Source organism: Breznakia pachnodae, assembly GCF_030814225.1.
GTDB lineage: Bacteria > Bacillota_I > Bacilli_A > Erysipelotrichales > Erysipelotrichaceae > Breznakia > Breznakia pachnodae.
On sequence record NZ_JAUSUR010000001.1, the window covers coordinates 346,030 to 461,372 of the forward strand.

The following is a 115,343-nucleotide window of genomic DNA, read 5'->3' on the forward strand; positions in this document are numbered from 1 at the left end:
GCGATAATAGAATCAATTTTAATTGGTCCAAATGCTCGTGAATCCTTAGAATTCATGCGGTTATCCCCAATTATAAAGTATTCATCTTTCTTTAGGGTAATTGGTCCAAAGTCACTTGTAAATGGTATTTTATGTTCCATCGTATGGGATTCAATATAATCTTGATCAAGGAATGGTTCTAACACTAATTGACCATTGATGTACAGTGTATCATCCTTATACTGAATCGTTTCATTTGGTAAACCAATTACACGCTTAACAATCTGTCCTTCATCTTCTTCATCAACCACAACAATATCAAAACGAGTAATTGTCTCTTCACTAACAACAAAGCGATTTGCAATCCCATACTCATTATTTCTTAGCGTTGGCTCCATGCTCGTTCCATCAATGTGAACCGATGCAAATACAAAGCGCATAACTAAAAAAATTAGAATACTGATAATGATGATTACTTTTAAGATCAGTATGATGTATTCCTGTTTGATTCTTTTTTTACCCTTCATTATTCTTTTCCCTCCAATGACCTTCATTTGCCTTCTATCTCATCATAATGATTCTAATAAAAGATAAATGAAAATTGCTACGAAACTCCATTTTTTTGATTTGCAATCTTAAGTTTCTGTTTCTTATTTATAGATTTACTTAATTTTAATAGAAAGTCAACAAGAAAAAAATCGTCCTCAGTGAGAAACGATTTCATTATTTATAAATTTTTATTAGCTCATTCTTTTGTATGGGTATGGAAATACCCACTAGAAAGAGTAAGTGCTTCTTTCGCATTGAACAAGCGACAGCGAGCTCTTCCAATAAAGGTTTCCTTTACAATCTGACGCTCTTCCAACATCTGCTGAATACCAGTAATATCCTTATTACCATAGTCATATTCAAGCATACTGATAAAACTCTTTTTCCCTCTTCTTTCAATTGGACTGGTAACAATTCGAATCGGTGTATCGCTATCATTGACACGACCAACTTTAAAGATATCAGCACCTTCATACTTGATTCCCAAGAGTAATACAAATCCATTTAATTCACAAAGTTTCCCCAATGGCGAATCTTTTGATAAAGAAAAATGAAGTGGTTGTTTATCACAAATCAGTTTTGCATATTTTCCCCATGCGATAAATGAATGGGTTGGATGATTGGAACGATATACCCCATCATGACGCATCATCTGATTTGCAAGTTTATTATTACTAGGTGTTAACTTTTTTGAAAACGGTGGCATTGCATCACGCACAACTTCAATCTGATAAGGCTTAAACTTATCAACATCACGATTCAAAGGGTCAATGTTTTTTCTGGAAAAAGCACTTGTGACAATACAACCATCATATCCAACAACTTCCTGTAATGCTTCTATAAGGGTGCGATTTCCACCACAGATATAAGAAAAATATTCCAAAGATGACTGCACGTATACAACCATGCCCTTTTGAATACCAATTCCCTTTAAATGTTCAATCAGATCCTCTTTGGTAATTAAATTATCCTGTATTAATTTTGAGGTAGTAAATTTTGTTCGATTAACCATTCTTCCCACCCTTCCGGATCTAATGAATATTCATAAACACCATTTTCATATAATTTTCCATTTTGGATATACATAAGTACTGGCCAAGAAGAATAGTCACTCAAGACCTGATTCAGCTGATCACTAGTATTAGCATCTACACTTGAATAATTCAGTTCATACAAATCCTTATTTATTTTTGATAATTTATTGCTTGTCTTATCATGGAACTCTGTACATGGATCACAATCATCATTGGTAATCAACAATACAAATGTTTCCTGATTGGTAACTTTTTCAATTACTTCACTAGCTTCAATAGTTTGATGCTGAGCAGTTGTTTTGTTACTGCTACACCCTACCAAAACACAGACAAGTAACAATGAAAGCATTACTCATTTCATTCTTTCACCTTTTGATTATGAGCGATTTTACTTGCAGCACTTGCCGCAATTGCCCCAATGATATCATCTAAAAACGTATGACAGGCTTCACTGTTATCCATATGGTCATTTAATTTCTTAATAATTCCATATTTTGCTTTATCAATATAACCAAAGTTTGTTAATGCAATAGATCCATATAAATTACAGATTCCATATGCAAGAACTTCATCAATACCATACAGACTTTCATCACGATTTAGAATATCTTCTAACTCTTTATCAATCAGCATTTTCTTTTCACTCATCATATCTAAACAGATACCGGTGATAATCGCATGCTGTACTTCTCTTTTTTCAATTACCTGCAATACAGTTTCTGTAATTGCAGCTTCATCATGGTCTGTTACATGATCTCTTTGCAGATAAAAAACACAATCTACAATATCACTAATTTCTACGCCTCTTTCTTTTAATAAGGCTACACAACGTTCAAACATAATATCACTGCTCCTAACTTATATTATACACGATACTGGCTATTTCTTTCGCTTTATTTTATAAATCTGCTCTACAATTTTTCTGCCAATATACGAAACTCCCAATAATATTGCGACAATGATAAGCATTGGCAAAATTAATCGTTGTCCAATTAGTGGTTTCATCCCAAAGAAATCATAGAAGAATAGCAGACAACCGACTAAACCTATTCCCATAACTACAACCAATGCTGTACGTAGTGGCGTAAATGGACGAGCCACTTTTACTAGCACAATCATTCCATTGAAGCACAAAGTAAGTACTGCAAGTTGAACCATCACTTCTCTGGAAATATCAGAAAAACGATATAATAGCATACAGTAAATTAAAGAGATTACTGCACTTATTGCTGAGGGCAAACTAACCTTTAATACATTCTCTAAGAATTCTCCTTTTACCCGCTCACGATTTGGTTCCAGTGCCAATATAAACCCTGGAATTCCAATGGTAAGTGAGGAAACCATCGTTAACTGGATTGGCACAAATGGATAACTCATATTTGTAAATAAAACAAAGAATGCAAGAATGGAAGAAAAGATGGTTTTTGTTAGAAACAGGGTTGCTACTTTTTCAATGTTATTAATAACTCTTCTCCCCTCATATAATACATGAGGCATTGCATCAAAGTTATTATCCAACAGTACCAGATTTGCACTTGATTTTGCTACATCACTTCCACTTGCCATTGCAATACTGATATCTGCTGCCTTAAATGCCAATACATCATTTACACCATCTCCAGTCATCGCTACAATATGTCCATGTTCTTTTAATCGTTCTACCATTAATTTCTTCTGTTGTGGACTTACTCGTCCAAATACTGTATGGTCTTCAATAAGCTCATCAATTTGCTCATCACTTAAATTATGCACATCCAGAAATGCTTCCGCATTATTTACACCTGCACGTTTGGCAATCTGACTAACTGCTTTTGGATTGTCTCCAGAAATAACCTTTAGACAAACATCTTGTTCCATAAAATAAGATAACGTAGTTTTAGCATCTTCACGAATTTTATCAACAAGACCAAACAACGCAATTACTTCTAAGTCATCAGGTAATTTTTCACCAATCTGCTTAGATGATTTCGCTAAAGCAATGACACGATAACCTTGCTTATTTAATGCTTCGATATCATTTTTATGATGGATATTTTCTTCCACAATAAACTCATATGCACCAAGCACATAAGAAGCATGAGAAAAGCTTACTGTGCTGTATTTACGTTTACTCGAAAATGGTATTTTAGATACAAATGTAAATGTCTCACTCGTATCATAATAGTCATATAAAGCTAATGAAGTTGGATTATCCGGTTTCGTAATATACAAATAATTCTTCATAATTTCTTCAATATTATCATCACTAAACTTAATAACTTCTTTTACTTCCATTAAACCTTCTGTAATCGTTCCTGTTTTATCCAGACAAAGGGTATCTACTCTCGCCAGAGTTTCTAAACAGTACAACTCCTGTACCAACGTTTTCTGCTTGGCTAAGTTCATAACTCCAACTGCTAATGCAATACTCGTTAAGATTACTAATCCTTCTGGAATCATCCCAATAAGCGCTGCTGACACACTTAATACTGATGTCGCGTAATCATTTCCATTTACGACAAAGCTTTGAAAGAATAAACATCCTCCTAGTGGAATAATCATAATCCCAATTCCCTTGATAATTGCATTTAATGAATCTCTTAATTGAGATGGATAACGTTGAAACTTCTTAGCATCACGTGTGATTTTGGCAGCATAATTATCATTACCTACTTTATCCGCTCTTGTTGATGCACAACCGCTTACCACAAAACTTCCAGAGTATAGGAAATCTCCTACCTCTTTCTTTATAAAATCGCTTTCTCCTGTAAGTAAAGACTCATCAACTTCAACAACTCCATCGAGTACAACACTGTCACTGACAATCTGATCGCCTGTTTTTATCTCCAGTAAATCATCCAAGACGACTTCTTCTACTGGAATATCTAGATGCTCTCCTTCACGAATAACATGTGCTTTCAAAGACACAATCAAAGATATTCGATCAAGTGTTCTTTTTGCTCTTATTTCTTGGAATGTTCCAATTACAAAATTGGAAACAACACCACCTAAAAACAACAAATTCTTAAAAGAGCCTGTTGGAATAATAATACAAGCTAACACCAAATTCACAAAATTAAATAAGGTAAAAAGATTATCTGTGATAATCTTTTTATAAGATTTAGTTTCATTTATGTCAGAAGCATTGATTAAATTGTCTCTTTTTCGTTCTTCTACCTGTTTGTTTGTTAATCCATGATCTAATTTTGGATCATAACGTACCATAATACCACCTACCTATATTAGTACCACAAACCTCATCAAAAATAATCATAAAACCGTTGTAGGAAGAGCGGCAATCCTCTTAATTATAATTATAATCTTAATAGTTTCTCACTGTTTACTTACTCTATATTATAACTCTATTTGTTTGAAACACAAAGCAAAAAAAGAAACCCTAGTCAGGTTTCTTAAAGTTCTTTCTTTTCGTAAATATTACAAGATATTTTATAGGATAATGCAAATGCACCAATCAATGCTGCTATCGCTATAATGATTCCATAACTGTTAATTACATTATACAGCGTTGTCATCATCACTCCAACATCAAATGTATTGTTTAGCAGATATACAATCCCTACAACTCCAAGTGCTAACAATGCAACGGATATCATCATATAGATACGGGCTTTATCAGCACCAAACTTATAGATAAATGGGATTGTAAGTGCAACTACCAATGCAATTCCAAACATTGTTCCACCAAGTGAAGATAACATATTCTCTAAGTTTCCAACACCATTGTTAACATATGAAATCAATAATGGGACTGCTCCTCCTAACACAACTCCAATCGCAATCAGAATAAAGGCAAGTACATATTTACTTCTTACAATATCTTTTCGATTCAGTGGCATTGTTAATGCATAAGAATCCCATAACGTATATTCATCATAACTAAAAGTATTAATTGACATCATAATTACCATAAATGGAATCATAAACATCAGCATATTTAAATAACCGTCATCGACAAATGAAACACCCACAAATACCAATAATAATATTAACAGTGAATTCTTATAACCTTTTATTGTTTGTAAATCTTTATAAATTAATCCTTTCATGGTATTACTCCTTCCCCTTAATATATAACATCATAATTTCATCAATGGTTGGTTTATCAATAATCACTCCACTATATTTCTTTTGGATTCGATCACGATCTTCCACCAATACTTCATAACTGTATTTTTGCTTTTTATATCTTATGATATCTTCTGGATCTAGAGCATCAAATGCTTCTTCATCACATTTCAATATACCAAAACTTTCCATGATATCATCCTTATCCTTACTAAAGATTAGTTTTCCTTTATTCACAAAAGTTATATAATCAGCAATCTTTTCTAGATCTGTTGTAATATGTGTAGAAAGCAATACGGTATGTTGTTCATCCTGAATAAAGTCTAGAAAGATATCCAATATTTCATTACGTACAATTGGATCCAATCCACTTGTTGGTTCATCCAAAATTAACAGCTTTGGGTCTCTAGCAAGAGCTGTAGCAATCTGTAGTTTCATCTTCATCCCCTTGGATAAATCCTTAATCTTTTTATCTTTTGGTAATTCAAATTGTTGAAGATATGAATAAAATAATTTAGAACTCCAGTTGCGGTTGATTTTCATCATAATTTTATCTACATGATTGGCATCAATCATTGGTGAGAAAAAAGCTTCTCCCAATACTACACCAATATCTTCTTTGATTAACTTCTCATCTTTTTTATAATCCTTATCAAAGATTTTAACATCTCCACTTTCAACATTTACCAGATTCAACATTGATTTGATAATTGTTGTTTTACCTGCTCCATTTTCTCCAATCAATCCCATAATGGTACCCATTGGAACATCAAATGATATATCACTGAGCTGAAAATCTTCATACTTTTTTGATAACTGTTTTACACTAATACTATTCATCTGTTACCTCCTCATATAAGAACTCTAACAATTCACTTAATGATTCCTTACTAAATCCTATCTTTCTCGCTAAATTGATGGCACCAGTTAGGTTTCCTTCAATTGCTTTTAATACTTCTTCCTTAATTAACTCTTTATTTGTACTTGAAACAAAGCAGCCTTTACCACTGATCATTTCAACATATCCTGCGTGCTCTAATTCTTCATAGGCTCGTTTGGTTGTAATTACACTAATTCTTAAGTCCTTTGCCAGTCCACGAATTGATGGTAATTGTTCCCCAGCAGATAATTCTCCGGATAAAATTTTATCTTTAATCTGAGTTGCAATTTGCTCATAAATTGGTGTCTGTGAACTATTACTTATTACAAGAAACATCATTCACCTCCAACTGTATATATACATTATATACAGTTGGGATATATTCGTCAATAGAAATACAAAAAAAGTTAGTAACAATTGCTACTAACCCTTTATTTATCGATGATAATCAATGCATATAATATATGGTGCATCTTTACGATTGATCAATTGATGCTTCATTACATCAAAATGTTTGCTTGCAAGTGTGCTGCAATACTCTTCAACTTTCATCGCTTCTCGCTTGCCTGTTTCAAACCCAGGATACAACACAAGGACAACTCTTCCTTCGTAGTTCATTCGTTCCCAAACTTTATTCAATGTGGTAATTACAGTATCAGCATTCGTTGTCACTGTCTCATCAGATTGTGGCAGATATCCAAGATTAAAGATTCCAGCATCCAAACGTCTTGTATACTTATCGAAGTGTTCATGTGAATCCAAATGCACATAAACATTCTTTAGATAGCGACACATATTCTCAGTATTATCAATTGCTTGCTGTTGAATATCAAACGCATACACCTCTTTAAATTGATGTCCTAGAAAGAAGGTATCATTTCCATTCCCACATGTGAAATCAACTGCAATATCTTTATGATTTACTTCTAATAATAATTCTTGCGCGATTGTTGTTATTTTTTTCATATAATCATTATAGTCACTTTCACTATAAAATACCATAAGAAAAGAACACTCCTTAGAATGTTCTTTCACATTTATTGATTACATACACATACGATAGATATTAATAACATCTTGTGTAGATAGTTCACGATACCCATCAATTTTACCACCCTTTGAAGCAGTTGCACTTGCTGCCATTTCTTCAACTGGTGCATCTTCTGGAATCCCAATTGCTTCAAATGTCATTGGCAAATCTAAACTTTCAAAGAATTCTTTGGTCTTTTGAATTGCTATCTTTGCAATCGCCATATCATTTGTCCCTTCCAGACCCCATACATCACGGCCATAAGAAGCAAACTTATCAACTGTTGAACCATCTAGAATATATTCCATCCATCTTGGCGTAAGCATTGCAAGACCAGCTCCATGCGTTACATCATAATAGGCACTAAGCACATGTTCCATTGCATGGCAACTCCACTTCTTGCCAACACCACAACCAGTTAACCCATTGATTGCAAGTGATGAAGTCCACATCATATTTGCTCTTGCTTCATAGTTTTCTGGTTCATTATAAGCAATCTTCCCATAACGAAGACATGTCTTTAATAGTGATACTGATATCTGATTGGATACTTGTGATATCTCTCCATCATTGAAATAAGTTTCCATGATATGTGACATAATATCAGCTGTACCTGATGCAGTCTGATATTTTGATACACTATACGTATACGTTGGATCCATAATGCTTACTTTAGGAAATAACGTTCTGTGGCCAAATCCTTTCTTTAATTTTAATTCAGGATTTGTAATTACTGCAGTTGCATCCATTTCACTTCCTGTTGCACTTAATGTAAGTACTGAAATTAATGGTAATGCTTCTGTAATTAGATTACTGTCCTCAATAAAATCCCAAGGATTACCATCGTAATACATACCAGCGCAAATTGCCTTGGCACAGTCAATTGTACTTCCACCACCAACGGCTAATACAACCTGTATATCATTCTCTTTACAAAGATTTACTCCATTTACTACACTCTCTAATCTCGGGTTTGGTTCCACTCCAGATAATTCATGTATTGTAACATCCTTTAATAATGACTTTACCTTTTTATATAAACCAATTTTCTTGATACTTCCACCACCATAAACAAGTAGAACTTTATCTCCATATCTTGCTACAGCATCGCTCAGTTGTTGAATTGATCCTTCACCGAAATAAATTTCAGTAGGAACATAATACGAAAAATTTTCCATGTTAATACCTCACCTATGTGTCTATTATACTACATCTCTTTCTTATATGATAAACAAACAAATCTATTATCATATTAAATTTCTATAAACTTGTTTCTGACTCGTCATTTTGTGAATAAAGTGTCCCTAATTTTGAAACAGGATGTTTATCGCAACGGATATATACTTTCCAATAAAAGTTTTCAATATCATTATCTGATAACAGTATTGGTTTTCGTAAATACTTTTGTTGCGCAACAATTTTATCCTCATCACTTAAGAAACTTAAATATTTATAGATTTCCTTGTTTGATAAATTTAGTTTTCTTGATACAAAAGCATAATCAAATTCATTCTCCTCATTTTCTCTTATATAACTAAGAAGTTGGCTTTGCATTTCTTTATTATTTTGAACTTCATCCCTCTCTCTTCTATCTTTCATGTAAGCAATTAATAAATATAAGAGACCAATAACTACAATAGTTAAAAGGATTGCGACAATAATAAAAACAATTGTTAGTAAAACTTCTCCACTCATCATATCAACTCCTTACATTCCATCCCATTATACCAAAAAATCACTACAAACCTAAGTTTTGTAGTGATCATTAGTTAATCTTTCGGATATACCAAATTACCTTCAGTAAGGTGCAGCAATACTTCTACATAGTATTTTGATGCCCAGTACTTTGCCATTGGTAAATTTAAATCAAGATAGTTTCCACATGAATATGCATCTGCCCCAGGAATATCTCCTTCATAATTCTTCACAAACATAAATACTTCCTGAATGATTTCCACTACATCTCTTGGTTGTAAATCACCTTTGAAAATTACATAGAATCCAGTTCTGCAACCCATTGGTCCAAAATATATTGTCTTATCTTTATATTCATCATGATTTCTTAAATAAGTTGCACCCAGGTGTTCAATTGCATGAACTGCAGAAGCTTCCATTGCTGGTTCAATATTAGGTAATGTCATACGAATATCAAACGTAGTTAAAACTTCTTCATTTAAATAATCTTTACGGGATACATAAATCCCTCTTTTTAGTCGTGTGTGATCAACTGTAAAACTTTCAATCTTATTCATTCTCTTCACCTTGCCCTCTACCCTATATATATTATATTCTAATTCTTTATAAATTGCGATATGAAATCATTTTTTATTGCACTAAATCTTGTATAAAGAGTAAGATTCGCTCCACCATCTTTGGATCATTTAAAATAAATGCCAATACAATAATTCCAAATGCCATCAGAAACATAATTGTCAGATGCCAGCGCTTATACATTACCAGTATCGCAATGTATTCTCTTAATGTCGCGTTATACCAAAAATAGAATGGGGTCTTAGAACCAATTCCCTGAGCCTTTAATCCTGCCTGACGAGCAAAGATACCAGAACGAAATACATGATAATTACTTGTCGCAAATACTGCCTGGTATGGTTTTCCTTCCATTTCCTTTTCAATCAGTTGTTTAGAATACAACATGTTCTCATACGTATTTTTAGACTTGTCTTCCATTAATAAATCCCATAAAGGAATTCCCTGCTCCAGTGCATAATCACGCATTGCCTGCGCTTCACTTACTGATTCATCTTTTCCCTGCCCACCAGATAAAATAATCTTTGGTGTTTTCTTTTTCTTCTTTTTACTGTGAACCTGACGCCAGTATAAATTCATTCCACGATCAATTCTTCTGGCAAGCAATGGCGATACTTTATAACCACCAATTAATCCACTACCTAACACAATAATATAGTCTTTGTTTAATCTTGGACGATAAATTCCATAAATAAATGATGACATTAAGTAATTCATCAAGATTACAATTAAATAAAACAGATATGCATATACGATTGCTATTAATGTTGTAATCATTGGGTTTTTCATTGCTGTTTCCCAGTGCATTCCAGATACAATTAGTAAGCCAAGAATTCCTAATCCTAAAAATAAGGTCAGCATATTCGATAAACTTCTTCCTTCTTTTCGTAAGATTATAAATGCATTAATAAATGATAAGAACATAATAATAAACGCACCTAAAGAAAAGACCATTAAAATTACAAATAAGACTGCTCCTACTAAAAATAAAAGAATCTGATTATTCGTATCAAATGCAAGATATAGTAAAGATACTAAAGTACAGATTAAAAGAATATTAAATAAAAATCCATTCATAATCTTTCTGCGATCATGAATATTTGATATTACAAATATCAAAAATACTACTAAGTTAATAATATAAAATATCATCTCTGCCTCTTCCCTTACACATCTTTACTAAAATTCTTCTGTAGTTTATTTTCTATATATCCACAGCGCTTATAAAACTCATGAGCGCCTGTGCGATAATTGCTTGATACCAGACGTACGATATCTGAGTCATCTTCTTTAGCCCACGCTTCAATTGCCGCTAAAAGTTTTTTACCAGCGCCTAATCCCTGATATTGTTTATTCACACAAATCGCCATAACATTCTTTGCAGCAGCACGATACGTACACTCATAATCACTGGCATGAATATAGCCAATTACCTTGTCATCAACACACGCAACAACTAGCTTCTGTGAAGACTTCTCTAACAATGATTCTAGATTTTTTTTGGTTTTCTCTACTGGATATTCATACCCTAAACTTTCTGTATTCATATATGCTATCGCTTCATAATCTTCCAATCTTGCTTCTCTAATTTCTATTACGTTTTCCATAACTTACCCCATATTAATTCTTTTCATATTGATAGATATATTCTACATGAATTATGATGAACTCTCAACTGTGATGTATATATTAAAAGATACTTCGAGTGTTGAAAACGAAGTATCTTTATTTTATTTATGATAAGAAATTGTAGATACAACAGATTGCGTTATCTTCTGCAATAAATATTTCGTATCATTGAGTGAATCTTTTAATGTCATTGGGCGTTGTGCCAATCCATAAAGACCAATGATACCACTCTCCAACATATCCATTACACTGATAGCACTAACTGCTCCTGAAATACAGATAGTTGGCACCTTGTATTGCTTTGCAATCTTGGCTAATGATACAGGTACTTTTCCAAATAATGTTTGATAATCCGTTTTTCCTTCTCCAGTAATTAAATAATCACATTGATTTAAATAATGATGAAAATGGAATCGCTCTAAAATATAATAAGTTCCATTGACTACTTCAGTATGTAAGCAGGATAGAAAGGCAAACCCTAACCCACCAGCTGCACCACTTCCTTTTTCTTCATGACATGTTTTATTCATCAAATCATTCAGAAGCAAAGTCCATTTCTTCATACAATGTTCCAGATAATCACATGTGCGCTCATTTGCACCTTTTTGTGGGGCATAAGTATAAGTGGCACCTTGTTCTCCCAAAAGGACGTTATTCACATCACACAGTAGTTTAAAGCGAACATCAGCAATCTTTTCTGATACCAACTGCATATCGATATGATGAACCTTTTCTATATTTAAAAGGTAGGGTTCCACTTCATTATGATTCCTATCATACAAGTGCATGCCAAGTGCAGCTAAACAACCAATCCCACCATCATTAGTTGAGGTACCACCCAATCCAATAATAATACTATTCACTTCCAAATCATCACAAACTTGAATGATTAATTCACCAATTCCAAATGTCGTTCGTTTTTCTATATCTTTGGTATTTGCTTCTAACTGCACCAATCCTACAATCAATGCCACTTCGATAATTACTTCTTTCACTTTAGGGCAATAACCAACCATTACCTCTCTTTTATTACCAGACTCATCACTTACTGTATAATACTTTTTCTCTAGTGTATCATCATGGTAAAAGAATACATCTAAGAATCCTTCTCCACCATCAGACACTGGAAATTTATGAACTTTAATTTCATCACTAATCTGATTAATTGACTCCTCCATAACATTACAAATTTCAATAGATGAAAGACTGTGTTTATAGGAATCTGGGGATAATAAAATATTCATATAATCACCTGCTAAACTACACGATTAATTGCTTTACCTTCAAGAAAATCTTGAAGATTCGTTAATGAAGTTTCCATAATACGTGAACGTGCTTCCTTAGTTGCCCATGATATATGTGGAGTAATCAAACAGTTTTCACACTTTAGCAATGGATTATCATCTGCTATTGGCTCCTCATAAGTCACATCAAGAGCAGCAGCATAAAGTTGTCCATTTTGTAAGGCCATAGCCAAATCACCCTCATTGATCAGTTTACCACGTGCATTGTTTATTAAAATGGCTGAATCTTTCATCTTTGCTAATGTTTCTTTATTGATTAATTCATGTGTAGTTTTTGTTAACGGGCAGTGAAGTGCAATAACATCACTTGTTGATAATAAATCATCTAAAGATAAAGAAGTACTTCCTTCAACTGCTGAAGCATATTCATCATAATATACAATGTTCATACCTAAAGCAGAAGCAATATTTGCGGTGGCTTTCCCAATGTTTCCAAACCCAATAATTCCCATGGTTTTACCTGCTAATTCAATCATAGGGTAATCCCAAAAACACCAATCTTTGTTTTTTGACCACTCTTTATTTTTTACCTGTTTATTGTGATATCCAATATGGTGACACACCTCCAGCAACAACGCGATTGCATATTGAGATACGGTTTGTGTTCCATAACCAGGTACATTGCAAACTGCAATTTTTTGTTTCTTAGCTGTTACTAAATCCACTACATCATATCCTGTTGCAAGTACACCTATAAACTTTAAGTTTGGACAGTTTTCAAGTATTTCTTTATTTAAAGGTGTTTTATTTGTATAAATAATATCGGCATCCTTTGATCTTGCTAGAATATCCTCTGGTGATGTTCGTTCATAACAAATAACTTCTCCCATATTGTCAAAGATACTCCAATCCAAATCTTCTGGATTTAATGTATAACCATCTAAAATAACAATCTTCATAATCTACCTCTCTTCTTTCAACAATGTCATTGCTTGCTGTGCTTCCATTCTCCAAAAATCTTTTAAGATTCTTAAATCAGTACCTAGCGCAAAGTGACGTACACCCAACTCTTTATAGTATGGAATTTCTGATGCATGACGTATTTCTACTCTTGGCGATACATGATATTTAATTGCAGTAGCAATTACTTTTCTTTCGATATCCTTTATTTTATCCACGTCCTCTTTTGCATTCAACCCACTGTTCATCGCAAAGTCAGCTAGCCCAAACTGAATAAAATCCACCCCATCCACCTGACAAATCTCTTCAATGTTATCAACTGCTTCTTTCTTCTCAATCATAAACCCTATTACGGTTTTTGCAACATCTTCTGCGTATTGCTGTTGAGAACTTAACTCTTCACAACCAATCCATCTGCGATTCACAAACCCTAGTGCTCCCTTGTGAGTTAATGATGCAGGTCGAATCGAACGAATCGTTTCTTTCACTTCATCGCCTTTTGTATGGTCAGTAAAAAGAATCCCCTGAAATCCTGAAGCTAGTGCTTTTTGGGCTACATAAGAGCGATTTTCATAATCTACCTTTATGATGGTAGCTAAATTATGCAATTCTGCAGCACGGCAGATATCCTCTAAATCATTATGGTCAAATGGCGCATATTCTGCTAGGAACTCAACATAATCATAATATCCACATACACCAATTAATTCAGTCACAAGAGGCCAGGTCATATGCATTCTTGTTGCTAATACAACACCATCTTTGTCCATAGCAGTTCTTAATGTGTTTTCTCTCATCTCAACACCCACTAATCATAGATTCCAGACATAATTTTTATTATTTCTTCTACATCATTCGTCTCACGCATCATTCGCTGACGTTTTTCTTCAAACTCTGCCAATCCTTGTGCACGTTCAATCACTTCATCCAAGTGTTCATTTGGAAACTTCACAGCACCATTTTCATCCATATGAATAATTTCTCCTGGAGTCACCTGCATCCCAAATACTTCTACTCCTGTATTAACAGATTGAACTGCCCATTTTCCATGTCCTGCAGTTACTCCACTCAACATATACTGCATTTCTAAAGGACGAATTTCGTCAACATCTCGTGATGGGCCATCACTGATAACCCCAACAACACCAACAGACTTTAATGCAGTCATCATATTACCACCTAAAAGTCCATTCTTGTGTTTGATTTCATCAGGAAAGTTTTGTTTCAATACTAAAATAACTGGTTTTGGCATTTTATCAACTGCTCGTAAAACATCAGCAAATCCTAATCTTGTAAAGTTTGTATCTGGTAATCCATAGGTACAAGTTACTGCATAGCCTACCGTTCTCCCTAATTCAGGATACATACATTTAGCATCCTGATTGGTATACCATGCTTCATTCCATGGGTGATATAATCCCAAACAATAATCTTTATCCGGATATGTTGCTACTACATTGGTAATACTTGGTGTATCAAAATCTTTTAGTTTCTCTATTTTTTGGTTTTTCATCTCTCTTTACCTCTCTATAAGTTATTCACAATATCAACTGGTTTTTGTCCTTTATGAACAAGTTCAATATCTTTCATTACCTTTAAATCCATATTACAGATACATGCATAGTTATAGACTCCAACATGCGGACTAAAAACGGTATTCTCTAATTTTAATAGTGGATTATCCACTTCTACTGGTTCACTTGTAAGTACATCAGCACCAAAGCCACCAATCCTTTTCTCAGCTAATGCTTCTACAAGTGCTGCTTCATTAATCAGTGCACCTCTTGCAGTATTTACCAATACTGCCGTTTTTTTCATCATGACAAATTGTTCTTTATCAATCATATGATGATTTTCTTTTGTCAGATTTGCATGTAAAGAAATAAAATCTGACTCTCGTAACAGTGTTTCTAAATCAACGTGTTGACTTGTCTGTTTTTGATATGGATCATAAATCAATATCTTATTCTGATAACCATGCTCCATTATTTCTTTGAATCTGCTTCCAATATTTCCACAGCCTATCACTCCTGTTACTTTCCGAGTTAGTTCATATCCCATCAAACGTCCACGATTATTTAACCACTCATCATTTCTAACCATATAATCAGCTAATAACATCTTTTTTGCAGCCATCGACAACAAAGTTGCTGCCTGTTCTGCAACTGCATCACGCTCAATTCGACCTGTAATATTACACACATACACATTGTGTTGTTTTGCACTTTCTAAATCAATATGATTGAAACCTATCCCATGTCGTGTAATTAGTTTTAGATGCTTCATACCATCAAAAAATTCACTATCTAAAGTTGGTGATGTTCCCATAATGATATAAGTAACATCATGAAGTAATTCTAATAATTCTTTTGTTTTTGCATCTTTTGCCACTGCATAACGAGTTACTTCACCAATTTTCTCTAATTCTTCAATATGCTCAGGAAAATCTCTACCAATGCTACTTACATTTAAAATCGCTATTTTCTCCATAGTATCAGTTTTGCTCCTTAAAGAAATCAATTACATTCATTGCAGCATATAGTGACATTGTATTAATTGAACCATAAGAAGATGCTGCCAAATGTGGTGTAAACACAGAAGTCTGTGACTTCAATAATTCAGGATCTACCTCAGGTTCTTTGTAGTGGACATCGGTTGCAATTGCATAAATATCATTGTTATCTAATGCAGCAACTAATGCATCACGATCAATTAGTTTTGCTCTGGCTGCATTGACAATAATTACATCTTTCTTCATTTTACTAATCGCTTCTTTATCAATTAATGGAGTAAAACATTCAAGTGCAGGTACATGTAAGGTAATAAAATCAGATGCCTTAAATATTTCATCAATAGTAGATGCTTGTACCTTGTACTGTTTCATAAATTCCTCATCGTATGCAATATCATAGCCTAGAACCTTGCAATCAAATCCATGTAATCGTTTTACTACTGCTTTACCAATTGCACCTAAACCAATTACACCAACTGTGCTTTGGTATAAGTCATGGGAAATCGGTTTCTCCCATACATGATTTCTCAAATTACGATCACTTCTGCAAATACTGTGAGCACTTGCAAGCATTAGACCAACTGCATGATCAGCAACTGAATTCGTATTGGCATTTTGGGTAATGGTTAACTTAATTCCTTTTTCTTTTAAATACTCAACATCCACCTTGTCTAATCCTACCCCATAACGTGATACAATCTTTAAGTTCTTTGCCGCATCTATCACCTTCTTATTTAATACCTCAGTCCCTAAAATGACAGCATCTACATCTTTAATCCATTCAATTAATTCATCCTCGTTTAATAATCTACCACAAGGGTTGGGTATCACTTCATAACCTGCTTCAACTAACAATTCAAATGCTTTTGGATCACAAGAAGCAAATGAATTTGAAGTAATTAAAACTTTCATCTCTTTCTCCTCTCTTAGAAAAACAGCACTCGGTTAAAACCATGGTTTTACCAAGTGCTGTTGCTATTATAGTTCCCTTAATTCTTTCATTTTTTCTGCATAATTAAAACCATCTTTAAACAATGCACTTGTTCCCAGAATGAAACCATCTACCCCTTTTTTAGAGTATTTTTTGATAATTGGTTCACTACATGCACCATCTAACACAATTTTAAAATCATATTCTTTTTTTAATTCTATTAACTTATCAATTTTTTTCTCAATAAAATCAATAAATTTTTGTCCAGCAAATCCTGGATTCACACTCATGACTAAAACATAATCACATACATATAAAATATCTTCTAACGCTGAAAGACTGGTATCAGGATTAATTGCAATTCCAGCTAACTTCTTTCGCTCTTTTATATGTTGTAAGGTTTTAATTGAATAGCGTTCTGATTCTGGATGAATATAGATCAGATCAGCACCAGCATCAATAAACCAATCAACTTTACTTGCAGGATCCTCAATCATTAAATGAACATCTATAAGACGATCTGTAAGTCCACGAATTGCTTTTATATCCATAATTCCCATTGTCATGTTAGGTACAAAACTTCCATCCATTACATCACAGTGAAACATATCAATACCAGCTTGATCTAGATTGATTACTTCACTTTTAAGATTTGTGAAATCTGCACACATCATACTTGGACATAATAGTTTATTCATAATGCTCCCCCGCAATTTGTCTCATTTCATCTATATTATCTTGTATCCTAGTGTTCTTACGAAACAATCCTGAAGTTCCCCCTGTCAGAATTGTTGCTCCTGCTTCTACAACAGAAGGAATTGTTTCACTGTGAATATTTCCATCTGCCTGAATATGCGTTGTTAGTCCTGCTTGTGATAAACGCTCTCTCATTATTTTAATATGTTCAATTGCAGCAGACTGAATCTTCTGTCCAGCAAATCCTGGATTTACTGTAAGTTTTAAAATCCAATCAACTTCTTTTGCTAATTCTATAAAATCTTCTGGTACATCGCTTACTGATTTAAATGCTAATATCGGTTTTGCACCTAATCTTCTAATCTTTTCAAATACTTCTTTGTGATTACAGTCTATTTCATAATGAACAGCAATATAATCTGCTCCTGCTTTAATAAAAGGTTCTAAATACTTATCAATATCATTCACAGCAAGATGTACTTCTATTGGTTTATTTACGTATGGTCGTATCTTCTCCAATACTAAATCACCAAATACAAAACACTTATTAAATTCACCATCCACAACATCATAATGAATAAAATCTAAATCACTTTGATTTATCTTTTCTATTTCATTTTCTAAGTTAAGAATGTCACAGCAAGATAATGAACCACTAACTAAAATCTCTTTATTTAGGTTAATCTTTTCCATATAGAATATCCATAATCATTACATGATCTCGATTTGCTTTGATTTTATCTACATAGGTTTGAATATTTACGACTGTTGGATCATCCAGAGAAAGTTTATTCAGTTCACACAACGCTTCAATTGGTGTTGTTGTTAGTTTAGACGCTGAAGGTGTGTCTTGTAGTTCTTCCCAGTAAATTAGAGCTGAGGCTGCAACAAACTCCATGATTTTCGGATCTATATGATGTTCCTTAAGTATATTAAGTGGTGTCATAATACGTTCCGTTGGTCCCAGTTTTCGTTGTGGAGCACGTCCATTTTTAATATTGAAGTCTAAGATACTCTTATCTTTCATTTTAACCATTGCCTTATCCGCAAACGCTTCCTGATCTTCTTTGGTAATTTCAAAGTACTCTTGAAGTACTGGATTTAAATCCTCTAACAATTTATCCATCATTTCAGAGATGTCTGGATCATTTGCAGCATCCCCATATACTTCATATCCTTTTACATAACCACAATAAGAAATCAGTCCTGCTAAACAGTTATATGTGTATATCTTACGCTTAAAATATTTCTCAAAGTCATGCATTGGTACAGCACCATCAAAATCCAATTCTCCATCATATCCATCACAATCATATGGAAAGAACGTTTCATTCATTGATAGGATATCCAATCTTGTTCCTTCCAGTGAAACAGTGGAACAAAAAATTGCTGACTGTGACACTCGAAATGGAACTGTGATATTTTCATTATGCATTGCCTCTCTCAGCACTTTACCTGGATTCACTCCATTCTCACAAGCAAATAATATTGTCTCTTTTGCCTTGTTTAACAATCCCTCTTTCAATTGCTTCGCAACATCAGAAAGATTCTGTTCCCCTACTGCAGTGAAGATAAAGTCAGCTTCATGAATTGCATTCTTTGCACCATCGCAATAACTTTCATATGCCTTAAATCCTTGAATATATAATGGTGTACGATCTTTACGATAGAAATGAATGGTAAATGCATGGTCTTCCTGCATTAATTGAATTAACGCTTCACTTTTATCAATAAACGTAATTTCATAGTTTTTCTCAAATAGATACCGTGCAACATATCCTCTACCAGATTGTCCTGCACCAATCACTACTGCCTTTTTCATTAAGCATCACCTTCAATCCAACCACGTTGTTTCAACTCTTCAATTCCTTCTTTGATTAGTTTTGTAGCTTCTTCATCTTTTTCTAATTTTGAAATGGTTGCAAGAATATAGTCAATTCCTTTCTCCTTACGTAGCTCAACCAATTTGTTTGCATCTGCATCCTCAGGATCCTGATAATATAATGCAGCGGCTGTAGCTAATGCAATCGTCTTTGGTTGGACTCCTGCTTTCAGCGCCATTTTTAATGGTCCTATCAGGCGATCTTCAGGTCCCAACTTACGAATTGGGTCTCTTGCAATTCTGGTTACATCATCCACAATGTTGTAATCTGTATATTTTGCTTTGGCATTCTTCGAGAACTCCAATTGACTCTTTTCATCGATTCCCATTCCATTAATCAAAGCAGTATTAATTTCTTCATATACCTTATCTAACAATGGTTCAATATCTGGATGATTTGCAGCATCTGCAACTCTTCTGATTCCTCGTAGTCTTCCAAAGAATGCAACAGAGGCAACACTTGTATTATTGGTATAAATTTTTTGTTTCAGCAAATTTCCAAAGTTATCAATAAATTGAATATGATTCCACTGAGGAATATCCCCAAGAATTCTACTTTTATCAACTGGAAGATACCATAAATTCTGTACCCATGTATCCATTTCATTCACTACTTTGGAAGGATCAGGTGCTCCCGTACCTGTACATAAAATTACTGATTCACTCACTCCTGTATTCTTTTCAAATACATCTTTACTCTCTTCGTCATTCAGCGTTTCTAAAATAGCTGTCTTTAAATCAGTAGCTGGATCAATCCAGTTCTCACAAGTAATAATATTACTTGTATGAACTGCACCTTTTTCTAGTAATAATCTAAATGCCTTTCCCAGTGTCTCACCCACTGCAGGCATATTTTTTCCACCACAGGCAGTAAAGATCATATCACTTTCTTCCCATGAGGTAGCTAACTGTTCAATATCATGAATGGAATAGGCTTTTACATTTTCAACCTTTGTACTTAATTCCTCATTTCCAAGTACATGAATTGTATATTCCTTTTTCTCATTCAATGCCTTAACCATGTCATCACTAGCATCAAAAAATACGACTTCAACATGATTACTTAGTAATAACTCACATACAAATCCTCTACCAATTCTTCCAGCACCAAGAATAATTGCTTTCATCATTTCTCCCCCTAATCGTGATTTTCAAGTAACTCAATCATAATGTCTGTTGCTTTATTTACTGTATTAATTTCTGATTCTTCAGAACGTGAACCGATATGAGGGGTCAGAATGAAATTATCCATGGCGATAAGTTCATTGACCCAATCAGTTCTTTCTGGTGGTTCACTAGTGAAAACATCCGATGCACTTGCAAATATATCACCATTCTTCAGTGCTTCATACAAAGCTTTTTCATCAACCACTCCACCACGAGCAGCATTAATTACACAAGCGCTTTTTTTCATTTGTCTGAATTCCTTTGTGGAAATCATATTTTTCGTTTCATCATTTAGTGGTACATGTAGGGTAATAAAATCACTATTCACAATAATATCTTCTACATTTGTACTTTTCGCATTATATGTATCTAAGTCTTCTTGTTTAATATCAAACACATCATAAACAAGCACCTTCATACCAATTCCATTCGCAATACGAGCAACATGTTTTCCAATATTTCCAAATCCAATAATTCCAACGGTTTTTCCATATAGTTCAACTCCGGTTGGCTTCTTCCAGCCACCACTGCGAACATCACATCCTGCGGCTACAATATGTCTAGAAGCAGCGAACATTAATCCTATTGTGTATTCTGCAACTGCATTGGAATTCGTCCCAACACAACGCCCCACTGAAATATCTAACGCTTTTGCAGCATCCAAATCGATGTTGTCGACTCCAACCCCAAACTTCACAATCGCTTTTAAGTCTTTGCATTGTTTCAGTAATGCTTCATCACATTCATCCACACCAACAATGATGCCAGTTGCTTCTTTTGCCGACTCTACGAACTGTTCTCTACTCAGAGGTAAACCACTGCGGTTTACATTTAACTCATATCCAAGTTCTTCCAAGCGTTTACCAGCTTCATCTCCATATTTTGCATATCCTCTAGGTGTAATCAAAATCTTCCCCATGATTATGCTCCTTTATTTCTTGTATCAACTAAAATCTGACGTAATTTCTTTGCATTCTCAGTAATTTCTTCACTACTTCCTTTTGTTAGTAAACCACCTAATCCAACACAATCAATCCCATTCTCAACCCACTCATGCAAGTTATCAAGAGTTGCTCCTCCAGAAGCTAAAATTGGCATATCTGGGAATGGCACTTTGAATACTTTCGCTAAGTTTGGTCCATAGTAATTAGAAATTGGGAATGCCTTAATATAAGATGCTCCGGCTTTTAGTGCTTCCATCATTTCTGTATATGTTGTACAACCTGGTGCATAAGCTACCTGATATAAGTTAGCCATATCTGATACTTCTTTACTGAATGTAGGTGCAATAATAAACTCTGCTCCATCCATAATTGATAAACGAGCTGTTGTTGCATCTAAAACCGTTCCTGCTCCTACCAACAGCTGATCTTTAAATTTATCTTTTAGTGCTTTAATTACATCACCAGCATTGCTGTTTGTATAACTGATTTCAATTACATCAACCCCACCATCCAGGCACGCTTGTGCAATCTTAATTCCTTCTTCGATTGTTTCTACCCTTACAATCGCCATAATTCCTGTATCTTTAATTCTTTTGATAGTGTCTGCCTTAAACATCGTTTATTCCTCCTTGTTTTGTTCTTTATAAAGATGCTTTATAAATCTTAATAATGTCTTCCTTACTTAATGCGACATAAGCATCTTTCAATGCTGGTTCGCACTTCGCTGCCATCGCCTCAAAATGTGTTTCATCAATGTCCAATTGTGAAAGTGTAGTTGGTAACTCTAACTGATGATAGAATGCTTTTAATCTTTCAATCCCAGCTCTTGCTACTTTAAACTGATCTTCACAATCTTCTACTCCCCATACATTTCTTGCCAGCGTGGCAAATTTTTCTACTGTGCTATCATTTAGCACATACTCCATCCAGTGTGGTGTCAGTATTGCCAATCCCACCCCATGCGTGATATCGTATACTGCACTTAATTGATGTTCGATCGGATGAACACTCCATGCCACTGGTTTTCCTAATTTCAATAGGTCATTAATTGCCCAGCTACTTGCCCACATCAAGTTTGCTCGTGCTTCATAATGATCTGGCTTGTTATATGCAGTTACTCCAAACTCAATACAAGTTTTAAGTAAACTTTCTGCAAATTGATCCTGTAAGTATGCTTCTTCTTTTGAAAAGTAGGATTCCATTACATGTGACATAATATCTGCAGTTCCTGATGCGCTCTGATACTTAGATACGCTAAATGTATAAGTTGGATCCATAATACTTACCTTAGGTCGTAGAAGTGGATGTCGCATTCCAATCTTTTCCTGTGTTTCAATATTAGAAATCACCGAAATATGATCCATTTCACTACCAGTTGCTGCAATTGTTAATACACTGATAATTGGTAATGCTTTAGTAATCTTTGATTCATCAATCACAAAGTCCCACGGATTACCATCATAATAAACCCCTGCAGCAATTGCTTTGGCACAATCGATACTACTTCCACCACCTACTGCCAGTATCACATCCGCCTGTGCCTCTCTTGCTATTTTTATACCTCGTTTTACAGTACCTAATTGTGGATTGGCTTCTACACCTGACAATTCAACGATACTTGTAGCAGAAACTTCTGCTTCCTTTAAAATCGCATCATAGATGCCATTTCTTTTTATACTTCCTCCACCATAAACTAATAGTGCTTTCTTTCCATATTCGCCAAGAATGGTATGCAAATGCTGAATCTGATCTTTACCAAAATATACTTTGGTTGGTATATCATATATAAAATTTTGCATTATACTCCTCCTATGAACATTTCATGTAAATACTCATAAACACCGTCTTCGTTATTTGTAAACTGCGTCTGATCATCTGCAACACTATATGCATTTATGGTTGCATTTTTCATCGCCACCCCAAAACCACAGTTTGCAAGCATTTCAATATCATTATCACTATCTCCAAATGTTATAACTTCTCCCACAGTGTCTCCCCGACCTGTGACAAAAGTTTCTATTGCCTTATGCTTTGATGTACGCTCATCCATATACTCATAGATATTACCTTGTGAAAAACATCCTCTAAGACCACTGAAATACGATCTGCTAATAATGTTTTGAACTTTTGAATGATCGGTTTTATCAAACAGCAACATTACTCTAGCTGTCTGTTTAAAATCACTGGTTTCATCTACTACTTTTTCAAACTTAAAGAAATTCAAATCTTTGATTCGTTTTGTCTCTTTAGTTAATTTTGATGAACATAAGCAATTTGGATTATGAAAACTTACATTAATAAATGAGAAATCTTTATAATATGACAAGATTTCTTTGATTGAAGATGGCGATACCATATTTAATTGGTAAAAGCGGTCTTCTTTCAATAAACACAAGTCAACTCCATTATTTGCAATTACAACATCTACCACTTCTTCTAAGCCTTCTTGTTTTAATAAAGGCAATACTGAAGTTGGTGCTCTACCTGTAGCAATTCCAAATACAATATTGAACTCCAATTTAATCTTTTTAATTAAATCGATTGTTTTTTGTGTCATTTTCTTTTCATCATTTAAAAGCGTTCCATCCAAATCACAAAAAATATACTTTTTACTACTCATGAGTAACTGTAATTCTTACTTCCCTGCACATCCAAACAATTTGATATAGTGAATAACTTTATTCTTAAATCCTTGTGCTAGTAGTGGATATAACTGATAAACTGCATTTCCACTTAAATCTTCTTTCGTAAGATTTTCAATTGCAGCACGTTTTAAATCATTGGATAAATTGATTTTATTAATCCCTTCATGTGCACATCGTTTCAGGTTCTCATCGCCAGTTCCTGATCCTCCATGAAGAACCAGCGGAATTGGTAGTGCATCACGAAGTTCATGCAGTAGTTCAAAGCGAATGTTTGGTTCTCCTGTATAGACCCCATGTGCAGTACCGACAGCTACTGCAAGTGCATCTACATTGGTTAATTCGACAAAGCGTTTCGCTTCCTCTACTTGGGTGATTCCAGTCGATCCATCAACTCCATAGTTATCACCTGATCCAACATGACCAAGTTCTGCTTCTACACTCACTCCAAGTGAATGAGCAATTTTTACCATTTCTTTTACTTCTTCTACATTCTCATCAAACTGACATAGGGAACGATCAATCATGATTGAAGTAAAACCAGCACGGATTCCTTTCATGCATTCTTCAAAAGTTTTCCCATGGTCTAGGTTCACAGCTATTTTCTGTGTAGATCTTCTGGCTAAATCACAAATGATTCTGCCAAAGAACTCAATATCTGGATTTGCATTAGGAATTACATTTAATATCAATGGTGAATTCATTTCTTCAGCTGCAGCAATTGCGGCACGAACATTGTGTTCATTGTCGACATTGGTGGCAGGAATTGCATAACTTTCCTTTTTTGCTTTTGCAAGCAATTCATGTAATGTAACTAACATCTCTTTCTCCTTTATTAAAAATTAATCAGTACGCGATAAGTATTTGGAACACAGGCACGATCAAATGCTTCCTGAGCCTGATGATAGGCATAAGTTGAATCAATTAAATCACTCATATCAATCAGGTTATTTCCAATTAGTTTAGTAGCTATTTCATTGTCCTCAATCGTTGGATTAAGGGTTCCAATAAATTCAATTTCTTTACTATGCATATAACCAAAATCTACGCCTATTAACTCTTTACGGTCTTGTGAACTGTAAGCTACCAAGCGTCCATATGGTGCCAGCAACTCAATTGCTGTTCGCCATATTGCTGGATTGGCAATTGTATTGAATACTACATCCGCACCTTTTCCACCTGTAATGTTTCGAACTTCCTCTAAAACATCAACTTTCGTAGGATCAAATACCATGTTTGCTCCATTCTTTAATGCCAGTGCTTTACGAGTTTCGTCAGTTTCAGAAATTACTACTCTTGCCCCTCTCATAAGAGCAAGTTTCATGTGTAGGAATCCCATGATTCCCAGTCCAATAATAACCACTGTATCTGCAAACTTGATTCTTGCTTTTGATACACTATGAACGCAACAAGCCAATGGTTCCGTTAGTGCTGCATGATTCAGATTCACATCATCTGGCATCTTAATAATTTGCCAGGCTGGTATCGCTAAGTACTCACTTAATCCTCCACCTTGAACAAATCCTTCAAATACTGCGTGTTTTGGCATTTTCTGTTTGTTTTCACACTGTGTTCCTCTTCCTGAACGGTCAAATTCACACTGGTTACAATATCCTGATGTAAAGATAACTTTATCGCCTGGCTTTACGCCAACTACTCCTTCTCCTACTTCAGCTACCACACCACTACACTCATGGCCTCCTAAAAATGGTAACTGATAGGCTCTTGTTCCTTTGTAGGTTCTCTGTTCAATCGTACATAAGGAAACGGTTTTGGTCTGAAATAAAACTTCATATGCTTTTAGTTTTGGTTTTTCTAATTCACGTAATTCTAAATGATCTTTTTCTGTAATCACAATTGCTCTAGATGTTTCCATGTTGCTCCTCTCTATCCTGCAATTTTTCTATGACAGCGATAAAATCCTATACATTGTAAGAAACCCATAATAACTGCAAGTGCAATACATCCACCTACAAATGCTGTATTAATAACTCCAGCAACCTGATTTGTCAGCAGACAATAACCTAGTCCACAACCAATCACAAAGAAGGCAATTCCACGAAATAGTGAACTCTTATCATCTTTGTCTGACTCTGCTTTATCCACATGCTTTGTTTTTACTGTAGATAATGCTGGTAATATCTGATAATTAAAAACAAACAGACATACTACATATACAGCAATACATAATATCATCCAAATCCAGTAATCAAGCGAAAGTAATGTACCAAGAATAATTCCTATGGAAATAGCATTGAACACACTGTTTTTAAAAATGATGGCAAAGCGTTCATTTTTTGCATTTAATAAATAGTACTGATTATGTTTTTTATCATAAAAGATTTTTCTTTTCTTCTTATCTTCAAAAATTTCTGCATTTCTACTGAAGATCATAATTTCACTCCTTACTTGTTATAGATCCAGCGATTCTCTTAAATTCACAATTGTATCCTTTGACAAGCCTGTTAAATGCGTTGTCATTTCATCCAGTTTCATCATATCTTTATTTGCTAATGCTTCCATTAAAAACGGCATATTTACTCCAGTGAAACACTGAATATGATGATCTTCTTTTAACTCATCAATTGCCAGTGCAGTCATATTAAATGGTGATCCTGCAAAGATATCTACAAATACCATTACCCCTTCACCTTGATCCATAGCTGTTATCTTGTCCGTTATTTTATCTTTTAGCTGTTCTGGACTATCTTGTGGAAACAAACCAATTGTTTCCATTTCATCACATGCATCACCAAAGAACATTGCTGAGCTTTCTTTAAATGCCTGTGCCAATGGGCCATGCGTTACAATTAAAATTTTTACCATTATTTACTCCTTCTCTTTTAAACAATAAGAGGAACCTAATAGTAGATTCCTCTTATCTAAATTTACTATTATCCTAGTAGTCCTACTGCTCCACCTGCAAATCCAATAACAAATAAGATTAACAGTATAGTAGTAACACTTTTTCCTTTTACCTGTAGCCAGAATCCCAGCAGCGTAACACTTAAAGGAATCAGTGATGGTACGATTTTATTTAAAATTGAACCTAAATCTAATACACCAGTGTCCAGTTCAATTGTATAAACAGCTCCGATTGTTACATATTTAACAATCATAGCTCCCAAACAGAACAACCCGATGATACCCAGTGCAGTCGTAACCATTTTTACGAATCCACCTTCTAAGAAACGGTCAATTGAATCAATACCTAATTTGTAACCACGCATAAACATTTGATACGTTACTACAAAGTCCAATAATGTAACTCCAATACCATACATCCATGCTCCCCAGATATGACCTTGTACAGCCCAACCTAAGATAACACTTAAGATGATTGGTTTTACCAGACCAGCCCATAAGGTATCTCCAATACCTGCAAGTGGTCCCATAAGAGCGGTTTTAATGTCTGGAATAATGGTTGCATCCATTTCTCCAGTTGTATCCATTGCCAGCCCTTCTTCAAGCGCAACAACCATACCTGGAAGAATTGCTCCCCAACGTGGCTCAGTGTTGAAATACAACATATGACGTTGAAGTCCTTCAATCATTTTTTCATTATTATTTGGATATAACTTTTCAAAGATTGGTCCCATCGCTGTTGTTAATGCTCCAGCTTGAAGACGTTGATAGTTATATGTCATGTGTGATGTCATATGCCAAGTAACAGCGGCTCTACGAACATCCTTTTTCGTTAATATTTGTTTTGTTTCTGTGCTCATGATTATTCCGCTCCTTTCATGTCATCTTCTTTGTTGTACCCTAATTTAATTAAGATGAATGCTAAACATACACCAACTACTGCATATAGTAATAAATCTGTCATTCCAGTATAAGCAGCAATTGCAAATCCTAATGCAAAGAACGGTAATAATTCTTTTTTATACATAAATTTCATCAACATTGACATCCCTAATGCAGGTAACATTTTTCCTACTGCACCCAGACCATTCATAGCCCATTGTGGGATACTGTTGATCAATGTTTGAATATAGTCTCCTCCATATAATGCAATTAAGAATACTGGTAATGCTCTTAATACTAATACAATTGCAGGTCCCCCCAGCATTTGAATACGACGAATCCCTCGCCAATTTCCTTTGTCTGCGAGCGCATCCATTCGTACTGGCCAAAATGACGCTACTGTCATATAAGCAACATGTACATAGTTTCCTAATAACCCAATTGGTACTGCAAATGCAACTGAGGTTTCAATCGACATTCCCCCTTGTATGGCAACAAACGTTCCTAATAAACCAGCCCAATAAAGGTCAGAAGCATTTGCTCCTCCAGCACTGATCCACCCTAAATAGGATACGTTGACCGTTGCCCCAATAATTGTTCCCTGAACAGGATCTCCATAGATAAGACCTACCCAGAAACCTGCCATAACAGGCTCACGGAATAGATACCAGTGATATGGTCCCTGAATCCCGTTTAGTAACGCTAATAGCGCCATTAATAATGCTTGTAACATAGTTTTTCTCCTCCTTTTTTACACGCATTGTATACTTTTCTCACTTCTTTATTCACACCCAAAATAAATTATTCATTCACTGTTCTAAAATTTAGAAAGAACATCTTTGAATGAGAATTCATTATCTTCAGGTATTGGTTGAAGGTAAATTCTTACACCACCATCATGCAAGATATTAAGTTCATCTTTCTCTTCTGTTGACATAACAACATTTTTATATACATTTCGCTTATTTCCAGAACCTTCAATTCCACCAACCTGTAATGATGGATACTTCACTCCCTGCTCCCAAGCTGCCAATGCCTGTGATGTATTTTTAAATAGAATCAATAAATTACCAGTTGGCATTTCTTTATTCTTCCACATGTTTGCAGCTTCTTCGACTGTAGTAACTACTACTTTTACTCCAGAAGGGGCAGCCCCTAATAATATCTTTTTAAGAAGTGGGCTTTTTGCACTTTTGTCATCAACCACGACGATATCTGTAATATTATATTTTACTACCCATCGAGTCATTACTTGACCGTGGATCAGACGAAAGTCAATTCTAGTCAGTTTTAAGTTTTCCATTAATTTTCCTCCTTGAATAATGAATGCTTAATTATATTCATTTACGATTGATACAAAACGTTTTGCACGTTTCGTAAGTTCATCAAACTTACCTGCATCTCTTAATTTTTTATCAATTAATTGACTACTCACACCTGCACCTGCAAATCCCAAGTCCAGATATTCACGCAATGTTTCTTCGCTTACCCCCACAGTAGCAAGATATTTCACATGATGAATTGGTGCATAGATATCCTTGCAGTATTTCACTCCAAGCGTACCTGCCGGAAAGAACTTAATGAAATCAGCTCCAGCTTCATCAGCTGCACATATTTCAGTAGGTGTCATTACTCCAGGAACTGATACCAGACCAAGTTTCAGTGTTTCCTTTACTATTTCTGGATTAAAGTTTGGCGAAACAATAAATTTGGCTCCAGCTTCTTTCGCATTATGCAATTGTTCTTTTGTCAGTACAGTGCCAATTCCTAAAAGTAGTTGGCCGTTTAACTCTTTATCCAAACGCTGCAGATCGCTTTTCACCTCTGCCAATGTATTTGGATCACTAGGATCATATGTTATTTCAAAACAACGAATTCCCCCTGCATATAATGCCTTTGCCAACCTAACTAGATCATCACCTGTGATACCTCGTGTTATTACGATCAGTTTCTCTTTTTCAATTGTTTTTATTGTCTGCTCTCTATCCATGATTATGCCTCCTTTCATTTACATATCATTAATGATATTGTTCGGTTTACTCCCCACTTCAACCAAACATACATCATCAACCACCTTACGATTCATCTGCCACATACAATCCGTGTTATAGATGGAAGAATGTGGTGTGATAATTACATTTGGAAGAGTTAATAACTCATTCTCCTTTAACATTGGTTCTACACTTGCCACATCTGCACCATAACCAAATATCTTTTTTTCTTTCAACACTTTTATAAGTGCCTTTTCATCTATTAAATCGCCTCTACCTGAATTTATCAGAATAGCAGAAGTTTTCATTTTACTTAAGTTTTTCTCATTTAGAATATGTGTTGTTTCTTTTGTTAAATTTGCATGTAGAGAAACTACATCACTCTTTGCTAACAGTTCATCTAATTCAACTAGTGTAACTCCATCTTTATCAGCAACTTCTTTACTAAGATATGGATCATATACTAAAACTTTATTATTCAATCCATGTTGCATCATTTGGGCGTAACAGCTTCCAATATTTCCATATCCAATAATTCCAGTTACCTTATTTGTAAGTTGAATCCCCATGATTCGCTGACGATTCACATTCCACTCACCTTGATGAACCATATCATCCGCAACCACTATATTCTTACTAATCGATAGTGTTAATGCAAGTGCCTGTTCAGCTACTGCATACATCTCTATTTCATTAGGTATTGATGTCACATAAATGTTATGTTCTTTTGCACTCTTTAAATCAATATTGTTAAAACCAATTCCATGTCTTGCAATCAGTTTTAAATCACATTGCTTGAAGAATGTTTCACCAAAATATGGATAGTTCCCTAATAATACATATTGATAACCTTTCAATAAATCTATTAATTCCTCAACAGGGATATCAGCGGGCAGAATAAACTTTTCAACCTTACCAACATTTACCTCTAACTCTTCTACAAACTCAGGAAACTCTCTTCCAAAACTTGTAATATTAATAACTGCAATTTTCCCCATTCACATCCCCACTTTCTTATTGTTTCTCACACAGCTATGCCCTGTGACACCCAAATCATATTACAATCAACTTTTTTGTCAAATTGGATTTTTTCTATTTAGTGTGTAATCATTGTGTGTTATAATTTGTACGTATTGTTAGCGTTTACATTACGCTTACTTGTGAAATCTTTGGCTAAATGTCATCAAAAGTGTATTTTGTGTCAATCGAAAATAGATATATAACACTCTTTTGACACTCTATAACTGTTTTTCATTACCAAATTACACTAAAAAATAGGAGAAATTATGAACACTTCAAGAAAAGATATGATTTTGAAAACGATAGATGATTATACGATTGAGAGCATATCAAATGATTCATTTACTTTTGAGAATTGTAACGCCCAAACAATTGCACTAGATACTAATCTTGATCGTGCAAATGTATCAAGAATCCTAAACCAGTTATTTAATGAACAAGCGTTAATTAAAGTAAAGGGACGTCCTACTTTATACTTGTCAAGAAAGGTAGTCATTACTCAATTTCATTTCAAAAATGTTCCTCAGGTAATATCTAACCCTGAAACCATTAAGGATTATTTTGTCTTCCATACGAATGCAGACGATGTAATTCTAAAAAAAGGACTGACAATGATTGGAAGTCGTAAAGGTGAATCCTTACATGAAATCATCAATCATATCAGCCCTGCCCTATACTATAATCAGACTAGTACAATGCCAGCACCAATTATTGCAATTCAAGGTGAAGTTGGTTCTGGAAAAAAATATTTTGCTCAAAAATTGTTTGAATATGGAATTCATAATAAATACTTTTCTAAAAAGAGTAAATATCAAATTATTGATCATGCTACACTTCTAAATAAGTCTTATGATTTAGAATCTATTATTAACCCTAATATTACTTCTGTAATTATGATAGAAGTATTTCATAGTTTTTACGAAAATGATATCTATCAGATAACGAATAATATTCTTCATTTATATAGTTTCCACAATAAATCAAAACCATCTTTAATTTTTCTGATAGATTCTAAAGTGCAGAATTTTGAATACTTTAAAACACTAACGCCTTACTACATCAGTTATCCAAACATGAGTGATCGAACACCAGAAGAAATTCTAAGTTTTATTCTTCATTTTATTCAGAATACCTGTGATAATATTGGCTATATTTTACGGGTATCAAAAGATACATTACTTCCTTTTGCCTGTAAACACTATCCACTGAATCTATATCAGTTAAAGAATGAAGTTACTTATACGGTCACTAAAAAAGTCTATACATCTGGAATTAATAGTAATTATCCAGTAAATATAAATTTTGACACGATATCAAAAGAATTATTATTTGAAAATAATTATGATAAATCCAAAGAGTTGGATTTCAATAATCTAATCCAACAACTGTTACCACCAATAATTGAATTCATTCCGAATCAAAAATGTAAAGCTATTGATAATTTAATGAGAAGTGATATTATCACTGACTTATTCATTACAGTAGAAAATGAAACTTTGGCTCAACAGGCAAAATATGACGTATATAATGTACGTTCCAAGCTTACGGATTCATCTTCTTTATATGAACATTACACGTTAATTGAAACTTTAGAGCCTACCTTTAATAAAACAAAACTAAAAAACGATAAGCAATTATTAAGTTTTTTATACTATCAGATTGACAAAATGCTAACGGGAACATTCTCACAAGAATTTACCTTTGAAAATATTGAATATATCGAATCTGATCAGTCAAAGAAATTAGCAACACGTATAATTACGCTAGTTGAGCATCGTATGTCAAGACAGTTAAGCACTACTTATCGTAATTACATTCGTAACTATATTTATTATTCCTTGGAGTCTATTAGTGTAAAGTCATCTGTTGTCTTAGTCTTATGTCATGGCGAGCGAATAGCAGAGAATTTTGCTCAAATCCAAAACTTTGCAACCGAATCAAGATTATTCTATTCTTTTGACTATACAAATTATTACCAAAACAATGATATAAACTTATTCATTAATGAACTGAGTAAAATTTTAGCTTATATTGATCGAGGACATGGAGTATTACTTGTAGGTGATATGCCTCCCCTACTGAACTTAAATCAAAAGTTGGTAAAGAAGACTAATATACCTATTTTCTCAATTGACGCTGCTTCGCTTCCTTTATTTGTAAGAATATCCGATACCCTAAAAACCCATGGATCTCAGTTCGGGAGTATGATGTATACGATTATGAATGACAATAAATATATTAAATCTTTCCTGGAATCAACTACCTTAATCAACAAAGGAACACGGCAGGAAGATCCATATATCAAAGCGTTTGATCATTACTTTAAACACGTGAATACACTACGTACAAATGAAATCTTATATGGTGCTCTCTTCAATATATGTAAAGAGTTATCGATTCCAATGAACAATGACATTATTATTCATTTCTTGTTTCATGGTAATTTTATGCTAGAACGAACAATTACCCAAGAACTAGTTAACTTTAAAGGATTATTTGATTTTATTTATGACAATGAAGAAATTTATACTGTTATCAGAAAGAACATTAAAGAAATCATTAGTTTCTCACGTTTAGAAATTGACGAAGCAGAGATTGCTGTTCTTACAGAGATTATAAATAACTTTATTAAAAAGATGAAAATAGGGGTATAGAAAATATATCTTCATTACATCTCCAATACAACAATATAATATTATGCTATTGTTTAATTAGAAAAGGAGGATATTATGAGTAAGGAAGAACTTAAGAAAATGAAGAAAAAAGGTGATGAATATGGTAAAGATATGCGCTCTTTATATATTGGAGGTTTCATTCTTGCATTAGTAATCATAATCATGTTTTTAATTTATCAGTTTACATAAGTTAGTTTTCAGTTCACTGTCGAAAGCAAAAAAGGACCAATGGTCCTTTTTGTCTTTTTAACGGAATCCTCCGCCTTGTCCCTGATCACCACCTGGCATCATACCTCCAGATGTTCCAACCTGAGTACTTCCAGATGAAGCAGTAAAGGTTGTGTATTCTTCATCGTCAATATAAACAGTATAACTAGTATTCGTCTTTAGTTGTTCATCACTAAACACAATGGATTGAAAGTTCTTAATTGCTGTATATGACATGATTTCGTCCCCATCAGCAGATACAATTCTAACTTTTGACCCTGCTGTATAAGTAGATGTTAAGTTAATCATAACTGAGTTCTGCGATCCACTTATACTCATTGCCATATCTGAAGTACCTACCGCAACTAATGTACCTCCAGTCACTTCAAAGGTTCCATCATAGTCAAGTGCACCATTTCCTCCTGAAGCAGGTCCATGCACAATGATAGTGCCACCACTAATCGTTGCATCACCATTTACATCTATACCATCACCTTCTGCATCTACAGTAATGGTTCCTCCACTGATTGTAAGGGTTCCACTGCTCGTTGAGAACATATCTCCCTGACGTCCTGAAGCAGTTGTTGTATCAGTTCCTCCAGCTGCATTGATCCCGTCATCTTTGCATACAATATCAATAGTTCCTCCACTAATTCGTAAGTCCGCCGCTTCAAGTCCTTCATAACTATCCGTAATATTGATAGTTCCTGCACCAATATCTAAGATGTTATCTGCATGAATTCCATCATCACCAGAAGCAAGCATATACTCACCACCAGTAATTGTTATATCAGCTGCATGAATACTATCATCGCTACTATTAATATCAAAGGTTCCTCCATTAATGGTTATTGAGGTATAGGCTTTTATCCCTTTCGATGATGATTCAGTTGAACCAGTTGTTGTAATCGTAAACGTTCCAGATTCAATTAGTATATAACCTTTTTCTGTATCTGAATCATTGGTTGACTTCATCGCATCTGCCACTGCTGTAATGTTTAAAGTAGCATTTTCAACCGTAATTGAATCTTTACCACGAATACCATCATCGTTCGCATCAACATTAATTGTTGCATCATAGATCTCTAAATCATCCTTAGAGGCGATTGCATCGCCATAGGCAGCGTTTATGTTTAAAGTACCACTACCACTAATCACTAAGTCATCGTGTGAGAACAAGGTCGCATCAGGCTCCTCATCCACATTTTCAAAAGTATATTCATTGCCATCACTCAACGTATTATTGCTACCTTCAGCAAGACTGATTGTTGTGGTATCAGCATTTACTACATAAATCGCTGCACTATCTTCATTATGAATCGTAGCTCCATTTAAAATAAGGGTTACTTCATCATTGTCTCCTACATCCACTCGAATCTGTCCATCATCAAGTTCTCCGCTTACCTCATAAGTTCCAGCAGCTGTGATTGTTGCTGTTGAACCATCAACAGTTACCTGATCACTATCAGAAGTAATAGAATCACCATTAAGTACAATTGAAATATTGTCACCACTACTTGTTGTCGTTGCTTCCTTTTCTTCACTATCTCCACCACTACATGCACTTATAAACAACACACTTAGTAAAAGTATTGTTGTAATCTTCTTCATTATCTTCATCTCCTCTAGAATTCATCTGAATATTCTAACATACTCAGTGAAATATTTAAGTTACCATTGCGACAGCGTAGTTCATCAATCATTTCATGTTTTTCACTATTGTTTAATATGGTAAGTTGAAATGTTAATTCATATACACTACCAAAATCTTTTGTTCTCATTCTTGATAATCGAAACTGTCTTGTATAACGTTTCAATACATCATCAAATACATGTTCGTTATTTAAATCTTCTGGAACTAAAATGGTAAGTTGCATATTTTTACTGTTACGTTTTCCATAATCTACCTTATCAAGAATGATAACTGCTGTACAAACAATAATCGTAAACATAACACCATAAATTGGTATTTGAATACCACAGGCTAATCCTGATCCTACACAGAATAAGATATATACAATATCTTTACTGCTTCCTGGGGCACTACGAAAACGAATAACTGAGAATATACCTGCTAGACTAAATGCTCCTGCCACATTATTTCCTATTAACAGAATAATCGTACTCATTAATACTGGCAGTAACATTAAGGTTACTGCAAAGTTTTCCGAATGATAATTCTTACTTGTTTTCATATAGGTTAATGAAATCATGAATCCTAAGATAAACGCTATTCCAATCAACATTAAAACAGTTGATACACTTAAGGTTGTATCATTAATATTCAAATTCAAGATTGTGTCTAGCATATGTCGTATCTCCCTTCACTGCTTCATAATTCATCTGATATTCACTGTAAATACTTCGATGCTCTGATATAAAATGTTCATATTCTTTTCCATACTTAGAAAAGCTTTGTTTGTATATTTTATGTTTTGCCAGTAACTTTACCAGCCAGAAAGGAAATGCTTTTTCTGCTTTGATTTCCATTAACCAGATTCCATCTTTTAATAAAGATGTTGGTTTTTCACCTTCTCGTTTCGCAATAATATTTGTATCAAAGGTAATTCTTAGATCTTTTTGTTCAATACTAAAATATGCAATTCTCTCATATGTAAGATACAACTTCAGGTAAAGCTGATCACGATCAATACTATATTTCAGTTCTTTAATCACCTGTTCATTCATATATGGTTGTAAAGGTGGAACAATTCCCTGTTCCACAAAATCAACAGCATCATCAAATTTCATCTTTGTTCTGCGTTTATTTACAAACTTATTGTATTTTTTCTTTACTTCCACAAAGACAATGTCATCCTTATCAAATTCATTATAGGAACGAATTCGAATCTTTTCCTTATACTTTGGTTTTGCTAATGATTTACGAATAACATTATTGTCCTTTGTATCTGCATATAGATTATATATTTTATAGCGTTCTCCATCTTTATTATGATGATCTAATTCTAAATATTGTTGGATTTCTTTATGAAATGCTGCAAAGGTTTCACTATCTAAAACATACTTTGCTTCATGTCTTCCAAATACTTCTTTTGCCATAACTTCCTCCTAATTGTTACTTACTATAATCCTTATTTCTTAAATTAATCTTAAAATCATATAACTATAAATGCTGTAGGAATTTCTCGCTCTTTTCCATTGGATAATTCATTCACCAGTTTTCCTTCATAATAAAGTGTTGAAGAACCACCACCATCAAGATTCGCTGCATTATACGCACCATACTCCTGCATTATCTCCTGTAAATCATAAAGGGTTGCTCCTACACTGCTTGTTGATCTGCCTTCTATAACTACAAAGATAATTGTTCCATCACTGGTCTGACCAATTGTTGAACGTGGCTGTAATCCACCTGTTGATGTATCTGTAATTTGATTTACACCATCAACAATCAGAAACGGACCAAATGAGATTGCATCATTGATACCTTGTTCAATTGCTTCATCATAAGTATAGTTTCCTAATTTTAAGATTCCATCACTAGTTAAACCAATCATGCTATATACTTCATTTTCCTCACCATACAATAATTCTTCATCAATAATTGTTAGCGAATTTAGAGTACCATTACCACCTCGTCTGGAGACGCTGTAACCTCCTGCATTCATCGCAACAACTGCACCACTCTCTTCCACGGTTTGTGATAGTTTGGTGCCTGAATCACCATCTAAGGTATCCACAAGCGAAACTGATGTTGGATCACTGATCATTACTACATAACCTTCATAGTTATTATTGGATATTTCTTCAATTGTGATTTCCTGTTCTTTATTATTTACACTGATTCCTTCACCAGTTGAATTGGTAGTGTTTTCCACTTCATATTTATTTAATATTTCTTCTATTTCATCATCGGATAAAAACCAGGTAGCAAGAAACTGATGACTAGCAGTTGACATTGCTGTCTGGACCCATAAATCGCGATACGTTGCAAATAGATCAGTTTTAAAGAATACAAAGATTCCACCTGCACAAAACAAGGTGATCACAAGTAGAACTACTACAATTCTTTTCATTATTTTTCGCATACTACCACCTCCCATGTATCATAGTTTACTCCTCATATCTTAAAACTTTATTAAAGTGGTTTTAAGGTGATTTTAAGAATCGCTATGTTATAATAAAGCCAATTAGGAGAGCCATTATGCGACTATTAATTATTGAAGATGAAAAAAGTCTGGCTGACTCACTAGCTCAGATTCTACAAAAAAACAATTACACTGTAGATGTTTTTTATGATGGAGAAAGTGGTGAAGAACAAGCTTTATTTGGAATTCATGATTTGATTATCTTAGACATTATGTTACCAAAGAAAGATGGTATTAGTGTATTAAAATCGATTCGTGCTAATGGTTTAGAAATGCCTGTAATCTTACTGACTGCTAAAGGTGAAGTAGAAGACAGGGTACGTGGTTTGGATGATGGTGCAGATGACTACTTACCAAAACCATTTGAGACAAATGAATTACTTGCCAGAATACGAGCAAACCTCAGAAGAAGAAACACAACCTTAGAAGATAGCAATCGCCTTGTGTATGGTGATTTAACTTTAGATAAACAGAATCTTCTATTATCAGCAAAAGATCATCAGGTAAACCTTACATTCAAAGAGGCTGAATTAATGGAATTCTTTATGTTGCAGAAAGAAACAGTATCAACAAAAGAATTATTAATTGATAAGATTTGGGGATTTGATAGTGATGCAAACTTTAATCATGTAGAAGTATATATATCTTTTTTAAGAAAAAAACTATTATTTTTAAAATCAAATATTACCATCTTTACGGTTAGAGGAATTGGTTATCGCTTGAAGGAGAAAGAAGATGTTTAAAAAATTACGTAATAAATTTCTCTTTATCAATTTAGGAGCGATTCTTTTAGTTCTATTAATCTCTTTTGTATCCATCTTTTTTATAACTTATAAGAATGTTGAAAATGAAGTAATATCACAGTTGAATCAAACCTTATCCCAAAATGAGGATAACCGAAATGATCGTCCAATCCCAATAGGTGAAAATGAAGAAAAAGATGCGCAAGAAGAACTTCCACCATCTATATCATTTTGGTTAGAAGTAGATGAAAACATGAAGATAACTAATAAAAACAATCTTCATTTTGATTCTATTCAGACATCTACTTATAAAGCACTTGTAAATGAAGTATCTATCGATAATGAAACAGGATTCTTTTCTTATAATGGCAGTTATTGGGCATATAAAGTAGAAACTTCTAATTCGGGATATCGAATAGCATTTACTGATATTTCCAATAATGTTTCAACCTTAACTGGAATGTTGTCTGCATTTGCTATTGTAGCAGTTGTATCTTCAATTCTTGCTTTATTATTCAGCAGATATTTTGCAAATCGTGCGATTGAACCAATGAAAGAAACATTTCAGAAACAAAAGCAATTTGTATCTGATGCATCACACGAATTAAAAACACCACTTACAATTATTAACACCAATGTAGATTTAGTGTTATCAAATGAAGATCAAAGTGTTGCTTCACAAAAGCAGTGGTTAACCAATATTAAGAATGAAGTAAATCGTACATCCACTCTTACTAATAATTTATTGTATCTTTCAAAAATGGATGCAACTGAATTTAAAGATAGTGAACGAATTAATATCAGTAGTCAGATTGAACAATGCACTCTTTCACTGGAAGCAATTGCTTATGAAAAACAGTTGACGTTTGAAACGGATATTAAAGAAGAACTATATGTGAAAGGTAGTCCAACCATGATTAATCAACTAATTATCATACTATTGGACAATGCCATTAAATATAGTGAAGAAAACACAAAAATAGAAGTAATCTTAGGTAATTCAAGTAAACATGTAAACTTACAGATAATTAACCAAAGTAAAACCATTCCTTCTGAAAAGTTGGAACATCTGTTTGAGCGCTTCTATCGTGCTGATGATTCAAGAAATTCACAAAGTGGAGGACATGGTCTAGGATTGGCAATTGCCAGTAATATTATTGATAAACATCATGGTAAAATAACAATTAACAGTAAAGATAATAAATTTATTGTAGAAGTTAAACTACCTCTATCCAATTCATCAAATTCGTAATATAATTTGATTAAGGAGTACGCTTATGAGTGATGACAAAAAGATTGCTGTTTATTGCCAGGAATTAGTTTTAAATGATGTTTTATATAGTACGGACTATCAAAAACAAATGGTAATTTCCTTTATCAGACAACATCACTATGATTTTGATGATGTTGTATATTACATTGATCAAATGGATTCTTTTGGAAATGCTTACCCTAAGAATCGAACAAACTTAATCATTGATATTCAACATAATAAAATAAAAACAGTAATCGTCTTTAAATTCTTGTTTTTCGACCTTAAAGAAAATGATTTAAGAAAATTCATTCGCTCCCTTACAACAAGAGGAATTCAGTTACAGGTTGTAAATGAACCAAATTATAAAAATATATAAGTAAAAGACCGTAGTATTTACGGTCTTGTTTATTAGTATTAATAGCTTTATTATTCAGTGATTTTATAGTTAAAAAAACTTTTTTAATTTTTTTTAAGAAATTTCACAAAAACGCTTGCCTAATACCAGAATCTTTGGTAGAATATAATTCGTCAGCAAAAGACATATGGTCCAGTGGTGTAGTGGTTAACATGCCTCCCTGTCACGGAGGAGATCGTGGGTTCGAGTCCCATCTGGACCGCCATTAAGAAATTTAAAACTAGATTATCGCTAATCTAGTTTTTTTATATTTATTTAAGCAACGCTCTTAACGTTGGCATATCTTTTACTTCATACTTTTGAATAAACTTATCTACAACTTCTTTATCAAAATCTTCTGTCTCTAATAACATTTCTTCTACTGGTAGTGGACGTTCATTTTTAACTTTAACATCAATAACGACTGGACGATCACTTTTTTTAGCAGCTTCGAATGCAGGTTCTAATTGTTCATACTCTGTAACTGTAAAACCTACTGCACCCATTGCTTCAGCCATTTTTCCATAATCAGCATCTTGAAGGAATACTCCAAACTTTTTCTGTTCAGTATCTTCTTGTTCTGCCTCAATAAAGCCAAATGAGCTGTTTGATAAGACGACATTGATAATAGGTAGTTTATACTTTACTTGTGTGATGATATCCTGCATAACCATTGCAAACGCTCCATCACCACTCAATGTAAATACCTGACGATCTGGATAACTTAATTGTGCCGCGATTCCACCTGGAACTCCATTACCCATCGTTGCAAACCATCCAGATGTAGTGAACTTCTGAATACCATTCATCTTTAATAATCTTGTTGCATGAATTGTAACATTACCAACATCTGTAACAAAGATTGCATCATCTTCTGCGATTCGATTTATTTCTTTAAAGATCGGTTCTACTCGTAATGGTTGATCACTACGATTTTCAAAAGTTTCCAACCAGTTTACCCAGTTTTCTTTATTTTTTAAATTCGCATTGTACCAATCATCTGCATCTCTTGCCTTACCAATCTTTATCAATTCTTTTAATGAAGCTGTACCATCACCTAATACTGAAACATCAGTTTTATGGCGACGTCCAAATTTACTTGCATCAATATCGATTTGAATAAATTTAGCTTCTGGATTAAATACATTTACTGCAAACGGAAAATCACTACCTACAAACAGAATTAAGTCTGCAATTGCTAACGCTTCATTCGCTGGTTTGGTACCAACTCGATATGCACTTCCCAAATATGCTTTGTATTCATCTGGAATAATTCCTTTTGCCAGTACCGAAGCAGCAATTGGCATTGAGAAATGTTCACTAAATGCCTTTACTATTTCCCAGCCACCTTTTACACCTTGCCCAACATAAAGAATTGGTTTTTTCGCTTCTTCAATATATGGAATTGCCTTTTTCAAATCTTCTACATTTGGATAGATAACTCCCTTTTTATAATTAGGCGCTGTTGAAACTTCCATATATGGTATTTCTTCCACTCCTAAATCAACAGGGATTGTTACTACTGCAACCCCACTATATTTATATGCTGCTTTAATTGCTTCATCTACCACGTGTGGCAAACTCTCAGCAGTCATTACCGTACGATTATAAACACTTACATCCGCAAACATAGGATTTTCATTCAGCTCCTGAAACACATCATAATTCATTCTGGTAGCCGCTACCTGACCCAACAATACAACCACAGGAACATGGTCCATCTGCGCATCATACAATCCATTAATCAGATGCGTTGCACCTGGCCCTGCTGAACCAAAAGCAACTCCTACCTTTCCAGTCAGCTTTGCATCTGCTGCTGCAGCCAATGCTCCTACTTCCTCATGACGTACCTGAATATAATTGATATGTTCTCTTTCATGGTATAAAGCATCCATAATTGAGTTAAATGAACCTCCAGGTATTCCATAAATGTGATCGACATCCCAACTTTCTAGAACTCGCACCATAGCGACTCCTGCATTAATTTTTTTATTCATTATTTTCCTCCCTTGATGACCTTGTCATCTCCTATCTAGTTTTGAATAACTACTTATTTTATATACTTACCGTACGCCAAACCATGTAAATTTTCAATTACGATGCTTGAAAAAGTGACATTTATCACAAGAAAAAAGCACACATCTGTGCACTTTCCATATATTTATTCCGCTCTATCTACAGGAATATATTTATGATCTTCTATTAATTTTTTCCCTTCATCTGAGAAGATAAAGTCATATAATTTATCACCTGCATTACTGTCTTTCTTTACACATAGGATAAATGGTCTTTGTAATTTATATGATCCATCTTTTACGGTTTCAACACTTGCATCAACACCTTCGACAGTAAGAACGTTTACTTCTTCTGATACTGAACCCATAGAGATATAACCAATCGCTTGTGCGTTACCTGAAACACTTGTTGTCACTGCACCTGTTGCATTTTGAATATCAGCATTTGCAACTAACTGGTCCGTTTCAAATCCAACGATTGATTCAAATCCATCTCTTGTTCCTGAACCTTCTTCTCTTGATACTACAGCGATTTCCTGATCATTTCCACCAACATCTTTCCAGTTAGTAATTTCACCTGTATAGATTTGCTTTGCTTGTTCTAAACTAAGTTCTTTCACTGGATTATCTTTGTTTACGATAATTACAATTCCATCCAACGCAATTTCAGTTCCATCTAATGCATCAACTTCGCTACCTTCTAAGTCACGTGATGCCATTCCAACATCGAATGTTCCATCAGTTGCACCTTTTGTCCCTACTCCAGAACCTCCACCTTGTACTGTGATTGTTCCTTCTCCTGCTTTGTTGTAACTTTCTGCTATTTGTTCCATTAATGGTTGAATTGATGTAGATCCACCAACGACTAAATCACTTTTAGGTTCATTCTTGTTTGCTGAATCATCCTTTGCATCTGATTTACCACCACAACCAACTAATACTAAACTACATACTACTACAATACCTATCATACCGAAAATTCTTTTCATTTAATTTCCTCCTCTTATTAGGTAACCACATTATAAAACCACTTCATTAACTAGCAATGAACAATTTGTAAAGAAATTGTTATGAGATTGTTATAAACAAAAAGCATTGTATTATGAAATATTATTTCACTAACAATGCTTTATTTTCTATTCATCTAAATGACTATCAATATGAAGCATACGATAACCAATCCCAACATATGTCTGGATCATACCTTTATTTACACTATCATTTGTTTCTATTTTTTTTCTTAAAGAAGCCATAAAGACTCGCAGCGATTTTATATCATCCTCAAATGTGGTTTCCCAAATATTTTTCAAAATATAATTATAGGAAATTACCTTGTCTTTATTTTTAGCTAATAAACAGATTAACTTATATTCAATCGGTGTCAGATGCACTTCCTTATTGTTCACTTCAACAATCTTCGCATCATAGTGAATCACTAAATCACCATTTCTAAATTCTGAACTTTCTAACTTGCGATTACTTGTTTGTCTGCGAAGTGCCACTCTTATACGTGCCAATAACTCATTGATGCTAAATGGTTTTACCAGATAGTCATCAGCACCTTCATCCAGAACTTCAACTTTATCACTGTCATTTCCTCTGGCGCTAATTATAATAATTGGCACCTCAGAAAAGGAGCGTATTCGCTTAACAACTTCTACTCCATCTAAATCTGGAAGTCCAAGATCTAAAAGAATCAATGAGATATTATGAGTCAAAAATTGACTGATTCCTTCATTTGCATTTTCTGCAATATGATACTTATAGTTATTTAATTCTAATGTGGTTGTTATAAGATTACGTATTGATTTATCATCTTCTATAACTAAAATTTCCATTCTATTCACCTTCACTTTCTGGGAATGTAATTACAAACACGCTTCCTTGAGGTTGATTATCTTCAACGTAAATACTACCATGATGCAGTTCCATGATTGTCTGACACAGATACAACCCCAATCCAACACTTCTTCGCGAATCACCAATTGTATTATGTTCAGTATAAAATAAATCAAAAATATGTTGTTTTGCTTCTTTACTGATTCCTCTTCCTTGGTCAGCTACTGAAATTTTAATCTCATTATTTATTTTTTCTGTTTTAATAACTACTTCACTATATTCTTTTGAATACTTAATTGCATTATCGATTAAATTCAACAATACCTGAACAATTAACCTTGAATCCATTTTTACCATCAGTAATTCAGTACTTGGAATATAAGTAATCTTATTATCCTTATATCTTTTAGATATTATCTGAATTGCTTCATTAATAATATCTTCAACAATATCACTTTGAAGATCCAATTCAATTTCTTTATTTTCCAAGCGAGTCATTGATAGTAAATTTTCACTTAACTGAATCAACCAATTACTGTCTTCATAAATATCTTCATATATTGTATTTAATTTCTTCTTTGATAAACTATCTGCATTCTCCATTAACATCATTGCACTACCTGAAATACCAGTCAGCGGTGTGCGCAGATCATGAGAGATGGAACGAAGTAAATTATAACGTAATTTTTCTTGTTCTGATTTCTGTGAGATTTCATTATACTCCTGGATACTTTGAATCCTTTCAATACTCATACCACATTCTGCCAACATGGCAATCAGAAGGTTTTTTTCAAATGTATTCATTGGATATTTCTTATCGGCTACAATTCCTATAACGGCAAATGTATGATCATGTCCACCAATCGCCATATACAAACATTTCGCTTTAGGAAATGTGTTAGTTGAAAGTCCTGCTGGTCGATTATTCTTAAACACCCAATTCACAACAATCATTTCATCTTGATCTATATAGTTTGTAAAATCAAAATCATTTCCATGATCATAAGTTAGGGGGGGCTGGGTTTGATTATTTATCTGTGGATAAATGATTACATTATAATCTGATAATGACATAATCTGATGTGCAATCTCGTTGTATACCTCTTCAATTGTCTTGGCATTTTGCAACTGTTGAGTTGTTTCAAAAAGAATATCTGTACGATATGATTTTATTGCTGCTTCTGTTGTATGATATTGAATCCTGTTTGATAACATTGATATCAAAAAAGAAGAAACAAACATCAGCGTCATTGTAAATACATATTCAGGATCATATGCCTCCATTGTCCATCTTGGCTCAATAAATAAGAAATTATAACAAACAACACTTATGATACTAATTAGAAAATTATAAATAATTCCTTTCGCAATAATAGAAGATAATAATACACCTAAAAAATATACTGCAAGCAGATTTGCTTTATTGATACCTTGATCAAATAACCATAGCGATAATAAAGAAGTCACCAAAATGATCAGTCCTGCTCTTACAAATTCTTTAAAGTGAGAAGATAAATCCACACGATAGTATGAACGTATTTTTTCTCTTGTATCTTCAAAATCAGGAATAATATAAATATCTGCTGATGGTATATAACTAATTAACTGGTCTGCTAATCTCCGTTTTCCAAAGAATGGAATAATCTTCTGATTCATACTTCTTCCAAAAACGATTTTACTAACCCCACTGACTTTAGCATACTCAGAAATTTGTAATGCTATATCATCTCCATAAACAGTCACTATTCTGGCATCTAATTGTTCAGCTAACTCCATGTTCTTTTGTAAATTTTGTTTGTCTGTATCACTTAATCTATTTTTATTATTTTCCACATACAATGCAATTAATTTAGCTTTGAATGCACTTGCCAGTCGTTTTGCAGAACGAATAACAATTGGATTATTTTGGGAAGCAGTAATACATGTTAGAATGATTTCCTGTGTGTAATACTTATGATCTTGAGAATTGATTCTTTTATCTGCCTCATTTTCTTTTCCTATTTTATCTGCTAATCTTCGAAGAGCCAACTCTCGAAGTGCAATCAAATCGCTTTTTTTAAAGAAATGATTTTCTGCTCTTTCCTTCTTCTCTCCATTGTAGAGTTTTCCCTGATGTAGTCTATTTATTAATTCATCTGGGTCCAAATCTATAAATTTTATATAATCAGCCATATCAAAAATACGATCTGGGATTCTTTCATTAACAGATAAACCAGTAATCCTGAACACTGTATCAATTAAACTTTCAATGTTCTTCACATCCAATGTTGTATATACATCAATTCCTGCTTTCAATAATTCTTCAACATCCATATAACGATTTCGATGTCGTTTGTTACCTATATTTATATGTGCCAACTCATCTACCAGAATTATTTGTGGATTACGTTTTATAGCTATATCTAAATCCAATTCTTCATATTGAGTTGTACCATCACTTACTTTTTTTGTTGATAAAACTTCTAGACCTGCTAAAAGAGAAAGAATCTCTGTTCTTTCTTTTGGTTCAATATATCCAACTACTACATCCTTTTTTTTCGCTTCAAGATGTGCCGCTTTCAACATCGCATACGTTTTTCCAACTCCTGCTGCATAACTAAAAAATATCTTAAGTTTCCCTTTATGAAACTCATTTCTATTAGTTTCTAACACTCTTTTTTCATCTTTCTTCATCTTATTAGATCGCCCTCTATCATTATATTCTTTAATTCAAATTTTACTATTCGTTTACTCTTTTTTGTTTTATCGTAACATCCATGAATACCATTCATTAGTTGTAAAGAAACAAAAAGACAAGTAGATTATTATGTTACTACCTGTCTTTTCGATATCATCAAAACCAAATAATTATATATTAAAGTTTCAACGATATTATGTGCATAAAGAAGGTTAATTATAGTAAAACAGGGCACGTTTTACTATAATTTTTTACTAATAAATTTATAATGAGGTTCACATTAAATTGACTGAATCAGGAAGGGAATTATTAGTATTGTATGAGCTTTATGCACAAACCCTTATTTATTTAATTTTCTTTTTCTTTGAACTGCTATAACTCCACCTAACAATCCAATACTGATAACTACCAAGAATAGTAGATTTTGCATATTTGTTAGGTCACCCGTTTCTACATCTACCACTTTTTCAGGTGATGTATCATTTCCAGATATTGAAGGTGTTTTCGGTGTATCTGGTTTTACTGGATCAGTTGGATCTATTGGATCTGGATCGATTGGTGTTACTGGTATAACGACAGGAATCTTTTTCCATTGTGCATAGAACACAATATTTGATTCTACTGAGATTGTGTCACCTGGCTTGTAAGCAATTCCACTTCCATCCGCTTTCGTGTTCCAATAGGCGAAACTGTAACCATCACGAACTAGTGTCGCCTTATCCATTACAACAATATTACTATTTACATAGTAAGGACTTCCAGCATCTATTGGCGCTGTTCCTTCACTATTTCCATTTCCATCATATAGGACAGTAAATTTATCATTTTCATCCCATTGCGCATAGAGTATAGTGTCTTCAGTAATCGCAAATGTATCATTTGCGTTATAAGATATCCCACTTCCATCTGCTTTGGTATTCCAAGCAATAAATGACCAGTTCTCTTTTTCTAACGTTCCCTCATCCATTACCGTAACCAATTCGTTACCTTGGTAGGAATTCATTATATCTTCTGGTTCTATACCAGAAGTATGACCATTGCCATCATATGTTACATCGTATTCTTCTAACTCCCACACTGCGTATAGAGTCAGATTTTCTTTCACATGTGTGAGTGCTGCTCCTTGTGTATAAGTTGAATCTGCAGCTGTTGCAGCTGGATCAGTTGACCATCCAAGGAAAACATAACCTTGTTTTGAAATCGCTACTTCACTTTCACTTTTTACACTGCTAGTTCTACCAATGTATCCCATATCATAATATGTAGTAAACTTGTTTTCATTGTTTGCTTCGTAGTATTCACTACCATTGTATGAGCTTAAAGGACTTAATCCAAAGGCTCCACCATTTGCATCGTATTTTACCCATGTACTTTCAATTGCTCCGATATCTTTGAAATGTGCATCACTTCTTCCATCATATCCAGTAATTTCATTTACACTTGTATTTTCCGCAAGTCCTTCTGGTTTGATTGGAATTGTTGGGACTACCATTTTTTCAACTCCTGCTGTAAGTGTAGAATAGTTTGTAGTTAATCCTGCATTATTAACACCCAATACATCAGCGACTGTATTATTTGGTGTTACATTCATCAAGTTTGTTCCTGGTTTAGGCGTTAAGCTTGAAAGATCTTTATTTATACTAGTATCATTCAATACTCCACCAACTGTATATACTTGGTTACCAACAAATAATGAATTGTTATAAGTACTACCAACTTCTAAAGCAGCAGCCAGTCCACCAGCAAAGCCACCTCCACTATAAGATACTGCCCCACCTTTTTGTTCTTTGGTTGTATTGGTATTACCAGCTGTATTATTTACAAATGTTGAGCTGTTAATTGAATTTGTCATTCCTGCATTATTGTAGAAGTACTGAATGGCTCCACCACTTACTCCATCACCATCTAATCCTTGTGCTACATTATTGTAGAAAGTGCTATTGGTAATTGAAGTTGTAAAGTTCCCCGCTGATTGAAACATGATAGCTCCACCATCATCATGTGCGATGTTGCTGTCAAATGTTGTATTATTAATATTAAAGACCGCTCCATTTTTCCCATCAAATACATAAATAGCCCCACCATCGTATGTATTTGCTGCAGCAGTATCAGAACCTGCAGTTTCATTTCCATAGAAATATGAATCATTAATATTGATTTGTCCAGGTGCTGCAAAATAATGAATTTCGATGGCACCTCCACCACCTCCATATACACCAGTATTTGCACTCATATTTTTATTGTTTTTAAATACTGTATTATTAATATTCAAAGTACCAATATAGTTTTTAGAAGATATTGCACCAGACTCATAGCCACCTGCATTTCCACTATTGTTTTCAAATGTACAATAGTTTATATCTACATTTGCTGTTGATTCAAGATAAAGTGCTGAACTAATTGTGTTATCTGCAAATACACTATTATTAATTGTTGTCTTTGCTGTGCTACCTGAAGATATATAAAGTGCTCTTGCTTTTGCGTTACGTATCTCCAAGTTGTCCAAAATTACCTGTCCATTCGTGTGTCCTAATTGTAGTGGTCGAACTCCATTAGATCCATCCATCTTCAAATTTTTCAAGGTAATAGAACCACTGCCACTACCATTGATGGTAAATGTACCAGTTGTCCAGGTATTTCCATTTCCATCAATTGTAATATTTACATTAGGAACAGGTACCAAAAAATTACCTGATGTAAAACCATCGGCTAATGTAATTACATCTCCTTCTTGTGGTGATGCAAGTGCAGTGTACAAATCTGCAACATTGCTTACAGTTGAAGAAGCCAATACAGTTGGTGTTGTTTTCTTCACAACATTCTCTTTTTGCTCCACTTCTTCTACAGTTATGATTCTTTCTTGCTTAATCACTTCTGTTGTAGCTGGATCACTAACACCATAAACTACAGTGTATTCGCCAACAACACTAATATCAAAACCACTATCATCCAATATGGATACTTCATATTCATTTCCCTGCTCATCACTGGCAGTTACATCATTTAATAAATCAAATGTTTTGTCATCTTTCTCTACTTTTTGATCTTCTGTTTTAATTGTTATTGTAGAAGCAACTGCTTCTTCTTTTATTTCTTCTGTTGTTTCTTCTGCAACAATTGATTTAACTGCAGGAACTGCTCCTGCAACAACAATCATTGCAATCAAAAAACCTTTTAAAATCTTTCTAATATCGCCCATTTTATGCTCCTTAATTACTCTTTCTTTACTGGAATAATTTGCCCTTCATTACAGTAAAATCCGTATATTTATCTTTATTATTTTCGCACTAAAAAACCATTACATAAGCATCATCCCTCCAAATCATCAGCGAAATAACAGCGTCTAAATTTATATAATTTAATTTTTAACTACTTTGTGTATTGTTAAATAGAAACGAAAAAATGGATAATCATGATATCCATCACTTTCCACATTTTCTTTTAACATAGCCATTATATATAACATCGCATAAAGATGGTGTTAAAAAATTAATAAACAGATTAAGATTGTATTAAGGTTATGCAAAACGAAAGAAAACACCCATAACAATCTAGATACTAGATCATTATGAGTGTTCTTTTATTCCTTTATAATAATGCAGATAATATGTAATTCAGTATAAATAGTAATGTCGCGATTATTAAGATCGGTGTTAATTCATTAATTTTTTTCTTAGCAATTTTAACTACTACAAATACAATGAATCCCATTGCGATCCCAGTAGAGATAGAATATGCTAATGTCATAAAGATAACAGTAAAGAAACATGGAATTGCTTCTTCTAAATTTTGCCACTTAATATCTGCGAAAGAACTTGTCATCATTACTCCCACAATAATTAGTGCAGGTGCTGTTGCAGCTGAAGGAACAACTGATATTACTGGTCCAAGTACAATACTTAATAAGAAACAGATTGCAACGACAACAGATGTTAATCCAGTTCTACCACCAACACCAATACCTGCAGAACTTTCTACATAGGTAGTGGTGTTACTAGTACCTAACAGAGCTCCAATACTAGTTGCAATACTATCCGCAAATAATGCACGATCCATTTTAGAAGAAAATCCTTTTCCGTTTTCTAACTCTTTTTCATCTTCTGCACTAAAGATGCCTGACTTACGTCCGGTACCTATAAAAGTTCCAATTGTATCAAAGGTATCCGTTAATGAAAAAGCAAAGATGGTGATAAGAATAAAGGTTAACTTTTCAGGATTTGAAAATAAGCTTCCCATTCCTTCGCTACTTAAAGCTGTTCCAGCAACACTTCCAAATTCTTTAAACATTTCTCCATAAGAACTAAAAGAAATTGCTGAGATATCTACTACACCTGCTGGAATCCCAACTACTGTAGTTACTAATATGCCTATTAGGATTGCACCTTTTACATTGTTAACTAATAAAACAATTGTAAATACTAAACCAAACACAGTTAATAATAGAGTTGGATCATTAAATGAAGCAAGTGATGGAATACCATCACTAAATTGAATTAGGCCTACATTTAAACATCCAATATAGGCAATGAATAATCCAATACCTCCACCAATTGCATGTTGCAGACTTTCAGGAATTGCTTTAATAATTAATTTACGAATATTAGTAAACGTAATAAAGATATTAATTAGCCCACAAATAAACACCATTGCAAGTGCTTCTTTCCAAGAAAAACCATTTGCAATTACTACCGTAAATGTAAAGAATGCATTTAATCCCATTCCAGGTGCTAGTGCATAAGGAACATTGGCAAACAATCCCATTACTAGTGTACCAATTGCTGAAGCAATGATGGTTGCAATAAATACGGCTCCTGTTGGCATACCTGCCAATCCAAGGATTTGAGGGTTCACAATCAGAATATAGGCCATTGTAAAAAATGTTGTTACCCCTGCGAGAACCTCTGTACTAACTGTTGTATTGTTCTCTTTTAGTTTGAAAAACTTTTCCATTTTCTATCCTCTTTTCTATCATGCATTAATTTATAAAATAAAAAAAGAACGACTTTCTTTATATGTATCATTCCCTATAAAGATATAATATAAAACGTTCGATTCTATTCTTAAATAAAAGAAAGCATCATATAATTAGTTTATAAAACTATAAGCGTTTAATCTTTAAAATTTGGTAACGAAAATGTTAATTTTTGGTTAATTTATAGAAGTACCTTGTTCAATCATATGAAAAGCCTCTAATAATTTAGAGGCTACGACGAGAATGTATTTTTTTAATAAGGATGTGTTATATTTTCGTCGGAATATAACCAACTATAGTTTATACCTATTTTTATATTCCATTGTAAATAATTGGTTAACTTTTTGTTACAAAATTAATAATATTCTTTACGAAGCAGCTGCTACCTCTAAATACTTATCCTCGTGATTCTTATTTAAATTAACTGTATTATTTGCAATATTTAATGAATGATCACCAATGCGTTCTAAGTTAGATAGGATATCTACAAATACAGAAGCTGCAATTTGCTTTGGACATTCTTCATTACACATTCGAACAAAATGACGTTCTCTAAACTCATCTTCTAATTCATTGATCATTTTTTCTTTTTTATTTACTTCTGCTAATAAGGTATCTGCATTTTCATTTTCATATATATCTAGAACTTCTGGAATCATTGTTTCTATTAAATCGTAGATTTTCCCAAGTTCTTCAAGCGCATCAGTTGAAAAATACTCTTTTTCATCGTATACCATTTTGTAGAATTCAGATAAGTTTACACATAAATCCGACATACGCTCAAGATTTTTTACAATCAAAAAGTTCTTAGAATATTCAGTTGTCTGATCTTTCGCAAGTGTCTGCTGCTGTACAATTTTTAATAAATACTTTGATAAATTGGTATCGTACTTGTTTACAATACTCTCTATTTCTTGTACTTCATCATAATCTTCGCTGTTTTTTGTTTCTAGATAAGTGCGTGATACTTTTACAATCTCCAATACATTACGTCCCATCCGTATCGTATTCTTTTTGGCGACTTCTAATGCAGCCGCTGGAAAAGTGGTAATCAAAGAATAGTCCAATTCATCGATTGTTTCAATTTTAGCTCCCTGACGATCATCTCCAGGTATCAGCAACTTTAATAATTTAACACTTTGATTTACAAATGGGAAAATCAGAAGTGTTGATCCTACATTAAAGATAAAGTGAGCCTGTGCAATCCACATCTCAGCATTTCCACTAAGTGCATCATTTACCCAATTAGTAAAATATACAAATGGTGTCAGAATCAACATTCCTAGTAATGCTCCAGCGATATTGTAGACCGCATGAAACCATGCTGCTCGCTTCGATGATACAGAGCCTCCTGCTCCTGCAATAATTGCAGTAAGTGTTGTACCGACATTAGAACCAAAGATAAAAGCTACACCTGCTACTGGAGCAATTGCACCAGTTGTATATAACTTTTGAACGATTCCAATAACTGCTGTAGATGATTGTAGCGCTGCTGTTGCAATAGTACCACCTAGTAATGCCAGCCATGGATTCTTTCCTAATACCTGCATAGCATCGTTGAACCATGCCTGATCAGCAACTTGAACCAGTTGGTCTCCCATGATTTCTAATCCTGCAAAGATAAATCCAAATCCTAATAATACTCTTCCTAAATACGTAATTTTTTTCTTTTTAGCTAATAACATTAAAACGATACCAGCAAATATAATATAATAAGCAAACTGCTCAATATTTAGTCCAATCATAATTGATGTGAAACAGGTTCCAATATTTGCCCCAATTGTTATTCCAATTGCCTGTTCCAAACGCATAAGCCCTGCTCGAACTAAACTAATGGAAATAACTGTAACTGCTGTAGATGATTGTAGAACTCCTGTAATAATCGTTCCAACCAAAACAGCCATAAATAAATTACTTGTATATTTTTCAATATACTCACGAATACGACTTCCTGCAATACTCTTTAATCCATCACTCATTTGATTGATGCCATAAATAAAAAGAGCCAAGCCTCCCAAAACTAGCCCAACTGGCCGAACCAAATCCGTATTAAAAATGTTCATCTCTTTTTCCTCTTAACGTTTCCTTTTTTTGTACTTTAAGAGTATTTTATCAAACAAAAATAAAAAAAGTTTTATATGAATAACATTTAACAAACTCTTAACCGTTTGTTAACAATTCATAATAAAACTTTTATTTATTCACTATCGAAGACTTCCAAACAAACCAGCTTTCTTCCATCCACATGATTCTAAGTATTCACGAATCGGTTTCTTTACTAATGATGTATCAAATGTAAATCCAATGATACCAGTTTCACCTGTATCTTTATTTTTACCCACACCAAACTCGAAAGATTTCTGCATTGTTTTACCTTTGAATTTACTGGCAGATAATTTTGCTCCTGTTGATGACACGGATGCTGATTTACTAGACGTTCTGTCTACCTCTTTCCATTTTCCATTGTCACCAAGAGTAACTGTAAATGTATAGTCTCTTACTTCGCTACTGATTTTACTTTGCGAGAAGAACGTTGCATCCATCCATTTCCATTTCCCAATAATGCAGTCACCCTCCACACTCACTTCCCAAGGCTGATCATCTTTATTTAATACTGAAACTGCATCTGCTAATACTTTACTTTTCTCAATCATTACTGCATCTCCTTTTTACACATGAAAACCGGTATTTCACCGGCTTTCTTACATTATAATTCTATCATATTTATAAATACTTCACTATCAATGTTTATTTATTAACAACTTCTGCAGCTTTTGGTAAAACTGAAGATGCCACTGTAGTCGCTTCTAGTGAACCTGCACCATTTTCAACAATAATTACAAACGCAATTGGTGTCGATGAATTATCAGAGAAACCAACAAACCAAGAATGAGGATTTCCTTCTTCTACTTCGGCAGTTCCAGTTTTTGCACATAACTCTAAATTAGGAAAATTATAATCACCATAAGTGCTTACTGTATTATTACGCATCAAAGTGCTTAACTGATTTGCTGTGTCTTCTTCCATTAATCTTGTTTCACTATCATCTAAATTAAAGGATGACAGAAACGAGTCACCATCAATATAATGTGGAGTTTTCGATATTCCACCATTGGCAATCGCACCACAGAACATCATGTACTGCATTGGGTTCACAAGCGTTGTATATTGTCCAATTCCTGCCCATGCCAAGTTAAGCTGCGCAGCATCACTAACATCAAATCTACCTGCTGATGTCTTTACACCATCAATTGAATATGTATTTGTGACACCTGCTTTTTTTGCATATTCATTTAACGTATCATTTCCTAACTGTATAGCAATCTGTGCAAAAGCTGAGTTACATGAATTGGCAAGTGCCTGTTCAAAGTTTTGCACCCCATGATAACCACTACATTTTACCCATTCTCCTGCGATTTCAACTCCTCCATGACAATCAAATGTCTGTGTATAAATATCAGGGATTGTTTCAATCGCTGCATAGGCTGTTACCAGTTTCATGATTGACCCAGGTACATATAACCCATTCATCACTCTGTTGATATAAACTCCTTCATAATCTTCATGATCCAAATCAGGAACGTTATAAGGGTCATAGGAAGGTTTAGAAACCATTGCCAGTATTTCACCTGTTTCATAGTTATAAATCCCTACAGCACCGTTATAATTGCCTAGTGCCTGATATGCTAGAGAAGATAACTCTGCATTAATCGTTAAATTAATTGTATTGTCTGATGATGAAGCACCATATAGACCATTCAATAATCCATAACCAATTAATTTATCACGCTTTGATGACAATACACCAGTCGTGATATTATCATCTTTATCTCCAATTACATGTAATGTTGATAAACGGGTATAGTAATCATCGGAATAAGCTAACCCATTACTGTCGGAGCGAAGTAACTGTGTGCCATCAGATGAATACACGCTTCCAGCAACCGTTAACTCTCCATTGTTATAAATATTTCCATTGGAAGGATGAACCACCCATACCTGAGCAGATGATCCATAATCACTAATAAAAATAGCTGCACAAAGTAAGAATACTCCAATTAGAAAACTTAAATATTTTGCTCTTTTTCCAACACGATTCATATCTTACTCCTCCTCAAATTCTACAGGTGTAGCTGCTTTGTTCTTCTTTGGAAATGCAAAGTTCAAAGCTGCAGTTATAAAACTTAACAGTCCCCAACTACCAACCATACTTGATCCACCATTACTAACAAATGGTAAGGTAACTCCAGTAAATGGAAGTACATCAATTGCACCAAAGATGTTCAGTGATGCCTGAATAATAAATAAACCAGCAGCTGAACATGCAGCAATAACATAATACGAAGAACGAGCAATCTTATGAGAACGAATCGCACTGATCATAATAACTACATAAATAGATGCAACTAAAATCGCAATAATCAGTCCCCACTCTTCTGCTACCATTGCAATTACAATATCGCTATCAGCAGCAAAGATTGTTCTGGCAAAGCCATTTCCTCCACCTAGACCCAACAGACCACCACTGGCAATTGCCATCAGTGCTCTTGCCTGTTGCGATCCTGAATCATATACATGTGACCATACATTACGCCATGTATCAAAACGTTGCAGAATATATGGTTTGAAACTAAGTACCATTAATCCTCCCATTGCCGCAACAATGAAGGTCATCAAAATTGCCTTTATATCTCCTGAAGTCATAAACATTAAAATAATAAAGGTAAAGAAGAAAATAAGTGCGGTACCAAAGTCACCCATCAGGAATAACAATCCGACACAGGCAACTGAATAGATAATTAAATTTCTTAAGTTCTTCGTTGAGAATAACCAATCCAGTGTTGCACTACTGGCAAAGATAAACAATACCTTTACAAACTCTGAAGGTTGAATGGTAATTGGTCCTAGAATAATCCAGTTGGTCTGCCCATTAATATTGGAACCAATTAATAAGTTTACAACCAGAATCAGAATTGACAATCCTGCTGCATAACGACGCAATTTCATGATTTGTGTAACATTCTTAAGAACTATACATAATACACAATAGAAACCTATCCCCATAAGAAAGGCTCCTACTTGTTTTATCAAATCACCAGGATTTGCACTGGCAATTACACAAAAACCAATAGTTGTTAGAAAGAATGCTGCAGTCTCTGCACCCAGATTCTTTATCTTCAACATCTTGGCAACCCATTTAAATATCCATGGGGTGATAAAAATAACTGCAAATGTAATAAATAAAGGAGATACATACTCTTCATCTATTGTTAGATATAACTGAATAAACGCTAATATCTGAAACATATTTAATAGTACAACTGCAGTACTGTAACTTCCTTCTTTTTTACCAATAAAATTAATCTTATCTTTAAATTTCGTTATAAATTTCTTTTCTTTCTTTTTTAACTCTTCTTCATAATCTCTGGCATCCATAAAGGTAGCAGGCATAATTAAAACATCGACACCTGATAAAGTGACAGTGTCTCCCATCGCAATCATTGTTTCATCTGTGGTTGGCTTCCCATTAACCAAAATACCACCTTTAGATTTTGTATCAGTTATCTTCCAATAACCATTGTCATTCATTGTCATTACTGCATGCTGTCTTGAAATAGAAGGTAGATTAATTACTACATCACAAGCTTCTGAACGTCCGATTGTTACCTCGTAATGCGTAACTGGAATACGAAAGCTTCCATTTCCAATATCTAAAACTGCTAATAAGTTTCTCTTTTCTTGTCGATATAACATCAACCGTTTTATTTCTCTGAACAAAAGTAAACTTAAGATTACAAAGATAAAACGTGCGGGCAATAAATAATAAGTATTTAGAAGTGTTTTAACAAACTCCATGTAATGCCCCCTCTCTTCTAAACATTGTATATAAATGTACCAAAAATTACAAGTCGCTCCTACAATTTCACTTTATTCTACAACAAATTTTCAACAATTTTGTAAGCCCTTTCATTTACTTATTTGAGATTCTGTATTATAATATATATGAAGAAAGAAAGGAGGACTGAATGATGGTAAATATGAAATTTATGAATATGAATGAACTAGTGAAATACAATCAGTCTTTACTCCTTATGCAGGATAAAAGCCGTATTTCCTGTTACTTCGTTAAATAAACGAAGAGAGTACAATGAAAAGATGATAGCAATCTGATAAAACACATTGAAAATCAAAAATAAAGAAAGATGCTATCAATCAAACAAAAGGTCAAATTAAGATAATGATAATTTGACCTTTTGTTTTGTCTGCTCTTTCTATTCTAATGATTATAAGTTACAATAACAACTACAAATACCCTACATCAATAAACACAAAAAGTCGGGTACCTCTATTTTATTACTGATAAAATGTGAAGGAAAGGAGATAAATGTGAATACCACTATTGATCGATTAAACAATGTAATTGAATACATTGAACAAAACCTAAAAGAGGAACTGTCCTTTGATAAGCTTGCAGATATTTATGGAAATTCTAAAAGTGTATTACAAAAAACATTTCTTAACATCTGCGATCTTTCACTAAGTGATTATATTCGTCGAAGACGCTTAAGTGAAGCAATCCATGATATACGTGATGGTGAAAAGATTATTGATGTTTCAATGAACTATCAATACAATTCATCCGATGCATTTACTAGAGCATTTAAAGCACAACATGGTATTACACCAAGTGAGGCTAAAGAAAATGATGTTACAGTTACCTTTTTCCCTAAAATCAGATTCACATTTTCAATCAAAGGTGTAGAAGCAATGAACTATAAAATAGAAGAAAGAACTGCAACTAGAATTATTGGTTACAAATATTTTGTCTCTATGGAACAGGCAGGAAGTAACTTTATTCCAAGTCTGTGGGATGCCCTATCAGAGGAACAACTGCAAAATTTATTGGAAAAGAGCAATCATAAAATTGATGGTATTATTGGTATCAATGCAGATATGTATAACAATGGATTTGATTACTATATCGCTGTCACTAGTGATGAACCTGCAATTGATGGACTTGATGAATTTGTAATAAAAGAAAGTACTTGGTTAAAAGTACATGTAGAAGGTCCATTGCGTCCAGAACCTGTCAAGTTAAAAAAAGCATATGGAAACTTATTCAAAGAGTGGTTACCAAACTCAAACTATGAGCACAGTGGAATCGCTGAAATTGAGTATTATCCAGACCTATTCAAAGACAAAACAGATGAAGATTTCGTAACTGAAATTTGGGTGTCTGTAAATAAGTTGAAAGGATAAGGAATCAGAATCAATCTAGTTAAATATTGGCCATAAAACCACTTCACAACCAAAATCACGCATGCTATAATAACTATGGTGGTTAACGGATTAACCAATGAAAAGACACAGGGGCGAACCTGTGTCTTTTATTATGTATCGGTAGCAACGGATTAAATTCTAGTAACGATCAAGTAACTTGATAATTACGATTAATACTAACATGGCGATTACTTCGCTCATGTCTAATCCTCTAGTTTCTACCACCGATACAATCGTAGAAGTAATTCATACGAATACCTCCACTTTAATCTATGGAAATTAGGATGATATTCCTAAAATAATCTATATTAATTTTTCTAAAATACGTTCATAGAATTTTTTTGGATCTTCATCTATTTTATTCTTAATTACTTTAATCTGATAACTTTCAAGAATTGTTTCTAAGTCTGTTATTTCTTCTGGCGTAAAACTATATAGATAAAAATATATAGTATTAGAACCTTTCATTTTATTGAAATGGCGAACTCTTGCATTTAAGATACTCCAGATATCCACTTCACTATAATCAAGTCCAAATCCAAGCATATGAATTTCATCTTTAAACATCATATCAATCCAACTCTCATCTGTCTGCAAGAATGTTTCTGCTGATAGATAGTCTTGGATTCTTCCAATTATACGTGCATACATGTTCTGACCTAGTACAATACTTCTTGGATAATTCAGTTCCCCATGGATGTGCCATACTTGTTTATCTTTTACTTCGTTACAGGTTGTAATACGATAAATCTTTTCAACTGACTTTTCTTTACTTTTACTTATTGTATGAAACGTTGAGGCAACACTAGACTCTAATGTATAGTCATAGTTTGTAGTAATGATTGTATTCACCTTAGATAACTTCATTATCTTGCTATGAATATCATTCCCCTTCATATCCTTCATCTTTGATACCGTTAAATCAAGTAATTGCTGTTCTTTTAAATCATATTTCTTTTTTGAGCGAAAATATATTTCTTCATAAAGAATCGGAAATGGTTTATTTCCATTGATTACTTCTCTATCAACCCTAGCCTCTTTTTTTAAGTCTTCAAGTAGTTGAAACCATGAGTAATCTGATTGTATACGATTAATTCCATTTCCTACAAATATTACCTTATTCATACAATTTCCACTCCTAACATCATTGCAATTACCGCAGCTTGGTCAAAACGAATTTTTAAACCATTTAGATCTCGCATATCAACTAGCAGAGAATCAAATTCACAAGTAGATACATCTAATCCTTTTATCTTTGTTTCTCGTAGATCCAGTTTTGTGATTTGTGAATGATCAAACGTTAATTCTTTATACTCACTTGCAAGTAGGGATGCTTCTACAAGTTCACAACTGTTAAAAGATACATGTTCAAGATTTGTATTAGAGAAATTGGCATATCTCAAAATTGATTCCTGAAAGATAACATATTTCAATTTTGATTTATAAAAACTTGAACCAATTAATTTACAGTTTCGAAAATCAACTCGTTGAAACAACGATTCATCAAATTCTAAATTAGATACATCCATATTTTGAAAAACAACATCTAAAAACTCCATCTTTGCTAACTTGCAACATTCAAAAATACAACGTTCAAATTTTACTTCATCAAATTTCATCATTTCTTCTTCATCATAAAATGTACAGTTCTTATAATGTGTTTTTAGTTCTATCTGATCAAATCTCAGTTCTTGATTTTCAATCACTTGATCGTATTGTTCAATTGGTTTTGTTCGTTTCATAAAAGCACCTCATGCATCTATCATAATACAAAGTAAGCAGACAACTCAACAATAACTGCATTAAAAAACCAGAATCAACTATGTGACTCTGGTAGTTTATGTTAATACATTGATGGCATTGCAGCTGGTGTTTCTGCTTTTGCTTCAACTTTGTTGGCAACAGCAACTTCTGTAGTTAAGAAGAGCGCTGAGATACTTGCAGCATTCAATACTGCACTACGTGTAACTTTGGTTGGATCGACAATACCTTCTTTATACATGTCTACCCATTCCCCACGCTTTGCATCAAATCCAATATTATCGTTTGATGCTTTTTGCTTTTCAACGATTTCATCTCCATCATATCCAGCATTTTCAGCAATTTGCCATGTTGGCATTAATAATGAATCTAGCACGATATTGTATCCTTTTTGAACATCTACAATATCGCTCTTTAAATCATCTCTTAGTTCATTATATACATCGACAAGAATAGAACCTCCACCATTAACAATACCTTCAGCTACTGCTGCTTTAGTTGCATTCAGTGCATCTTCAATTCGTAATTTCTTTTCTTGCAATTCACTTTCAGTTGCTGCTCCTACTTTCACAACAGCAATTCCATTTGATAATTTGGCTAAACGTTCCTGTAAGTTTTTCTTATCATAATCACTACTTGAGTTATTAATTTGTGCATGAATTTCATCTTTTCTCTTTTCGATTACTTCTTTATCTGCAATCCCATCAATAATCGTAGTAGTGTCTTTAGCAACAACTACTTTCTTCGCTGTTCCTAAATCAATAACTTCCATATCTTTTAATTCCATCTGTAAATCTTTTGATATAAAGTTAGCACTTGTAATTGTTGCAATATCTTCTAACATTGCTTTTTGGTTATCACCAAATCCTGGTGCTTTTGTAGCAACAACATTAAATGTTCCTCTTAATTTGTTTACTACCAGTGTACTAACAACATCGTTATCAATATCATCAGCGATAATTAATAATGATTTATGTTGTTCCACTATCTTTTCTAAAATTGGTAATATATCTTGAATTGTATTTATCTTGTGATCTGTAACTAAGATATATGGATCATCTAGTGATACTTCCATTTTATCTCTGTCACTCACCATATAAGGTGAAATATATCCTTTATCATATTGTAGTCCTTCCACTACATCTAAACTTGTATCAAAACCTTTGGATTCATCGACATTGATAACTCCTTCGTTTCCTACTCTTTCCATAGCTTCTGCAATAATTTTTCCAATTGAAGTATCCTGAGCTGAGATAGCTGCAACATTTTCAATTTCACTATTTGTTTTAACTTCCTTAGATTTTTCTAGTATTTTTTCAGCTACTTTCTTACTGGCTGCTTCGATACCTTCTCTCATCAATACTGGATTACTTCCTTTATTGATTGCTTTGATTCCTTTCTTAATCATTGCTTGTGCCAATAGCGTTGCGGTTGTTGTTCCATCCCCAGCAACATCATTGGTTTTATTTGCTACTTCATATACAAGTTTTGCACCCATATTTTCATATGGATCACTTAATTCGATTTCTTTCGCAATTGACACTCCATCATTTGTAATTAATGGGGAACCATAACTTTTCTCCAATACCACATTTCTACCCTTTGGTCCTAGTGTTACCTTCACTGCATCAGCAAGGGTATCTACACCATTCATCATTTTTTCACGTGCATCTAATCCAAATTTTAATTCCTTACTCATTTTTACAAACCTCCATTTTTATTTCAAAATCGCTAAAATACTTTCTTCTGATACAATCATGTAATCTGTGTCTTCGTATGTAATTGATGTTGTTGCATATTCTTTATAGACAACACGATCACCAATCTTTACCTGTAATGGTACTAGATTTCCATCTACATACTTCCCTTTCCCACAGGCAACTACCTTAGCAATTCCTGGTGTTTCTTTGTTTTGGGGACTTAAGATAATTCCACTGGAAGTCTTATTTTCCACTTCTTCTTTCTGTAAAACTACATTGTCATGTAACGGTTCAAACATATATTTACCTCCTTTTAGCACTCTGACTACTTGAGTGATAATAAATATTATACTCAAAATTAGCACTCTGTCAATACGAGTGACAGAAAATATTTAGTTTTTTCAAAGTTCATATGAGTAAGTTTTTTTTAAGGTTAATGCTATACTAGAGAAAAGGTAGGGATATATGAAAAAGATAAATAAAGTACATGTAATGATGACTATTTTTGGTATTGTTTTAATTGCTATAGGCTCTTCCATCTGTAATTATGGCCAAGTTGGTGTAGACCCTTTTACAGCGATGAATATAGCTGTCAGCAGCAAATTAGGAATTAGTTTTGGGTTTTATCAGATGTTAATAAATCTAGTATTATTTTTAGGAGTATTAAAAATAAGTAAACATTATATTGGTTTTGGAACTATATTGAATATGATTGCAGTTGGATTCCTTATAGAGTTATTTACTTCTCTTTGGAGTTCTCTTTTCCCAATTGCAATTACACTTCCATTACAAGTAGTAATGTTAATTGTAGGGGTATTAATTATGACATTAGGAGCATCTTTGTATATGCGTGCTGATTTAGGAGTAGCACCTTATGATGCAATTGCGTTAATCGCAAATGAAAAATACCACAAAAATTTTGCAGTATCTCGGATAATCTGTGATATGTTCTGTGCTGGTGTTGGATTCTTCTTAAGTGGACCTGTTGGTGCAGGAACGATTGTATTTGCATTCTTTACCGGACCCTTTATTCGTTTCTACGATACTCATGTATCTAATCCATTACTTGCATATTTTGATAAGCAAGGTACAAAAAAGTCTACAATGTAGACTTTTTTCTTTGCTATTTATTTAGATGTTTCAATACTTTTGCACATACATCTTTAGCTGTTAAACCAAATGATGCAAAGATATCGCTTGCTGGTGCTGAAGCACCAAAGTGATCAATTCCAATACTCAATCCATTATCTCCTACAATATCTCCCCACCCAAAAGTAGTTCCTGCTTCAATTGAAACTTTCACTACATCTTTTGGTAAGATTGCAGTTCTTTCTTCGCATGACAATGCTTTAAAGTTATGCCAACTTGGCATACTTACAACACTGCTGTCTACATTATTTTCATGTAGCAACTTCTGTGTTTCTAGTGCTAATGATACTTCTGAACCTGTTGCAACCAGAATCACCTTAGCTGCTTTCGCAGCAGGACTTACCACATAAGCACCTTTCGCTACTCCTGATGTTACATCCTTTTGGTCATTTTCTAAAATTGGTAATACCTGTCTAGATAGAATCAAAGCAGTTGGTCGATCTGTTGATGCAATTGCTTCTTTCCATGCTGCTAGCGTTTCTTTTGCATCCGCAGGACGAATTACATGTAAGTTTGGCATTGCTCTTAATGAAGCTAATTGTTCAATTGGTTCATGTGTTGGACCATCTTCTCCTACTGCGATACTGTCATGCGTAAATACATAAGTAACTGGTAACTTCATCAGCGATGCCATACGAATTGCTGGACGCATGTAATCTGAGAACACAAAGAATGTTGATCCAAATGTTTTCACTCCACCATGAAGCATTAAACCATTCATAATCGCACCTTCAGCAAACTCGCGAACTCCATACCAGATATTTCTGTTTGCTGGTGTTGCAGGACTATATGCTCCTTCGCTCTTAATAAAGGTATTGTTGGAACCACCCAAGTCAGCAGAACCTCCAAACAGTTCTGGTACTCTTGCTGCTAAAGCATTGATCAATTGTCCAGATGCAGAGCGGGTTGCCAATAACCCTTGGTCTGGTGCATACACTGGGAAGTCTTTATCATAGTCTTCTGGAAGTTCATTACGTAATGTACGCTCCAACTCTTCCTTTAATTCTGGATAAACTCTTCCATATGCTTCCATCATTGTATTCCATGTTTCTTCTTTTTTAGTTGAATCATCTACATAACTTCCTAATTCTTGTTTTACATCTTCAGGAACCGTAAATGGATCATAATTCCATCCATAGTTTTCTCTAACCAAAGCAACTTCATCTTTTCCTAATGGAGCACCATGAGATGCTGAAGTTCCACCTTTGTTGGGAGAACCATAACCGATTACTGTTTTTACTTCTATTAGTGTAGGACGATTATCCTTTTTCGCTGTTTCTACAGCTGCAAGAATTTCATCTGCATCATTTCCATCCTCTACTCTTAACACTTGCCATTTATACGCATCAAAGCGTTTTGCCACACTTTCAGAGAATGATTGATTCAATTCTCCATCAAGTGAAATATCATTTGAATCATAAAGAATAATCAGTTTACCTAAAGCCAGATGTCCTGCCAATGAAGCTGCCTCACTTGCAACTCCCTCCATCAGGTCACCATCACCACAAATCGCATATGTATAATGACTCACTACATCATACTCAGGTTTGTTGTATTTCGCAGATAAATGATTTTCAGCCAACGCCATTCCCACAGCCATTGCAATTCCCTGACCTAGTGGTCCAGATGTTGCATCTACTCCAGGCGTATGTCCATGTTCTGGATGTCCTGGGGTTTTACTGTCTAACTGACGAAATGCCTTTAAGTCATCCATTGATACATCGTATCCATACAAATGTAACATACTGTACAGCAAGGCAGAACCATGCCCAGCTGACAATACAAAACGATCACGATTGAACCAGTTAGGATTTTTAGGATTCACATTCATCACTTTAGAAAATAAAGTATATGCCATTGGCGCAGAACCCATCGGCATTCCTGGATGTCCAGAATTTGCTTTTTCTACCATGTCAATCGATAACATACGAATCGTATCAACTACTTTTTGTTCTATGTCTCTCATTAAAACTCTCCTTCTGCTATTACTAGCATAACTACTAACAATATAACGCAAATAAGCAAATAAATCTAGTTTCTAAGCGATAATTGTCACAAAAAAGATTGAGGTTACGCTCAATCTTTTTGAATCGGAATTTGAATCATAATCATAAAGTCATCTTTATTTCTAACTACAAATTCACCGCCGTGAATCTGAATGATTTTCTCAACACTTTTTAAACCAATATGATTACTTTCAATATCTTCTGTTTTTTCTAATTTTGAATTACTCATATGGAACTGATAGTTCCCTTTTCTTACTTCACTCATAATCAAAATCGGATATTTAGAATCTGCATATTTCAAAACATTTGAAAACAGATTATCAACTGCTCGCTTCATCAGACGCATATTCATATCTAAGTTTATATCTTCCACATCAAACTTTACGATTACATCATACCCTTGTAATCTTAACAGTTGTGCACTTTCCTCAATATATGCTTCCCATTCACTAATACACTCAGGTTTTAAATCAATCTTTTCATCTTGACCATATACAAGAAAGTATTCAAACATCTCATCCGATAATGTGCGTATCTGCTGTACTTTATCCATTGCTTTATCCAGATATTGTTCGTTTTGGGTTGGATCCCCTTTTTTTAATCGTAAGATATCCAAATATCCCATCAATGAAGTGAGCGGTGTTCTCAAATCATGAGACATTGATGTAATTAAGTCTTTATTTGATTCTCGCATTCTCATTTCACTTTTCATACTCTCTAAAAAAGATTCTCGCATAATATTCAGATCTTTTCCTAATTCACTTATTTCATCATTACCTACAATACTCACTGGATGTTCTAAAGTTCCACTAGCTAATACTTCAACATCTTCCTGCATTTTTCGAATTGCTCTTACCTTGCTTTGGATAAACCATAGGAATGGAATAATATAGAATGATATTGCAATTGCGATAATCGCAAATATATATGGTAATACATATTGGTATAAAGGATAGGAATAAACAAGTACCAATGATTGTGTATTTTCAAAATCCAACATATATGTTCGATACAATGGTGAACTTATTGTTGCAAGATTAGAAAAACTTCCTTCAATTGATGACTCATAACTGTAGCTATTTGTATTAGCATAGAAAATCTCATTATTCGAATACAAAATTACATCTGTATAATCACTTTGATGCTTATCCATTATTTTACGTATTTGATTATAGTTTAAATCATTTAATTCTATATCCTTTGTTTCTTCATTAATGTTTTCCATCATTGTATTCATATCTTCTTCTACAATATTATCTCTCAAAAATCCAAAGAACGCATATCGATGTTCATACATGATAAAATACAGTGAAACTGCAACAATTCCAGCAATCAAATTTATTAATATCAACTGGATTGATAGTTTATTCATAAATCTAAACCCTTCAATTTTTTTGAATATTCTTTTTAAAATTTTCTTTCGTTCAATAAGCGTTAATATAAGATAACATAAGCCAACAATTACTACTGCACCAATGGCTATAATAATTACATATGTATGATAGAAAGGGTTAAAGTTTGCACGAACAGTCAAGGTTCCTAGGGAACCATCTTCGAATTCAATTGATTGATCTTTGAATGCCTTTTCGCCAAAAGGATACCAGTATTGGTATGCATCTTCTTTCAGGAAAAAGACTCCTGTATATTTTGAATCTGACAAAGTATAAGAATAAGTTCCCAATTTCTCTTCGAGTATTTTATCAATATCATTATAACTTTTGTCCTCTATAGTATAATTCTGTAACTCTATTCTTAATTCCTCAATAGTCTTATCACTAACCATGTATTTACTATAATCTTCTTTCGTGATATACATTAATGCATCATTTCGATAAGCATAAGCAACAAAGAAACAGACGACGCCAATAAAGATAGATAGGTAAATTTTAAGGACAGTTTTTGCACGTTTACTCAAAACGGTACCCCTTTCCCCACACGTTCTTAATGATTTGTGGTTTTTGTGGATTCTTCTCAATTTTCTTTCTTAAATTACGCATATGCACCATCACTGTATTATTTGCATTATAGTAATAAGGTTCTTGCCATATCGTTTCATAAATATGTTCTACTGAGAAAATTTGTTGAGGATGTGTAGCAAGTAAATGCAACATTCGATACTCAATATCGGTTAATTCAATTTCATTTCCATCCATCAGTACTTTTTCTTTGCTTTCATCAATTGTTAAAGGACCAAACTGCATCACTTGTTCTTCTGCCTCACCTTTTCCCTGATAAACATAATAACGACGAAGCATTGCCTTTACTCTTGCTGTTAATTCATTATATAAGAATGGTTTTGTCAAATAATCATCTGCACCAGATGAAAATCCTAATGTCTTATCACTTTCGGCTCCTCGTGCACTTAAAAATAAAATTGGGGCTTTATTCTTTTTACGAATTTCCACACATGCCTGATAACCATTCATCTTTGGCATCATTATATCTAAAATAAACAGATCAATTGTTTCATCTGCTTTTTGTGTTGCTTCATCTCCATCTTTCGCTTCAACAATCTCATAGCCTTCACTTCCAAGAAGTACTGAAATAACTTCTCTAATCTCCGGATTGTCATCTGCGACTAAAATTTTTGTTTTTTTCATATGATATCTCTCCACTTATATCTGCTTTGATTATACAACATTAATAAGATTATTAAGAGATTTTTAAGATTTCTTAAGATTTGCTTTAACCGATTCTTAAGTATTGAGTGACATAATGGTCACAGCGGAGGAAGTTTATGAAAAAGCAAAAAGAGATTATAGTTCACTTTTCAATAACCATAATAGGAGTATTCTTTATTCTATTATTAATACCCAAAGAATCTATTTTTGGTTCTTCTACTGATTGGTTTTCCCAACATGTACAAATAGCTGATACCTTGCGTACTTCAATTTATGAACATGGATTATTTTATGATTATGTAGATTTACTTGGTGGTGGACAAAACATATATGCCTTTTCCTACTATGGCTTGTTTCGACCAGACCTTTTATTATCATTATTATTACCTGCAGTAGCAATGAAGGACATTATTATTACCTATATGATATTCAACTTTATTCTAAGTTTGAATCTTCTATATTACTTCTTAAAGCAACATAAGATAGATATGATTCCAGCACTGATTGCTGTTGCCTTACTTGCACTATCATCTTTTGTCTTTCACTCACACAGACAGATTATGTTTGTGAACTATATGCCTTATTTAATACTATCAATGATTTTTATTGATCGAATATTTACAAAGAAATGCTCGTATCCATTAATTATAAGTAGCATGCTTATCATTCTTCATAGTTTCTTTTTCTCAGTAAGTAGTTTCTTTGTATTAGGAATTTATTTTCTATATAACTTCTATACTTATAATTATTCGCTCAAGCGAAAAGAAGATCGAAAACTATTATGGAAATTTATTATCTGTATTTTGTTAGGAATTATGATAAGCGTAATTCTATTACTACCCACAGGTCTTGTATTATTAGAACATTCAAGATGCGATGGTATATTTGATCCTAATATTCTTATCCCAGATATCAGTTATAAGAATCTTCTGTATGACAAATATGGAATGGGACTTACAATGATTGCCTGGATTGGCTTATGTTTAGGATTACGAAATAAAAAGAATCGATACTTAAGTATTGGATTGATGTTGTGTCTAACCTTGCCTATTGTTACTTACCTGTTAAATGGAACATTGTACTTACGAGCTAAAATATTTATTACCTTTCTACCTTTACTATTATTTGTAATTGCACATTCCATAAATGACTTAATCAAACATCCAATAGAAAAGTTCCATCCTTGGATATTACTCTTCTTTTTACCACTACTGCTTAGCGATAACTTAAGTGTTATTGTCACTGATATAGTCATATGCCTACTTGTGTTAATTCTTTATCATATTACAAAGAGACCAATTACTTTACTTTTATGTATTAGTTATCCACTTGTAGTATGTATGGAAAACAATGCTATGGAAGATTATGTAACAAAGAAAAGTTATCAGAATGCAACAAGTATAAAAGAAGACCAAACCCTAAGCAATTATACATTTGACAGCAATTATCGTTTTGATGATATTCGTTACACACTATCAAATGTAAACTATGCAGCAACTGATATGAAACGTACAACGATGTATACATCAATTAACAATTCAATTTACAATAAATTCTTCTATGATATTGCGTATAATGCAATACCGACAAGAAATCGTGTCATTACAAGTCTGCAGAATAATTATATATTTCAAGAGTTAATGGCAGTTCGTTATCTTTATACCAATAAGAATTACACACCATATGGATATAAAACAGTATGTGAAAATGGAAAGATTCGCTTATTAGAAAATGAAAATGTGCTTCCAATTGCTTATGCTACTTCCAACGTTATTAGTGAACAAACGTATAATGAACTGACATATCCTAATAGTCTGGATGCTCTATACCGTTATACGATTGTAAATAACAGTTCTAAGACACCAAGTAAAAGCACTATAACAAAAACTAACACTACTTTTAATGAAGTCAGTAAAGACGATACACTTAGCTATTCAATGTTAGATGATAAGATCAAAATTGATAGTTCAGATAAAAGCAAGCTGAAATTACAGGCTGATGAAACTCTAGAAAATAAGATGTTATTAATTCAGTTTGATGTGAAGGATATCAGTAATATCAAAACAAAAGATTTATCAATCAGCATCAATGGGGTTACAAATAAGTTATCAAGTAAGAATGCACCTTATCCTAATAACAATACAACCTTTACTTATATTCTATCTGCTGATGAAGCTATTGATACTTTAAACATTACCTTTTCTAAAGGAGAATATACATTGGAAAATATATCAATTTATGAACTTCCCTATAGTACGCAAAAGAAAGATTCAATTACTGCATTAGATACAATTAAATCAGACAGTATATTAAAGGGGTCAATAGATGTAGAAGAAGCTGGTTACTTCATTACATCCTTACCAATGCAAAATGGATATGAAGTTTATGTGGATGGTAAGAAACAAGAATATGAAACCGTTAATAAAGCATTCCTTGGCTTTTCAATAAGTGAAGGAAAACATGAAATTGAAATTAAATTTACTGCACCAGGAAAATCAATTGGTGCCACTGTAAGTGTGGTTGCGATCATACTTGTTGCTGCTTACATTATTATAGAAAGAAGGGGTTATTATGAAAACAACAATTAATAAATTAGATAAAATTAGTATTATTGTTCCTTGTTTTAATGAAGAGGAATCATTACCATTATTCTACAAAGAAACAATGAAAGAATTGCATCAAATAGATGGAACAGAGTATGAGTTTATTTTTGTCGATGATGGTAGTAATGATCGTACCATCAGTGTATTAAAAGAGTTATCAATACAAGATGATAATTGTAACTATTATTCATTCTCTAGAAACTTTGGGAAAGAAGCTGCAATGTTTGCAGGGCTACAAAAAGCGACTGGTGATTATTGCGTTATTATGGATGCAGATTTGCAGCATCCTCCTAAATTACTAAAAGATATGTATTATGCATTAAAAGTAGAACAATACGATTGCTGTGCTGGCAAGCGAATGGATCGTGAGGGAGAAGGTAAACTACGTAATTTTCTATCACGTTCCTTCTATAAAGTAATTCAGCGCTTAACTAACATGGATATGAGTGATGGTGCAGGTGATTTTCGAATGATGAGTCGAGTAATGGTAGATGCAATTCTACAAATCCAGGAATATAATCGTTATATGAAAGGAATCTTCTCATTTGTTGGTTTCGATACAAAATGGATTCCATTCAACAATACAGAACGAGTAGCTGGAGAAACAAAATGGAGTTTTAAAAGTTTGTTTGGCTATGCAATGGAAGGAATTGTTTCTTTCTCTACAAAGCCATTAAAACTTGCTGGAATTATTGGTGTCTTATTACTAGTTGTCTCATTCTTTTTTGGAGGATACCTACTATTTCAATTACTGCTGCAAAACCATGTAAGTGGAACCTATGTGCTAATGGAAGTTATATTATTGGTTAGCAGTCTGCAAATGATTTTTGTATCAATTCTTGGACAATATCTTTCAAAGGATTATCTGGAAAACAAAAAAAGACCTATTTATATTGTGAAAGAGAGTAACACTCATCATGTCTAAAAAACGATTATTTGTTCTTGTTCTCCCTTTTGCCATCTTATTTTCATTATTGACATATGAAGTTACTGCAAGTTCCTCTTCGAAAGATAATGTTAATCTAATGATAGTAGCTCATCCAGACGATGAAAGTATCTTTGCAGGCAATGAAATTCTAAATAACTCTTATCATATTGTATGTATTACCAATGGTAATAATGAAGTTAGAAAACAAGAATTTGAGAAAATGCTGGAAGTAACTGGTAATACAGGGGTTATGCTGTCTTATCCAGATAAAACGAATGGTGAACGTGATGATTGGTCAAGTGTAGGAAGTGATATTGAGGAAGAACTAAATAATATTATTGCCAGTAGAGAATGGGGAAAAATTGTTACTCATAATCCTAAAGGTGAATATGGGCATATCCAACATAAAAAAACCAATGAAATTGTAACGAAACTAGTAACACAACAAAACAAAGATGACCAACTTTATTACTTTGGAGATTACTTCAAAGCTAAAAATGAAGCAGGTCATACTAAAACACTAAATAAAGAGCAATCGAAAGAAAAAGTAAAATTGCTTACTGTATATTCTTCACAACTGAAGACAGTTAATAAACTGCATCATATTCTAGATTATGAAGAATTGGTACCATACCAAAAATAAGGAACTGACCTGAATCAGTTCCTTTTCCTTATCGCTTATTTATTTCATCAATTTTCTTATTGATATAATGAATTAATTTTTCACTTTCACCTTTTTCATAATAACTCATATGTGATTCATAATATCCATGTTCATATGCATCTTCATCTGCAAAATATGCATGATAACCATTTGCATAATTAACAACAATACAGTTCTCACATTCAATTTGTTCCTCCAAAGTAGAAAACAATTCTGCTGGAATACAAATAACCATAAATTTATTCAATTTAATAATTGATAAGTGAACCTCATGAGTAAGTGATCCATCATCATGTTCAACTAACAGATAATTTGCTTTAGCGCCTTCATAGAGCGATTCTAACAGGCGTATCGCCTGTGGTTCCAACCCACTTTCAATTCCCTTCTCTAAAGCCACCTTCGCCTCATCTAAGAGTTTCTCAGCTTCTTCAAGTGTTCCCAACTTCTTCTTTTTCATATCATAAGAATAATGCGAAGCATGATACTTATTAATATCAAATGGTTTAGCATTTTGCAATGAAACGCAAATCTTTTCAACTAGAATAGATGCTAAACGAACAACCTCATCTTTTGATGCACTCTCTCTTGTAAATCTTGTACTGATATTTCCACAAGATCCATTTAAGAACATTACATTCTGATAATCCTGAGTTAGTTGATTTTCTACTTCGCCAACAAAGTCAGATGAGATATCCACATTATCATCATGCAGAATCGTTGGATGACATGCAAAATGATACAACAGTATATCTTCTCGTTTATTTCTTGAACACAAGATAGTAGTTAATTTATTAGGTACTTTCACATCTTCACTGTGACGACTTGCTGCAACACCCTCTACATCACATTGTCCAACTCTTACTTCAAACTTCGATAAATCTATCGTTGCTTCTTTTACGGCATGCATACAACGCATTACCACATGTCGTAAGTATTCTCTATTATAATCTCCAAACACTTCTTTAAACGCCCCACTCTCACAAGTTCCTTGTGGACCTGAATGGGTATGTGTAGCAAATACTTCCACATCATGAAAACGGAAATGACGAACATCTAATTCGTCCTTCAACATCACCATAAAATTATGATCAATGGCAATCAGATCCAGAGATAACCATAAATATGATTTCCCCCAGTTCTTCATAACCAATGCTCTTGCATACAAAGGAGAATGTACCCCCTCTGAGATTCGAGGTTTTAAATAACCCGCTAAAGGCACACCAACATCTGGTGTGATTTCTACTTTTGAAAATCCTACCTTCATTCTTTCACCTTCCTAACTCATTGCAAATAATTCTGTAGTTTTCAAATTCATTTATACTAATCTTTATATTTCTACTTTTGCTTTTAAAAGTAAAAGCACATCTTTCAGATTACTATCTGCCTGTAAAGAAATGCTTATCCCTCTACCTTCCATATATTTGCGTGCTTCACGCAATTCCTTTTTTAAATTATCTGCAAGTTCACTTGCTTCAAGTGCTTCTACTGCGCGATCACCAAAAACAAATGATACTTCAAAATAATTCTCTCTAGGAAGAATATAAAATAAAGTTCGTTTCTTCTGCTTTACTAACTGTGTCCATCCTGATTTCTTTGAATACATTTTCCATTCATAGGTAATATCACCATATTCATCACTACGTTCTTTTAATGATGTTAATACACGATAACTTCCACCCAAGGTATTCTTCAACATCTCCTCTGTTGGCATCACTGCCTTGTCTACAAATACTGGTTCCATCTTTTTCTCCTTTACCTAGTTGTTATTTCACCAATTATATCACTACTATTAGTTTATATTATGTGATTACTAATAAATTATAAATAAATCAGTGATACTTGATACGTTCACTGATATTACTTACCTTTTAATTGAATCATACTGCTTAATGGAAAAATCAGTTTCACTGTTGTCCCTTCGTTTTGGGTTGAATCCAGTTCAAGACCTACATATAACTTCTCACAAAGCCGTTTACACAGATACAATCCCATTCCTGTAGATTTAGAATATTGACGCCCATTATCTCCAGTAAACCCACGTTCAAACACCCGTTTCACATCCTTATTGGTAATACCGATTCCATTATCTTTTATATATAGAATCGTATTTTCTTTCTCTACTGTCGCAGAAAGTTGAATTATTCCATTTTCATTTACATACTTCAAAGCATTATCAATTAATTGATTAATAATAAAAATCATCCATTTTTCATCCGTATATACAAGCGTATCTAAATTATTTAGTTCTACTTTTATTTTCTTATAAATAAAGGTTTCCTTATGTTTACGAATAATTGGATTCACAATATCTGTAAGTTTGTATTCTTTTAATACATAATCTTTTTCCACACTTGTACTTCGAGCATAAAACAATGCCTGTTCCACAAACCCATCAATTCGTTCCAACTCTTTTTCTATCTTAATCATTTCTGAGCTTTTATTATTTTCACTAATCAGCTTCGCTGCTGCAAGTGGCGTCTTTACTTCATGAACCCATAGTTCAATATATTCTTTATATTCTTTTTCACGGATTGCATATTCATTGATACTATCATGGATATTCTTATCCAAATCCTGTAAGATATCATATAAAATTTTTCCTTCCAGAAAATCAGGTTCCTTCACCATTTCATGGACAAGATATTTTTTATCTAATTTATCAAAGGTTTCTGTTAATCGTTTATAAAACGATGCTTTCATATAATAGTCAATAAATAATATACATCCGATCAGTACCCAAAGTAAGATAGTAAAAAATAAAATAGTATCAATATTATTACCTGAAGCCACAAAAAAAGTTACTTCAATTAACGTCACAATGAGAGCTAAAGCGATTACATAAAATTTTGATGATAAATATTTAGAGAGTTTCATAGACAATATACCCCAATCCACGTTTGGTTTGGATTAATTCATCCAATCCGATTCCCTCTAATTTTTTACGTAATCGATTAATATTTACGGTTAATGTATTATCATCCACAAACAGATCTCCATCCCACATATCACTCATAATTTCATCACGACTGACAATTTCATTCTTACGTTTAATCAAACAATGAAGAATCCGAAATTCATTCTTAGTGAGTTCAATTGTTTGCTGTTGATACTGAAATGTATTCTTACTAATATCTAGTACACATTCACCCAAATACAAGATATTAGATGTCTGATTTTTATACACACGCATAATCAAGCGCTCAATTCTAGCTAACAGAATCTGTAAGTTATAAGGTTTACTTACAAAATCATCCGCACCTAAGTTCATACTCATCAGTTCATCAATTTCACTTGTTTTACTGGTTACAATCATAATTGGCACTTCCGATACTTTTCTAATTTCTCTGCAGATGTAATAACCATCAAATACTGGCAAGTTTAAATCCAATAAAATCAGATGTGGATTCGCATTTAAAACACTAGCAACAATATCCTCAAAGTTATCAAACAGCAATGCTTCATAACCATTCTTGTTTAAGAATTGTGCCAGTTCATTTCTAATATTTAAATCATCCTCAATAATTGCAATTTTATACATAAGTACATTATATAAGATTATAGCAATAAAAAAAAGAGTTGGTATTTTCTACCAACTCCTCATCTTACATTCCATCGTGCATTGTACGATGAATTACATCATCCTGTTGTTCTTTAGATAGCTTGTTGAAATTAACAGCATATCCAGATACACGAATTGTTAATTGTGGATATTTTTCCGGATGTTTTTGTGCATCCAATAATGTTTCACGGTTAAATACGTTAACATTTAAATGGTGACCACCACTTGTTGTATATCCATCAATCATTGTAACTAAGTTATCTACTCTATCTTTCATGTTCATTACCTCCGCTTACTCGTCGTCTTTTCCTAATGCTTCAGGAATAATTGAGAACGTATTAGAGATACCATCTCTAGAGTATTCATATGGTAACTTCGCTACTGATTCCAGTGATGCTACCGCACCAGATGAATCTCTACCATGCATTGGGTTTGCCCCAGGTGCAAATGGTTCTCCAGCTTTTCTTCCATCAGGTGTATTTCCTGTTTTCTTACCATATACAACATTTGAAGTAATTGTAAGAATACTCATTGAAGGAACTCCACCACGGTAAGTTCTATGTTCTTTAATCATATTCATAAATGTTTTTACAAGACTTGCTGCAATATCATCTACACGGTCGTCATTGTTTCCGTATTTAGGAAAATCACCTTCGATTTCATAGTCTACTACAATTCCATCTTCATCACGAATTGCTTTTACTTTCGCATATTTAATTGCAGAAAGAGAATCTGCAACTACTGAAAGTCCAGCAATACCTGTAGCAAAGAAACGTCTTACATCTTGATCATGTAGTGCCATTTCTAGTGCTTCATATGAATATTTATCATGCATGTAGTGGATAACATTTAGTGTATTTACATACAGTTCTGCTAACCAGCTCATCATCTGATGATATTTACTCATTACTTCATCATAGTCTAAGTACTCAGAAGTAATCGGTTCCATTCTTGGTGATACCTGAACTTTTTTCTTTTCGTCCACTCCACCATTGATTGCATATAATAAACATTTTGCCAAGTTTGCACGTGCCCCAAAGAACTGCATATCTTTACCAACTTTCATACAAGATACACAACATGCAATACAGTAGTCATCTCCCATTTCAATGCGCATTAGATCATCATTTTCATATTGAATTGAACTTGTTTCAATTGAGATCTTTGCACAGAAACGTTTGAACTCGTTTGGCAGACGAGTTGACCATAATACTGTCAGGTTTGGCTCTGGTGCTGGTCCTAAGTTCACTAATGTATGTAATACACGAAATGAGTTCTTAGTAACTAATGTTCTACCATCTAGTCCCATACCACCAATTGATTCAGTTACCCAAGTTGGGTCTCCTGAGAATAACTCGTTGTAATCAGGTGTTCTCATGAATTTTACTAAACGTAATTTCATAATAAAGTGATCCATCATCTCCTGTGCTTGAGATTCATCAATAACTCCATTATCAATATCACGTTGAATATAAATATCCAAGAACGTTGATGTACGTCCAAGTGACATAGCAGCTCCATTTTGATCTTTTACTGCTGCTAAATATCCAAAGTATACTGCTTGAATGGCTTCCTGTGCTGTTGTAGCCGGTTCAGAAATGTCGCAATCATAGATCATTGCCATTTCTTTCAAAGCAGTAAGTGCTCTAATTTGTTCGGAAACTTCTTCACGTTCACGGATTCTTTCTTCTGTCATTGAACCCAATAAAACGCTGTTTAATAAATCTTGTTTATCTTTAATAAGATAATTTACACCATATAGTGCAACACGACGATAATCCCCAACGATTCTTCCTCGTCCATACGCATCTGGTAATCCTGTGATGATACCACATGTACGTGCACGTCTCATTTCTGGTGTATAAGCATCAAAAACCCCCTGGTTGTGTGTTTTACGATATTTCGTAAATACTTCAACTACTTCTGGATCAATTTCAAATCCATAAGCTTTCAATGCTGATTCGCTCATACGAATTCCACCAAACGGTTGCAAAGAACGTTTGAATGGTTTATCCGTTTGGAAACCAACAATTGTTTCTAAGTTTTTGTCTAAATACCCTGCGCCATGAGAAGTTAATGATGATACAACTTTTGTATCGGCATCAAGTACCCCACCAGCGTCTCTTTCTTGTTGATTCAAATCCAGAACTTGGTCCCATAATTTCTTAGTTGCTTCTGTTGGTGCCGCTAAAAAACTGTCATCACCTTCATAAGGTTCATAGTTCTTTTGGATGAAATCACGAACATCGATTTCTTTACTCCATTTTCCAGACTTAAATCCGTCCCAGCCTTTATACATTACATTACCTCTTTTCTTAAGTTGCTAATTTAGCAATTCGTTTGACTCACGAAAACGAATGTATTGACTCACGCATGAATTATAACACAATACGCATTTCTTGTCATCAATTTGCGTAGTCTTTTTGCTCAACAAATTCTTTCATTTTGCAATCGATATAAATCTCTAAAATTTCTTCTGGCTGATAGCCTTTTACTTTAGAAACTAGCTCTCCTTTATGAAGAAACAAGACCGTAGGGACAACCTCCACTTCATAGTATTCATTGATCTGATAATTGCTTTGATTGATATCTACTATATAAGTACTAAGATTATTAAATTTATCTGCCATACTGTTTACGATAGGGGCCATCACTGAGCAGTTTGCACAGCCATCACCAGTAATCAAAACCAGACAGAAGTCTTCCTTTCCTAGTACATTTTTAAAATTCTCGTTTGTTAACATTACTTTACTCCTAAGATTTCTTTCGTCTTCTTTACTGCATCTTTGCTTGGTGGATTTACACCTTCCAAAGGATACTCCATATCCATTGCTTCATACTTTACCTTTCCCATCGTATGGTAAGGCAGAACTTCGACTTTTTCTATATTCTCAAACTGATTTAAGAACTCATGTAAATGTATGATGTCCTGTTCATCATCACTATACCCTGGTACTAATACATAACGAATCCAAACTGGTTTTTTATGTTCATTTAAGAACGATAAAAAAGCCTTTGGCTTCGTATTACTTTGTCCAGTTAATATCTGGTGTTTCTTGTCATCAATCTGCTTGATATCAAGTAGAAATAAATCGGTGTATTCCAATAAGGTTAGAAATTTCTCTAGTACTTCAGGATTGTCTTCCTGAAATGTAATTCCTGAAGTATCAATACAAGTATGTAAACCTGCTTTTTTTAACTTCTTAAACAGTTCAATCACGAAATCAATTTGTAATAGTGGCTCTCCACCACTAATCGTGACTCCTCCATCCTTGATATAATTATAGTATTTCTGGATTTGCTGGAACACTTCTTCTGCACTGTAGTCTTTTCCACCATTCATTTTCCATGTATCTGGATTATGACAGTACAAACAGCGAAGTGGACACCCCTGTAGGAAAACGATAAATCGCACTCCTGGTCCATCAACGGTTCCAAAGCTTTCAAAAGAATGAATTTTTGCCAATTTCATCACCTCGTTTGTATTATATCACAGCTTTGAAAATTCCTTGGAGAAAATGACCTCTGATATTTGTATTTTTAGGTTTTATCTTTTATACTTATACTATGATAAAACAGATTATTGATGAAAATGGAATGCGAAGATCCCTTATTCGTATTACCCATGAAATCCTTGAACATAACAAAGGAACACAGGATATTGTTTTGGTAGGTATTGAAACCCGTGGTATCTATCTGGCAAAACGACTTCAAGAAACCATTCAGCAGGTAGAAGGTACTCAAGTTGAGTGTTTTTCTTTGAATGTATATCCCTGGCGTGATGATATTATCAGAAAAGAACAACCTACTCAACAGTTGGACATCAAAGATAAGAAAGTAATTCTTGTGGATGATGTACTATTCAAAGGTAGAACGGTACGTGCTGCGATGGATGCAATTATGCATTTTGGTCGAGCAAAAGAAATACAGTTAGCGGTTCTTGTAGATCGTGGACATCGTGAACTCCCGATTCGCGCTGATTATGTTGGAAAGAATATTCCTAGTTCACTGGAAGAAAACATTAAAGTAAAAGTTCATGAAATTGATGGAGAAGATGGTATTTATATCATCAAGTAAAGGAGACTTATGAAATTCAATAAAGATTATGTATTAGATATTGCGAAGAATTTATTATCAATTGATTCACCTACTGGTTACACCAAAGGTGCAACTGAATTCTTAGAAAAAGAATTATCATCATTAGGTTATGAATCTTTTAGAAATGAAAAAGGCAACTTAATGGTTAGCGTAGAAGGTAAAAATAATGAAAGACACCGTGCTGTATTGGCACATGTGGATACTTTAGGCTTAATGGTTCGTTCAATCAATAGTGATGGAACATTGGCTCTAACCAACTTAGGTGGACCTATCATTCCTACTTTAGATGCTGAATATTGCCGCATTATTACCCGTGATAAAAAAGTGTATACAGGAACTATCCTAGCAGATGTTCCTGCAGTTCATGTATATCCGGATGCATCTACCAAAGAACGTAAAATTGAAAATATGATTGTTCGTATTGATGAAGTTGTGAAGACGAAGGAAGATGTTGAAAAGTTAGGTATTCAGAATGGTGATATTGTAGCAATTGACCCAAAAGTTCAAATCACTGAGAGTGGATTTGTGAAATCACGTTTCTTAGATGATAAGATTAGTGTTTCATTATTAATGGGAGTACTAGAATCTATTAAAACTAACAAACTGACAATTGAAGATAAAACAACATTTATTTTCTCTACTTATGAAGAAGTAGGTCATGGTGCTGCTTCAATCCCAAATGATATCAATGAAGCCTTAGCAGTCGATATGGGGTGTATAGGACTCGATTTGGCTTGTACTGAGTATGATGTATCAATTTGTGCAAAAGACTCGTCAGGGCCTTACGATTACGATATGACAACGAACTTGATTAACTTATCAAAAGATAACAAGTTAAGTTATGCAGTTGATATCTATCCTTACTACGGTAGCGATGTAAGTGCTGCTCTTCGTGGTGGTAACAATATCAAAGGTGCATTAATTGGTCCAGGTGTTCATGCAAGTCATGGAATGGAAAGAACCCATTATCAAGCAATTGAAAATGCAATGAAGTTAGTAATGCTTTACTTACAAAAATAAACAAGAAAAAATGCTCGCAGAAATTATCTGTGAGCATTTTTATATACATAACTTGTTATAATACTTTCCCCCAACTATTACCATTCTTATCACAAATAGCAACATAGGCTTTTCCACCAACAGATCGATTATACTCAATCCAAGTATATCCATCTGCATGATGATAATTAACATAATTTACTTTCATTCCACTTCCATAACACAATTCTTCATTTTTAGCATTCTTCACTACTACTCCTTGAGTGCTTGGTTTTGTACGAATTCTAACACTATCTACACTAAACTGAAATGTTCCAGATTTAGGAATAGTAAGATACCCTAGATCTTTGACTTGAGTTACTTCTTTCACATATGCTTTGGGTCTAAATATCCTTAAGACACCATATGTACTCATTTGTATCTGTGTTGCCTTTTGTGTACCTGCCTGATTCTGACCCAACACAGTAACAATATATTCTCCACTACGTAGTGAATCTTTACCATCAATTTTACGAATCATTGCAATATGACTGTATGGTGATTGAGGCACTTCTCCCCAAACAATCCAATCTCCATCTTGCATATGTTCATCTTTCGCAACCGAATCATAATTTTTCAAAATTCCATTTGAATTCATATTATTTGCAATGTCCTTTACATACCCTGTAGTAGTACAATTAATTCTAGGATATCCCATAAGACCATTAAAATAGTCAAATAAATCCCAACACTGTGCACCATAATAACCATCACGATCAATTGCTTTACCGATTGTTTTTAAATAAAACTCATGTGGTGTCATAATATTACTCATATAATCTCTATCTCCTTTCTATCAAATAAATAAAGAGAGACATTATGCCTCTCCTTGTAATCTTCTAATCAACAATTCTTGTATATCGTCATTAAAATCCTCAATTAAACCATTGCCCCCTAATTCATGATACGAGATATACATTTTATCCCAAGTCTCTTTCCCATGTATCGTTATATATCCTAGAGAAATATACTTTTCATGCATATCCATTAAATCACTTCGTAATATACACGCCAATCCTGCTTCTACAGCAAATTTTTTTCTTGATTTCTCTAACTGCAGTTGATTATTTAACTTTTGATTATCATTGTATATACATTTCGCAATATAAGATACAACTCCTAATACTGCAGTAACTACTGCCAATATAACTGATTCAAATAATCCCAACTCTATCCTCTCCTATTCTTCTTTTTGTTTTTGCATCAATACCTCATAAATCCCTGTAGCACCTAAGAACGTCATTATCACTACCAATATAAAATCAGTGATAGTTCCACCACCATAGTGAACAGTGAGAATGTAACTCCATACAATAGTAATTACTACTGTTGCAAGTCTAGCAACATTTCCTTTCAATTCAACATTGAAAAAGTTTTTTACGCCTTGTGTTGATACTGTGGTTAATGTAGATGTCAAAACTGCCATTATTACAATCGGAAATAGATTCTGAATGATTTCTACTGCGTTTTTCATTTTTTTATTTTTCCTTTTTTACTTCACCTAAACAATTCCTTCTATTTTCTTTATACACAATGTTTGTGTAGCACTAGCTGCGCTAGGAATTATGCGAAACGATCTACATACTTGTATTGTTAAATTAACAGCACCTGCATACAGTTTTATAGTTCCTAATCCCAATTCCGAACCGGTTGTTGTACCACTAATTGGATTAGAACCAGTATAACTTAATAAATCTTCTAAATATGAGCATTCTATCACACCAGCAATTGATGAAGGCGTAGCAGTAGTCGCCACATGAACCTTAATTCGGTCATACATATTTAACTCAGTCCGTGTTAATGAAATTGTATTTCCTTCTGTAAATGTATTTGCCAATGTACTGAATATTAATATTTTCCCACTTACTAATTTCCATCCACCCCAAACTCCATTCATCTTCAATCTAGTGAAAGTTGCTTGTGCTGTTCCAACTAAATGATAAACTTGCTTCGTATCATTACCTCCTCCAAACACTTGCATCCATCCATTGATCTCTATTGGTCTGTTTATACAATTACTACAATAATATATTCCTGTATAAATTTCGTTATCTAAGGATTTACCTTCTAAAGGTATATATCCTCTAATATTTTGCATATATGGATTTCCATGAGAATCATTACCTAAATTAAATGAGTTATTTAATTTAGTTTGAACATTACTTCCATCTTCTGTTGGAACTTGTTCTGCTGTTAATACCTCTAACTCAATCCATTCACCATAAGTTCCATCAGGATTTTGAAATCTTATTTTTGTTCCATCTATTTCATGTGATGGTTTATCACCTTTATCACCTTTAATCGTAATTATATCTTCCCATTCTTTTGTTGTTTCATTTTTAATTTTTAATATTGCCATTAGTTCCTCCCTTATTGTGGTATTCCCCAAATTTTTGTAATACTTTGTCCATTAACAACCGAGTTTAATAAACTTGTTGGTATATAAATGGTATTTTTATTAGTTTCATTAGTATATGTATAAAATCTCAATGGTCCTGCATAATTATACTGCGTGTTCACTCTTTCAGTCTGTTGCAAAAGTGGACCACTCACTAGAAGTGGATTGTTTCCACTTCCTGCAAACATCAAACCACCATATATATCTAAATTATCACTGATTTTGAGAGTAGTATCGCCTGTATAAGTTCCAGTCCACAACGTTACTCTGCCTGCTATTAATTTCCAACCTTTCCATGTTCCATTGTTACAAGTACATTCGTATATTTCCTCAGTACTTGTTCGATATGCAATTAGTTTCTTATAAGTATTACTCATTATTTTTACATCTAAATACCAACCACTCACATATGGTGTGTTTAATTGCTCAGTACCATAAATTAAATACATACCCGATTGTTCAATCGTATAAACATCAATATTCTCTTTTTTTATCATTCCATACTGGTCTTGTTCATTTGGTATTCCATTTTGATCGACTCCTAAACTAAATGTGTTATCTATTTTCTCCTGAACATTACTTCCATCTTCTGTTTTTACCTGATCTGCATAAATTTCAAAATCAGGAGTTCCATCTGGTAAAACCCAGACATTATATTCACCATCTTCTGGAGGTATATCATTTCCAAAATACACTCCACTAGGCCCTTTTAGATTTACACCATTATCCCAAGAACCATCAGGGTTCTTGAAATGTAAAAAAGTATTTTCCCATTTATGTTCTGGAATAAATTCTCCATCCTCTAACATTTTATTTACTTTATCAATTAATTCATTAACTTCTTTTTGTAGCTCTGCAGAGTTTTCATCAAGCTTTGCTACTTCTTTAATTAAAGCTTGTAATTTATCGTTAACATTTAGTTCAATATATGAGTTTACTGTATCGATTACAACTAATTGCCAACTATCATTTTCAGGTAAGATATTATTAGAACCTACACTTGATTGAACTGCTAAATATACTGGATCAGTTTGTAAAACCTCATTACCATCTGTTAATGAAAACGCAATTCCTAAATAACCATCCTTAACGAATGCATTCATTGGTAATGTAAATACTCCATCCTTTAAAGGTAATGCAAATGCATCTAGTTTTCTTGGAGAAATACTTTTTGTAGGTACCCATGCATAATATGGCGTAACTACATAGTTTTCATATGTGCTGTCCTTTATGAATTGAATATTTATATTATTACTATATTGAAAAGGTAGAACATCTGTATCTTGTTCTACCCTCAACTTATTTTGCGTTAATGTACAATGAATCATTATTTATCACCGTCTTTCTTTTCTAATTCATTTACTTTTTTATTTAATTTTTGAATCTGTTGAACACATGCCATTAAAATAACATTATAATCAACAGAATATCTTGATTCAGATATACCATCTGTACTTAGTTCACTTATTAAGTAATCTTTATATTTGTCTCCAAGTAAATCCTGTGCAATTACCCCTACTTGATATTCTGCACCATTTATATAATCAAATCTTTTCACTTTAATTCGTTCAACCAAATCACTTATATCAATTGCATTTATATTTTCTTTCAATCTAATATCAGATCCAACTGTAATAGGCGTAGATGCCATAATTACAGGGGCTGACAATGATACTTGTTTTCTAGCCCATAGATTAGTTATTCCAAAATCATTAAACAAAATAAATGCGTTTTGTTGTTTATTTCTACTGAAATTAATAATCATTTGAACTGATCCATCTAAATCATCAACTCTTAAATAAGCTTCATCACTTAAATAGATATGCCTTTTCACTGCTCCTGTCGAATTTGTTAAATATAATGCTTCTCCAATAGATATAGATTTATCTACGTCTATTGTAGATCCTGTTATGTTTCCTCCATTTATTGTAGAACCAGTAATTTTAGTACCTGTGATATTTCCTCCTGTTATAGTATTACCATCGACTAATGCTCCTTTTATAGTACCTCCCGAAATCGTATTTCCTTCTATCGTTGAACCTTTGATTTTACCACCAGTAATTGTGTTTCCGCTGAGTTCGATACCTTTTATTACACCTGCACTAATGAAATTACCATTTATTGCACCATCTTGAGTAATTGCTACATCAAAAGGTCCTTTATATCCATTTTTAGAGAATCCAAATCCTCCCAAACCAATTCTCCAAACATTTTTTGCACTTTCTTTAGGTAATTTATCTAAGATTAATATTTCGCTATCATCAATATAAACATTACCTAGTTTGTTAAGATTATTAATTATGTCTGTTTGATGTTGTACTACTTCATAATTCTGATCTGCTTTTTCAACTGCTTCTTTAATATTATTTTTAAGATCTTGAAATACTGTTTTCACATCTCTTACATAGTTTCCAAATGCTAAAGTCTTTACTCGTCTGGTTAAAACATCATAGGTATAGGAAATAACTTTGGTTTTTAAATCTACAAGTGGATGTTTTACACTAATTGTGTCACCAATTCCTAATGATTGTTCAATATTTGATTCAATCTCATAGTTTACTTTTGGAACCTTACTTTCATTCAAATAGTCTTTTGCCTTTTGAAGTAACTCTGTACGCATTTGTTGAATTGTTTTATCAGCACCACTTTCCGTCTTCTTATCTATTGAAAATGATACCGATCTTGTATATGGAGTTTCATATTGAATATCTGCATAGACATATTGATCTGTTAGTTTTAAATCATCTGGACCTACAGGAAGCAACTTTGTACAAACAGTACTCCAATCCTCTACAATTCTCATTGATTGAAGATTTTTACCATATGCAATGGATACTCCATTGTCTTTTCCAACTTTTTGTTTAAGATTGATTTTAAATCCATCTATGTCATATACACCACCAAAAAGTTTCTCCGTTTCCTCTAGTGCTTCAAGATACGATACACAAGTAAACTCACTAGTTGCTGTAATCTTTTCAATATCACTATCTACTATAAAAGGACTTGTGATATCGGTTCTAAAATTTATCCAGTTTAAAAACACTGCAGCTGTTAAATTTTTAGGGGTCACCGAATCCAACAAATACTTTTCTGAATCGAATACAATATGATTTGCTACAAATGAAATTCTTTTATTCGTATAACTAGGATTACCAATTCGAAAAGGTTGAATACCTTTCTCCTTGGTTTCTACGGTAATAATATTATCTTTTATTAAGATAGATGAATATTCTATAGATGTTTCTACTTCAATGCTCCATCCATTTAAAGATTGACTTTTACTCTCTATACATTTCAATGGTAAAACACTACCTAATCCATTTGAATTGAATGATTGTTCTCTAGCATCATATACTTTTATCATAGCCATCGATCCTTTCGTTTTACTTTTATTTCAACATTTCCAGAATGTACAACTACAGGATTTGGTCCTGGACATAACTTCGGATACTGAAAACCAATCACAATATTTTTAGATTTAGATTTCCCATTGAAATATTCTTTTTTTTCTTCACTGTCAATTTCTACTACTCCATCCGAATCAAATACATATTGAAAACGTATATTTCCAATCGTAATATCGGCTTTTTCTCCATCCTTTCCTTTTATTAATAGAAGAGGTTCTGAATAAACATTACCTAAATTATGAATGCTGTCTTTTACACAAATATACTGATCTTTCGCAGTATACCAAAAAGGTGATCTAATGTAATTAACAACTGCCATGTATATTGATTCACTTCTAACAATGGAAACTTCATCATAAATAACAATCTTAGCAATTCTTCCATTGTATTCTAAGTCACCACTACCTGATAACCATTCCAAAATTTCATCTCTTCTATTTATATCTAAGACTTGTAATTCCAAAGACGATACAACATTGTTGTATCCTGTTTCTTCAAATATTGAGCCATCTCTACCTTCAACTTGAATTTCATTGTAGCGTTTCGTAGCTCTTGTATGAAAATTTTCTTCAATTGGCAGGATGCTCATTGCTTTATTTGTTATTTCTTTAAATTTAAACATTACATCACCGCCTCTAATAATCTACTATCAACAAATTTCCCTACTTCTTCATCATTTAATTTAATACACAAATATTTAAAAGCTTTTATGTTCGCTTCTGCCATTTTATTATAGTCAATGATATCGATTGGGTTAGCTCCTCCACCAGTTGTTAATGGAGCTACAGTTGTTCTATTTCCCTGTTGTAATAATAATTCTGGTCCTGCTTCTCCTACCATAGCAATACCACTCATCAATTGTCCACCTTTAGCTAAAGGTGTGATATTATCTAATTTTGGAATATTGAACCCAAATGATTTTCCACCAATTACTGGTATCCAATCTGGAACATCAAATTTTATTTTATTAAGCCCTTTTATTAATTCATTTAATCCATCAATTGCAGAATTCATAATTCCAATAACTGCATTAATTGGAGTTTTAAATATACCTTCAAGCGTGTTGATAATACCACTGAAAATACCTTTTACCCCTTCCCAGGCACGATCCCAGTCACCAGTAAAAACACCACTGATAAACTCGATTACTCCTTTAAATATTTCTACTGCTCCAGCTACAATACTTTTAATCCCATCAAATACACCACCAAATGTTCTTAAGAGTCCACTAAACACTCTTCCAAAAGAATTTGAAAAAGTATTAAACACCTCTGCTAAGATTGGACCAAAAGTTTTAATTAACCAATCTACTATTGGTTTGATAGTTTCCCATAAGGTAATCATTTGAAGAATAATATCACCTACAAATGAAGTCCATGAATTCCATAATGGTTGAATTCCGTTTTCCCAAATATCTGTGAATACGTTTGTAAGATTTGTAAAAATCGGTTCTAGTGTTGTATCCCACAGAGTCGTAAGTGTTTCACTTATTCCATTCCACGCTTCAGTAACTGCTTCACGGAATGTTTCATTATTTTCCCATAAATCTGCAATTGCTAAAGCAACTAAAGCTATTACTGCAATTACTGCTAGTATTGGTGCTAATACACCAGTAAGCGAACCTGATAATCCAGTAAAACTTGTTTGTAATACCTTTAATGTCTCAGGAAACTGGGTTAATAACGTTGAGAAACTTCCCATAGCTTCACCTAAGCTAAATACAATTTCAGTCATTGGTGCAGCAAAATTTGTGAAAAATGATTCTAAATCTGTAAATCCTGTACCAATTAACATTACATTCTCATAGACTTCTTTTAATGTGTCTATTGTACTACCAATAGATTTAGAGACTTCATCAAATTTTGTTTTTACCTTATCAATATGTTCACTTGATTTACCTAATTGCTCCGCAATATCTTTAACATTACTTGACATACTTACTCCTTTCCAGCTTTATATGATAGATAATCATTTCGTTAAATAGAATTGGATCCATTCTCCAAAATGCATCTTCACTCAAGCCAATTAAAAGAGCAGAATATAATAACTCTGCCCACTTTATTTCGTTAACTTCGTTAGACTCTTGCGACTTTCCTGTTTTTTTTTGAAACCTTCCATTTTTTCTTTGAATATTTCAAATATTACAAAAATTGTATCATCATTTATATCAATTAACGATAATGCATCTTCTACTGATACCTTTTGTCCATTTGACTGTAAAATTGCGTGGATCAAAACACCTGCCGCTTCTATTTGATTTTGATCTTCCTGCATTTTTTTATTTAATTTTTCTAATCCATAATCATTCAACAACTTTAGTGTAAGCCAATTGATACTTATATCAATTGTTTCACCATTTGATAAAGTAATATCCTTCATCTTATTCACCAGCTAATACAGACATTAAGTCTTCTGGTGTTAGAATTGGTTTGCTAAAGAATTTATCTTCAGTTAATCCTTCAGGCAGTTTGAATTCTGTTTCTACTTTTGTACGATTATCTCCATTGTCATTGAATGCCATAGCAGAGATTGTAAATGTATCATTTTGTTCAGCAAATTCTACATCACTTGTAGTCACATCATCTGTGTTGGCAGTTAATTTACATTTAGGATACCATTCAAAACGATAGTGACCATTTTTTAGTACGACTACTTTACCATAAGCAAAGTAAGGACGTTCCTTGTTACCACCACTAATGATTAATCCATTATCTTCAATTACATCGCCTCTCATTTTTGCAAGTGTTTCTGCAGGGAAAGCGACAACTTCAACACTAATATCGGTTGACGCTAAAATAGACACTACATCATAATCTTTTCCACTTGCTCTTACTTTTGTACTTGTTGCATTTTCAGTAACACTTACACTTTTTACAACTTCTGTTTTTTCTACCTTTTCCTCATATACTGATTCGTATACTCCTTCAGGATTGCTCTGTGCAAAGCATACATATTGCGCTCCTACTGTTTCTTTAATTTGTGGTCTTTTGTTTTCAATTGACATTTTTAATACCATCCTTTCTTTTCTTGTTAATCATTGATTAATAATGTCTTTCATCATGCTTGTTCATGACTACTTTTGTTCGTAATACACTTCTATCTTTATCTTCAGTTATACAATCGCATCACCTTCCTTTTTAATTCTTAATACAACTTTTGTTATCTCAAACAAAAAGCAAGAACGATTTAGTTCTTGCTTAGTTGTTGTATTTATTATGGAGTTAAATCATCAGAACACTTCGTTGTGTAATGAGTTATCTTTTTCTCCTTCTTCATTATAACGGATATTTCAAGGGCACGTGTGTACCTTGTTAAATAATTTAGATAATGATCGATCTGTAATTGTTCGTATTCGTTTAATTGAGTTAGGTGTCGTTAATGAAATATGTTGAAATGAGTAGTTGCAGAAATACTTTAACTCAATCATTTCTTTTTCTTCTGCTTCTAAATCATCTACAGCATCCTTTAACCCTAACTCATCTAACCGCTTCAGCATATTCTTTCTTTGTGTTATAAGTTCACTCTCGTCTGCCAATAATGAATTAATACGAGAGTATTGTGTACTTTTGTTTGATATAGGTTTGTCATAAGCTATCCCTGATGCTGTATAACAATCTTCAATATCTTCTCTAATTCTAAATAATTCTTCATTTATATTATCAATCATTTTTAAATAATTTCCATATGATATCAAATCTGATTTTAATTGATTCAATTTTAAATTTGCGTTTAATGTCTCTTTCATTCCTTACCTCCATTTATGCACTTACTATATAATATTATTTTTCATCTTCCTTCATATAAATTTCTCTATAATACATTTCCTGTCTTGGTTCATTTACAAATATATCAATCACATTACCTTTTACTGCACCACCACAATCCTCAGCAACATAAACGTAACCATCAATCATTATTTCACTTCCATAGGGGATAATAGAAGGGTCTACAGCGATTGTTCTTCCCTCTTGGGCAATTACACCTGTTGCCGTCATTGCACCCCACTCATCTTCTCCTTCCCAGTAATAGGTGATTTTAAAAGCACCCAAACTTATCCAATTAGATTCTTCTTTTTGATTCTTACTTTTATTCTCTTTTCTAGTTCATTTATCTTGATTATAAAAGTTTAGATTTTTATTGTCTGTCTTTTGACATAATGATGGTGTTATTTCTACTCCACCTAAACAAACCATACTTGTTAACACTATCAATTTAGTTAAACACTTCCTTTTATTTCGCATTCTGCACTCCTTCCTTCGTTCCTTTTTTATGGCACAAAATAAATATAAATATTTACTAGTAAAAAATATCCACTTTATATTGTGTTCCTTTTTTGTGGCACACTTTTAGTATATCGTAGAGAATATCACTTTTCAATATAATGTTCCATAAATTTGGAACATTATTATAATTGTGCCGTTTTTATGATATAATAGAATTACCAGGTGGAGGCACTTATGATAAAATCAGAAAAAATAGATATGTTGCTATATCAGGAAATCGGAAAAATACTGAAAACTCGTAGAGAAGAATTAAACATGAGTTTCGATAAACTTAGTGAGTATATCGATGGAAAGAAAACAAAGAGTACGTTAAAACGCTATGAAGATGGAAATTCTAGAGTAGATATGGAAACCTTACATGATATATGTAAGGTATTAGGGTTAAATAGAGATACAGTAATTGCTAATGCAAGTTATGCTGCCAACTTTGCAAGTGAGAATACTGAGAGTAATACTCAATTTGCCAATCCCACAGATGCATTGAAATTCATTCTTGAACAACCTGTTTTCGCATCTAACATTGGCTATGATCCTAAGAAAATGAGTGATGAACAATTAATTAAACTTGCAAACAAAATTGTTCGGTTTACTAAAATGGAAATAGAAGACATGGAAGAGATTGACTATACTGAGTTAGACAATTAATTAGGAAGGGGTGTGCAGTTTGAATAAAAAAATCAAAGATGCATTGAAAGAAATGGAAGGTTACAGCATAAAAGAATTTCTTTTAGAACATAATATTCGAGTATATTCTACATTACAGTTGGAAAATGGAGAAGATGGTTTTTTATGTAATGACAAAATTATTGTGCGAAAGCATTTACCACGAAACTATAGAAAATTTGTAGTTCTTCATGAAATCGGCCATTATATTATGCATAGTAATGATTCACTAGCTTTTTCATATACACAGCTTGGTCATCGAAACAAACTTGAAGTTGAGGCCAATATGTTTGCATGCTTGAAACTTTTAGAGAATGATATTTTAGAAGAGGTAAATGTAGTAAGTTCACTATTAAATAAAGGCGTTCCAGAACAGATTGCTTTTAAGTTCATTGAATGGTATATAACACAAAAGGAGAGTTAGCAGACAATATTGTCGCTAGCTCTCCTTTTACACTTTTTTCGAGTGTTTTATTCTTTACGATGCATTCGCTATCGCTTTACGCTTTTTCTTTCTGTTATAAATCAGGAATCCACCTGCTGCTAACAGAAGTAATAATCCAATCACTAATGGAATCATAATTCCTCTTTGATGTAACTGCTCAAAGTTAAACAAGATATAATCAAATGTTGCTATACTTGCAGTTGCATTATGAGCTTCACTAAATTCTTGGATATCAACGTTTTCAATACCATGTAATGTAATATTGATACCAGGACCACTAATTATAGATCCATCAAATGAGATATCATCAAATAATGCTGATTTGATAATTTCTACGATATCATTTTTATCACCATGGAATATCATTGCTGCATTCTTATATGGAATCAGAGATCCATTTGATGCAAAGGTAATAAATGCTTTTACAATAAAGCGATCACTTCCTTTACCTGCATCAATTACTAACTCGCCTTTCGTTGAGTAGATACGATATAAACTATCTCCACTACCATCTTTGATTGATGTAGCATGACTTGTTCCCCTTGATAGGTAACCTTCAGTTGTAGATGTTGCATTCTTTGCATCATTTACAATGATTCCAATATAGAATGTATTGTTACCATTACCACCAAGAATCTCCGTTTGTGCAAATGTATCAATGAATGTAAACGTATTGTTTCCACCTACTGCATTGAATGTTACTTTTCCAATGTTTGATACATTGTAAGTATCTGCACCTTTGCCTTGATCATAAGTAAACTTATTGCTGTTCAACTGATATGTATCATTACTAGATTGTCCAGTAAGTACTAAATCATTAATATTCTTAATTGTATATTCATTCTTAGCTCCAGCAGCTGATAAGTTAAGTTCTAATTTATCGTTACCACCATTTCCATCAAATGAAAGTTGCTTTGAACTTGTTGCTTTTAATTTACCTATATCTACATTCACATTATCTTTTCCACTACTTCCAACAAATGCAAATGTATCCGCAAGAGAAAGTAATGTAATCTTATGTGTACTGTCAGAGACTCTTGAGTGAATTGTAATGCTTCCTGCATTTTCATCAAGATTATATTCATTTGTTTTACCTGCATATAATGTCGTTTTATTTGCATATAACGTACCATATAGATATAATCCATCACTTAACGAAGATGTTAATGTAATATTGCTTGCATGTAATTGTGCAGTCTTATCCACTGTTAGTTTACCTGCAGTAGTAATATCTAAGTTACCACCTGTCTTTAAGTTTGTATTAGCACTTATTGTCATTGATTTACTGTTGTCTATTCTTAGATTTCCAGTTGCACTACCACTGATTGTATCTGTAGTTACCAGCAGTGTTGCTGATCCTTGAACATTGAAATCAATTGTATTTGCACTTATACGTCCTTGTGTTGTTACATTTCCATTATTCGTAAGATTTATTGAATTTGCTTTACTATTTTCAATTTCCAGACTTCTACTGTTGTTTATCACAATTGAAGAAGCACTTAGCTGCATTCTACTTACACTTGAGTTAAGTTGTAATGCACCATTAACAGTTGCATTCAAATATGCTCCTGTAATATTGTTTGCGATAATTGACGTTGCTTCCAAGTACATACTTGCTGGAGTTGTCATTGAATTAATTACTAATCCTTTGGCATTCTTCAAATAAATATCTCCACTAGCATTTGCACTTACCGTATTCACATTCACAAACAATTTACTTTGAATACTTTGACCAATTTGTGCTGCCTGTAAACCTAATGCATCCGCATGAATCACTGGTGAACTTAAAGAAGTTCCATTAATTGATCCAGCTGCTTTTAGATATACTGCATTCGCTCTAGCACTTTGAATATTCATATTTGCCAGATCTTCTACATACATATAGTTTTGTGCACTAAGGTTTAAATATCCTCCAACTCTTGAGCGAAGTCTCAGCCATGCATTTGCATTACCTATATTTCCACTCGCAGAAATATTCATTGTTGAACCTTCTACTAATGTATTGCCATTTGCATAAATGCTTCCATTCACTACTAACGTCAATGCATTTCCAACTGTAATCTTTTCTACTGTTAAGCCTTTACTATTTGTATAAACTGCAGTTCCATTTACAGTCATGTTTAACTTGTTAACTGCTGAATTCACAGTTGCATTGCCTGTACTTGTCAGGTTGAAGCTATTAGTTCTTAAACTATTCACTGTAATGTTTCCACTGTTTATCTTGATTGATTCATTGCTGTTCATTCCACTTACAAGTAAGTTTTTCGTCGCATCATTAACAATAGAGATATAGTCTTTTGCTTTTACACTGATTGTTTTTACACTTGTTTGAAGTGGTTGTGTACCACCTACATTGCCATCAGCAACTATGTTAAGTGTAGTAGCTTCAACTTTTGTATTGGTTGCTGCACTTACATCACCTTTTACATATAGGTCTAATACGTTGTTCACACTACCAGAGCCATACATTTGTAAACTCTTTAAGTTTGTAATATACGCATTATCAGCACTAATTGCTAATTTGTTAGTATTTAATATAAATCGATCAGTAGCTGTTCCAACATTCTTACCTGCATTCAAGATTACCTGATCTGCGGTAATTGTTGGTTGCATCTTCGCTAAGATGTTTCCAGTAGTAGTTAAACTTACTACTTTACCTGCCACAATCTTGTAGATGTTCATATCACTTCCACTATGAGACAAGTAGACATTGTTTGCTGCTGTTGCACTAATTGTTCCAGGAACAATTAACTTCATAGTATTTGCCGCACTACCAACACTACCACTTATACTGTTTAATGTTACATTTGCAGCCTTTAAGTTAATTGCTTGTGTATTTGCATCAATATCTTTATTTGCACTTAAGTAAATATCTTTATCCGTTGTAATATTACCAACCTTAATACTATTTATTGCATGCAAGTAAACATTTGCTTTTGCAGTTGCATTTAAGATACCTGTTCCTGTTTGGTTTACAGTTACTCTATTTGTATCTGTTCCTATTTGCGCTTTACTGCTTAAATTAATATTGTTTCCTGTTATATGCGCTTGGTTTCCACTTCCATAGATTGATGCATTTGATTTCAGGACTACATTTCCTGTATGTCCATTTACACTTGCTATGTTCATGTCACCAGATGTTTCTTCAATATACACACCTGTTGTTCCATCCGCTTTCAGCACTCCAGTTAAATCCATTGTCAATAGTTTTGTTGCTTCTCCAATACTTCCGCTAGCCACTAATGTTGCATTAACTGCTTCAATACTGTTTCCACTACTTCTATTCACAATTGACTTGTCTGCTTTCAGATATACATCTCCACTTGTTTTGATGCTTCCAATATTCATATTGTTTACACTTTCATGTAGATATACATCATTAACTGCTTTAACATTTAAGTTTCCACTTACATTTAACTTCATATAAGTACTTGAACTTCCAATACCTTTTGTAGTATTGATTGTTGCATTCTTAGAAGCAATATTTACTACTCCACTCTTCGCATTAACCATACCATCATTTGTGATTGTTACATCCTTACCACTCTTGATTGTATTGATTACTACATCTTTTGAGTTTGTTAGAGTAATTGAATCTTTCGCTTCTAATTGTACTTCACTAATTGTTGTCTGTAAGTTAATACTTCCACTGCTTACACCTTTTAATGTATTCGCAGCAATATCATCTGCTACTACATTTCCAGTTGTCATTTCTACTGCAGTTGCATGAATCTTTTCAACTCTTAAGTCTTTACTTGCATCATTTATGAAGTAAACTGATCCAGTTGCATCGACTTCTAGACGACTTACAGATAAGTTCATTGGTGTTGCAGCACCTCCTAGCGAAGTTGCAGTTGCTTTTAACTTATTCGCAGTAATCAAGTGATTTGCTACTCCAGTTAAGTTTCCTGCTACTTCTACATCCAACAATCCAAGAACATTGCTGTTACCAGTCATATTCAGTGATTTGCTGTTTGATACATAAGCATCGCTTGCTTGTACTGTCAGGTTATTTACTGTCATGTATAGACGTTCAGTTACACTACCAATATTGTTTGTAGCTTCAAGAACTGCGCTATCTGCGTTAATTGCTGGTTTGCTTGTACTTGTGATTGTATCTGCTACCAGTTTCACTGTAGAACCTGCTGTTACTTTATCTAGCTTTAATGCACCTGTATGTGTTACATACACGTTGCCCTTAGCAGTTGCTTGTAGTGTTCCTGTTGTATCTAATACTACATGAGCACCATCTGCTCCAATACTTCCACCATAACTATCTAGTACAACATTCATACCCTTTAAGTTATATGCTTGCATATCAGCTGTTATATCTTGATCTGCGCTTAAGTAAATATCATTATCCGTTGTAATATTACCAACCTTAATACTATTTATTGCATGCAAGTAAACATTTGCTTTTGCACTTACAGTTAAAACACCAGTTCCTGTTTGGTTTACAGTTACTCTATTTGCATCTGTTCCTATTTGTGCGTTACTGCTTAAATTAATATTGTTTCCTGTTATATGCGTTTGATTTCCATTTCCATAGATTGATTCATTTGATTTCAGAATTACATTTCCTGTATGTCCATTTACACTTGCTATGTTCATGTCACCAGATGTTTCTTCAATATACACACCTGTTGTTCCATCCGCTTTTAGTACTCCAGTTAAATCCATTGTTAATAGGTTTATTGCTTCTCCAATACTTCCACCTGTCACTAATGTTGCATGGTGTGCTTCAATACTGTTTCCACTACTTCTATTCACAATTGATTTATCTGCTTTCAGATATACATCCCCACTCGTTTTAATACTTCCAATATTCATATTGTTTGCACTTTCGTGTAGATATACATCATTAACTGCAGATACATTTAAGTTCTCACTTACATTTAACTGTACATATGATCCAATTTCACCAATTCCACTTGATGCATTAATTGTTGCATTCTTAGAATCAATGTTCACTACACCACTCTTCGCATTAACCATACCATCATTTGTAATTGTTACATCTTTACCACTCTTGATTGTATTGATTACTATATCTTTTGAGTTTGTTAGAGTAATTGAATCTACTGCTTCTAATTGCACTTCACTTACTGTTGTTTGTAAGTTCATACTTCCACTACTTACACCGTTCAGTGCATTTGCAGTGATATCATCTGCTACTACTGTTCCTGTTGTCATTTCTACTGTATCTGCATGAATCTTTTCAATTCTTAAATCTTTACTTGCATCATTTATGAAGTAAACTGATCCAGTTGCATCAACTTCTAAACGACTTACAGATAAGTTTATTGGTGTTGTAGCACTTCCTAGCGAAGTTGCAGTTGCTTTTAACTTGTTCGCAGTAATCAAGTGATTTGCTGCTCCAGTTAAGTCTCCACTCACTTCTACATCTAGCAATCCAAGAACATTACTATTTCCAGTCATATTCAGTGATTTAGTGTTTGATACATAAGCATCACTTGCTTGTACTGTCAGGTTATTCACTGTCATATATAAGCGTTCACTTACGCTACCAATATTGTTTGTTGTTTCTAGGATTGCACTTTCTGCGCTAATTGCTGGTTTACTTGTACTAGTGATTGTATCTGCTACCAGTTTCACTGTTGCTCCTGCTGTTACTTTATCTAACTTTAATGTTCCTGTATGTGTTACATACACATTATCTTTAGCAGTTGCATGTAATGTTCCTGTTATATCTAATACTACATGAGCACCATCTACCCCAATACTTCCATTTACACTTGTAAGGATTGTATTGTTTCCACGAACTACAGCTTGATTAATCATTTGAGTACTATCTTGTGCTTTTAAATAAATATTATTTGCACTGATGTCATCCAATAATAAACCATTGATGCTGTTGATATAAATATCACCTAGTGTTGTAACTTTTAATTTTCCACTACTTTGACTTATACCAAGATACTTCGCTGAAGTACCAATATCCTCAGTAGCTTCAAGTTCAATATTCTTAGCATAAATATTCGTTGCATTTACATAGCCATATATTCCTGCTTTAGCTTTTGCATATACGTCACCATCAATTACAACTATATTCTTGATGATTAAATCATCATTCACTTCTTCAACTGATACTCCAGATTCTGCAGTTATATCAACAAATCCATTACTTAATAAATATAATTTCAATGGTGTTGCTTTACTTCCAACGGTTCCAGTTGTTGAACTAACTACAAGTTCTTTTCCTTTTAGGTGATAAGTACTAGTTACATCACCTGAAATGTTCCCTGCTGCTGTTAATTGAATATTTGCATCAGTTGTTAAACTTTCTACTACTAATGCTTTATCGTTTACAGCAACAATATTCGCTTTTGCTAAGGCAAATAGTTTATCAACACTTAATGTAGCATTGATTGTTGAATCAGAATGTAATTCAAGTCTTTCTGCCGTTGTTTTATCAATTGTTAGTTTTTTGGCTGTAAGAACAGCTTCTTCTGCTTTTAAATCTTTCACTGTTAATGCTTTACTGTTTACTAAATAAACTTTAGCATCACTTGTTGCTGTTAGATTATCAATTGATGTTCTTATTGGGTTTAATACAGTTCCAGTATTTCCATCAATTATAATAGTTAAATCTTTTGTAGTTATGTCAACTCCAGTTGTTTTAGAAGTTGATAATGTACCAGTTGTAATCATTGTTACTTTATCACTTGCAAGTGAACCTGCAGTTGTAAAGATATAATGGTCATCACCAATATTCATATAAGTTTCTTTTGCTGTAAACGAACCATCAAAGATTACATCTAAGTCAACTTCCTTCGTTTTAGACGTTTGACTATTACCAAATTCATCTATTACTTCATAGTCAATAATTTTGTAACCCATTTCTACGAATACATATCCACCTTTATTCTCATCATACTCCCAAATCTCTTCTAATTTATCACTATATATAGGTTTCAATTTTTGTTGCCCATATTCACTAGTTTCAACATTATCTATATACATTGTCGCTAATGTACGAAGATTAAATGCTCCTGTAACAATTACTTCTTTGAATTTAACCTTTAGATTTGTTTGTGGGAATTCTTGATTACCTAAACTTACATAATCTAATCCCGCAACTGAAAGATATACATCACTTGCTTTGATTTTAATGTATGCGTCCTCATCTCCTTCATCAATAAAGTATATGATAAAACGCTCATTCGCACTACCTACTTTATCAGCACCTAAAATTTCTAATCCTTTAAATACTAGGAATGCATCTCCAGTAGTTCTAACTGCTGCATTTGTTTCTAATTGTAGGATTCCATTTAGTAATTCAAAGTATCCATTGAAAACAATGTCTCCACCATACATACTCTTAATATTAACAATAGTAACTCCATTACCAACCATTTCATATTTTACTTCCAATGTAATATCCTTTGCAGTAATAACGTGTTCAGGATTTTCCATTGTTTCATCATTAAATGATATAGTATCTAGATAAACATTATAGTTTGAATTATTGATGATTTCTACTTTCTCAATACTTGAATTACGATAGATTGTAATATTACCCTCTACTAATCCTGCATAAGATGTAATAATCAATGAACCTGTCCCTAGATTACCAAAAGAAGTAATATGAATATTTCCATTTGCATCTTTATACGATGTTGCTCCAGTTGTAGATGTTACATTACCATTTACATCAATTGTGATTTGAATTGGTACACTTGATCCATAATAGATTGAACCATTCAAGGTAACTGTATTCACACGATTATAATTATTTGTTTCCTTGGTATCAATATCACTATTTAATACCTTAGGGATTAATTCATCTACAAAGTATTCTACTACTTTAACTACCGTTTTAACTATCCACTTCACAATCTTATTGAATGGCCATGGAAGCCATTTTACAATTTTGTCAGTTACTTTTTCTACAACTTCCATCGTTTTACGAACCGCTACCAGAATGTATTCAACAACCGTATCAACTTTTGTTTTATTGTTAAGTTCACTTACCTGGTTTGTATTGATTGGCGATGAAGCCTTAATTTCAATATCATTTGCTGATAAGACTGAATCATTACCAAGAACTGAAATTGTCGCTTTAATCGTTGCATTTGCAATTGATCTAGCTTTTATAGAACCAGTTACTCCAGCAATTGTAGCATCTGTTTTCGCATTCATCTTGAAATCACTAATTAATGCATAGATTTTTAGTATTTTCATTGCTGATATGTTTGCATTAGTTGATGTAACTGAAGTATTTGCAGTTACATTAATCTCTGATTTAATATCTGTTGTTGAACTTGCTGTATAACTTGTACTCTTCGCAAATGCGATAAGACTTAATTTAGAAATATCAGAAATAATATAAATATTCGTTCCTTTATACGTTCCACCAGTTCCCAGGTTAACTGCATTATTAATTGTTGCAGAGATTGTTGCATAAGCAACATTACCATGAGCTGCTAAACCGTTCGAACCAGTTATTACTGCTTGAACATTAGCAACTATTGATGTTCCTGCTTCAATCTTTAGTGTATTACCTGCTTCCACTGTATTGTTGTTAGCAAACGTAATACTTGTTTCTGCTTTACTGATTGCAATCTTGTTTTGAATATTTGCTTTTGTAAACACTCCTGATGAACCACCAGTACCATCAACTTTTATATTCAAATCAGTTAATGCACTAATCACTAAATCATTTGATGCTGTTAATACGGTTAAATTACCAACAGTAATTTTATTTGTTAAATTCAGGATAACATCTGTAGATATTGCACCAAGCGCTACAATTCCACCATTATTTGCTTTTGCATATCCGTTAATATCAATCATTGGTGCAGATAACAACATCAAGTTTTTCGCTGTTATTGTTGCACTACTTCCAATTTCAATACCGATATTATCTGTAACATTAATCGTCGTAGTTGCACCTTTTGAGCTTCCAAGAATTGATGTTCCCTCAGATGCTAAACTTGTTGCTGTTACTTTTATAGTTTCAACTGCAACAACTGATATATCTTCATCTGCTGTTATTGTTGCACTTCCTATAATAACCTTCGTTAATGAGTTAATTGTAGAAGTTGCAAGTGATTCACCAATGGCAACTCCACCTGAACTCTTACCTGTACTTGTTGTAGTACTAGCAATATTTGTACTAGCACTCATTGAAATACTATCTTTTGCTTTTAGCGTCGCATTACCTACTTCAACTGTTGTTTTTGAAGTTATATTATTAGTCGCTTTATTTGGTGCTCCAGCATTCACTAATCCATCAGATGATTGTCTTGTTTCGACTGCCGCACTAATATCTGCATAAGCAACTAACTGTATCGAACCCTCCGCTTGAAGTGTTGTATTTTCAACTTTTATAGCTGTTGTCACATCAATTACTGATGAAACTTGATTTGCTCCAATACTGACTATTCCACCTGAATCACTCTTTAATTCAGGAGTATTTTTAATTGCTGCATAAGCATAGGTAAAGATACTATTTCCTGCAATTAGTTGTCCATTTGCTTTTATAATGGTTTGAATATTTGTAGAGTGGTTCACTGTAATTTGTGTTCCAATTACTCCTACTAAATTACCACTAGATCCTGAACCTTTGGCAATTGCACCTAATGAAGTATCTGGTATAACTGCCAGATTACCTTCTGCTCCATTTGCTGGATTATCAGTAGTTGCAGTAGTTGTCTTCATATTATAGTATCCAACTAACTGAATATCTTTCGTTGCTGTTAATTTAGCAGTTGTTCCTGTTCTTGTTATAATTGTAGGACCAAGTGTAACATTAACTTCACTACTTCCAACACTTACTGCTCCATAGTTTGCTCCAGTAACTTCTCCATATGCTTTGCCATATACATAATTTTTTACACGAATTGTATTCGCCTTAATTGTTACATTATCGTCTATAGCAGTTGTAATTGTACCTTTTACATTTGATATAGCTTTAATACTGCTACCAGTACCAGCACCATAACTCTTAGTTGTAGCTATTACACTTGCGTGAAGTCCAGCATATGTAAGTATATTTACATCTCCATTTGTTGATGTAACTTTTGAGTTATTTCCAACTAATGTAGATATTACTGCTTCATGATTTGCTGTAAATTGTGAAACTGCAATTACGATTGCTCCTCCTCCAGCATTATTACCACTCAATAAGATACCTTCTTGAATTACACCATTTCGAACATTGTAAGTTGTTCTCACATTTATGTCACCTGTTGTTTCAATTGTATTTGAAGTCCCTATTTGTGTTGTAATTGTTGGTTTTAGATTTACTGTAGCAACAACTCCTCCTGCAGTAAGTGCTCCACCACTTGTTCCTATTGCTGCCACTACTAATTTTGCAAACACTTCTGATGCAACTAATAATGATGATGCAGTAATATTTGCACCTGATGCGGTTTCTGTAGTTACATATTGTTTAGAATTAATTGTAACCATGATTGCATTTGCAGATACTCCTCCTGCACTAAATCCCGATGCCGTAACATCCATCATTGATGATGAGACACTCTTTACAGTTACGTTTGCCGCTTTAATAGTAGAACCTAATGAAGTTTTCATTGTTAATGAATCATCAATTGTTACTTCAAGACCATTTACACTGCCATAGAGTGCTCCACTTACTGATGAAACATCAACTTTAAAACGATCTGTTTTAACTGTTCCATCTTTATTAGCGTTATAACAACTATAGATATCAATAGTTCCACTGTTGATAGTTCCACCAGTGCCAATTTTAGAGCTTATATTTGCTGTATTGTTAATAGATAATACAGATGCTCCTCCACTTATACCACCTGCTAAGGAAATTCCTTCAATTTTTGCATCCAGTTTCACATCAGCATCAGCAAATGTACTAATGCTATTACTCTTAGTAATTGTTAGATAATTCCCAATTTCTGCTGCTACTGTAGGTTTTAAGTTTATTGTAAGTACTGCTGCTTGTCCTGTTCCAACCAAACCGGCTGCACTCGCGCGTACTTTTGCTATTAAATCACTAACAAGCTCTGCATGAACTTTAATATCATTTGCCTGATTAATTGTAACTTTATTATTAATTGATGCTGTAATGTTCATAGCCAAATTAATATTTAAATCACTAACACCTGCTGCTCCTCCGGTTAATCCAACTGCTGCTCCAAGTGCATATGTTTTAAGTACATAATTTGCACTTGCCAAGACAGATAGATTTCTTACTTTATCTACTGTTACTGATTCACCTAAATATGCATTTACGGTTCCTCTAAGATCCAGATATACCACAGAAGCACCTAAACTTAAGGATAATGCTGCACTTCCTGCAATTGAATTAATTGTATATTCTTGTTGTTTTGCTGATGCTGAAACACTAATGTCTTCACTCGCATTTAAATTAGCACTGCTTCCAACATATGCTTGAATATAGCTTCCATGTTTTAAAACTAATACACTTGCACCTGCTCCAGCTGCTCCTATTGATGCAGCTGCAGATTGTATATCGATTTTATTTGATTCTTGTGCATTTACAGTTATGTTTTTAGCAGAAACATTCGCTCCACTTCCTATATATGCACTTGTTTTATCTTTATTACTTTCTTGAGTTCCATCTAAATATGCAAGTAGGTCTACTTGAACTCCATCAAGTAATGTATTTGTTTCATCAAGAATCGCTTTCATATCATCATCGTAATTACTTGATTCGATTGATATTTTTGTTTTCCCTAATGCTAGTTGTACATTATCGTTCGTTACTGTTACATCTTTTTTAGATGCTTCATTCATCGTTTGATCATTGCTGATTCCAAGACTAACAACACTAACTGTACCTCCAGCACTAACGTATCCTCCTGATGCTGCTAATGCCTTTAATGAGACTACTCGGTTAAGTGTTGCTTCCACTGTTATCGAGTTTGTTGCAGTTACTTTTGCTAAATTTCCAATATATGCTGCAATAGTATTTTGAACAAGTATTACACTTACTCCTGCTCCAACTGCAACTCCACCAGCACTTATAGCCGCAACACTGTTATCGATATTTAATGAGTCCGTAGCTTTCACACTGATGTTTCCACCACTTGTTACAGTCGATGCACCTGCAATATAACTGTTCATTGTATTATTTGAAATAATAACAGCTACTGATCCACCAACACCTACTGCACCTGCTGCTCCACCAACAATTTGAGTAGTAATGTTTTCAACTGCACTGGTTAGTACATTAATATTACCTGTTGCTTCTGCATTTGAAATTGCTGCAGTAATTGTTGATTTAAATGTAATTGTTGCATTCGCTGCTGATACGCCTACACCACCAGCACTAACTACGTATGTATTTAATTCATATACCTGTTTAGCAGTTGCTTGTACATTAATTGATGTTCCTATTAGTTTACTAGTAGGACTTGCAATTGCTGATACTGTATCTTCAATAACCATAACATTTACAACACCAGCAACACCTACTGCACCTCCTGAAATACCAGAAGCTGAACCAGTAAATGTATTGGATACTGTTGCTGCTAATGATAATGTACCTTTTGCATTTATTGTAGAAGATGCATTTACAATAGAAGATGTTACCCGATTACTGTTGATTACAAGAACACTTGCACCTACACCAACCAATCCTCCTGCACCTGCTCCAATTGATGGCAATATCGTTGTTGTTGTATTTGCTTTGATACTGATATTTTTATCTGAAGTAATTGTTGCTTCACTACCAATACTATTTAATGTTTTTCCACTTAATACAAAGGTTGCACTTGTAGGAGCAATCCCTGCAATAGCCGCACCTAAACTAATAACAACACTTTTAATTTCAATTAATGTGTCACTTAAGAAACTAACCCCTGAAATGCCATTGTTAGCCTTTTGCCCACTCATTGTAATTGATGCTTTATTACCTACTGTATTTGAAATTGTTGTTTGATTAACTACAACTAGTACTGATGTTCCAACACCTACATAAGCACCCACACTTGCCGTACCTAAGTTCAAGTCCATAACTAAATCATGGAACGCCTTAACATAAAGACTACCATTTAAATTAATTGATGAACTATCTCCAATTATAGTTGCAACTGTTGTTGTATTTAAAATTGTATTTGCTGATGCAGAAACCGAAACTCCTCCTGAAGCCACAATTCCAGCAACCATTGTAAAGATGTCATCTTTCGCTGTTGCTATAATTGTAAGATTACTTACATCACTACTATTTTTCTGATTAATTGTTATTGAATTACCAATACCTGCAGTAACTTTATTTTCAAGTTTAATTGTATTTACAGATGCTCCAACTGCTACTGTTCCTGTAACTGATGCTGCTCCAACCCAACACTCCAGTTTATTATTACTGTCAGCCAGAATGCTGATATCACCAGATACAGTTACTGCTGCACTGTCACTTATATATGCTTTTGTTTGTTGCGTCATAATCACAGTATTCACAACTCCTGTTACAGATACTGTTCCTGATGCAACACCACTTACTAATATTGTAAATAATTCATTAGAAGAAGTTGCAGAAATTGATAAAGACTTCGTATTAACAATTGCTCCACTTCCTATTTGAGCAACAACTTTTCCTTGAATATAGAATGTGTTAACTGCTGCTCCAACTGCAACTGTTCCTGAACCACCTATGGCCCCGGCGTATACCTCCGCTTTTGCACTATCTTTAGCAATAACAGTAATGTCATTTCCTGCTGTTATTTCGCCATCGATAGATGCTAATACATCATTCTCAATAATCGTAACAGGCACTGATCCCTGTACCGCTACTGACTTGCTTCCACCAACTGCTGCTACAATTGCTAGAATTTTTTCTTCACTATTTACTTTTACTACAATGTTGTTCTTAACATTTACAATACCTTTCCCAATAGTTGCTTTGACACTTTTTCTCATCACATTTGATGTAGTTGTTCCACTTACTGAGACCGTCCCAGCAATTGCCACTCCACCATTAATTGATTCACTGAAAGAAGTAGAATCAGCTTCTACTGTAAGGTTGTTTGCTTTTATTGTTGTATTCGCTCCTATTGAAGCGATTGTTTTTGATAAGATTTGTGCATATGCACCACTTAGTCCAACTGCTACATCATCAGCTACTGCTGCACTTGTTATAATGAATCCTAAGTATTCACTAGAAAGTGCCTTTATAGAAATATCTCCATCAGTAATCAATGTAGTCCCTGTTCCAACTGTTGCATTTGTTTCATTATCAATCAAAATCACTGCTGCAGTACAACCTACACCAACTGATCCTTTTACTGCACCTACTGAAATTCCTTTGAATGAAGATTCATTTGTTGCAGTTACTTCTATATTTTTCTTCGCTGTAATTGATACATTATTTCCAATTACTACATTTACTTTATTGTAAGATAAAATAACATTCACAACACCTGCGATTCCTACATCAGTTGCTTTTGCACCCGCTAATGAAATCACTAGATAATCTTGTTTTGAAGAAGCTGATACACTTACACCACCAGCAGTCGTTGTAATTTTACTTCTATTACCAATTGATGCTATATGTGTACTTTCATCAACGATTGTACCAGTGTTAAGACCAACACCCACGCTGTTTGAATTCGCTACTCCACCTGTAATTACTTTTACATTTATGTCACTATCTGCTTTTACTGAAATATCATTTATTGCATTTATAATTACATCTTCTCCAATACTTGCCTCCGTTGTATTTGTGAACATTAAAATTCCAAATGAACCTTGAAGAGCAAAACTTCCTTTTGAAGCGTTACTAGCACCGATTACTTCAATATAGTAATTATTTGCTGCTAAGAAGTTTGTAAGATTAATATAATCAAACGTCTCATAATCATCAAACATTCCTTCTTTATACTCAAAGTTAAACGATAATCCTGTTGGATCAATACGTGTTCTCTTTGCTTCTACATATAAAGAATCCAATGTTAATGTAGAACCTTTTCCTATAAGTGCTTGAACACTTGATGATGCATAAATCATTGCGAATGAAGCTCCAATACCTACGGCACCTTCACCGCCGCCACCAGCGTAATTCCAAGCCTTTGCTGCCAGTTTGGTATTTTCAGTTGCTGTTACACTCACTTTACCTGTTGTATCTACAACTGCACCTTCCATAATCATTGCTTTTATTGCATTTGAATACTTTAAGAATGCTACTGATCCAGCCAATGCTAAATCTCCTTCTTTCGCTACAGAAGCCATTCCTACCGCTAACAAAGTTACTGAGTTTTTAAAGTCTTCATGCATATTTAAACTACCTGCTGCTGATATTGTAATATCACCAGTAGATGTCATGTTATTTCCATATGCTTCAGTTTTGCTACCTAAAATGGCAACTGCAACACTCAATGTAATTGCTTTACCATCACTAGAAGCTTTTGAGCCATTATATGACTTAAAGTTATTATTATTGGTTGCTTTGATTTCAATGCCAGCTGCTTTTGCAGTTCCATACATTGCTGCGATTACATCATGGTTTAAAATCGTTACTGCCACTGCACCTGCTACTGCTACCTGTTCACCATCTTTTGGTTTTGATTGTCCAGTTGTATCAGGATTTGAAGTCTTCACATTTGTTGCACCTAAAATTGATGAACTTGTGTTTTGATCAGCTGCTCCACCTGTGAATTCTGAAACTTTATCACCTGTTTTGGTTGATGAACCAGTACCAAATTTTTGTTCTCCACTTAATACTTTCTTTAAATCAAAGTCTTTGAACTTACTCTTGAAATCATCTTCACTAGCACCTTTGCTGGTACCTGTTGCTTCTACGATATCTGTCGTATTTGCTGTCGATGTAATTGATAGTTTTCCAGTTGCTGTAAGCGAACCATATACAATTGCTTCATATTTTGATTTAAAATAAGTTACTGCTACTGAGATACCAATTGATGTACCATTTGCTTCTGCACCTGCATGTACTTTCGCATTAGTAGTACTTTGAGTAGATTGTTCTACACTAATTGTTCCATTAACATTAATTATAGTATCTTTTGCAGTTGTTGCTGAAATCTGACGAGAAAGCAAGTTCAATACAACTGCCCCATCTAATGCAAAATCAGATGCTTTCTTTCCATCTCCTGATCCTGCTTCAGCTTCTGAATCAATACTTGAATCAAATGTTGCCTTAATTGAAACATTTGATTTCGTACTTGTTAATGATTTAATACTTCCATTACCCGACAAAGATGCACTTACTTTTGTATCTAAATAATTCATTACAAATGAAGGTGCGATTCCTTTGCTCTTACCAGTCGTACTATTATTATTTCCACCAGCTACATATTTTGCTTCAGAGAATCCACGTGAATAGAATCTTTCTTTTAAATCCGCTGATATAACTGCTGTAGTTGTTGTTCCTGTTTTTCCAATAGTAACTGTACCTGCAACATCAGCTACATATTTCTGATCCGCAAATACTAATACAACCGCTCCAGCAATTGTATTCTTAGAAGCACCCGCTCCTGATGTTGTTACATTGGCTATTGTATTCTTATCATTTGTTACAGTTTTTGCATCTTCATCTTTTTTAGCTAGTTCATTTACTTTTTCTAATGTATCACCAGTTGCTGATACAGTTAATGAACCTGTATTTATTGTTGCTCCCGCAAGAATCTTTGCACTGTTTTTAATATCTCCTACAAAGACAACAACTGCTGTAGATGCTCCTGTTTTTCCAGTACTAACATTTGCATTTGCAAAGTTATAAATAGCTACTGCTTCTTTAGCGATTACTTCTACACTATCTGCTGTAATACTTCCAGCATCAATAATGGCATTGTTCTCTGTTTCTAAATATACTACAATAACTGCTCCAGCAACTTGAATGTCGCCTTCTTGTGTAGACATGTTTGCACTAAATTTCTTTTCAAGAGAATTACTTTCTGTATTCCCCATTAGTTTATCCGCCATTCCACGGAGTTTGTTTACTAAATCTTCTGGTTTGGTATCTGAGCCCCCGGAGTCTGATTCTCCTTCAGGACTTGCTGTTGCATATGCATCACTTCGATGATGCGATGTAGCATGTACCTGAACTTTGGTTGCTTTGGTTGTTCCTTTTAAACGTGCTGTATTTTTATCGATATTAATAACTAGAGAAACGGTTGCACCGATTCCACCTTTATCAACTAAATTACTTGCACTTGTTGTTTTTCTTGTTTTCTTACTTATTGATTGAACGGATACCGTTCCACTGCTTGTTACATTTGCCAAACATTCAGAAATGATATCATTCAAGTTAATATTAATCGCAACACCTGGTGCAATACTTAATCCACCTGCTCCACCAGATTTTACGTCTAATGTTGTTTTTGAAATACTATTTGTTAATAATGTAAGAGCTGCTGAAGAATTAATTTTTGCGCTACTATCAATTCTTGATGTTGCTACGTCTTCAAATATAATTAGACCAACTCCCGCTCCTACCGCTTTATCACTACTACAATCAATATCAAGGGTAATATCATGAAGATCATTTGTCTTCACTGTTATTGTTCCTGCTGCATCAATTGTTGTAGTTTCTATTTTCGCTTCACTTGTTGTATTATAAATTACAATACCAACTGCTCCACCTATTCCATAACCTTCTTTGTTTATTCCAGCTTTTGCACTCATGTTATTTGCATTCACATCTGTTGTTTCATTTGCAATAACATTAATATTTTTAGCCGCAACATTTGATGAAGATAGAATAGCTTTATTTGTATAGTCCACAATGTGTAGTGATACACCTACTCCAATTCCTACCGGAAGTGATGCATTTTCAACTTTTGTAGTTGCACTTCCATCTGCATTAATATCTGCTTTGATTTTCGCATTTGCAATCACTGATAAATCATCTGTAATATAAGTGTTTGCTTTATAACTAGCATTATTATCAATTGTAACTTTGTTGAACGCTAATGCTCCAACCATCTGATTTGTTAGTGAACTGGTTGAATCTTTACTCATTGTATCCAATACTTGTTGTAGAGTTGATGATAACGCGTTTGATATATCTATATTTAAAAGTGATGTTATCTCATCAACAATTCCGTTCAATTCAACTCTTGAATTAGCAGGCCCTTCATATTTACTTCCTACTGAAGCTGCCTTTGTTGTTAAGTCTAAAGTTGATTCAGCTTTTACTTTCACACTCGCAGCTAACCTACTGCTTGCACTTGTTCCTATTTTTACATCCTTGCCTATATCTGCTTTTGTCGTTTGCTCAATAATATTGATTGCTACAAATGCACCACTTATTGAAGGATCACTTTCACCATCTGCACTAACGGAACCATCAACAACTGCACTTGCAGTAATATTATTGATTGCTTGTACATCAATTGTTTTTGCACTTAATTGTCCTCCGAATAATTCAAGAATCGCTTCAGAAACAATCGAGTTTACCACAAAGGATACATTCAACGCTCCTGCTCCTGATTTCACATTAGATAACACATCACTAATACTACTAAACAATAGTTTATCGGTTGCGTTAAATGATGAAGATCCAGATACACTAACTTTAGAAGAGTTATTTACAGTGTTAACCACTTTACTTTTGGTTTCATCTCCAGATATTTCTGATAATGCTTTTGACGATACTGTAATATTACTTGCTTTGAATGTTACATCAGCTAAGTCAATTGAACTCTTTGTATTAATATCATTAGTTACAGCAGGACCTTGTGAATCAATATCAATTAACTGAGATCCATTTGCATAAATCTCTATATTACTTGTTGCTTCTAAATTCGCATACTGTATTGTTACTTTACTCTCAATACTGCCTGCACTGGTTGCACTCTGTGCTGCATTCAATATCAAAGAATTTGCTTTTACATTTATAATAGAGGTATTGTTTATTCCCTTTACTTCAATCTGTGATGCTTTTAAATTCACATCTGCATTTGGCATGTTTAATGATGTATCAACTTTGATGATATCATTACCACTCATACCATCAACGCTAAAGTTAGTTATAGCGGAATTATTTAATTCCTTCAATGTAATAACATCATTAACACTACCACCTTGAATACTAATATCTGACATACCCTGTAACGTATACGTTACTCCACCAACTGTATAATTCAAATTTCCTGAACCATCAGTTGTGAATTCAACGGTGTTTGCTTCATCTGGTAATGCAACAACAGCTTGTGTTGATGCAGTACTTATTACACTTGCAATATTAGCGATCGCAACATTAGTCGTAGAAGTAGAAATAACTCCTGATGTTAATGTTGTAGCACCACTCATATTAGATATAAGTGAGTTTGTACCACCTTTTCCATCTAGTGTTACATCAGATAATACATTGTTTAAAGCAAATGTATCATTACCTGCTCCACCACTTATAGTTGTTCCTGTTAAATCTCCATCTAACACGAAGTTTATAGCACCTGAACGTGCTGAAAAATCCAGAGTTGTATCCTTTAGATTATTCACTGATACTGCAGAGAATTTTGCAGTACTTGCATCTAAAGTCAATCCTGAAATATTTTCTATTGTTATTACTCCTGTAACCGTTATTGTATCCAATGTTACATTAACTCCATCCTGCAAACCATTAATATTTAGATTTGTAAAAGATGCAGTTCCTGTAGGTACTGTCTGACCTATTGTCAGTTTTGTGATTTGATCATTTGAAATATTCAAATCACCATGTGCAACATCTGAAACTGGAGCCAATAATGTTACTTCTCCATTTGTTATTTGAGAGTCATTCAATGCATCAGCTACAGCTTCTAACGTTTCATATTCTGTACCCCCTAGTGAGAAATTTGCTACATCTGCCTGTGTCGTTATTACTGGTGTATCACCAGTTGGCGATGGCTGTGGTGTACTGGTTTCTTCGGCACTAACATTAATCGAACCAAAAGAAAAAAGCACTGCCCCAACAAGACATAACAATAACTTAAAAAAGTTACGTATTCTCATAACGATACCTCCTTTTCTTTTTTTAATTGAATCTAAGCCCTATATCTACTTTAATTATAGCGTATTATTTTTCTCAAAAAGTAACACTTTAAGGAAGTTTAGATACACTTTATGCCCAAAGGATAAAAATGATTTCAGATTAATGATAAAATGTGATTAGGTAATTACACATTGAGGGTTAATTTTATGAGCAACAAGAAAAAACGAAAAAAAGAACTAAAAAAGAAAAAATTTACAAAGAAGAAAAATTCTCTTTTTATCATTATTATGGTTGTGCTTATTGTTGGAAGTTCTCTATCATATGCTGGTGTCAGAGTGTATCAGCAGGAACAAAATGAACGAACTCAAAAAGGTGCAGAATACTATAATAAAGCCCTCGCTGCTTATGAAGAGGGTAAGTTTGAAGACGCCTTAAAACAGATTGATCAGGCACTTCGATATGAGAAAGCAGCAAATTATATTGAACTTAAAGGAGATATTCTGATTGGTCTAAATCGTAGCGAAGAAGCATTAGAAATCTACAAGCGTGCACTAGAAGAAAATGAAACAAATACTAATCTTTTAGTGAAACTGGCAAACTTAGAAATTACCCTTAATAATTATGAATCAGCAATTAATTATTTGTCTAAAATATTGGAGTTAGAAGATAATGATGATGTGCGATTAAGCAGAGCACAGTTATATTTCAATATCGAAGATTATGAAAATGCAGTAGCTGATCTTAATCTGTTATTAGAAAAATCAGAGAATGATTTAGAGCTATTAGTAAGACGTGCTGAGTGTTATCTTAAATTAGGTCAGGATGAACTAGCAAATAAGGATATAGAAAGAATTGCTGCCATTGATCCAAGTTATGTTCAGTTATCACAAGTTCAGGGTGATTATGAAATGCAACAGAATAATTATGAACAAGCAATCACTAAATATACAAATGCCGTAGAAGAAACAAATGATCCAAAAGCATTATTAAAACGCGGAGATGCATATTATCAGTTAGAACAATATCAGAATGCAATTAATGATTACACGGCATATCTTGAAAGTAATCCAAATGATATAGATGCATTGAGTCGATTAAGTTCTTGCTATATTCATTTGGAAAACTATGAATTGGCATACAATACTTTATTAAAATTGCATGAACTGGAACCAAAAAACAATGATTATTTATATCAGTTAGGTTATAGTGCATATATGCGAAAAGACTATGAAAACACAATTACCTATTGGAAAAAATATGAAGATAATGGTGGTAAAGATAAAGAAATATTATTTGTAATTGCGATATGTTACAGTAATATGGAAAACTATGATCAGGCATCAAAATACTATACAAAATGTATAAAAAATAAAGTACAGGAAGGTTCGTCATACTTTAATCGAGGTTCTATTTATCTAAGTAAACAAGAGTATGAAAAAGCATTAGAGGACTTTAAAAAGTCTTATGATTTAAACGAGCAAAAAGATTACTCTCGTTATAATCAGGGACTTGCATATATGAATTTAAATCAGTTTAGAGAATCTACTGCAGCATTTGAAGAAGTAGTAGAGATATCAAGTAATCAAGAATTGATTAATCAGGCAAAAGACTGGTTATCAAGATACTATGTAAAATAGAAAAAAAGTGTTGTCAGGATATAAATCCTTTCAACACTTTTTATTTGTTTTTGCGCTCTAAATATTCTTCATAAGTCCCTAAATAATCATTCAGTTTTTGATTTTCATCAAATGAAATAACTCGATTTGCAACAGTATCTAAAATCTGATAATCATGAGAAGTAAAGATAATGATTCCATCAAATTTAATAAGTGCATCATTTAGTGCAGTAATTGATTCCATATCTAAATGGTTAGTAGGATCATCAAATATTAATACATTTGCACCTTGAATCATCATTTTTGAAAGCATACAACGTACTTTCTCACCACCAGACAAGACATTTACTTTCTTTAAGGCATCTTCTCCAGAAAATAACATTCTTCCTAAGAATCCTCTTACAAACGCTTCATCTTTATCTTCTGAGTATTGAGTTAGCCAATCTACAATTCGCATATCATTATCAAAGTGTTTTTCAAAATCCTTTTCAAAGTATGCAAGTTGAACACTACTTCCCCAGTGTATATGATCTGGATCATCTGCATAATTTTCAGCGATTGCATCTAAGAAAATTGTATTTAATAATTCTTGGTCTCCTACAAGTGCAACTTTATTATATGCTTTATCCATTGTTAGTGTAATTGGTTTTGTAGTAGTTCCTTCACTTGTTGTAACGATTAAATCATCCAATGTAAGAATTGAGTTCCCTACTGGTCTTTGTGATTTAAAATCAATAAATGGATATCTACGATTACTTGGTTTAATATCTTCTAATGAGATCTTCTTTAATGCTTGTTTTCTTGACGTTGCCTGTTTTGACTTTGAAGCATTGGCACTGAAACGATCAATAAAATCTTGAAGTTCTTTCATTCTGTCTTCTTTTTTCTTATTTGCATCTTTTAATTGTTTTTGAATCAGTTGACTTGATTCATACCAGAAATCATAGTTTCCAGCGAATAACTGAATCTTACCATAATCAATATCTGCAATTACAGTACATGTCTTATTGATAAAATGACGATCATGGGAAACAATAATAACCGTACTATCTAGATTAATTAAGAATTCTTCTAACCAACGAATTGCATCAATATCCAAGTGGTTGGTAGGCTCATCTAAAAGTAATACATCAGGGTTTCCAAATAACGCCTGTGCAAGTAATACTTTTACTT

General features: G+C 33.5%; 93 protein-coding genes, 1 tRNA gene and 1 pseudogene (2 of these 95 only partly in view). 16 read left to right on the forward strand and 79 right to left on the reverse strand.

Annotated features, from left to right (window positions below; translation table 11 throughout):
- From lepB to J2S15_RS01920, 37 genes are all read right to left on the reverse strand, one after another.
- A protein-coding gene (gene lepB / locus J2S15_RS01740) for a signal peptidase I (RefSeq protein ID WP_307404877.1) crosses the window boundary here: on the reverse strand, nucleotides 1–506 show its 5' portion. 58 nt of this gene lie to the left of the window's left edge; the window shows 506 of its 564 coding nt (coding positions 1–506); it begins with the start codon at nucleotides 504–506; its stop codon lies beyond the left edge, outside the window.
- Nucleotides 507–724: 218 nt separating this feature from the next.
- Nucleotides 725–1,540, reverse strand: coding sequence for an AAC(3) family N-acetyltransferase (locus J2S15_RS01745; RefSeq protein WP_307404879.1), 816 nt, complete (start codon nucleotides 1,538–1,540; stop codon nucleotides 725–727).
- Entirely contained in the window at nucleotides 1,504–1,911 is a 408-nt protein-coding gene (locus J2S15_RS01750; RefSeq protein WP_307404881.1) for a DUF6568 family protein, read from the reverse strand. Before J2S15_RS01750 ends, J2S15_RS01745 begins: the two co-directional genes overlap by 37 nt.
- A gap of 8 nt (nucleotides 1,912–1,919) precedes the next feature.
- On the reverse strand, nucleotides 1,920–2,402 hold the full coding sequence (locus J2S15_RS01755) for a phosphatidylglycerophosphatase A family protein (RefSeq protein WP_307404883.1): 483 nt from the start codon (nucleotides 2,400–2,402) through the stop codon (nucleotides 1,920–1,922).
- A gap of 39 nt (nucleotides 2,403–2,441) precedes the next feature.
- Nucleotides 2,442–4,766: an HAD-IC family P-type ATPase gene (locus tag J2S15_RS01760; RefSeq protein WP_307404885.1), complete on the reverse strand. Its 2,325-nt coding sequence runs from the start codon at nucleotides 4,764–4,766 to the stop codon at nucleotides 2,442–2,444.
- Between the two features lie 185 nt (nucleotides 4,767–4,951).
- On the reverse strand, nucleotides 4,952–5,608 hold the full coding sequence (locus J2S15_RS01765) for an ABC-2 transporter permease (RefSeq protein ID WP_307404887.1): 657 nt from the start codon (nucleotides 5,606–5,608) through the stop codon (nucleotides 4,952–4,954).
- 4 nt (nucleotides 5,609–5,612) lie between these two features.
- Complete coding sequence (locus J2S15_RS01770; RefSeq protein ID WP_307404889.1) at nucleotides 5,613–6,467, reverse strand: ABC transporter ATP-binding protein; 855 nt, start codon at nucleotides 6,465–6,467, stop codon at nucleotides 5,613–5,615.
- The gene (locus J2S15_RS01775) at nucleotides 6,460–6,843 is read right to left on the reverse strand and encodes a GntR family transcriptional regulator (RefSeq protein ID WP_307404891.1); all 384 of its coding nucleotides are present in this window, start codon (nucleotides 6,841–6,843) and stop codon (nucleotides 6,460–6,462) included. The genes J2S15_RS01770 and J2S15_RS01775 overlap by 8 nt, the downstream gene beginning before the upstream one ends.
- A 99-nt stretch (nucleotides 6,844–6,942) precedes the next feature.
- Nucleotides 6,943–7,509, reverse strand: coding sequence for a tRNA 5-(aminomethyl)-2-thiouridylate-methyltransferase MnmM (gene mnmM / locus J2S15_RS01780; protein WP_307404893.1), 567 nt, complete (start codon nucleotides 7,507–7,509; stop codon nucleotides 6,943–6,945).
- Between the two features lie 42 nt (nucleotides 7,510–7,551).
- Complete coding sequence (locus tag J2S15_RS01785; protein WP_307404895.1) at nucleotides 7,552–8,715, reverse strand: iron-containing alcohol dehydrogenase; 1,164 nt, start codon at nucleotides 8,713–8,715, stop codon at nucleotides 7,552–7,554.
- Nucleotides 8,716–8,797: 82 nt separating this feature from the next.
- The gene (locus J2S15_RS01790; RefSeq protein WP_307404897.1) at nucleotides 8,798–9,232 is read right to left on the reverse strand and encodes a hypothetical protein; all 435 of its coding nucleotides are present in this window, start codon (nucleotides 9,230–9,232) and stop codon (nucleotides 8,798–8,800) included.
- A gap of 74 nt (nucleotides 9,233–9,306) precedes the next feature.
- Nucleotides 9,307–9,789, reverse strand: a complete 483-nt coding sequence (locus tag J2S15_RS01795) for an S-ribosylhomocysteine lyase (protein ID WP_307404899.1) — start codon at nucleotides 9,787–9,789, stop codon at nucleotides 9,307–9,309.
- A 73-nt stretch (nucleotides 9,790–9,862) separates the two neighbouring features.
- Entirely contained in the window at nucleotides 9,863–10,957 is a 1,095-nt protein-coding gene (locus tag J2S15_RS01800; RefSeq protein ID WP_307404901.1) for a YdcF family protein, read from the reverse strand.
- A gap of 14 nt (nucleotides 10,958–10,971) precedes the next feature.
- Nucleotides 10,972–11,412: a GNAT family N-acetyltransferase gene (locus tag J2S15_RS01805; protein ID WP_307404903.1), complete on the reverse strand. Its 441-nt coding sequence runs from the start codon at nucleotides 11,410–11,412 to the stop codon at nucleotides 10,972–10,974.
- 123 nt (nucleotides 11,413–11,535) lie between these two features.
- Nucleotides 11,536–12,678, reverse strand: a complete 1,143-nt coding sequence (locus tag J2S15_RS01810; protein ID WP_307404905.1) for a glycerate kinase family protein — start codon at nucleotides 12,676–12,678, stop codon at nucleotides 11,536–11,538.
- A gap of 11 nt (nucleotides 12,679–12,689) precedes the next feature.
- Entirely contained in the window at nucleotides 12,690–13,637 is a 948-nt protein-coding gene (locus J2S15_RS01815) for a D-2-hydroxyacid dehydrogenase (RefSeq protein WP_307404907.1), read from the reverse strand.
- A 3-nt stretch (nucleotides 13,638–13,640) separates the two neighbouring features.
- Nucleotides 13,641–14,435, reverse strand: a complete 795-nt coding sequence (locus J2S15_RS01820) for an HpcH/HpaI aldolase family protein (RefSeq protein WP_307404908.1) — start codon at nucleotides 14,433–14,435, stop codon at nucleotides 13,641–13,643.
- Between the two features lie 11 nt (nucleotides 14,436–14,446).
- Nucleotides 14,447–15,151 carry an RraA family protein gene (locus J2S15_RS01825; protein ID WP_307404910.1) on the reverse strand — a complete coding sequence of 235 codons (705 nt, stop codon included), beginning with the start codon at nucleotides 15,149–15,151 and terminating at the stop codon, nucleotides 14,447–14,449.
- A gap of 14 nt (nucleotides 15,152–15,165) precedes the next feature.
- A complete protein-coding gene (locus J2S15_RS01830; protein ID WP_307404912.1) occupies nucleotides 15,166–16,128 on the reverse strand; it encodes an NAD(P)-dependent oxidoreductase in 963 nt (320 codons plus the stop codon).
- 4 nt (nucleotides 16,129–16,132) lie between these two features.
- Nucleotides 16,133–17,062 carry a phosphoglycerate dehydrogenase gene (locus J2S15_RS01835; RefSeq protein WP_307404914.1) on the reverse strand — a complete coding sequence of 310 codons (930 nt, stop codon included), beginning with the start codon at nucleotides 17,060–17,062 and terminating at the stop codon, nucleotides 16,133–16,135.
- A gap of 66 nt (nucleotides 17,063–17,128) precedes the next feature.
- Nucleotides 17,129–17,779 (reverse strand): ribulose-phosphate 3-epimerase, encoded by a 651-nt coding sequence (locus J2S15_RS01840; RefSeq protein WP_307404916.1) that lies wholly within the window; start codon nucleotides 17,777–17,779, stop codon nucleotides 17,129–17,131.
- Nucleotides 17,772–18,470, reverse strand: coding sequence for a ribulose-phosphate 3-epimerase (locus tag J2S15_RS01845; protein ID WP_307404917.1), 699 nt, complete (start codon nucleotides 18,468–18,470; stop codon nucleotides 17,772–17,774). Before J2S15_RS01845 ends, J2S15_RS01840 begins: the two co-directional genes overlap by 8 nt.
- Nucleotides 18,457–19,599 carry a mannitol dehydrogenase family protein gene (locus tag J2S15_RS01850; protein WP_307404918.1) on the reverse strand — a complete coding sequence of 381 codons (1,143 nt, stop codon included), beginning with the start codon at nucleotides 19,597–19,599 and terminating at the stop codon, nucleotides 18,457–18,459. The genes J2S15_RS01845 and J2S15_RS01850 overlap by 14 nt, the downstream gene beginning before the upstream one ends.
- Nucleotides 19,599–20,786, reverse strand: coding sequence for a mannitol dehydrogenase family protein (locus tag J2S15_RS01855; protein WP_307404920.1), 1,188 nt, complete (start codon nucleotides 20,784–20,786; stop codon nucleotides 19,599–19,601). The genes J2S15_RS01850 and J2S15_RS01855 overlap by 1 nt, the downstream gene beginning before the upstream one ends.
- Nucleotides 20,787–20,797: 11 nt before the next feature.
- Nucleotides 20,798–21,745 carry a phosphoglycerate dehydrogenase gene (locus J2S15_RS01860; RefSeq protein WP_370872451.1) on the reverse strand — a complete coding sequence of 316 codons (948 nt, stop codon included), beginning with the start codon at nucleotides 21,743–21,745 and terminating at the stop codon, nucleotides 20,798–20,800.
- Nucleotides 21,746–21,747: 2 nt separating this feature from the next.
- Complete coding sequence (locus tag J2S15_RS01865; protein ID WP_307404922.1) at nucleotides 21,748–22,386, reverse strand: beta/alpha barrel domain-containing protein; 639 nt, start codon at nucleotides 22,384–22,386, stop codon at nucleotides 21,748–21,750.
- A 25-nt stretch (nucleotides 22,387–22,411) separates the two neighbouring features.
- Nucleotides 22,412–23,569: an iron-containing alcohol dehydrogenase gene (locus J2S15_RS01870; RefSeq protein ID WP_307404923.1), complete on the reverse strand. Its 1,158-nt coding sequence runs from the start codon at nucleotides 23,567–23,569 to the stop codon at nucleotides 22,412–22,414.
- Entirely contained in the window at nucleotides 23,569–24,390 is an 822-nt protein-coding gene (locus J2S15_RS01875; RefSeq protein ID WP_307404925.1) for an HAD-IIB family hydrolase, read from the reverse strand. Before J2S15_RS01875 ends, J2S15_RS01870 begins: the two co-directional genes overlap by 1 nt.
- Nucleotides 24,391–24,405: 15 nt before the next feature.
- Nucleotides 24,406–25,233, reverse strand: a complete 828-nt coding sequence (locus J2S15_RS01880) for a class II fructose-bisphosphate aldolase (protein WP_307404927.1) — start codon at nucleotides 25,231–25,233, stop codon at nucleotides 24,406–24,408.
- A gap of 14 nt (nucleotides 25,234–25,247) precedes the next feature.
- A complete protein-coding gene (locus J2S15_RS01885; protein ID WP_307404929.1) occupies nucleotides 25,248–26,288 on the reverse strand; it encodes a zinc-dependent alcohol dehydrogenase in 1,041 nt (346 codons plus the stop codon).
- 11 nt (nucleotides 26,289–26,299) lie between these two features.
- The gene (locus J2S15_RS01890; RefSeq protein ID WP_307404931.1) at nucleotides 26,300–26,806 is read right to left on the reverse strand and encodes a hypothetical protein; all 507 of its coding nucleotides are present in this window, start codon (nucleotides 26,804–26,806) and stop codon (nucleotides 26,300–26,302) included.
- An 18-nt stretch (nucleotides 26,807–26,824) separates the two neighbouring features.
- Nucleotides 26,825–27,238 (reverse strand): PTS sugar transporter subunit IIA, encoded by a 414-nt coding sequence (locus J2S15_RS01895; protein WP_307404933.1) that lies wholly within the window; start codon nucleotides 27,236–27,238, stop codon nucleotides 26,825–26,827.
- A 68-nt stretch (nucleotides 27,239–27,306) separates the two neighbouring features.
- Nucleotides 27,307–28,137, reverse strand: a complete 831-nt coding sequence (locus J2S15_RS01900) for a PTS system mannose/fructose/sorbose family transporter subunit IID (RefSeq protein WP_307404934.1) — start codon at nucleotides 28,135–28,137, stop codon at nucleotides 27,307–27,309.
- A 2-nt stretch (nucleotides 28,138–28,139) separates the two neighbouring features.
- Complete coding sequence (locus J2S15_RS01905; protein WP_307404936.1) at nucleotides 28,140–28,892, reverse strand: PTS mannose/fructose/sorbose/N-acetylgalactosamine transporter subunit IIC; 753 nt, start codon at nucleotides 28,890–28,892, stop codon at nucleotides 28,140–28,142.
- A gap of 84 nt (nucleotides 28,893–28,976) precedes the next feature.
- Nucleotides 28,977–29,462: a PTS sugar transporter subunit IIB gene (locus tag J2S15_RS01910; protein WP_307404938.1), complete on the reverse strand. Its 486-nt coding sequence runs from the start codon at nucleotides 29,460–29,462 to the stop codon at nucleotides 28,977–28,979.
- A 27-nt stretch (nucleotides 29,463–29,489) separates the two neighbouring features.
- Nucleotides 29,490–30,149, reverse strand: coding sequence for a bifunctional 4-hydroxy-2-oxoglutarate aldolase/2-dehydro-3-deoxy-phosphogluconate aldolase (locus tag J2S15_RS01915; RefSeq protein WP_307404941.1), 660 nt, complete (start codon nucleotides 30,147–30,149; stop codon nucleotides 29,490–29,492).
- A gap of 18 nt (nucleotides 30,150–30,167) precedes the next feature.
- Nucleotides 30,168–31,148 (reverse strand): NAD(P)-dependent oxidoreductase, encoded by a 981-nt coding sequence (locus J2S15_RS01920; RefSeq protein WP_307404943.1) that lies wholly within the window; start codon nucleotides 31,146–31,148, stop codon nucleotides 30,168–30,170.
- 288 nt (nucleotides 31,149–31,436) lie between these two features.
- Here J2S15_RS01920 and J2S15_RS01925 point away from each other — a divergent pair, with 288 nt between their 5' ends.
- Together J2S15_RS01925 and J2S15_RS01930 are read left to right on the forward strand one after the other, a co-directional pair.
- The gene (locus J2S15_RS01925; RefSeq protein ID WP_307404944.1) at nucleotides 31,437–33,824 is read left to right on the forward strand and encodes a PRD domain-containing protein; all 2,388 of its coding nucleotides are present in this window, start codon (nucleotides 31,437–31,439) and stop codon (nucleotides 33,822–33,824) included.
- A 75-nt stretch (nucleotides 33,825–33,899) separates the two neighbouring features.
- Nucleotides 33,900–34,034, forward strand: a complete 135-nt coding sequence (locus J2S15_RS01930; RefSeq protein WP_307404947.1) for a hypothetical protein — start codon at nucleotides 33,900–33,902, stop codon at nucleotides 34,032–34,034.
- 57 nt (nucleotides 34,035–34,091) lie between these two features.
- Here the strand turns inward: J2S15_RS01930 and J2S15_RS01935 are convergent, their stop codons facing one another.
- From J2S15_RS01935 to J2S15_RS01950, 4 genes are read right to left on the reverse strand one after another with little or no spacing between them, the layout of a single operon-like run.
- Complete coding sequence (locus tag J2S15_RS01935; protein WP_307404949.1) at nucleotides 34,092–35,663, reverse strand: carbohydrate-binding domain-containing protein; 1,572 nt, start codon at nucleotides 35,661–35,663, stop codon at nucleotides 34,092–34,094.
- Nucleotides 35,664–35,677: 14 nt separating this feature from the next.
- Entirely contained in the window at nucleotides 35,678–36,361 is a 684-nt protein-coding gene (locus J2S15_RS01940) for a DUF4956 domain-containing protein (RefSeq protein WP_307404951.1), read from the reverse strand.
- Nucleotides 36,330–37,112 carry a polyphosphate polymerase domain-containing protein gene (locus J2S15_RS01945; protein WP_307404953.1) on the reverse strand — a complete coding sequence of 261 codons (783 nt, stop codon included), beginning with the start codon at nucleotides 37,110–37,112 and terminating at the stop codon, nucleotides 36,330–36,332. Before J2S15_RS01945 ends, J2S15_RS01940 begins: the two co-directional genes overlap by 32 nt.
- Nucleotides 37,113–37,168: 56 nt before the next feature.
- Entirely contained in the window at nucleotides 37,169–38,101 is a 933-nt protein-coding gene (locus J2S15_RS01950) for a phosphodiester glycosidase family protein (protein ID WP_307404955.1), read from the reverse strand.
- Nucleotides 38,102–38,217: 116 nt separating this feature from the next.
- On the opposite strand from J2S15_RS01950, the gene J2S15_RS01955 reads away from it, so the two are divergent.
- The 4 genes from J2S15_RS01955 (at nucleotide 38,218) to J2S15_RS01970 (ending at nucleotide 40,779) form a co-directional block, all read left to right on the forward strand.
- Nucleotides 38,218–38,904, forward strand: coding sequence for a response regulator transcription factor (locus J2S15_RS01955; protein WP_307404958.1), 687 nt, complete (start codon nucleotides 38,218–38,220; stop codon nucleotides 38,902–38,904).
- Nucleotides 38,897–40,156: a sensor histidine kinase gene (locus tag J2S15_RS01960; protein ID WP_307404960.1), complete on the forward strand. Its 1,260-nt coding sequence runs from the start codon at nucleotides 38,897–38,899 to the stop codon at nucleotides 40,154–40,156. The genes J2S15_RS01955 and J2S15_RS01960 overlap by 8 nt, the downstream gene beginning before the upstream one ends.
- Nucleotides 40,157–40,181: 25 nt before the next feature.
- Nucleotides 40,182–40,535 (forward strand): recombinase family protein, encoded by a 354-nt coding sequence (locus J2S15_RS01965; protein WP_307404962.1) that lies wholly within the window; start codon nucleotides 40,182–40,184, stop codon nucleotides 40,533–40,535.
- A gap of 168 nt (nucleotides 40,536–40,703) precedes the next feature.
- Nucleotides 40,704–40,779 (forward strand) — tRNA-Asp (locus tag J2S15_RS01970).
- Nucleotides 40,780–40,825: 46 nt separating this feature from the next.
- Here J2S15_RS01970 and spxB read toward each other — a convergent pair.
- The 10 genes from spxB to J2S15_RS02020 all read right to left on the reverse strand — a co-directional run bounded on the left by spxB (nucleotide 40,826) and on the right by J2S15_RS02020 (nucleotide 57,912).
- Nucleotides 40,826–42,550, reverse strand: coding sequence for a pyruvate oxidase (gene spxB / locus J2S15_RS01975; protein WP_307404964.1), 1,725 nt, complete (start codon nucleotides 42,548–42,550; stop codon nucleotides 40,826–40,828).
- A gap of 164 nt (nucleotides 42,551–42,714) precedes the next feature.
- The gene (locus J2S15_RS01980; RefSeq protein WP_307404965.1) at nucleotides 42,715–43,557 is read right to left on the reverse strand and encodes a phosphate ABC transporter substrate-binding protein; all 843 of its coding nucleotides are present in this window, start codon (nucleotides 43,555–43,557) and stop codon (nucleotides 42,715–42,717) included.
- A 147-nt stretch (nucleotides 43,558–43,704) separates the two neighbouring features.
- The gene (locus J2S15_RS01985) at nucleotides 43,705–44,406 is read right to left on the reverse strand and encodes a response regulator transcription factor (protein WP_442319959.1); all 702 of its coding nucleotides are present in this window, start codon (nucleotides 44,404–44,406) and stop codon (nucleotides 43,705–43,707) included.
- 1 nt (nucleotide 44,407) lies between these two features.
- On the reverse strand, nucleotides 44,408–47,080 hold the full coding sequence (locus tag J2S15_RS01990; RefSeq protein WP_307404969.1) for an ATP-binding protein: 2,673 nt from the start codon (nucleotides 47,078–47,080) through the stop codon (nucleotides 44,408–44,410).
- Nucleotides 47,081–47,424: 344 nt separating this feature from the next.
- A complete protein-coding gene (locus J2S15_RS01995) occupies nucleotides 47,425–50,283 on the reverse strand; it encodes an InlB B-repeat-containing protein (RefSeq protein WP_307404971.1) in 2,859 nt (952 codons plus the stop codon).
- Between the two features lie 389 nt (nucleotides 50,284–50,672).
- Nucleotides 50,673–52,034 carry an NCS2 family permease gene (locus J2S15_RS02000; RefSeq protein ID WP_307404973.1) on the reverse strand — a complete coding sequence of 454 codons (1,362 nt, stop codon included), beginning with the start codon at nucleotides 52,032–52,034 and terminating at the stop codon, nucleotides 50,673–50,675.
- A gap of 390 nt (nucleotides 52,035–52,424) precedes the next feature.
- The gene (locus tag J2S15_RS02005; protein WP_307404974.1) at nucleotides 52,425–54,119 is read right to left on the reverse strand and encodes a Na/Pi cotransporter family protein; all 1,695 of its coding nucleotides are present in this window, start codon (nucleotides 54,117–54,119) and stop codon (nucleotides 52,425–52,427) included.
- A gap of 141 nt (nucleotides 54,120–54,260) precedes the next feature.
- Nucleotides 54,261–54,710: a hypothetical protein gene (locus tag J2S15_RS02010; RefSeq protein ID WP_307404976.1), complete on the reverse strand. Its 450-nt coding sequence runs from the start codon at nucleotides 54,708–54,710 to the stop codon at nucleotides 54,261–54,263.
- A gap of 94 nt (nucleotides 54,711–54,804) precedes the next feature.
- On the reverse strand, nucleotides 54,805–56,157 hold the full coding sequence (locus tag J2S15_RS02015) for a penicillin-binding transpeptidase domain-containing protein (RefSeq protein WP_307404978.1): 1,353 nt from the start codon (nucleotides 56,155–56,157) through the stop codon (nucleotides 54,805–54,807).
- 3 nt (nucleotides 56,158–56,160) lie between these two features.
- Complete coding sequence (locus J2S15_RS02020) at nucleotides 56,161–57,912, reverse strand: FtsW/RodA/SpoVE family cell cycle protein (protein ID WP_307404980.1); 1,752 nt, start codon at nucleotides 57,910–57,912, stop codon at nucleotides 56,161–56,163.
- Between the two features lie 531 nt (nucleotides 57,913–58,443).
- Here J2S15_RS02020 and J2S15_RS02025 point away from each other — a divergent pair.
- Entirely contained in the window at nucleotides 58,444–59,316 is an 873-nt protein-coding gene (locus tag J2S15_RS02025) for an AraC family transcriptional regulator (RefSeq protein ID WP_307404982.1), read from the forward strand.
- A 324-nt stretch (nucleotides 59,317–59,640) separates the two neighbouring features.
- Here J2S15_RS02025 and J2S15_RS02030 read toward each other — a convergent pair whose 3' ends face one another.
- The 4 genes from J2S15_RS02030 to J2S15_RS02045 form a co-directional block, all read right to left on the reverse strand.
- Nucleotides 59,641–60,462 (reverse strand): SIR2 family protein, encoded by an 822-nt coding sequence (locus J2S15_RS02030; RefSeq protein ID WP_307404984.1) that lies wholly within the window; start codon nucleotides 60,460–60,462, stop codon nucleotides 59,641–59,643.
- Nucleotides 60,459–61,079: a pentapeptide repeat-containing protein gene (locus J2S15_RS02035; protein WP_307404986.1), complete on the reverse strand. Its 621-nt coding sequence runs from the start codon at nucleotides 61,077–61,079 to the stop codon at nucleotides 60,459–60,461. Before J2S15_RS02035 ends, J2S15_RS02030 begins: the two co-directional genes overlap by 4 nt.
- Before the next feature lie 101 nt (nucleotides 61,080–61,180).
- The gene (gene groL / locus J2S15_RS02040) at nucleotides 61,181–62,797 is read right to left on the reverse strand and encodes a chaperonin GroEL (RefSeq protein ID WP_307404988.1); all 1,617 of its coding nucleotides are present in this window, start codon (nucleotides 62,795–62,797) and stop codon (nucleotides 61,181–61,183) included.
- Between the two features lie 18 nt (nucleotides 62,798–62,815).
- Nucleotides 62,816–63,097, reverse strand: a complete 282-nt coding sequence (locus J2S15_RS02045) for a co-chaperone GroES (protein ID WP_307404990.1) — start codon at nucleotides 63,095–63,097, stop codon at nucleotides 62,816–62,818.
- A 166-nt stretch (nucleotides 63,098–63,263) separates the two neighbouring features.
- On the opposite strand from J2S15_RS02045, the gene J2S15_RS02050 reads away from it, so the two are divergent.
- Nucleotides 63,264–63,908, forward strand: coding sequence for a YczE/YyaS/YitT family protein (locus J2S15_RS02050; RefSeq protein ID WP_307404992.1), 645 nt, complete (start codon nucleotides 63,264–63,266; stop codon nucleotides 63,906–63,908).
- Between the two features lie 13 nt (nucleotides 63,909–63,921).
- Here J2S15_RS02050 and tkt read toward each other — a convergent pair whose 3' ends face one another.
- From tkt to J2S15_RS02065, 3 genes are all read right to left on the reverse strand, one after another.
- Nucleotides 63,922–65,913, reverse strand: coding sequence for a transketolase (gene tkt / locus J2S15_RS02055; protein WP_307404994.1), 1,992 nt, complete (start codon nucleotides 65,911–65,913; stop codon nucleotides 63,922–63,924).
- Between the two features lie 110 nt (nucleotides 65,914–66,023).
- On the reverse strand, nucleotides 66,024–67,868 hold the full coding sequence (locus J2S15_RS02060) for a HAMP domain-containing sensor histidine kinase (protein ID WP_307404996.1): 1,845 nt from the start codon (nucleotides 67,866–67,868) through the stop codon (nucleotides 66,024–66,026).
- Nucleotides 67,861–68,553, reverse strand: a complete 693-nt coding sequence (locus J2S15_RS02065) for a response regulator transcription factor (protein WP_307404998.1) — start codon at nucleotides 68,551–68,553, stop codon at nucleotides 67,861–67,863. The genes J2S15_RS02060 and J2S15_RS02065 overlap by 8 nt, the downstream gene beginning before the upstream one ends.
- Before the next feature lie 137 nt (nucleotides 68,554–68,690).
- Here J2S15_RS02065 and J2S15_RS02070 point away from each other — a divergent pair, with 137 nt between their 5' ends.
- From J2S15_RS02070 to J2S15_RS02080, 3 genes are read left to right on the forward strand one after another with little or no spacing between them, the layout of a single operon-like run.
- Nucleotides 68,691–71,162 carry a YfhO family protein gene (locus J2S15_RS02070; RefSeq protein WP_307404999.1) on the forward strand — a complete coding sequence of 824 codons (2,472 nt, stop codon included), beginning with the start codon at nucleotides 68,691–68,693 and terminating at the stop codon, nucleotides 71,160–71,162.
- Nucleotides 71,146–72,102 carry a glycosyltransferase family 2 protein gene (locus tag J2S15_RS02075; RefSeq protein ID WP_307405001.1) on the forward strand — a complete coding sequence of 319 codons (957 nt, stop codon included), beginning with the start codon at nucleotides 71,146–71,148 and terminating at the stop codon, nucleotides 72,100–72,102. Before J2S15_RS02070 ends, J2S15_RS02075 begins: the two co-directional genes overlap by 17 nt.
- The gene (locus tag J2S15_RS02080; protein ID WP_307405002.1) at nucleotides 72,095–72,748 is read left to right on the forward strand and encodes a PIG-L family deacetylase; all 654 of its coding nucleotides are present in this window, start codon (nucleotides 72,095–72,097) and stop codon (nucleotides 72,746–72,748) included. Before J2S15_RS02075 ends, J2S15_RS02080 begins: the two co-directional genes overlap by 8 nt.
- A 28-nt stretch (nucleotides 72,749–72,776) precedes the next feature.
- Here J2S15_RS02080 and J2S15_RS02085 read toward each other — a convergent pair whose 3' ends face one another.
- The 7 genes and pseudogenes from J2S15_RS02085 to pflA form a co-directional block, all read right to left on the reverse strand.
- Entirely contained in the window at nucleotides 72,777–74,033 is a 1,257-nt protein-coding gene (locus J2S15_RS02085; protein WP_307405004.1) for a neutral/alkaline non-lysosomal ceramidase N-terminal domain-containing protein, read from the reverse strand.
- A 63-nt stretch (nucleotides 74,034–74,096) separates the two neighbouring features.
- Nucleotides 74,097–74,510 carry a DUF3788 family protein gene (locus tag J2S15_RS02090; protein ID WP_307405006.1) on the reverse strand — a complete coding sequence of 138 codons (414 nt, stop codon included), beginning with the start codon at nucleotides 74,508–74,510 and terminating at the stop codon, nucleotides 74,097–74,099.
- A gap of 116 nt (nucleotides 74,511–74,626) precedes the next feature.
- Nucleotides 74,627–75,643 carry a sensor histidine kinase gene (locus J2S15_RS02095; protein WP_307405008.1) on the reverse strand — a complete coding sequence of 339 codons (1,017 nt, stop codon included), beginning with the start codon at nucleotides 75,641–75,643 and terminating at the stop codon, nucleotides 74,627–74,629.
- A complete protein-coding gene (locus J2S15_RS02100) occupies nucleotides 75,630–76,307 on the reverse strand; it encodes a response regulator transcription factor (RefSeq protein ID WP_307405010.1) in 678 nt (225 codons plus the stop codon). The genes J2S15_RS02095 and J2S15_RS02100 overlap by 14 nt, the downstream gene beginning before the upstream one ends.
- A 64-nt stretch (nucleotides 76,308–76,371) precedes the next feature.
- Nucleotides 76,372–78,627: pseudogene (gene pflB / locus J2S15_RS02105) on the reverse strand (formate C-acetyltransferase).
- A gap of 106 nt (nucleotides 78,628–78,733) precedes the next feature.
- Nucleotides 78,734–79,072, reverse strand: coding sequence for a thioredoxin family protein (locus J2S15_RS02110; protein ID WP_307405012.1), 339 nt, complete (start codon nucleotides 79,070–79,072; stop codon nucleotides 78,734–78,736).
- A complete protein-coding gene (gene pflA / locus J2S15_RS02115) occupies nucleotides 79,072–79,800 on the reverse strand; it encodes a pyruvate formate-lyase-activating protein (protein ID WP_307405015.1) in 729 nt (242 codons plus the stop codon). Before pflA ends, J2S15_RS02110 begins: the two co-directional genes overlap by 1 nt.
- Nucleotides 79,801–79,895: 95 nt before the next feature.
- Between pflA and pyrR the strand changes: the two genes are divergently transcribed.
- Both pyrR and J2S15_RS02125 read left to right on the forward strand, forming a co-directional pair.
- The gene (gene pyrR / locus J2S15_RS02120) at nucleotides 79,896–80,405 is read left to right on the forward strand and encodes a bifunctional pyr operon transcriptional regulator/uracil phosphoribosyltransferase PyrR (protein ID WP_307405017.1); all 510 of its coding nucleotides are present in this window, start codon (nucleotides 79,896–79,898) and stop codon (nucleotides 80,403–80,405) included.
- A gap of 9 nt (nucleotides 80,406–80,414) precedes the next feature.
- Complete coding sequence (locus J2S15_RS02125; RefSeq protein ID WP_307405019.1) at nucleotides 80,415–81,446, forward strand: M42 family metallopeptidase; 1,032 nt, start codon at nucleotides 80,415–80,417, stop codon at nucleotides 81,444–81,446.
- 55 nt (nucleotides 81,447–81,501) lie between these two features.
- Here J2S15_RS02125 and J2S15_RS02130 read toward each other — a convergent pair whose 3' ends face one another.
- The 12 genes from J2S15_RS02130 to J2S15_RS02185 all read right to left on the reverse strand — a co-directional run bounded on the left by J2S15_RS02130 (nucleotide 81,502) and on the right by J2S15_RS02185 (nucleotide 91,318).
- A complete protein-coding gene (locus J2S15_RS02130; protein WP_307405021.1) occupies nucleotides 81,502–82,239 on the reverse strand; it encodes a hypothetical protein in 738 nt (245 codons plus the stop codon).
- A 42-nt stretch (nucleotides 82,240–82,281) separates the two neighbouring features.
- Nucleotides 82,282–82,632 (reverse strand): hypothetical protein, encoded by a 351-nt coding sequence (locus J2S15_RS02135; protein WP_307405024.1) that lies wholly within the window; start codon nucleotides 82,630–82,632, stop codon nucleotides 82,282–82,284.
- Nucleotides 82,633–82,644: 12 nt separating this feature from the next.
- Nucleotides 82,645–82,938 carry a hypothetical protein gene (locus J2S15_RS02140; protein ID WP_307405025.1) on the reverse strand — a complete coding sequence of 98 codons (294 nt, stop codon included), beginning with the start codon at nucleotides 82,936–82,938 and terminating at the stop codon, nucleotides 82,645–82,647.
- A gap of 27 nt (nucleotides 82,939–82,965) precedes the next feature.
- The gene (locus J2S15_RS02145) at nucleotides 82,966–83,823 is read right to left on the reverse strand and encodes a pyocin knob domain-containing protein (RefSeq protein WP_307405027.1); all 858 of its coding nucleotides are present in this window, start codon (nucleotides 83,821–83,823) and stop codon (nucleotides 82,966–82,968) included.
- Between the two features lie 11 nt (nucleotides 83,824–83,834).
- Nucleotides 83,835–85,190, reverse strand: coding sequence for a pyocin knob domain-containing protein (locus tag J2S15_RS02150; protein WP_307405029.1), 1,356 nt, complete (start codon nucleotides 85,188–85,190; stop codon nucleotides 83,835–83,837).
- Nucleotides 85,190–87,226 carry a phage tail spike protein gene (locus J2S15_RS02155; RefSeq protein WP_307405031.1) on the reverse strand — a complete coding sequence of 679 codons (2,037 nt, stop codon included), beginning with the start codon at nucleotides 87,224–87,226 and terminating at the stop codon, nucleotides 85,190–85,192. Before J2S15_RS02155 ends, J2S15_RS02150 begins: the two co-directional genes overlap by 1 nt.
- Entirely contained in the window at nucleotides 87,223–87,891 is a 669-nt protein-coding gene (locus tag J2S15_RS02160) for a hypothetical protein (RefSeq protein ID WP_307405033.1), read from the reverse strand. The genes J2S15_RS02155 and J2S15_RS02160 overlap by 4 nt, the downstream gene beginning before the upstream one ends.
- Complete coding sequence (locus J2S15_RS02165) at nucleotides 87,891–89,204, reverse strand: phage tail protein (protein WP_307405035.1); 1,314 nt, start codon at nucleotides 89,202–89,204, stop codon at nucleotides 87,891–87,893. Before J2S15_RS02165 ends, J2S15_RS02160 begins: the two co-directional genes overlap by 1 nt.
- 123 nt (nucleotides 89,205–89,327) lie before the next feature.
- On the reverse strand, nucleotides 89,328–89,648 hold the full coding sequence (locus tag J2S15_RS02170; RefSeq protein ID WP_307405037.1) for a hypothetical protein: 321 nt from the start codon (nucleotides 89,646–89,648) through the stop codon (nucleotides 89,328–89,330).
- 1 nt (nucleotide 89,649) lies between these two features.
- The gene (locus J2S15_RS02175; RefSeq protein ID WP_307405039.1) at nucleotides 89,650–90,273 is read right to left on the reverse strand and encodes a major tail protein; all 624 of its coding nucleotides are present in this window, start codon (nucleotides 90,271–90,273) and stop codon (nucleotides 89,650–89,652) included.
- A 285-nt stretch (nucleotides 90,274–90,558) separates the two neighbouring features.
- Nucleotides 90,559–91,014: an RNA polymerase sigma factor sigma-70 region 4 domain-containing protein gene (locus tag J2S15_RS02180; protein WP_307405041.1), complete on the reverse strand. Its 456-nt coding sequence runs from the start codon at nucleotides 91,012–91,014 to the stop codon at nucleotides 90,559–90,561.
- A gap of 34 nt (nucleotides 91,015–91,048) precedes the next feature.
- Nucleotides 91,049–91,318: a 3D domain-containing protein gene (locus tag J2S15_RS02185; RefSeq protein ID WP_307405043.1), complete on the reverse strand. Its 270-nt coding sequence runs from the start codon at nucleotides 91,316–91,318 to the stop codon at nucleotides 91,049–91,051.
- A 408-nt stretch (nucleotides 91,319–91,726) separates the two neighbouring features.
- Here J2S15_RS02185 and J2S15_RS02190 point away from each other — a divergent pair, with 408 nt between their 5' ends.
- On the forward strand, nucleotides 91,727–92,197 hold the full coding sequence (locus J2S15_RS02190; protein WP_307405045.1) for a helix-turn-helix domain-containing protein: 471 nt from the start codon (nucleotides 91,727–91,729) through the stop codon (nucleotides 92,195–92,197).
- 19 nt (nucleotides 92,198–92,216) lie between these two features.
- Nucleotides 92,217–92,639, forward strand: a complete 423-nt coding sequence (locus J2S15_RS02195) for an ImmA/IrrE family metallo-endopeptidase (RefSeq protein WP_307405047.1) — start codon at nucleotides 92,217–92,219, stop codon at nucleotides 92,637–92,639.
- A gap of 54 nt (nucleotides 92,640–92,693) precedes the next feature.
- On the opposite strand, the gene J2S15_RS02200 is transcribed toward J2S15_RS02195, so the two are convergent.
- Nucleotides 92,694–112,574 (reverse strand): beta strand repeat-containing protein, encoded by a 19,881-nt coding sequence (locus J2S15_RS02200; RefSeq protein ID WP_307405049.1) that lies wholly within the window; start codon nucleotides 112,572–112,574, stop codon nucleotides 92,694–92,696.
- A 186-nt stretch (nucleotides 112,575–112,760) separates the two neighbouring features.
- Here J2S15_RS02200 and J2S15_RS02205 point away from each other — a divergent pair, with 186 nt between their 5' ends.
- Entirely contained in the window at nucleotides 112,761–114,191 is a 1,431-nt protein-coding gene (locus tag J2S15_RS02205) for a tetratricopeptide repeat protein (protein ID WP_307405051.1), read from the forward strand.
- 40 nt (nucleotides 114,192–114,231) lie between these two features.
- Here J2S15_RS02205 and J2S15_RS02210 read toward each other — a convergent pair whose 3' ends face one another.
- Nucleotides 114,232–115,343 carry the 3' portion of an ABC-F family ATP-binding cassette domain-containing protein gene (locus J2S15_RS02210; RefSeq protein WP_307405053.1) on the reverse strand. The gene runs 481 nt beyond the window's last position, so 1,112 of the gene's 1,593 nt are visible here — the last part of the coding sequence; its start codon lies off the right edge, out of view; its stop codon occupies nucleotides 114,232–114,234.

Coding starts and splice junctions, on each gene's coding strand:
- J2S15_RS01745 (WP_307404879.1), bottom strand. CDS start 1,540: ATGGTTAATCGAACAAAATTTACTACCTCAAAATTAATACAGGATAAT.
- J2S15_RS01750 (WP_307404881.1), bottom strand. CDS start 1,911: ATGCTTTCATTGTTACTTGTCTGTGTTTTGGTAGGGTGTAGCAGTAAC.
- J2S15_RS01755 (WP_307404883.1), bottom strand. CDS start 2,402: ATGTTTGAACGTTGTGTAGCCTTATTAAAAGAAAGAGGCGTAGAAATT.
- J2S15_RS01760 (WP_307404885.1), bottom strand. CDS start 4,766: ATGGTACGTTATGATCCAAAATTAGATCATGGATTAACAAACAAACAG.
- J2S15_RS01765 (WP_307404887.1), bottom strand. CDS start 5,608: ATGAAAGGATTAATTTATAAAGATTTACAAACAATAAAAGGTTATAAG.
- J2S15_RS01770 (WP_307404889.1), bottom strand. CDS start 6,467: ATGAATAGTATTAGTGTAAAACAGTTATCAAAAAAGTATGAAGATTTT.
- J2S15_RS01775 (WP_307404891.1), bottom strand. CDS start 6,843: ATGTTTCTTGTAATAAGTAATAGTTCACAGACACCAATTTATGAGCAA.
- mnmM (WP_307404893.1), bottom strand. CDS start 7,509: ATGGTATTTTATAGTGAAAGTGACTATAATGATTATATGAAAAAAATA.
- J2S15_RS01785 (WP_307404895.1), bottom strand. CDS start 8,715: ATGGAAAATTTTTCGTATTATGTTCCTACTGAAATTTATTTCGGTGAA.
- J2S15_RS01790 (WP_307404897.1), bottom strand. CDS start 9,232: ATGAGTGGAGAAGTTTTACTAACAATTGTTTTTATTATTGTCGCAATC.
- J2S15_RS01795 (WP_307404899.1), bottom strand. CDS start 9,789: ATGAATAAGATTGAAAGTTTTACAGTTGATCACACACGACTAAAAAGA.
- J2S15_RS01800 (WP_307404901.1), bottom strand. CDS start 10,957: ATGATATTTTATATTATTAACTTAGTAGTATTTTTGATATTTGTAATA.
- J2S15_RS01805 (WP_307404903.1), bottom strand. CDS start 11,412: ATGGAAAACGTAATAGAAATTAGAGAAGCAAGATTGGAAGATTATGAA.
- J2S15_RS01810 (WP_307404905.1), bottom strand. CDS start 12,678: ATGAATATTTTATTATCCCCAGATTCCTATAAACACAGTCTTTCATCT.
- J2S15_RS01815 (WP_307404907.1), bottom strand. CDS start 13,637: ATGAAGATTGTTATTTTAGATGGTTATACATTAAATCCAGAAGATTTG.
- J2S15_RS01820 (WP_307404908.1), bottom strand. CDS start 14,435: ATGAGAGAAAACACATTAAGAACTGCTATGGACAAAGATGGTGTTGTA.
- J2S15_RS01825 (WP_307404910.1), bottom strand. CDS start 15,151: ATGAAAAACCAAAAAATAGAGAAACTAAAAGATTTTGATACACCAAGT.
- J2S15_RS01830 (WP_307404912.1), bottom strand. CDS start 16,128: ATGGAGAAAATAGCGATTTTAAATGTAAGTAGCATTGGTAGAGATTTT.
- J2S15_RS01835 (WP_307404914.1), bottom strand. CDS start 17,062: ATGAAAGTTTTAATTACTTCAAATTCATTTGCTTCTTGTGATCCAAAA.
- J2S15_RS01840 (WP_307404916.1), bottom strand. CDS start 17,779: ATGAATAAACTATTATGTCCAAGTATGATGTGTGCAGATTTCACAAAT.
- J2S15_RS01845 (WP_307404917.1), bottom strand. CDS start 18,470: ATGGAAAAGATTAACCTAAATAAAGAGATTTTAGTTAGTGGTTCATTA.
- J2S15_RS01850 (WP_307404918.1), bottom strand. CDS start 19,599: ATGAAAAAGGCAGTAGTGATTGGTGCAGGACAATCTGGTAGAGGATAT.
- J2S15_RS01855 (WP_307404920.1), bottom strand. CDS start 20,786: ATGAAAGCAATTATTCTTGGTGCTGGAAGAATTGGTAGAGGATTTGTA.
- J2S15_RS01860 (WP_370872451.1), bottom strand. CDS start 21,745: ATGGGGAAGATTTTGATTACACCTAGAGGATATGCAAAATATGGAGAT.
- J2S15_RS01865 (WP_307404922.1), bottom strand. CDS start 22,386: ATGTTTAAGGCAGACACTATCAAAAGAATTAAAGATACAGGAATTATG.
- J2S15_RS01870 (WP_307404923.1), bottom strand. CDS start 23,569: ATGCAAAATTTTATATATGATATACCAACCAAAGTATATTTTGGTAAA.
- J2S15_RS01875 (WP_307404925.1), bottom strand. CDS start 24,390: ATGAGTAGTAAAAAGTATATTTTTTGTGATTTGGATGGAACGCTTTTA.
- J2S15_RS01880 (WP_307404927.1), bottom strand. CDS start 25,233: ATGTTAGTTACATTACATGAATTGCTTGCAAAAGCAAAAAAGGAAAGT.
- J2S15_RS01885 (WP_307404929.1), bottom strand. CDS start 26,288: ATGGAAACATCTAGAGCAATTGTGATTACAGAAAAAGATCATTTAGAA.
- J2S15_RS01890 (WP_307404931.1), bottom strand. CDS start 26,806: ATGATCTTCAGTAGAAATGCAGAAATTTTTGAAGATAAGAAGAAAAGA.
- J2S15_RS01895 (WP_307404933.1), bottom strand. CDS start 27,238: ATGGTAAAAATTTTAATTGTAACGCATGGCCCATTGGCACAGGCATTT.
- J2S15_RS01900 (WP_307404934.1), bottom strand. CDS start 28,137: ATGAGCACAGAAACAAAACAAATATTAACGAAAAAGGATGTTCGTAGA.
- J2S15_RS01905 (WP_307404936.1), bottom strand. CDS start 28,892: ATGTTACAAGCATTATTAATGGCGCTATTAGCGTTACTAAACGGGATT.
- J2S15_RS01910 (WP_307404938.1), bottom strand. CDS start 29,462: ATGGAAAACTTAAAACTGACTAGAATTGACTTTCGTCTGATCCACGGT.
- J2S15_RS01915 (WP_307404941.1), bottom strand. CDS start 30,149: ATGGATAGAGAGCAGACAATAAAAACAATTGAAAAAGAGAAACTGATC.
- J2S15_RS01920 (WP_307404943.1), bottom strand. CDS start 31,148: ATGGGGAAAATTGCAGTTATTAATATTACAAGTTTTGGAAGAGAGTTT.
- J2S15_RS01925 (WP_307404944.1), top strand. CDS start 31,437: ATGAACACTTCAAGAAAAGATATGATTTTGAAAACGATAGATGATTAT.
- J2S15_RS01930 (WP_307404947.1), top strand. CDS start 33,900: ATGAGTAAGGAAGAACTTAAGAAAATGAAGAAAAAAGGTGATGAATAT.
- J2S15_RS01935 (WP_307404949.1), bottom strand. CDS start 35,663: ATGAAGAAGATTACAACAATACTTTTACTAAGTGTGTTGTTTATAAGT.
- J2S15_RS01940 (WP_307404951.1), bottom strand. CDS start 36,361: ATGCTAGACACAATCTTGAATTTGAATATTAATGATACAACCTTAAGT.
- J2S15_RS01945 (WP_307404953.1), bottom strand. CDS start 37,112: ATGGCAAAAGAAGTATTTGGAAGACATGAAGCAAAGTATGTTTTAGAT.
- J2S15_RS01950 (WP_307404955.1), bottom strand. CDS start 38,101: ATGCGAAAAATAATGAAAAGAATTGTAGTAGTTCTACTTGTGATCACC.
- J2S15_RS01955 (WP_307404958.1), top strand. CDS start 38,218: ATGCGACTATTAATTATTGAAGATGAAAAAAGTCTGGCTGACTCACTA.
- J2S15_RS01960 (WP_307404960.1), top strand. CDS start 38,897: ATGTTTAAAAAATTACGTAATAAATTTCTCTTTATCAATTTAGGAGCG.
- J2S15_RS01965 (WP_307404962.1), top strand. CDS start 40,182: ATGAGTGATGACAAAAAGATTGCTGTTTATTGCCAGGAATTAGTTTTA.
- spxB (WP_307404964.1), bottom strand. CDS start 42,550: ATGAATAAAAAAATTAATGCAGGAGTCGCTATGGTGCGAGTTCTAGAA.
- J2S15_RS01980 (WP_307404965.1), bottom strand. CDS start 43,557: ATGAAAAGAATTTTCGGTATGATAGGTATTGTAGTAGTATGTAGTTTA.
- J2S15_RS01985 (WP_442319959.1), bottom strand. CDS start 44,406: ATGGAAATTTTAGTTATAGAAGATGATAAATCAATACGTAATCTTATA.
- J2S15_RS01990 (WP_307404969.1), bottom strand. CDS start 47,080: ATGAAGAAAGATGAAAAAAGAGTGTTAGAAACTAATAGAAATGAGTTT.
- J2S15_RS01995 (WP_307404971.1), bottom strand. CDS start 50,283: ATGGGCGATATTAGAAAGATTTTAAAAGGTTTTTTGATTGCAATGATT.
- J2S15_RS02000 (WP_307404973.1), bottom strand. CDS start 52,034: ATGGAAAAGTTTTTCAAACTAAAAGAGAACAATACAACAGTTAGTACA.
- J2S15_RS02005 (WP_307404974.1), bottom strand. CDS start 54,119: ATGAACATTTTTAATACGGATTTGGTTCGGCCAGTTGGGCTAGTTTTG.
- J2S15_RS02010 (WP_307404976.1), bottom strand. CDS start 54,710: ATGATTGAGAAAAGTAAAGTATTAGCAGATGCAGTTTCAGTATTAAAT.
- J2S15_RS02015 (WP_307404978.1), bottom strand. CDS start 56,157: ATGAATCGTGTTGGAAAAAGAGCAAAATATTTAAGTTTTCTAATTGGA.
- J2S15_RS02020 (WP_307404980.1), bottom strand. CDS start 57,912: ATGGAGTTTGTTAAAACACTTCTAAATACTTATTATTTATTGCCCGCA.
- J2S15_RS02030 (WP_307404984.1), bottom strand. CDS start 60,462: ATGAATAAGGTAATATTTGTAGGAAATGGAATTAATCGTATACAATCA.
- J2S15_RS02035 (WP_307404986.1), bottom strand. CDS start 61,079: ATGAAACGAACAAAACCAATTGAACAATACGATCAAGTGATTGAAAAT.
- groL (WP_307404988.1), bottom strand. CDS start 62,797: ATGAGTAAGGAATTAAAATTTGGATTAGATGCACGTGAAAAAATGATG.
- J2S15_RS02045 (WP_307404990.1), bottom strand. CDS start 63,097: ATGTTTGAACCGTTACATGACAATGTAGTTTTACAGAAAGAAGAAGTG.
- J2S15_RS02050 (WP_307404992.1), top strand. CDS start 63,264: ATGAAAAAGATAAATAAAGTACATGTAATGATGACTATTTTTGGTATT.
- tkt (WP_307404994.1), bottom strand. CDS start 65,913: ATGAGAGACATAGAACAAAAAGTAGTTGATACGATTCGTATGTTATCG.
- J2S15_RS02065 (WP_307404998.1), bottom strand. CDS start 68,553: ATGAAAAAAACAAAAATTTTAGTCGCAGATGACAATCCGGAGATTAGA.
- J2S15_RS02070 (WP_307404999.1), top strand. CDS start 68,691: ATGAAAAAGCAAAAAGAGATTATAGTTCACTTTTCAATAACCATAATA.
- J2S15_RS02075 (WP_307405001.1), top strand. CDS start 71,146: ATGAAAACAACAATTAATAAATTAGATAAAATTAGTATTATTGTTCCT.
- J2S15_RS02080 (WP_307405002.1), top strand. CDS start 72,095: ATGTCTAAAAAACGATTATTTGTTCTTGTTCTCCCTTTTGCCATCTTA.
- J2S15_RS02085 (WP_307405004.1), bottom strand. CDS start 74,033: ATGAAGGTAGGATTTTCAAAAGTAGAAATCACACCAGATGTTGGTGTG.
- J2S15_RS02090 (WP_307405006.1), bottom strand. CDS start 74,510: ATGGAACCAGTATTTGTAGACAAGGCAGTGATGCCAACAGAGGAGATG.
- J2S15_RS02095 (WP_307405008.1), bottom strand. CDS start 75,643: ATGAAACTCTCTAAATATTTATCATCAAAATTTTATGTAATCGCTTTA.
- J2S15_RS02100 (WP_307405010.1), bottom strand. CDS start 76,307: ATGTATAAAATTGCAATTATTGAGGATGATTTAAATATTAGAAATGAA.
- J2S15_RS02110 (WP_307405012.1), bottom strand. CDS start 79,072: ATGTTAACAAACGAGAATTTTAAAAATGTACTAGGAAAGGAAGACTTC.
- pflA (WP_307405015.1), bottom strand. CDS start 79,800: ATGAAATTGGCAAAAATTCATTCTTTTGAAAGCTTTGGAACCGTTGAT.
- pyrR (WP_307405017.1), top strand. CDS start 79,896: ATGATAAAACAGATTATTGATGAAAATGGAATGCGAAGATCCCTTATT.
- J2S15_RS02125 (WP_307405019.1), top strand. CDS start 80,415: ATGAAATTCAATAAAGATTATGTATTAGATATTGCGAAGAATTTATTA.
- J2S15_RS02130 (WP_307405021.1), bottom strand. CDS start 82,239: ATGAGTAATATTATGACACCACATGAGTTTTATTTAAAAACAATCGGT.
- J2S15_RS02140 (WP_307405025.1), bottom strand. CDS start 82,938: ATGAAAAACGCAGTAGAAATCATTCAGAATCTATTTCCGATTGTAATA.
- J2S15_RS02145 (WP_307405027.1), bottom strand. CDS start 83,823: ATGGCAATATTAAAAATTAAAAATGAAACAACAAAAGAATGGGAAGAT.
- J2S15_RS02150 (WP_307405029.1), bottom strand. CDS start 85,190: ATGATTCATTGTACATTAACGCAAAATAAGTTGAGGGTAGAACAAGAT.
- J2S15_RS02155 (WP_307405031.1), bottom strand. CDS start 87,226: ATGATAAAAGTATATGATGCTAGAGAACAATCATTCAATTCAAATGGA.
- J2S15_RS02160 (WP_307405033.1), bottom strand. CDS start 87,891: ATGTTTAAATTTAAAGAAATAACAAATAAAGCAATGAGCATCCTGCCA.
- J2S15_RS02165 (WP_307405035.1), bottom strand. CDS start 89,204: ATGTCAAGTAATGTTAAAGATATTGCGGAGCAATTAGGTAAATCAAGT.
- J2S15_RS02170 (WP_307405037.1), bottom strand. CDS start 89,648: ATGAAGGATATTACTTTATCAAATGGTGAAACAATTGATATAAGTATC.
- J2S15_RS02175 (WP_307405039.1), bottom strand. CDS start 90,273: ATGTCAATTGAAAACAAAAGACCACAAATTAAAGAAACAGTAGGAGCG.
- J2S15_RS02180 (WP_307405041.1), bottom strand. CDS start 91,014: ATGAAAGAGACATTAAACGCAAATTTAAAATTGAATCAATTAAAATCA.
- J2S15_RS02190 (WP_307405045.1), top strand. CDS start 91,727: ATGATAAAATCAGAAAAAATAGATATGTTGCTATATCAGGAAATCGGA.
- J2S15_RS02200 (WP_307405049.1), bottom strand. CDS start 112,574: ATGAGAATACGTAACTTTTTTAAGTTATTGTTATGTCTTGTTGGGGCA.
- J2S15_RS02205 (WP_307405051.1), top strand. CDS start 112,761: ATGAGCAACAAGAAAAAACGAAAAAAAGAACTAAAAAAGAAAAAATTT.